Genomic DNA, 115,343 nt, shown 5'->3' on the forward strand with positions numbered 1-115,343 from the left:
TGATGAGCAGTACCAATGTATAAGCCAGTACAATTCTGTTTTTTAACAGATCCAGCATTACATATTTTATAATCGTTTTCATCTGAGTATTTTTAATTCAGCGAAAGAAGCAGTTGCATCAATATTTTTTTAAACTGCTGATCACTTCTGATATCCTGATGTTTAGAAAAGAACTTTGACTGTGTTGTTACCGTTGTTTCATGATTTGTGCAATAGCGCCGGCCAGTTTCACCTGCCCGGTATCTGCACGTAATTGTTCCAGGCTTTTATGAAACTGCAAACTGCCATCCTGCATATAAATAATTTCGCTTACCAGGTCATCCAGTTCACTTAATATGTGTGAAGTGATGAGTATTAATTTCCCCTTTTCTTTTTCCGCAATAATTTTCTGTTTCAGAATTTCTGAAGCTACAGGATCTAACCCAGCTGTTGGTTCATCCAGGATCAACACATCCGGGTTGAAAAGAAAGGCAAGTGATGCACTTACTTTTTGCCTTGTACCACCACTGAGTGTCCGCATCTTTTTTTGTTCAATGTTTTTCAATCCAAAAGCAGCAATAAGATCTTCGTCTAAAGAAGTTGTGGACTTACGGATGTCTTTCATCATATCAATTACCTGCGCAATACTCATATTATCAGGATAACGGCCTATCTGCGGCATATAACCAATACGCTCCCGATACTTCCAGTTATGAAGAATGTTATGCTGATCAAATGTTATAAAACCACTGTCCGGCACCACCATTCCCAAAATGGTTTTGATGAGTGTGGTTTTACCGCTTCCGTTAGGTCCAATCAAAGCAATAGCATGTCCCTTGGTGCAGGTAACACTCACATTATCCAGTGCTTTCAGCTTGCCAAAGGTTTTTGTAACGTTTGATGCTATAATCATAATTCAGAATTTAACCGGTTTCATGAGTGGATGATGGTCCTTTAACTCAACCGGAGTTAGTACGGGCATTACTTTTTCAATCTTATCAATTAATGTGGCCATGAAACTGCGGTACATCATCATACTGGATGGGTTACGTTCTGTAATCATTGCATATAAGCTTACGGGATGATAAGGCACATCACCTACACCATTGCGGTTTAAATCATAACCATCATATTTATCCCAGTAGTTTTTTTCAAAACGGCTTAATACAAGATCACCGTTAGTTGCTACGTCAAAAGAATTACCCGTAAAATTGTTATGGGTAAGCAGGTTATCTGCACAGTTTGCCTGTATTTTTAAAGCCCATCCATTACTGCTGAATGTATTTTTCTCTATCTGCAAACGACTGCTGCCTTCCATCATCACACCCACACTGTTATTACGGAAAGTATTACCGCTGATGGTTCCATCACTGATGTCTTTCAGCAAAATGCCGTATGCAGCACTACCCCAGTTATCAGCAAAAAGATTCTGATGCATGTTAATGTGGTTAGAATACATAACCGCCACACCGGCACCGTTGTTTTTAAATGTATTGTTGACGTACGTATCATTATTGGAAAACATGAAGTGGATACCGTAACGTACATTGAGGTAACTGGTATTTCCTTTAATGAATGAATTGGTTACAAACTCAAAATAAATACCATCCCGATGCCCTGTAATGGTATTACCTTCAATCTTCATACTATCGCTCTTCCAGCAATGAATACCGTTAGCCGAATTAATTTCATCTTTTGCATCGCTGGTTAATTTATTACCGGTTATAGTACAGGATGTGGCATGCTGTGAATAGATGCCGAAAAAAGCAAACTCAAACCGGTTGTTTTTAACAGTAACAAAACGACTGTCAGCAATTCGTAACGCAGCAATATCCATATAACTGCTTCTTCCTGAGTTACGAAATACAATCCCTTCCACTACCACCCCATTTGCCTTTATGGTAAGTATTTCATATTTTTTTTCTCCGTCCAGTACCGGATAATTAACACCACGCAACACAAGCGCTTTTGTAAGAATAATCTGTCCTTCTTTATAAACACCTTCATCAATAAGAATCGTATCACCCGCAACAGCTTTATTAACAGCACTCTTGATTGACGGGTGCTGCCTGTTTTTACCAACTGTAATGGTTTTACCAAAGCCGGTGGTGTATATGAAACAAATCAATATCGTAATGAGAATCTTCATTTGCGGATGATATCATTCCATTTTACCTGCTGTGCATTCCATGTTTTTTGAAATTCCTGCATGGAGGATATTGTTTCAAATGCTGCTACATTACCCGCCATAGGACCACGAATAGCATCACCTTGTAATAAAAAAGCTTTGTCAGCAGGAATCAGCTTTTCTTTCTGTGCAAAATCAACCAGGTAAACAATTGCTTTATCTGCTTCTTTCAGAGTTCCGGATTTTAAAAACGATATAATACAATGCGTATCATCAAATTTGTACACCTTGCCTTTAGCTGTTACCAGTTCAGCACCAAAGCCTCTCTCACTGATGATCATTTTACAAAAATGACAGGCATCTTTACCAAATACAATAGGTTGCGGATCGTTGCTGCAGCCCTGCATCATCATAACTATGGGAAACAATAATGCCGTTACATAACGATTCCGTCTTGCCTTTGCTTTCTTCCATTCAAAATAAGCAACGATTAGCATCAGTAATCCTACAGCAAGAAATATATAACCACCTACATCAGGAAAACTGTATGCACCAAAATTGAGCAGTTGTTTAAATCCTATCAACGGTGGTTGATAAGCCATACCCGGCACAACAATAGCAGCATTAGGATCAAGGTTATGACCATAATCGTACTCCCACCTGTAAAAGTCATACATCGCCACAATACCAAACATTACAAACAGCACTAACCATGTGTACAGAAACCAACGCTTACGGAGGAAAGCAGCGAGCAATAAGAACAATCCAAAAAAACCAATGAGATAGGGTAACACGGTAAACTCAATAAAATCGTTGGTATGCAGCGTCTTCATACCGATGTAGTGATTTAATCCATTCACCACATCTACATCGCCACCGATTTTATGCGGATAAATTTTCAATCCCAGTCCTTCGGGATATTGAGGCGCTGTTAAATCAATACGCCAGAGCGGAAACAACAGCGATACACCCAGTGCAACAGCACAGATAATGGAGATGATGCGTGACCGTGGTGAAATATTGTTGCTCATAATTCTGATTAATTTCTATTCTGTTGTAAGAAAGCCTGTCATAACCTGCGTAATAGCTATGACAGGCATTTCTTTTGATAATCATCTTAAACCTTCTTCACTCTTCCAAAGATTTATTACTGTATATCTCATATGCCGAACTATCAATACTGTTTATTTTTTTGTACTGTCGGGAGCGGCTTGCTTACCTACACTGAATGTAAGTGGGAGGTTACTGCCTGCGGGTGATACACGGATGTAACCCTGCATTTCCTGGTGCAACGCACTGCAGAAATCAGTACAATAGAAAGGATATACACCCACTTTTTCAGGAACCCATTTCAACGTAGAAGTTTCGCCAGGCATGATGAGTAATTCAGCATTCAATGCACCTTTTACTGCAAAGCCATGCGGCACATCCCAGTCCTGCTCCAGGTTCGTAACATGGAAATAAACTTCATCACCCAGTTTTATACCTTCAATATTATCCGGTGCAAAGTGAGAACGGATTGAACTCATATACACATGAACCTTATTTCCTTCACGAACCACTTTTGCTTCTTTTTCACCCATTGTTACATAAGGGTGTTTATTTTGATCAAGTTTATAAATCTTAAGACTTTTATCTTTAATAAGAGAGGCGGGCATTGAACCTGCATAGTGCGGTTCACCAATTGTGGGAAAATCAAGAATCAGTTGCATCTTATCACCACTGATGTCATAGATCTGGGCGCTCTGTGTTAACTCAGGACCGGTAGGCAGATAGCGGTCTTTAGTAATTTTGTTATAAGCTACTACATATTTGCCCCAGGGTTTTCTTGTGTCACCACCGGGAACAGAAAGGTGACCGATAGAATAATAAGTAGGTACACGATCCAGCACTTTTAATTCTTTTACATTCCACTTTACAATTTCACTGCTCACAAAGAAAGAAGTATAAGCATTACCATTGGCATCAAACTCTGTATGCAAAGGTCCTAAACCTGGTTTCTGCACTTCGCCATGTAAAGCTGATTCATATTTAATTACAGGAATACCGCCATATTCCCCATCATACGATTTATCAGCAATTGCTTTTTGAATTTTGCTGAAAGAGAATACAGGAATTACAGCTGCCAGTTTACCACTGCCTACAATGTATTCACCGGTAGGATCAGTATCACAACCATGTGGAGATTTAGGACAGGGAATAAAATAACAGATATCTTTCAGAATGGCAGGATCCAGCACCGTTACTTCTGTTCTTATTTCGTGTTTGGCAGTATGAGTGGCTTCATCCCATTTGTTATGAGCATAACGAACCTGCTTTTTAACACCTTTACCTGCTTTGAGGTATTCTTCTGCTTTTTTCCAGTTAACAGCAAGTATAAAATCTTTATCTCGCTGAGATGCGTTTACTTCCAGCAAGGTATTTGCCTGCTCACTGTTATAACAACTGAAAAAGAACCATCCGTGGCTGGGCCCTTTACCGGCACGGCTTAAATCAAAGTTTACACCGGGGAGTAAAAGTTGAAAAGCAATATCCATTTCTCCATGTTCTTTACCGATACTTATGAAACTGATAGTGCCTTTAAAGTTTTGTTTGTAGGATGCAATAGGTACATCCTGGTTATCTCCCACCGGAACACTGAAACGGGTACCTGCTACCAGGTATTCTGAGTTTTCAGTGATGAATGGAGAAGAGTGGTTACCGGCGCTGTTGGGCAATTCAATAATTTCTGCTGTACGGAAGGTTTTGTTATCAATACGTGCCACACGTGGTGTATTGTTAGCATTACCAAAAGTCCAGCGGCCATCAATTTCACCGTTTGTTTGTGAAAAAGAAACGTGGTGCAGATCATCCCACGGAACAAACCCGTTAGAAGTCATTAACATAGGTTTACTCTCTTCGCTATAACCCCATCCTTTTTCAGGATCAACGGAAAATACAGGAATAACACGGAACAATCTGCCGCTGGGCAAACCATAAACACTCATCTGCCCGCTGAAACCGCCTGAAACAAAATTGTAAAATTCATCATACTTACCGGGTGCTACATAAGCTTTCTCAGCTGAGCCGGCAGCAACACCCGTTGCACCTTTAGGCTTACAGCCTGTGATTTGTACTGCTGCAGCTATAACAGCAACCAACAGCAGGTTTTGATAACGTTTCATATTTTATTAGTTGAAGTTTTAATTATTTAACACCATCATTCTTACGCATAAATTCAAATACATGCCTGGCATCATCATCAGTTAAATTCTGGTTAGGCATACGCACCAAACAAATTTCCAGCTGGGCCATTGCCTTGGGATCTTTGTTCAGCATTTCATCAGGGTTGGTGGCAAAATTCATTATCCACTCAGCTGTATGACGGCTGGTTACACCTTTCCATCCCGGGCCTACCAGTTTTTCATCTGTAAGCTTGTGGCAACTGGCGCATTTGGTATCATACACTTTGGTGCCGGCTTCAGCCATAGCAGCATCTAATTGCGGATTTACATCCACCTTGGTAAACTTACCGATGCCACGCTCAGGGTCGTAAGAAGGATTGCCATTGTCTGTTGTGGAAGTGGTAGAAGCTGCATCGTCTTTGGCTTCTGTTTTACTTCCTTCTGAGTTGTTGCCGCAGGCAAACAGGAAGGCTGCCACGGCTGAAAGTAGAAGAAACTTTTTCATATTTGTTCGTTTTAAGATGATTGAACACACAAGATTACTGAGGGTTAAAATGGGTCATTATGATTGAAGTCATATTTGATAAAAGCAGCATTAAACATCATCGTTCTCCCTCTGACACGTAAGCGAATTCTGATGAAGATCAGTTATAAAACTGCTCTCTATCAACAGCTAACCCTCATTGCTTTTTTTATTTTGCTCTCATGCAAACCAATTGTATCATTAATACAGACTTATTATTGGCATGGGGTGCTACTTTTCATAACTACCCGAAAGGGCACGTACTTTTTTATGAAGGTGATTTTGCATATTTCTACTACCAGGTAGTAGAAGGACGTATTAAAATGGTAAACTGTAATGAGGAAGGAAAAGAATTTATACAAGGTATTTTTGAAGAGGGAGAAAGTTTTGGAGAACCACCATTGTTTGATGGCGGCACTTATCCTGCAGGAGCGGTGGCTGAAACAGACATAACCATCATCCGACTGCGTAAAGAAAACTTTTTACAATTACTGAAAGATAATTTTGATATTCATTTTTGCTTTACACAAACACTTGCAAAACGGTTACGTTTCAAATCCATGATTTCAAAAGAAATCTCTTCGTATGGGCCCTCTCACCGCATTTTATCTTTACTTAAAGAATATAAAAAGAGTAAAGGCTTCATGAACGGTGCAAGGTTAAAAATTGATTTAACCCGTCAGCAAATTGCAGATATGACCGGACTGCGTGTTGAAACTGTTATCCGTTCCATTCGTGATCTGCATGAAAAAGGATCTTTAAAAATTGAAAAAGGTAAAGTGTTTTGCTGACATGACTTCAATCATATTCCCTCCCCTTCCTGTTTCTTTGTTTTGCATAGCATGAACCCTGATGTTTCGTTTTTCCGTAAATGGGCACTATTTGCCTTGTTCAACTTTGTAGTACTGGCAGCCGTTGGTGTTTTGCTGCGATACAAGATCTTATTTCCACTGCCGTTTGTTGATCAGAAACATTTACTGCATGCGCACTCTCATTTTGCATTTGCAGGTTGGGTAAGTTTAGCTTTGTATGCAGGTGTTATTTATTTGCTGCAACCAGCCAACCGTTTACTAAAACAACTGGAATGGTTGCTGGTTGCACAGCAAATGGCTGCTTACGGTATGCTCTTTACATTTCCCTTTACAGGTTATGCAGCCGGTTCTATTGCATTTTCCACTGCATCCATTTTTATCAGTTATGGGTTTGCATGGCTGGTGATTAAAGAACTGCTGCGTCGTAAAAAACCGGCACCGGAAAACAAATGGTTGATGGCAGGCATACTGTGTAATGTTCTTTCATCGCTCGGTACTTTTACATTGGCCTTCCTGATGGTTTCAAAAAACATGCGGCAGGATTGGTATTTTGGATCTGTTTACTTCTTCCTTCATTTTCAGTACAACGGATTTTTCCTTTTTACAATCGGCGCCTTATTTATCCGTTATATTTCAAAACACATCAGTGTTACCGGTACCATTCACCTCAACCGCTTTTTTTATTTATTAATCATTGCATTGGTACCTGCCTGGTTTCTTTCACTCATGTGGATGCGGATACCGGGATGGATGTATACAGCAGCAGCTTTAAGCGGCATTATCCAGTTGGTTGCATTAGTGTATTTCTTAAAAGCAATGGCTCCACTCAAACCTTTTTTCCGGGAGCAACTGCAAAAACACGTAAAATGGTTCTGGCTGGCGGCAGCACTGGCTTTTACAATTAAGATTGTATTGCAGGCACTATCAGCTGTTCCCCAACTGAATACTTATGCGTTTGGCGTTCGGCCGGTGGTCATCGGTTTTCTGCACCTGGTGTTACTGGTTTTTGTAAGCGTTTTTATTATCGGTTTCTTCTTACAAAATCAAATGCTGCAACTAACAACACCTGCGGGTAAAAGAGCAGGCTGGATATTTTTGATTGCGGTATTGGTGAATGAAGTTTTATTGATGCTCCAGGGAATTGCCGGTATTACGTACCATACCCTGCCGTATGCCAACCACCTTTTATTACTCACCGCCTTGTTTATTTTCTCCGCTTTGCTAACGCTTTTCATTAAAAATCTGCACCACGATAAACAGGCAGTATAGTGTTTATAAATGGTTGAACCCGAATTGGTTCCTGCTTGCCGTTTTATCCTATATTCGGTAAACTATTTAACTGTTTATGCGTTTCCCTGTTCTTGTCTTAGCACTACTGGCAGCAGTTGCCTGTTCCCGTAAACAAAAGCCACTGTTTGAAAAAATTGATGCACAAAAAAGTGGTATCACTTTTACAAACCAGATAGAAGAAAATGAAATGATCAATATGATCAATTATCAATACCTCTACAATGGTGGTGGCGTTGGTATTGGCGATTTTAATAACGACAGTCTGCCGGATATTTATTTCACTGCCTCCATCAACTCCAACAAACTCTACCTCAACCGTGGAAACATGAAGTTTGAAGATGTAACAGAAACCGCAGGTGTAACCGGTGAACGGAAATGGAGCCGGGGTGCTGCAATTATTGATATTAACAATGACGGATTACTTGATATTTATGTATGTGCCGCCGCCTGGCAAAAAGCAGAACTGAAACAGGATATTCTTTACGTAAACCAGGGTATGAAGACAGGAACTGATATTCCGGTTTTCAGAGATATGACCAATGAATATGGATTGGCAGATACAGCAAGTACACATATGGCGGCTTTCTTTGATTATGATAATGATGGCGATCTTGATCTGTATTGCATCGTTAATGATCTTAACAGGGAGTTTCCGAATACATTCCGGAAAATTAAAAATGATGGCACCGGTTTTACCAATGATATTTTATACCGTAACGATTGGAACCCGCAGTTACAACACGGTGTTTACACCAATGTTTCAACAGAAGCCGGTATTACCTGGGAAGGAAACGGATTAGGAATCAGTATTACAGATATCAATGAGGACGGCTGGAAAGATATTTATGTAAGTAATGATTACTTAAGCGGTAATCTTTTATACATCAATAATAAAAACGGAACATTCACCAATCGTAACAGTGAATATTTTAAACATGGCAGTTTAAATGCCATGGGAAATGATGCTGCTGACATCAATAATGATGGTCTTGTAGATATTGTGGAAATGGATATGATGCCGGAAGATAATTACCGGCAGAAGAAAATGATGGTACAAACAGATTACAACTGGTATTTGTATTCAGCCATGTACGGTTATCCTTATCAAACAGCACGCAATATGCTGCAGGTAAACCGTGGACCAAGAGTTTTGCATAACGATTCTGTAGGAGCTCCTGTCTTTAGTGAAATTGCTTTTTACGGAGGCATGGCTTTTACTGACTGGAGCTGGGCAGCACTCTTAGTAGATGCTGATAACGATGGTTACCGGGATTTAATGACCACCAACGGATTACCAAAAGACGTAACAGATCTTGACTTTGTAGCCTACCGTGAAAGCGGGCAGGCCACTTTACAGGAAGCATTACAACGACTGCCTGCTGCAAAAATCAGCAACTATATTTTCAGGAACAATGGTGATCTTACTTTCTCTGATCAAACGGATACATGGGGTTGGAACTTTCCAACCTACTCCGCCGGTATTGCTTATGCTGATTTTGATAAAGATGGTGATATGGATGTTGTGATTAACAATACCAATATGGAAGCCACACTTCTGGAAAATAAAACCAATGAACAGCAGCCAGAAAAAAAGTATCTACAGCTTAAATTCAGGGGTGATACGAGTAACATCAACGGCATCGGTACAAAAGCTACATTGTATTACAAAGGTCAACTGCAAATGAGTGAGTTCAATCCTTACCGTGGTTATATGAGTACAATGCAGGATATATTGCACTTTGGTTTAGACACCATTCAATCCGTTGACAGCATTGTAATCAACTGGCCGGATGGAAAAAGAGAAACCCTTAAAAATGTAGCAGTGAATCAAACACTATTGGTTATTCAATCTGCAGGAGCACAGCGGATACAGGAAGAGCCCTTGCTTACAGTTACTCAAAATTGGTTCACCAATATCACGAACACGGCCGGACTTTTTTACATGAATGAAGAAACAGACTTTGTTGATTTTAACCAGCAACGTCAACTGCCTCATAAATTTTCATCAAACGGACCCATAGTAACAGCAGGAGATGTAAACGGCGATGGTTTGAGTGATGTGATTGTAGGCGGCACTGCACCCATAGCAGCTAGCGTTTTTGTTCAGCAAACCAATTATTTATTCAAACAACAACCACTGCATATAAATTTTGTACAGCAAACAGATGATGGAGGCCTGGTTTTATTTGATGCAGATAAAGATGGTGATCTTGATTTGTACATTACAAGCGGCAGCACAGAATTACTCAAGCAGAGCAAAGGCTATGCAGATCGCTTTTATACAAATGATGGAAAAGGAAATTTCAGTTATGACAGTCTTGCAGTACCTGCAAACTATGCCAGTAAATCAGTGGTAAAAAACTTTGATTATGATAAAGATGGAGATGATGATTTGTTTATAGGAGAACGGATTGTACCGGGAGAATATCCAAAACCGGGCAGCGGTTTTATTTACCGGAATGATAAAGGCAGGTTTACAGATGTAACAACAGCCGTTGCACCCCAGTTAAAAAATATTGGTATGATAACGGGAGCTGCAACTGCAGATATTGATAAAGATGGCGATGCAGACCTGGTGCTTACCGGTGAGTTGATGGGTATACTTTGCTTAAAAAATGAAAACGGCAAACTAACACTTCAAACCACAAATCTTGATAAAGAAACCGGCTGGTGGAATTGCATTACTGCAGGCGATGTAGATGGTGATGGAGATATTGATTTTGTTGCCGGCAACTACGGAACCAATGGCTATTTCAAAGGAACTGTTGAAGAACCACTTAATGTTTATGGAAATGACTTTGATAATAATCAACGCTGGGATGCTTTTATTACGCTCTTCAAATATGACACTTTGCATGGTAAGAGAAAAGAATTTCCGGCAGGTTACAGAGATCAGTTTGCAGAAGAAATTCCATCTATAAAAAAGTTGTTTCCTGATTATACATCTTTTGCCCGTGCTGATGTTGCAACTGTAGCCGGAAACTTTAACCGCACCGGTCAATTAAAACTGAGTGCAGTACAATTCAACACTGTGTGGATCGAAAACAAAGGCAACTTTGAAATGGTGCTGCATCAATTACCTGCTGAAGCACAATGGAGCCCTGTACATGCAGTATTGCTGCAGGATTTTAATAAGGATGGCTTTGCAGATATCCTGTTAAGCGGAAATGAATTCAGTGTGCATCCTTATGCCGGCAGAATAGACGCAGGCAATGGTCTTGTATTGAAAGGTGATGGCAAAGGAAATTTTAAAGCATTGAGCATTTTAGAAAGTGGTATTTATATTCCGGGTAATGGAAGGGCATTGGTGCCGTTTCAGTATAACAACACAGTAGCAATAGCAGCGTCTCAAACCAATGGAAGATTATTGTTATATCAGCAAAAGAAGTATTAATGCTTTTATGAAGGATCAGAAAGATTGATTTCAAAAAGACAAGCAGGCCCTTGTGAATAATGCACCGGCAAACCGGTTACATCTTTCAGATCAAACAAGCCAAGAAAGTCAAACCCTGCACGGGTATACACTTCAATCAGTTTGGTGTTATTACCAATTGTATCCAGGCGAATATATTGTTTCTGGTTGGCAGCTGCATATTCCCTGGCCCAAGCAACAATGATCTTTACAAAATCATTCCCACGAAAATCTGGATTGGTAGCAATACGGTGAATATAAACGGCGGAATCCTGATTTTTTTCGCCCCATATCTGTTCATCGCTGAAAGTAGTAACCCATACACAGGCAATCTTCCCATCAATCAGCAATTTCCATTGACTCTTTTCTGCAATTTCCGTTTCTACCAGACTTCTTTCAAACTCAGGCCAAACAACAACTGTTTTTTTAGACCGTTGAAAGTCGGAAGCATGTTTGTAGAGACGAAAGATTTCATCAATGTCATTTATGGTGCTGTTTTCAATTTTCATTGCATTGATATTAGGATACAAACATCTTTCTGATTATTCTCTTTATCAACCCGAAACTTGCGATATAATTAAAGGAATCTGATTATTGCATATTTTACACCTGGAACATTCCCACTCTCATTCCTTCCACTTCAGGATTATGATTGGCTGCTGCAATACCTTCACTAATCACACGTCTTGTTTCCAATGGATCAATAATGCCATCCACCCATAAACGGGCTGCGGCATAGTAAGGAGTAGTTTGTTTTTCATAACGGCCTTTGATCTCATCCAGCAATTGTTTTTCATCTTCTGCACTTACTTCTTTGCCTTTTGACTTCATAGCAGCTACCTGTATTTGTAATAAAGTTTTAGCCGCCTGTTCACCACCCATTACTGCAATCTTTGCCTGGGGCCATGCATAAATAAATCTTGGATCATAAGCCTTACCGCACATGGCATAATTACCGGCACCAAAGGAATTACCAACAATGATGGTAATCTTCGGTACTACGCTATTGGCAACGGCATTTACCAGCTTGGCACCATCTTTAATTATACCACTGTGCTCACTTCTGCTGCCTACCATAAAACCGGTAACATCCTGCAAAAAAACCAATGGAATTTTCTTTTGATTACAATTGAGAATAAAGCGTGCCGCTTTATCAGCGCTGTCATTATAAATAACACCGCCTAACTGCATTTCATTCTTCTTATTCTTAACGATGGTACGCTGATTGGCTACGATACCTACTGCCCAGCCATCAATGCGTGCATAACCACAGAGGATGGTTTTGCCATAGTCTTGCTTGAACTGGTCGAAGTCACTTTCGTCAACAATGCGTTCAATCACATCCAGCATATCATAAGGCTTGCCATCAGCGGGAAATAAACCATACAAGTCTTCAGGATTTTTCTTGGGTGGTTTTGAAGCAACTCTGTCAAAGCCCGCTTTCTTTTTTTCGCCCAGCTTACTCATGAGTTTTTTTACTTCATCCAGGCACTCCTGCTCGGTTTTAAATTTATAATCAGCAATACCACTTATTTCAGTATGCGTTACTGCTCCGCCGAGTGTTTCAATATCCACATCTTCACCTATAGCTGCCTTTACCAAATAAGGACCTGCGAGAAAGATAGAACCATTACCTTCTACCATTAATGTTTCATCGCTCATAATAGGCAAATAAGCACCGCCTGCTACACAGGCTCCCATCACTGCAGCAATCTGTGTAATACCCATGGCACTCATACGTGCATTATTGCGGAAGATGCGGCCAAAATGCTCTTTATCAGGAAAAATTTCATCCTGCATGGGTAAATAAACACCGGCGCTATCCACCAGGTATATAACAGGCAAATGGTTTTCCATGGCAATTTCCTGCATACGTAAGTTTTTCTTGCCGGTTACAGGAAACCAGGCCCCTGCCTTTACAGTCTGGTCATTGGCAACAATCACACATTGGCGGCCGCTCACATACCCAATACCTGCTACGGTTCCACCGGCAGGGCAACCACCTTCTGCTACATACATATCATAACCGGCAAATGCGCCTATTTCAATAAAAGGCGTATCAGCATCACATAAATAGTTGATGCGTTCTCTCGCTGTGAGTTTGTTACGTTCTTTTTGTTTTTCGATTGATTTTTTTCCGCCGCCTTCATAAATTTTTGCAAGGCGTTGTTTCATTTCGCTTAAGGCGAGTTTCATTACATCTTCATTCCTGTTGAACTGGATATCCATGGCAAATTGTTGAATCGTTACTGCAAGATAAGGGCAAAAGAGCTAAGATATTTTTAAGCAAATCCTCTATATTTGCAACCCGTTGGGGAATTAGCTCAGTTGGCTAGAGCGTCCCGCTTGAAGGCGGGAAGACCACCGACAAAAGTTCTAAATAAAATGGGGAATTAGCTCAGTTGGCTAGAGCGCTTGCATGGCATGCAAGAGGCCACCGGTTCGAATCCGGTATTCTCCACAAGCTTTAAAGCCGCCTTCGGGTGGCTTTCTTCTTAAAAGAAACGGGTGGCAATGCCACCCGTTTCTTTTTACTGGTTGATTGATTCCTTCGCTTCCTTTAATTTTTCCTTCAGCTTTTCACCTACTTTGCCTGCTTCTTTTTTTGCAGGCTCAATTACTTTATTAGTCAATGTATCAGCAATAACTGCTCCTTTACTTTGAGCAGAATCAATCAGCTCATTCATTTTCTCCTGTGCTTTATCTACTGTGTTTAAAGTATCAGCTGCTTTTTCATTATCTGTTTTTTCACCGGAGTTACTGCAGGCAGTTAACAAAGCAACTACCGCAAACAGGACAATATACTTCTTCATAGTTCTGACTTTTATAAGGTTATTTTTTTCTGAAAAATAAACGGATGGGAACTCCTTTAAAGTTAAAGGCCAGGCGCAACTGATTTTCCAGGTAATTCTTATACGGTTGTTTTACATCATCCGGATGATTACAGAAAAATGCAAAAGAAGGAACCTGTGTAGGTAACTGTGTTGCATACTTGATGCTTACCGGTACACCACGAATTACCGGCGGGTGGTATGCATTAATTGCCTTCTGAACCACTTCATTCAGATCAGAAGTAGTGATCTTACGTTTCTTATTTTCCACCACCTGCAAAGCTGCTTCAATGGCCTGCATCAAACGCACTTTTTCCAGTGCAGAGATAAATAAGATGGGCACATCATTGAAAGGTGCCAGTCGCTTTTTCAATTCCTTTTCATAATCACGTGCGGTGTTGGTTTCTTTCTGCATCAGGTCCCATTTGTTTACCAGCACCACGATTCCTTTCCCCTTTTTTACGGCTAATGAATAAATATTCAGATCCTGTTGAGTAATTCCTTTTTCCGCATCCAGCAGCAATAAACAAACATCTGCTTCATCCATGGCACGTATAGCACGTATAACACTGTAAAACTCCAGGTCTTCATTCACTTTTGTTTTACGGCGAATACCGGCCGTATCAATCAAAATAAATTCTTTACCGTAAAGATTGTAATGCGTATGAATGGTATCACGGGTGGTACCTGCCACATCACTTACAATGGTTCTTTCTTCGCCCAACAATGAATTCAGCAATGAAGATTTACCAACATTGGGCTGACCAATAATAGCAATGCGTGGAATTTCTTTTTCGTCTTTATCAATTGCTTCTTCCGGTATCAGTTCAGCTACTGCATCCAGCAATTCACCACTGCCGCTGCCCGTCATACTGGAAAGAAAAAATATTTTGTCAAACCCTAATGCATAAAACTCACTTGCTTCCAGCAGGCGGTCATGATTATCTACTTTGTTAACAGCTAAAAAGACAGGCTTATCAGTACGGCGCAGCACATCGGCCATTGCTTCATCCAGATCAGTGATGCCCGTTGCTGCATCGCACATAAACACTACGGCATTGGCTTCATCCAAAGCAATTTTCACCTGTTTGCGGATTTCTTTTTCAAACACATCCTCACTATCAGGGACGAAACCTCCGGTATCTACAAGGTTAAAACTTTTTCCGTTCCAATCGGCCACACCGTATTGACGATCACGTGTAACACCGCTCTGGTCATCCACAATCGCTTTTCGCTCCTGCAACAAACGGTTGAAGAAGGTACTCTTTCCCACATTTGGCCGGCCTACAATGGCCACAGTAAATCCACTCATAGTACAAAATTATAAAGGCGGCAAAAGTAACAAATTAAAAAGGAATGGGTGGGGCTGTCAACGTTCATCGCATACGCATCCATTATCCGTGTCTTACGGCTCCGCTTTGCTGCGGCCCTTCGCTGTCGCTCGGTCTACCCTTCAGCCACGGCAGCCCTTCATCAAAAAAACTTTACTCAGCACTTATTACAACCAGTTTCATCATTCATAATCTTTCCTCATTTATTGGTCTGACGGGCAAGGCCCGTACCGACCAATGAGCAACCTTCTTACTTCCTCCTACTTCTCAATACCCATATTCTTTCAAAAACAAATCATTATCTCTCCACTTGGGGCGCACTTTTACAAACAATTCCAGGAACACTTTACTATCTACAAATTTTTCAATATCAACCCTTGCTTCGCTGCCGATTTTTTTAATCATCTGTCCGCCGGTGCCAATTAAAATTGCTTTCTGGCTTTCACGGTTTACAATAATATCAGCACTGATTTTAATGAGTGATTGCTTTTCTTTAAACTCAGTAACAAGAACGGTTGTATGATAAGGAATCTCGTCTTCAAACAAACCGAAAATTTTTTCACGGATCAATTCTGCTACAAAAAAACGAGTACTTAAATCTGTAAGCTGATCTTCTTCAAAGAAAGGCTCCCCTTCAGGAAGCAGTTCAAGAATTTCTTTTAAAAATTTCTCCTGTTTAAATCCTGTAAGAGCAGAAATGGTAACAACTTTTTTACAGTAAGATTTACTTTCAAAAAAAGAAATGGCCCCGGCTGTTAATGCAGCATCGCTTTTATCAATCTTATTCAATACTACAATACAGGGCACTTTTAATTTAAGTGAAGCAAACAATTCATCATTCTCTTCCAGGTTATCTTTTATATCCACCAGCAACAAAGCCACATCAGCATCTTCAAGGGCGCTCTTTACACTATGCATCATCTTTTGCTGCAGCTTGTACTTAGGATCAATAATACCGGGTGTATCAGAAAAAATAATTTGGTAAGCAGCCGTTGTTAAAATCCCTTTGATGCGATGACGGGTTGTTTGCACTTTAGGGGAAACAATAGCCAATTTCTCGCCCAGTAACGCATTCATTAATGTGCTTTTACCGGCATTGGGCTTACCAAATATGTTTACAAAACCAACTTTCATTCTACGTGTAATCTACAAAAAAAATCCTCCGATACTTCGGAGGATTGCTTGGTTGCGAAGGGAGGGATCGAACCTCCGACCTTCGGGTTATGAGCCCGACGAGCTACCGCTGCTCTACTTCGCGGAATGGAGTGCAAATGTACAGTCTTCGTGCTTTGCTTCCAAAACATTTCAGGAATGTTTTAAAATAAAAATCCCGTCATAAAGACGGGACTATAGTAAGCAATTGGTTTGGCTATGCTTGAAAACTAATTACCATTTATCAACTTCTTCATTCGCACCATTATCTCCTGCTGATGCAGAGGGAGTTTCAGCTACTGGTACAGGTGCAGGAGCGGGAGCCGTTGTTGTCTGCACATCTTCTGCAACCACATCACCATCACCACTGGAAGGCGCATCTTCATGATTGAATGCATCAAAATCAAAGTCAGGCATCAATTCTGTTTTTACATAATCTACCGCCTCATTCAATCCCTTAATGAATTTGTTGAAATCTTCTTTGTATAAAAAGATTTTGTGTCGGTCGTACCCTTCACCGGTAAACCGCTTACGGCTTTCAGTGATGGTAAGGTAATAGTCATTACCACGGGTTGATCTCACATCAAAAAAATAAGTTCTTCTCTTACCGGCACGGATTCGTTTGCTGTAAATACTTTCCGCCCTTTTGTCGTTGTTATCGTACGCCACAGTTGTTTGATTTAGTTAGTACAGTTTTTTTGAACGGTGACAAAGATATATTTCTTTTCCAATTGACAAAATTTTGATAAAACCCTGCAACTTATTCTTTTACAGGCTCGGGAACCTGTTCTTCGGCCAGTTGTTTACGGTAGAGTGAAGCATACAATCCGTTTTGTTGCAACAGGGATTCATGCGTACCCTGTTCTGCAATGCGGCCCTCTTCCAGAACAAGAATACGGTCAAATTGCAGCAAAGAGAAAATGCGGTGGGTAATAATGATAGCCGTTTTGTTTTGCAGGTATTCATTCAAATGCTGCAAAATAGCAGCCTCGGTACGGGAATCAACCGCACTCAGACAATCATCAAGAATGAGCAATGCCGGATCTTTTAAAATAGCCCGTGCAATGGATATACGTTGCTTTTGTCCGCCACTGAGCGTAACACCCCGCTCTCCCACCATTGTTTCATAACCTGCCGGGAAACTCATGATTTCATTATGCACCGATGCTTTTTGTGCGGCCTGTATAATTTCCTCTTCTGATTTTGGAATGCCGGCAAATGAAATATTATTACGGATAGTATCACTGAACAGGAATACTTCCTGCGGCACATAACTCAACTGTGAGCGATAATGTTGCAAATCAAGATTTTTCAAATCCACATCATCTATCAAAACACTGCCTTTACCCGCATCATAAAACCGTAGCAATAACTGAGCAATGGTTGATTTGCCGGAACCGGTTCTGCCGATCACCGCTACTTTCTCACCTTTCTGAATGGTAAGTTGAAAATCTTTGAGCGCATGAATGCCCGTATGCGGATAAATGAAGTTAACATTCCTGAATTCAATTTTACCATCTACTTTTTTCTTTACTACGTCCTTTTGATTTTGAATGGCAGACTGTGTTTGTAAAAATTCATTCAACCGTTTTTGAGAAGCACCGGCTCTTTGTATAGTGCTGGCCACCCAGCCAATAGCACTTACTGGGAATGTGAGCATGGTTAAGTACATAATGAAAGCAGCCATATCACCAAACTGGATCTGCCCTTTCATATATTCCAATCCTCCAATTAAAATTACCAGCAATGTGCTGATGCCGATCACCAGCGCCATGGCAGGAAAGTATATTGCTTCTGTTTTTGCCAATCCGGTGGCGCTGGCCCTGTATCCTTCACTGTTTCGTTCAAAAAAAAGCTGCATACTTTTTTCCTGTACAAATGATTTGATCACCCGTATGCCTGAGTAGGATTGCTGGGCATTGGTGGTTAAACCGCTGAGGCGTTCCTGTACCTCTTCACTTTTTTTATTGATGATATTGTTTACATAATAAATTGTAACAGCGAGAATGGGCAATGGCGCTAATACATACAGTGAAAGCTCCGGATTTTTCTTCACCATATAAAACACACTCAGCGATATCAAGGCAATAAGGTTGATGAGATACATCACCGCCGGACCTGTGTACATACGCACACGGCTCACATCTTCTGCCATACGGTTCATTAAATCACCCGTTTCATGTGTTTTATAAAACTGTGTATCTAATTGCTGGTAATGTTGAAATACTTCATTCTTCTGATCGTATTCAATATGCCGGCTCATAACGATAATCGTTTGCCGCATGAGAAACATAAAGAAACCACGAAGCATGGCGAGCAGCAAAAGAATAAGACCAAACAAACCCACTTTTGTTACAGGTTCATATTCATAAGCCATGAGCCATTGAATTAAACGGTCCACCAGCGGGTCATTGTCTTTGGTTACCGCAATTCCTGACCCGCCTTTCATGTACACCTGTACCTGGTCAATAATAAATCCCGTTACCTGCGGTGCAAGAACAGCAAAATAGTTGGAAACAAAAATGAAGAGGATGCCAAGAATTAAACGCCACCTGTATTTCCAGAAATAATGATTGAGTGCTCCCAAATGTTTCATCTGGAGCAAAATTAATGATTCTACCGGGCGGTGAAATTTATTGGATGAGCGGTTCAGGAAGAATGAAGATAACTGTGCATCTGCTCAATCTGTTCTTTCTGCGAAAGAATAGTTTCTGTAACCACATCATTAATGGATATAATACCGCATACATTGTCATTCTCAAATACCGGCAGGTAACGGATATTACCTTCACTCATCATATGCATACAGGTTTCAACCGAGTTTTCCGGTGTAATGCGTGGCAGTCCTGTACTCATGATTTCTCTTACCAGTGTTTCTGTAGAGGAATGGCCTTTGAGAATTACTTTACGGGCATAGTCCCGCTCTGTAAGCAAGCCCATGTACGCATCGCCATCCATTACCATAACAGAACCGATATTTTTTTCGGCCATCAGTTGTAAGGCGCTGAGTACGGTGGTATCCGGACTAACAGAAATAATTTTTGAACCTTTACGCTGGAGGATGTGTGCTACTTTCTTCATAATGCAGGGTTAAATCTGCATTTAAATTAAGGAAAAAACAGCAATGAAAATCCGGTTCTGCAGAAATTAGCGTCCAAAATCATCCTGCAGGCGAACGATATCATCTTCATCGCTGGGATGTTCAGTATCGGTATGTTGCCAAATTTCAGCAACAATGCCCCATCCATCCAGTCCCACCAAACGGTGCCGTTGGCCTTTGTTAAGAACGATTACATCGCCGGGTTCAAAATGATTCAGCTCCGTTTGTTCGTCTGTTTCGCTCATCACCACTCCTATTTCACCTCTTACCACACGCCATATTTCGGCACGGCGGTGATGGTATTGCCAGGAAAGACGTTGTTTAGGGCCTACTACGAGGATTTTGGGGCTGAGTTTATTACCCAGCATTAACTCTTCTTTTTTGTAAGTTGGGAAATATTCGGCAATGAATTTATCAGCATCCGCCTCATCCAGTACAAAAAAGCCACCCCAGGGGCGGGTAAAATCGGTGTTAGAAACCTTGATTTGAAGTTGGGAAAGTTCCTGTTGAATTTCGGTTACAATTTCTTGAGGTATCATGCCTCAAAAATAATCGATTGGAATTGATAGAAAAAGAAAAAAGCCATTCTAAGAATAGAACGGCCGTTAACGATTGCTTGCCATATGAAAATCTTTATTTAGCTCTTACGCACCCCGGCAAGCTGGGTTTCCTAATCACAAAACCGAGCTAAAGACTAAGATTACTTCTTAGTTGTGTCAGCAGCAGGAGCTGTTGAATCAGCAGCAGCAGGAGCTGTTGTGTCAGCAGCAGCAGGAGCTGTTGTGTCAGCAGCAGGAACTGTAGCAGTTGTGTCAGCAGCAGGAGTAGAAGTACCTTCGTTGTTACAAGCTACAAAACCGAGGATAGCGAACGCTAATAAAACCTTTTTCATTCTTTTTTGATTTTTAAAAGTTTAAGATAATTATCGAGGGTTAATACCCGGGTCACCCAAAAAGTAACCCATGTCCTGAAAAAAATTTTTTTTAGCCCGATTTGGGTTACAATTTTGTCTCTTACGTATTAAAATTACGAGCTCGTGAAAATGGACTCAACAGACCTGGATTTATTAGACGGCCTCGGCCGGAACGACAGAAAGGCTATAGAACAGCTCTATGAACAGCATTACCGGATGGTGCAAACCTTTATTATCAACAATAATGGTACTGCCGATGATGCCAGGGATATTTTCCAGGAAGCGATGATTCTCTTGTATGAAAAAACGCAGTCCGGAAATTTTGAGCTTACCAGCAAGCTGAAAACCTATGTTTATTCTGTTTGCAGAAGATTGTGGCTCAAACGCTTACAGCAACTGCAGCGCTTTGGCGCCCCGGTGGAAAGTATGGAAGAAGTAGCCCCGGTGGAAGAAGACCTGGAAGAGCAGGAACGACGCAACGAGGCTTTTGGCATGATGGATAAGGCCCTGAGCCATTTGGGAGAACCCTGTAAAAGTCTGCTGGAAGCCTACTATGTACACAAAAAGCAGATGCAGGATATAGCAGAAAGTTTTGGTTATACCAATGCCGATAATGCGAAAAACCAGAAGTACAAATGCCTGATGAGACTGAAGAAATTATTTTTTGCTTCATATAAAAACAGGAATTGAGATGGATGAAATTTTACTGATTGATGCTACGGAGCGTTACCTCAACGGCGAAATGAACGCCGAAGAGAAAGCTATGTTTGAGCAACTGCGGCAATCCAACCCAGAGGTAGATCAACTGGTGGTGGAGCACTCCCATTTTTTACAGGAACTCAAAAAATACGGTGCTGTAAGAGAAGTGAAGCACTCACTCCACGAAGTACACAATCAATTATTACAGGATGGTGTGATTAAAGAAGAAGAGTTAACCGGAGCTGCTAAAGTAGTGAACCTGTGGAAGCGTTACAAACGCACCATCAGTATTGCTGCTTCTATTGCAGGTGTAACAGCCCTTTCCATCAGTGGTATGACTTTGTTGCTGGCGCCTAAAGGCGATAGCAAACAGGTACAGGAACTGGTGAATACTGTTAATGTACTTAAGGATAAGCAAAGACAACAGGATAAAGCTATTAACAGCATTGCAAGCAGTGTTAACAGCAAATCAGAAGGGAAAGAAATAACAGGTACAGGTTCTGCTTTTTTAATTGATGGAAAAGGTTACCTCGTAACCAATGCACACGTGATGCGTAATTCCAAAGGCGCTACGGTAACCAATAATAAAGGACAGGAGTTTAAAGTAACAAAAGTTGCTGTTGATGAAACACGTGATATCGCTATTTTAAAAATTGAAGATGAGGATTTCAAATCCGTTGGTACTATTCCTTATGGTATCCGTAAATCATCAACGGATATTGCTGAACCTATTTTTACGACCGGTTATCCTGATAATAAATTTGTTTACGGAGAAGGTTATCTCAGTGCTTTAACCGGCTTTAATGGAGATACGCTCAGTTGCCAGATTGCAGTTGCTGCCAATCCCGGTAACAGTGGTGGACCCGTGTTTAACCGCAACGGCGAAGTGATTGGTATTTTAAGTACAAGAGAAATAAAAGCAGAAGGTGTAGTATTTGCCATTCAAAGTAAATACATCGTGCAGATGGTAAATGAATTAAAGAAAAATGATACGGCTTTACACAGCCTGAAATTACCGGCCAACTCACAGGTACGTGGCATGGAAAGAGTTCAGCAGGTGAAGAAAATTCAGGATTACATCTATATGGTGAAAGTATATTAATCTTTTATCTGTGTTTATGAAACTGCGAACCCCGATTTTGTATCGGGGTTTATTTTTTACGGTACTAAAAAGCCCCGAGTTCATCGGGGCTTCTAATGGATGTATTCGTTTTCTTACTTACTTCTTTTTCTTACGCTGCTGGCACCGGTACTTTTAAAACTGCTGATTACAGCACCACCACGATAATCAATATCACTGGCGCCTGTAGCTTCTACTTTCAGATCTTTAGTAACCGTTACTTTAATATCTGAGGCCCCGGATGCTTCAGCTATACAATAGTCAGATGTGAGATCAAAGCCTTTAAAATCACTGGCGCCGCTGGAATTAATCACTAACTCGTTAACACGGCCGGAAACATTACTGCCTGATGCACCACTTTGTTCCACTTTCATTTTGGAATAACTAAGTTCTCCTTTCAGGCTGGAAGCACCGCTTAATTTTACATTCAACTGGTTGCCCTTGAGCAGGCCATCAATTTTTACATCACTGGCACCGGATGCATCAATCATATCAAGGTTTTTTACAGACACATAAGCCCGCAGTTTTTTATCACCCATATTCCAGTTCCAACGCACACCATCATTATCAAACCAGATACGCAAAATACCATCTTTCACTTCCACCTTAATACGGTTGCGCCATTTTTCATCAACAGCACTCACCACCACCGCTTCATCATTACCTTGTTTAACAAATACCTGTATGGCATGTGATACCTTAATGGCATGAAAACTTCCGTTAATGGTACGCACTTCTGCGTTTTTATCATTCACTACCATCAAATCCTGCGCCTGCAGCAAACTGCCTGCAAACACCAGCGCTATGAATAAAAATAATTGTTTCATATTCGTAGATTTTAAAAATAAGTAATTAACTGTTTATCTTTTTTACACTTGATCCCAGCCGGGTATGCACTTCCGTCATCTTTGCTTCGCCTTTGTAATGAATGTTTCCGCCTGTTGAAGCATCTACTTTCAGTTCTTCATTCACTGTTACTTCAATCTTGGCACCGCTGGTACAACGCAAATCAGCTTTACCTGCAGAGAGATCATAAGCCGCTACTTTTGCACCACTGTTGGCATTCAGGCTAAATGTACCACTGTTACCGCTCAATGTGGCATGTGATCCGCTTTCAGCTTCCATCACTAATTTACCGGTTTCCAGTCTTCCTTTTAAATGAGCGCCTGAGTTTAAATAAACAGAAAGCACCTCTTCTTTAATGGTTCCCTGGATATGTACATCAGCACCGGCTGAGGCAGTTAATTTATCCAGTGTTTTAAAGGAAACATAGGCTTTGAGTTTTTTGCCGCCGCTGGTCCAGTCGTTAAGGCTTTCACGATCATAACTGATTTTGAGTACCCCATCGGTTACTTCAGTTTTAATACGGTTTCGGTATTCATCTCGGCTGGCACTAACCGCTACACTTTCTTCAGTACCCTGGCTCAGGTAGAGGTCAATCCCATCGCCCACTTTAATAGCCCTGAAAGGTTTAACGGTTCTTTGCTCAGCATTAGCATCATTGAAAGTAGTTTCCTGGGCGGCTAAATACAGACCAACCGCAAGGAAACTCATCAGCAGAAATAATTTCTTCATAATAAGGTTTTGAGTAATACGAAGGAGCATACAGAAATGTTACAGCAATTGTAAAAGAATTTATCTTTGTGCCGCTGTTCGCCGCAAAAGCGGGTGCAGCTAAGATTCCTCGGGGTGTTTCCGCCAATGGCCGGAGACTGAGATTAAACCCGTTGAACCTGAACAGGGTAATGCCTGCGAAGGGAAGGAGGCTTTCAGATTTCCCCCTCTCTATTGCAGCATTTCCGTTTCAATTTTTAACTGTAAACGTGTTTTTGAAAATGAAAAAATTGATGCTGGGAATGTTGATGATTGTATCACAACTCTCCACATGGGCGCAACTGACCGTACGAGGTACAGTGAGCGACAAAGAAAACCAAAACCCTATTACCAACGCCACCGTACAATTGAATGGCGAATGGCAAACCATGACCGATGGTAAAGGACAATTTGAGTTCAACAAAGTAAAAAAGGGACGTTACCGGGTACAGGTAAGTTCTATCGGGTACAAAATCATGAACATGGAAATTAATGTTGATGAGAGCAAGAGTAACCTGAGTTTTGTAATGGAGCCTAACTTGCTATTTCTGCAACCCGTAGAAGTAACAGCTATCCGTGCCGGCGATCGTATGCCTTTTGCAAAAACAAATCTCAACAAACAAATGATTGAGAAAATGAACACCGGCGTTGATTTGCCGTTTCTGCTCAACCAAACTCCTTCTGTTGTGGTGAATAGTGATGCAGGAAACGGCATTGGTTATACCGGCATCCGCATACGTGGTACGGATGCAACACGCATCAATATGACGCTCAACGGTATTCCTTACAATGATGCAGAAAGCCAGGGTTTGTTTTTTGTGAACCTGCCGGACTTTGCTTCCTCTGTTAACAGCATACAAATCCAGCGTGGTGTTGGTACATCATCCAATGGTGCCGGTGCCTTTGGTGCTACACTCAACTTAAGTACCAATGAGTTTCAGGAGCAGCCCTATGCTGAAGTAAATAATGGTGTTGGCAGCTTCAACTCTTGGCGGCATACGATAAAAGCCGGCACCGGATTAATCAATAATCATTTTACCCTTGATGCACGGCTTTCTTTTATCAACAGTGATGGCTTTATTGATCGTGCCACTACTGATTTGCGTTCTTTTTACGTATCCGCAGCTTATCTCAACAAAAAGACTTCCCTTCGTTTCAATGTGTTTTCAGGAAAAGAAGTTACGTACCAGGCATGGAACGGAATTCCTGAAGCGAAATTAAACGGTGATGCAGCGGCTCTGCAAAATCATTACTTGAATAACGCAGGTTTTCTTTACAAGACAACAGAAGATTCAATTAATCTTTTTAACCCAAATAATAACAGAACCTACAACAGCTTTTTATACAACAATCAAACCGACAATTATCAGCAGGATCATTATCAATTGTTCTTCAACCGTGAATTGAATTCCTCCTGGAATCTTAACACGGCTTTTTTTCTTACGAGAGGAAGAGGTTATTATGAAGAATTCAGAAAAGATATTGACCTGGCGGATTATGGTCTAGCATCTGCTGAAAGTGATATCATCCGTCAACTCTGGCTCGACAACTGGTTTTACGGAAGTACTTACTCTCTGCAATACAAAAAGAACAAGGATCAATTCACTTTTGGTGGTGCTTATACACGTTACAAAGGTTTGCACTATGGTAAAGTAATCTGGAGTGAAGTATTTGTTCCAAAAGATTATAAATGGTATAACCTTGATGCGTTTAAAAATGATTTCTCCGTTTACACAAAGTATCAAAGAAGATTGGCACAACGCTGGGAGTTGTTTGCTGATTTGCAATACCGGAATGTAACTTATACGTTAAATGGTTTCAGGAATAATCCATCGTTGAAATTTGATAATGATTTTCAATTCCTCAATCCCAAGCTGGGTATTTCTTATGCTGATAGCAAGGGATGGCTGGGTTTTGCTTCCTTCAGCGTGGGCAATAAAGAACCGAACCGTGATGACTTTGAAACCAGTGCAGCTCAGCAACCACGTCATGAAACACTTTACGATTGGGAAATGAATCTTGAACGCAGAGGCAGCAATTACAGTTGGAGTGTTACCGGTTATTATATGCGGTACAAAAATCAATTGGTGCTGACCGGAAAAATTAATGATGTAGGTGCCTATGCAAGAATCAATATTCCGGAGAGCTATCGTGCCGGTATTGAATTACAGGGAACGGTGAAGCCGGCTTCCTGGTTCAATGCAGCCGCCAATCTTACGTTCAGCAAAAACCGTGTATTGAACTTTACAGAGTACAGCGACGATTATGATAATGGCGGACAGAAAGAAACATTTTTTGCTTCAGCCCCACTTTCCTTTTCACCTGATATATTGGGCGGTGCTACTTTGAACTTTATTCCGGTTAAAAATGGGGAGTTGAGTTTTCTCAACAAATATGTTTCCCGTCAATACCTTGATAATACAGGCAACAAGCAGAGAAGTATTGATGCGTTTTTTGTAACCGATATGAGGGCGGCCTATACATTCAAAACAAAACTGGCAAAAGAAATCATCCTCAGTTTTCAACTCAACAACCTGCTGGATATAAAGTATGAAGCCAATGGTTATACCTACAATTATATCCTTGGAGGACAAACCATTGTTGAAAATTTCTTTTACCCGATGGCAGGGAGAAATTTTATGATGGGGGTGAATGTGAAGTTTTAGTTACGGGAGGCAAGCCGTCTGACGCCCTCGTCAGACGGCATTAATATTAATCAACTGTTTTAAAAAATCATTTATATAGCATTAGAAATTTTGATGATTAAACATTTGCCCTCCTATTTTTCAGAGATGCTTCGTTCCTCAGCATGACGGTGCGGACAGACGAATTAAATGAAAAAGAAAAGAGGTGATGCATTGACAATGCATCACCTCTTTCACTATACTATCGTCCGACAAGGGCGTCTGACGGGATTATTCTCCAAACTTTTCCCTCCACGCCAGCATCCCTCCTACTACATTCACCACATTGGTAAAGCCCATGGTTTCAGCAAACATACAGGCCTGTCCGCTGCGGTTACCGCTACGGCAATAAAAAATAACTTCTTGGTCTTTGAGAGCATCAATGGCTTCCGTATCCATCGCTTTAATATTTCCCAACGGATGCAGAATACCGCCGATATTAAACTCTTCGTGTTCATTCGGTTCCCGAACATCGACTAAATGCAGTTGTTCGCCGGCATCAATTCTTGCTTTTAATTCTTCAACAGTAATAGTATTCATGATTGAACGATTTGGTTGTTTTAATAATCATTTCCTGTTTCAACAGGTTTTGGTTTGATTTGATTGGTTGAATCTTTCACCGGAGGTGTTGTGCTGATCCACACATCCATCAACTGACCACCACGGATACGTATGGGTCTGCCTTCATCATCTCTTCTCGGCGGATTCTGCCGAATGATAAATGCAGATGCTGAATCACTTACTGCACCTTCCACCACAACAGCACCCAGCAAGAGCCCGTTGGTTTCCAGCAATACTTTTGCTTCGCCAAATGTTAATCCTACCAGGTCGGGCACTGACATTTCAGTGCTTTGCACACCACCACCAATCACTAAGGAAACAGCACTACCCATCGGAATTTTGGTTCCCGGTTTGAGCGTTGAACCATTATACAATTGTTCCAGAACAGAACCTACGGCAAAATCGGGTTTGTAACTGGTATCTCCCAGTTTAAACCCGAGTGAACGTAACTGCATTTCCACACTCCGCAAGGTTTGTCCTACAAAGTTAGGAACTGCAATGAGCGGAGGCTGAGCACGGTTCACCGTTAAATAAACAGTACGGTTTACTTTCACCAGCATTTCAGGATCGGGTGTTTGCTTTACCACACTTAAACGGGGCAGACTGTCATAATACACACTGTCCTGCACTTCCACTTCAAAACCCTGTGCTTCCAGAATTTTACGGGCTTCATCAATACTCTTGCCTTTTACTGCAGGCACTTTCATGTAGTCACCGTGTTTGGTGATCCAATCCAGCAACTGGAAAAAGATAAAAAATACAGCAAAAGCAACAAATGCTGCCACCAGTAAATTCACAAAGAAGGAACGCTTGGTAATGAATTCAAACACAGGAATTGATTTTTAAGTGAATATCGGAATAATATTAATGATTGTTGATGGCATCTTCTACCAATGCTGAATAGAATTGCTCCAAAGTCCAGCCATAGGCACGAACCTGTTGCGGTACAATGCTGGCATCACTCTGGCCGGGTATGGAATTAATCTCCAGCATGTAAGGCGCCTGCTCTGCTTCGTTATAAATAAAATCAATACGTATTACCCCACGACAATTAAATACGCTGTAAATTTTTTTAGCAGCATCGGCTACATTTTTATAATGAGTTTCACTGGCAACAGCCGGTGTTACTTCATCACTCTTGCCCTGGTACTTGGCTTCAAAATCAAAAAAGTCTTTATCATCATGTGCTTTTACTTCGGTCATTGGCAATGCAATAATGTCATCGCCGCTGCGGAACACACCAATCGTAAATTCTCGTCCTTCAATCATCTCTTCTACCAGCACCTGGTCATCTTCTTTAAATGCTTTTGCAATAGCATCCGCTAAATCTTCCTTCCTGTTCACCTTGCTCATACCAATGCTGCTGCCTCCGTTATTGGGCTTTACAAACACAGGAAATTTTAAGTGAATGGAATTGGCATCAACCGGAATATGTTTGAACAAATGAACACTGTTAGCCACTTTTATACCGGCAAATGCAGCTACTGCCACGGTATAACGTTTATTAAAGGTAATGGCCGAGGTGGCTGCATTGCAACTGGTGTACGGCAAACCGATCATATCAAAATATCCCTGCAATTTGCCGTCTTCCCCGGGAGTGCCGTGCAAGGCAATAAATGCTGCATCAAATTGAATCTTAGTCCCGTTCAGCGTTAAGGAAAAATCATTTTTATCAACGGTTTGTTTAGCACCGGCATCATCTGTATAAAACCATCCCTGGTTAGTAATATCTATGGTGTACACATCATATTGATCCCTGCTTAAATGGGTGCTGATGGTTTTGGCTGTTTTATAGGAGATCACCGCTTCGCCGCTTGTACCGCCTGTAACTAATGCTATTTTCTTTTTCATGAATTTGGTTGGTTCGGTTGTATTGCAAAAATGGTGCAGAAATTTTTATTGCACCATATTGGAAGTTCCCGGGTTGCCTGTATCCAGCACAAATTTCCAGGTGCCATCTTTTTGTTTTTGCCAGATGGATACATACGTTCCGTTGAGTACAGAGTCAATGGCATTGAGTTTGATTTCATAAACACCATATGTATAGCCAAGGTCGTTACTTTTGGAAAGCTGTCCGCCTTTGGGTTTCCATGTCATTACAAAAGAAGTGTCCTCCTGCGAAGTGAGAAATTTTACCACATCGCCTTCCACAATAGGTAGATAACCCGGGCGCAGCAAAACTGCATCATCCGCCATAAATTCCAGAAAGGCTTTCTTCATTCCGAGTTTTGCTGAAGAGTCAGAAAAAGCCCTGTCTGCTGCTACCATTTCATCCAATGCAGCTTCATGTGCAACATCCGACACAGGTTGGTCACGACGGGTTGTAAATACACAGGAATGCAAACCGGTTACCAGCAATAACGCTATAAACAATCTGTACATAAGTGCAAGATAATATTTCACTGTTATTTGATGATTACCCAATTATATTCTTAGGAAACCCTTATCATTTTCGGTTTTCGCTTTTTTGACCTCTTATAAAAAAGTAAGGTGAAGGATTTCACCCCTTCACCTTTTTTTGACGGGAAATATCACCCGCCTGTACTAAGGATGCGTTCTTACGGGAACTTATCCAATCAAAAAATATTTATCAGATATGCAATGCGGCTTTTTTAGCCATCAGTTGCTCTACTGTTTCTACATACATTTCATCAGGCACACAACAATCTACCGGGCATACAGCAGCACATTGCGGCTCCTCATGAAAACCCTGGCACTCGGTACATTTATTGGGCGTGATATAATAGGTATCCATACTCACGGGAGCATTCTTAGCATCCGCATCTACAACTGTTCCGTCAACTAATGTATAAGAACCTTTTACGGTGGTACCATCGGCAATGGCCCACTCTACTCCACCTTCATAAATTGCATTATTGGGACACTCTGGTTCGCAGGCCCCGCAGTTGATACATTCGTCTGTAATCTTAATAGCCATACTGTTTGAAATTTTGGGGTTAGAATCGTTTACTTTTGCGTTTTAGTGCAAGTTAATAATCTTGAAATGAAGTTACAGGAAAGACTGGAAATTTTAATACAACTCGGCAAATATATTTCTTCACAGGATGAAGTTTGGCAGGCCGCCAAAATAAGGGCGCAGCAAAAGAATAATTGGTTTGTAGCAGACTTTATAAACCAGGCTGCAAACACCATCGCTCAACAGTTTTTGCAACTGGAACAACTGGAACAATGGGCAGCACATTATCACCTGGATGATAATATTTCTGCCAAGAAAATCGGTATTGTGATGGCGGGCAATATTCCACTGGTGGGTTTTCATGATTTCCTTGCGGTATTTGTGAGCGGGCATCAACAGGTGATTAAACAAAGCAGTAAGGATGATGTATTACTCAAGCACCTGGTTGATTGGATGACGACACAAAATCCATCCGTTGCTGAGCATATAACCTTTGCTGAACAATTGAAAGACTGTGATGCATACATTACCACCGGCAGTGATAACAGTGCCCGTTATTTTGAATATTATTTTGGTCGTTTCCCCAGCATCATCCGCAAAAACAGAACCAGTGTTGCTGTACTTACGGGCCATGAAACCGAAGCCGAGTTGAATTTACTGGCAGATGATATTTTGCAATACTTTGGATTGGGCTGCAGAAACATTACTCAACTTTATGTACCGAAAGATTATGATTTTGTACCACTGCTGAAAGCCTTGAAAAAATACAGTTGGATGTTTGAGCATCACAAATACCGCAGCAATTATGATTACCAGCTTGCCATCTATATCATGAACAATAAGTTTTACATGACCAATGATTGCGTGGTATTGATAGAAGCTGAAAATCCCTTCTCCCCCATTGGCACACTGCATTACCATTTTTATGAAGAGGCCGCCGATGTATATACACAATTGAAAGACAATGATAAAATACAGGCGGTAATTGGCGCTCATGGGTTACCGTTTGGTTCCGCACAAAATCCCGGCCTGATGGATTATGCGGACGGTGTGGATGTGATGGCATTTTTGCTGGGGTTATAGTATTGTTTCCCACTAAATTGAAATGAAGCTTGCAGAAATAAAAAACTGTTATTATTTTTCTGCATCATAATTATTCCTGTATTCTTTTTTGCTAAGAATGAAACAGACAATGATTTTGATTGACTTTTCTTAAATCAAAATCTACAACATGAGAATTCCAATTTTGCATTTGTTATACACAGATTTACATATGCAAATCTGTATACCCGGAAGACAGGAACCATCAGGTTTCCTCAATATTGTATCGTTAAAACAACAAATAGTCTCATTTGAGACCAACTGGTTTGAACATGAATTAGCAATAGATACTCTTTTCATTTCACAGTTTCATGATCTTGAAAGAACTGAAATCAGTTAACCGTACCCAAACCATGCAATCAAAAGGAACCGCTAAAAACAAAACGAATTTTTTTGTTCTGATGGCAATTGTTGCCATTCTTGTCATACTGATTGGTTTCTTAAAAACATTCATCATTCCGCTTCTTACCGGAACTAAAACATGGCCATGGGTCATTTACCTCCATGCCGGTTTTGCATTTGGCTGGGTGACTTTATTTTTATTACAATCCATTTTAATTAAAAGCAAAAAGTATAAAGTACATTTTACACTCGGCCGCTGGGGTGTATTCATTGCACTTGGAGCTGCCATTACAATAATACCGGCTGCTCTCTATCAATGTGAACGTGAATTAAAAGAAGGGCTGGGGCAAACCGCTATCTCCGCAATTCTCGGGGCCTGTTCCTCTGCCTTGATATTTTTATTGCTGGTGGTCTTTGCTATCACTTACAGAAAAAAACCACAGGTACATAAGCGGCTGATGCTATTGGCCACCATCGTATTGATATGGCCTGCATGGTTTCGCTGGCGGCATTATTTCCCTTCAATACAACGACCTGATATATGGTTTGCCGTTGTACTGGCGGATAGTTTAATCATTATTGCCTTCATTTGGGATTGGGTAAAAAACAAACGCATTCATCCGGCATTATTATACACGGGATTTTTCATTATTGCAGAGCAGTGTACAGAACTCATAATATTTGATTCACCGGGCTGGAGACTTATTGCAAATGCGATTTATAATTTTTTAACTAAACAAATGTAAAGTGTATAAAAATGCTGTGCATAATTAAATTATACAAAATAATACTACTCGCATCAATCTTTTTTTTGGCGTGTACAAGCGGAAAAATAAAAAATTATACAGTTCCGTCAGAATTTGAAAAGCAGGAATACATTTGGCTTAGTTGGGTTGAATCCGGATTTCTTGGTGGCGAACCATTTTACACTACTATCGTTCAGGCCATAAAGGAAATTCACCCATACGTAAAAGTGAAAATATTGTATGGCCCCCAGCTTCAGTATGATTCGGCTCAATTGCACAAAAAAATTATTGACGCACTGGTGAAAGAAAAAATTGATACTGGCAACGTTGAACTGTTTTATAATGAAAAAGCATTTGGCGCCATACAAGACCCTGGGCCGGTATTTCTTCGTAATCAGAATGGTGAACTGGCTATTGCCGACTTTAAATACAATCACCCAGACAAACGTTCACAACAAATTGACCAGAATGTTGCAAAGCAAATGAGCCTGCCTATGATTTCTTCCTCAATGGTTTCAGAAGGCGGTGCCTGGCAAACGAATGGTAATGGAACGATGATACTGGTAGAGTCAGTAGAACTTGACAGAAATAAAAAGATGAACAAAAAGCAGATTGAGGATGAATACAAAAAAGTACTAGGTGTAACAAAAATCATCTGGCTAAGAAATGGTTTAAAGGAAGAGGAATGGGGAAAAATGGAAAACGGCATTTATGGTATCGGCACCGGCGGACATATAGATGAATTCTGCCGCTTTGTGAATGATACAACCATATTACTTGCTGCTATTGATGTAAAAGATACTGTTGGCAATATTGTTTCAAAAGAATCTTTCGAAAGAATGGAGCATAATTTTTCCATTTTGAATCACAGCAAAACGGCTGATGGTAAATCATTACGTATTATTCGATTGCCTGCGGGCCCACTTTTGACAAAGAAATTATTGTATGGCAAACTTTCTAATGACGAAAAATCATGGTTTGACGATCTGAGCAGCGATAGTGTGGAGTTTTATCTTGCTACAGGTTATATGAATTTTGTTATTGCCAATGAAGTAGTCGTTACTGCCAGGTTCTGGAAACAAGGATTACCATACGAAATAAGACAAAGGGATGAAAAGGCAAGAGAGATTTTGGAGAAAGCATTCCAGGGGAGAATGATCGTGCAAATTGATTGTATGCCTCTGCATCATGATGGTGCGGGTTTGCATTGCCATTCAAGAAATCAGCCAGTAAAAAAATAAATTCAAATTTCTGACGAAATATGCAACTAAATCAAAGCAAATCAAATTGGTTTTTATTCTGGATTTATTTGACAGCCATCGCCGCTCTTGCTTTAAGAACCATACATTATGCCGGCACTTCTTCCATGTGGTATGATGAGCTTACCTGTGCCTTAAATGTTACAGAAAAATCGTACTACCAATTGTTTACGCAACCTTTAGATTTTAACCAGGTAGCATCCATTGGCTTTTTACTCATTACTAAATTTTTTGTATTCATTTTTGGTGAGCATGATTTTGCGTTTCGTTTATGGCCCTGGCTTTGTACGGTTGCTTCAGTTTATTTCTTCTACCAAACAGCACGGGTGTTTTTAAAAGATACGGCACTCTTAGCGGCTTTTATACTTTTTGCATTTTCCACTTCGGGCTGGTTTTATGCAGGGCAGGCCAAGCAATATGCCGGTGATATAGCTGCCAGTTTGTTTTTAGTTTGGGCAGTAATACAATTCTACAGCTATAAAATTAGCCTGTTTAAAACATTACTTTTAAGTGTCGGCGGGTTTGTGTACATCAGTGCCTCTATGCCGGCTGTGGCATTGGCAGGAATTTTACTTTGCTTTTTGCTTACGCAGTTTTTTTTCAAAACAAATCAAAATTCGTTCAGGTCATTTTTTATCCTTGGTTTTATATGGGCAATTGCCTGTGCATGGGTAACGTATCATGCAAAATTTGTTTTAAACACTGCGTCTGTTGATGCCATGAGTGCTTACTGGAGCCGTGGTTTTATTCCTTTAACAGGGCTGAACGATGCATTGCTTTGGCTCATTAAAAACATCCGTGATGAACTCGGGTATTTTATTTATTTCTTTTTAGGTGATTTATGGCCTGCGATGACCCTATTCGCAACTGTACTTTTTGTTTTGGCAGTAGCAGGCATCATAAAGCTATTTGCAACCGTGAAAGCAAAAACATTTATCCTGCTTTCTCCATTTTTTTTAGCGATAGTCTTATCACTGCTTCGCATTTTACCCTATGATACAAGAGTGGCTTTGTATGCAAGCTGGCCTTTATTAATAGCCGCCGCTTACGGAGCAGAATGGCTGAGCAGTATGACGCTCAGGAAAATTCATCCTTCCATTGCAAAAGCATTTATTCTCTTCATTGCCTTACCGATGCCTGTCATACATTTAATTGAACCGAATGAACGGCCACCCTTTCATTGTCAGCCGGCACAACCCGTTTTAAAAGAATTAAAAAAACAATTGCAACCCGGCGATATTGTTTATGTGTATTACAAAGCAAGACATGCCATGAAAATGTATGGCCATAAAGAAGGTATTACCAATTATAAACTCAGTGGCAGTTATGAAAAACCGGCACAATACTTCCATCAACTGGATTCCTTAAAAGGAAACAAACGGGTTTGGTTTTTCTTTTCCCACTGGACGCCTAAACACAAATATCCTGACAGTATTCAGCATTACCTGGCAAATGAAATTGGCAAAGAGATACAGGTGATAAAAGACCCTTATGGTGCTTATCTTGAAAAAGAATGTGCCTGCACCGCTACCTTGTATGATTTAACGCAACCGGTAAAAAAATAAACAGGCTATGATTGCAAAACAAAAACTTCCCTGGCTGTTATTCTGGCTTATCATCATAGGTTTATCGTTATACTTCTACGTAATGACATTTTATTCCTACAGTATCGGTGAGATTCCTGCTAATTTCAAATATAGTTTCTGGGAAAGTAAAATCTGGTTTATCGGTCACATTGCCGGTGCAAGTGCTTCTTTGCTATTAGGTCCTATGCAGTTTTGGAAAGGTTTCCGTAACAAATACTTAAGCTATCACCGGCTGGCAGGAAAAATATTTATCATCGGTTCGTTGATTGCCGCTGTTTGCGCCTTTCGTTTAAACCTGATGTATGAATGTAAGCCCTGCCGTTATTCATTGGGCATATTGAGTGTTATCTGGCTGTTCACAACTGCTGCCGCCTGGTGGGCTGTTAAAAACAAAAACATAAAAACACACAGGCAAATGATGGTAAGAAGTTATACCGCAGCACTTGCATTTGTTTTCATAAGAGTATTTTCATTGTTGGGTTATCAAAATGTTTTTCCGTTTCTGGATTCGACATTGGAACAAAGAACAACAGCCGAATGGTTATGCTGGGTACTTCCGTTTATAGCAATAGAGTTTTATATGACATGGTGGCCATCTTTGGCAATAAAAATATCAATACTGAAAAAATAAGTTATGATTCAATCTCCCTCTTCTTTTTCCAAAGAACGTATCCGTATCATTGATTCGCTCCGTGGCTTTGCTATTTTCGGCATCCTGTTCATCAACCTTCCCTATATGGCATTAAGTGATGTGGTGAGCGACCCATCATTGCTGAATGAAACAGGCATTAACCGTCAACTATGGCTCACTTCGTACTGGATTTTTTATGGTACGCAAAGAGCCATGTTCAGTTTATTGTTTGGTGCAAGTGTTTTACTCTTCATCAACAACAAACAAAATAGTGAAGAAGGGATAAGTGTGGCTGATTTATTTCTGAGAAGACAAATGTGGCTGATAGTTTTTGGACTTATTAATGTTTACATCTTATTATGGGATGGCGACATCATCTTTGACTATGGTTGTTATGGATTAATCCTGTATGTTTTCAGGAATTTGCCTCCCAAAAAATTATTCATCGCATCCGCTATTTGTGCCCTGTTCATGATAGCAAGAGAAAACAGGGATTTTTTTATTGATAAATCCATCATCAATCGTGGCGAATTAATTGCTAAGATTGATACAACTGTTACTAAACTCACCATCAAACAAAAAGAGCAACTGGCAGCGATGGAAGAACTTAAATCATCTTCCACCCGTGAAAGCTGTGTAAAGGATGTTGAAAAAGCAAACCGGATGATGACAGGCTCATTTGAAGATGTATTTAAATACAGAACGGATACTTATATCTCCGGCTTTGTGCATTACACCGTATTCGCTATTTGGGATGTGCTGCTGTTTATGTTTGCCGGTATGGCTTTTTTAAAACTGGACATTCTTACGTGCAAAGCATCTGTAAAATTATATGCAGCGATGGCAGTAATTGGTTTAAGCATCGGTCTCGGAATTAATTGGTACCGGCTGGATATTTTACAAAAAGCCGATTTCAATTACTATGATTTTATAAAACAAATGCCCTTCAATGTGTATGAAACGGGAAGAATATTCCGTTCACTCGGATTGTTTGGATTACTCATGCTTTTGTACAAATCCAATCTCTTTCATTGGTTATTCAATATGATGAAGCCGGTTGGACAAATGGCATTCACCAATTATCTCAGCCAGTCTCTTATTGGCGCCATCATTTTTTACGGCTTTGGATTTGCCTGGTATGGGAAACTGCAGCGTTATGAAGTGTTTTTAGCAGGAATTGTTTTAATGATATTTCAAATTATTTTCAGTCACATCTGGTTGCGTTATTACACAATGGGGCCGCTGGAATGGATTTGGCGGCAGTTAACTTATTGGAAGAGATTATCAATCAGAAAAAATAAAGTTTGATATAAATGGCTTTGGGTAATCTGCAGCATGAGAGAATAGAAATATTGGATGTACTCCGTGGTTTTGCTTTAACCGGTGTTTTGCTGGCAAACCTCGAAGGCTTTATCACATTTGCCTTGCCCGATGCAGAAGTGGATGCTATGACAAACACCATGGCAGATAAAATTACAGAGCATTTTCTTCAATTATTTGTAAGTGGTAAGTTTATCAGCATTTTTTCCATACTGTTTGGCTATGGCTTTGGTATTCTCATTGAAAATATTGCTGCAAAAGGAATCAATGTTAACCGTTTTTTCTTACAACGCATGTTCTGGTTATTACTGATAGCGTTACTTCATTTATGTATTTGGCAGGGCGATATATTAAATGTGTATGCAAGCTGCGGAATTTTATTATTGTTCTTTCGAAAACTGTCGCCTAAAAAGATAATTACGCTGGGGTTTCTTTTCTTATTTGCCGGTGGACCATTTGTACAGGGATTAAAACTGTATTTGCTGGAAGCAAATCCACCTGAACGGGATATCATTCTTGCAAACTATATTGAAGCTGTTAAGTGCGGCAATATATTTTCAATTGCTGAAAATAATTATAAAACAATCTGGTATATTTATTTTGAACGCTGGGCACAATTTCGGGATATGTTTGAAACGCTGGGAAGGTTCTTAATTGGTTATTGGTTCGTAAAAACAAATCTGCTTGCAGACATTTCATCAAAAAAACATCTCTTTAAAAAAGTTTGGTTGTTTACACTGACAGTAACAACCATGTACCTGGCAGAGCAGTCGTACACAGGAATTATGGGAAATAAATTCACTTCAAACAGTGGTAAGCTTTTTGAATACAGTTTCACACGTATGGGCATTTTAGCAATGGCTTTGTTTTATTGCTGCTCTGTGATATTATTATTTATGAAAACTAAAAGCCGGTTCTTCCACTACTTTGAATATGTGGGCAAGATGTCTCTTACCAACTATCTTACCCACTCATTTTTTTATTTGTTGCTATTTTATGATTGCGGTTTTGGATTGCTGGGAAAAGTTCATTTGTACAGGATTATGCCGATAGGGATAATGATTTTCATCGTTCAGGCATTCTTGAGTATGTACTGGATGCAAAAATTTAATTATGGCCCTGCCGAATGGATTTGGCGGCAGTTAACATATTGGAAACGTTTACCAATTAAAAAATCATGATTCATGAGACTATGTATCGTACTGCTTGCATTTGCTTATCAAAATGCATTTACACAAACCAACCCAGGTCTTGCAAACTATCTAGATAGTTTATTTAAACCGTATAACAGCTTTTCTTCACCCGGAATAGCAATTACAGTATTGCAAAACGGGAAACCGGTTGCAAAGAAAACCTATGGCATGGCGGTAATCGAACATAAAATCCCGTTCACGCATCAATCCGCATTACGATTTGAATATTCCCATACAAGAGAGTTTATGGCTGTGGCCTTGGCCGTTATGGAAAGTGAGGGATTGCTCAGCTTCAATGATAAAGTCCGCAAATATTTTCCTCAACTTCCGGGGTGGAGTGAACCGGTTACGATTCGTGACTTACTCAATCACAGCAGTGGTTTTGATGATGAATGGGGAACATTATTACTAACACAGGCGGCTATGAGCAACCGTCTTGATAAAGAACAGTTTCTTAACTTATTGTATAACCAGCCTGCACCGCAGTTTGAGCCGGGCAAAGGATATATGTACTGCAATTCAGATTTTGGTTTACTGCGGTTGATTATGGAAAAAGCATCAGGCAAAAATCTTGCTGCTTACATGAAGGAAAAAATATTCAGTCCCTTGCAGATGAATGCATCGCTGATGAATGATGATTTACGTTCAATCATTCCCGGATTAGTCAATCACTATGAGGGACAGAATTCTTATCGCCGGTATGATAAAATAAAAGTATCACCCGCTTCCAATTATCGAATTGTGAGTACGGCTGATGATTTGGAGAAATGGACGATTGCCTGCAATGATAAAAATTCCTTTGTGGCAAAAGCATTTGAACGCCTGTTAAAAGATGCAAGGCCCATTCCTGTGATAAAGGAAAAACATTATGCATTCGGTATTGAGATGAAAGAACGAAACAGTCATACAATTATCCAGCACAATGGCGTGAATGAAATTACTTATATCCGCAGTATTCCATCACTGAACCTGAATATCATTACAGTTTCCAATAACAATAACCTTCAGGAAAAAGCAGGAGCAATTATTGATTACTTCCTGCCGTCTGCAAATTATGAAACAAAAGGTTTCGATGCAGTGTATTCAAAACCTGCCATTCAATTGAATACTGATAAACTAAACAGCTACGCCGGCAGGTATTGGGTTACAGATGCCGGTACTTACAGCAGTCACCTGAAACATATTCGCTATTATGACATGAAGGCAGAAGAAGGCAAACTGAATTTTTACTTTACAACAACAGATTTTATTCCGCTTGTTCCCACTGGAGATAACTTATTTAAAGATCCTGACTATCCGAATTATTTCCGATTTATTCAAACCCATCCGGACTCCACTATGAAATTAGAAGCTGTAAGTCCCGGTTTTAAAGAAACAATGGAGAAGCAAAAGTTAAATCCGACCGGCTTAACTGCTGATTATCTTAAACAATTGACAGGTTTGTATTACAGCAAGCATTTGAATTATTATTTTACCATTCAACTGAATGAACAAAATGATCTTGTAATAAAACGGCCAACAATTTCAGATAAACTGTTAATTCCTTATTCAAAAAATCAATTTATCTTTTACATGGAAAGCGGCATGGGCGAAGGATGGAATGTGCTCACCGGTTTTACATTTAACCAAAAGGGAGAAGTAACAGGTTTTAACCTACAGCATATACGCATGATGCATCACCGGTTTGAAAAAATAAAATAAACAACTATGGCAAAGTACAAAACGCTTCATCTTTGGATGCTCGTCCCTATGGCTTTTATGCAATTTGGAATTTTCAGAGATTACTGGGGTGATTTCAGGGAAAATGCATGGTCAGTCCACGTACATTACTGGACGGGCACAGTTTGGTATCTCTATCTCATCATTCAACCCTATTATGCCACGCATGGGCAACTTTCAAAACACCGTACCAATGGCATCATCGGAATGTTTTTAGCAGGAGCTGTTTGCATTACTGCACTGAGTATGATGTACCGTGATATTGCTAACGCAGAAGCATCTGCAACGATGCGGGAACGGTTTGGCCCTTTTGAACCCTGGTTCTTTATGGGTGTGGCAGCCATAGAAATTCCCATGATGCTGGCTTTTGGATTTGCAGTGATTCAAAGTATCATTCACAGAAAGAATTTGGAAAATCATGCCTGGTGGCTGATTTCAACGGTATTTATGATTATGATGCCGGCGCTGGGAAGGGGCATACAAAATGTGCATGTAGGAATGCAGTCTGCACAATGGCCCAATGTGGAAATCATGCCTTCACTTTATTTTGCTAATGGAATTATCATTGCCTTACTGCTTGCAGGTGCATGGAAATATGGAAAACTGAAACACACCGCCACATGGTTAGCTGTAGCAGTAAATATTTTAAACTTATTTTTAGAGCCCCTCGGAAAATCTGAAATTGTACAAACAGTTCTGAAAACAATCATTAAAGGATAAGGTGAGAACTTTCAATGCACAGCTACCTGTTCGTCAGAAGAAGGCTTTATTATATTGTTGATTGCAAGGGAGTCTATAGGAAACATACTCTTATTTATTGCAGTGCTGGTAATTGTTCCTGCAGGTAAAGTTGTTCGTTTACACAATGATAACAGTACGTATAAGTTCCGTTTGTAATTACTAAATACGCAACGGGAACAGAAATATTGTACCGTAACACCTGTTGCAAAACTTCTTCTGTCAATTCTACTTCCATGGCTTTACATTCAATCATCATCCATGGTTGATGATTTTTATCGTACACAAGAATATCAAACCGTTTTTTTAACTCGCCCAGATTGATTTCCTTCTCAACACCAATTAAAGCGGAAGGATAATTTTTTGTTTGAACCAGGTATTGAATAAAATTCTGCCGCACCCATTCTTCCGGCGAGAGCCGTACCCATTGTTTACGTATGTCATCAAAAATCAACTCCTTGCCTGCTTCCTCTTTTATTTTAAAATCAGGCTTGGGAAAATCTACTTTCACCATGCTTCAAAGTAAATGATTATTTTAGCAGAATTCAAAAAGATGAAGTATGAAGACGAAAGAAGAAATTGTACGCAACTGGCTGCCCCGTTATACAGGTATGCCGCTTACTGATTTTGGCAAGTATATTTTATTAACCAACTTCAGCAACTATGTGAAATTGTTTGCAGAATGGAATAATGTTCCGGTCTTTGGTGAAGACCGTCCCATGCAGTGCGCCACGGCTGATGGCATCACCATTATCAACTTTGGTATGGGCAGCGCTACTGCTGCTACTGTAATGGATTTGCTCAGTGCCATCCGTCCCAAAGGTGTTTTGTTTTTAGGAAAGTGCGGCGGATTGAAACGCAAAAACAAAATCGGCGATTTAATTCTTCCCATCGCTGCTATACGTGGTGAAGGTACCAGCCGTGATTATTTTCCGCCTGAAGTGCCGGCACTTCCTTCCTTTGCATTGCAAAAAGCAGTTTCAACATCCATCCGTGATTTTGATTGTGATTACTGGACCGGTACCTGTTATACAACTAACAGAAGAGTGTGGGAACATGATGAAGATTTTAAAGACTATCTTGAAAAAATCCGTGTGATGGCGATTGATATGGAAACAGCAACCATCTTTACCGTGGGTTTTTACAATCATATTCCTACCGGCGCTTTGTTATTAGTGAGTGACAACCCCATGACGCCTGAAGGTGTTAAAACAGAAGAAAGTGATAAGCAGGTAACTACCAATTTTGTAGAGCGGCACATCAAGATCGGCATTGAATCGCTCAAGCAACTAATTAATAACGGACATACGGTGAAACATCTGAAGTTTGAAGAGTAATGGATGAACTGCTTCAAATAAACAACCTCAGCATAGCATTTCAATCAGATGAAGGATTGCAAAAAGCAGTTCATACTATTTCATTCTCCATCAGTAAAAATGAAGTAGTAGCAGTGGTGGGCGAAAGCGGCTCCGGTAAATCCATCACTTCGCTTTCAGTACTTGGTCTGTTACCATCACCACCCGCCCTTTATCCAAACGGTGAAATTTTGTTTCAGCAAAAGAACGGCGCCGTACTTGATTTACTCAAAGCCACACCGCAGCAAATGCAAACCATCCGTGGCAATGAAATAGCCATGATCTTCCAGGAGCCGATGACTTCTCTCAACCCGGTTTTTAAATGTGGCGAGCAGGTGATGGAAGCCATTCAACTACACCAGAAAATTTCTAAAGCAGAGGCCCAAAAAAAAACCATTGAACTGTTTGAAAAAGTAAAACTGCCCAACCCATCCTCCATCATCCACCGCTATCCGCATGAACTGAGCGGCGGACAAAAACAAAGGGTAATGATAGCCATGGCTATGAGTTGCAATCCTTCTTTGTTAATTGCTGATGAACCTACCACCGCATTGGATGTTACCGTGCAAAAAACCATTCTGCAACTCATGAAAGAATTGCAGCAGGAAAACGGTATGGGCATTTTATTCATCACGCATGATTTGGGAGTTGTACAGGAACTGGCTGATAAAATTGTAGTGCTGTACAAAGGCAGTATTGTGGAGCAGGGAACGGTCAATGAAATTTTCAACAATCCGCAACATGCTTACACCAAAGCATTACTTACCTGTCGCCCCTCTTTGTACACCAAAGAAATGCGGTTGCCGGTGGTGAGTGATTTTCTGGAAGTGGAAAATGGAAAGTGGAAAATGGAAAATTATGAACCCACCAATAACCTCAAGCAGGTAAGTATTAACAGCAATGAAATTGAATTAAACCAGAAACAACAAACTACAAACCATAAACTTCTTTCAGTTCAACATCTCAACGTTTGGTTTCCTGCACAAAAGAAATTGTTTGGCAAAACCACACAATTCATCAAAGCTGTAAACGATGTAAGTTTTGATATTTACAAAGGCGAAACGCTGGGCCTGGTGGGTGAAAGTGGTTGCGGCAAAACAACACTGGGCAGAACCTTATTGCGTTTGATGGAACCTACATCCGGAAAAATTATTCTCAATCATCAAAACATACTGGACACTCCACTCTCTCATTTTAAGCAATACCGTAAGGATTTGCAGATTGTGTTTCAGGATCCCTATTCTTCCCTCAATCCACGCCTCAGCATCGGTAGTGCCATTGCAGAGCCCATGCTGGTGCACCGTGTTGCAGGCAACCAAAAAGAGGTAAAAGAAAAAGTAATTGAGTTGCTGGAAAAAGTAAACCTCAAAGCGGATCATTACAAACGTTACCCGCATGAGTTCAGCGGGGGGCAACGGCAACGACTGGTGATTGCACGTGCACTGGCTTTGAACCCGTCCTTCATCGTTTGGGATGAATCCGTTTCGGCACTGGATGTAAGTGTGCAGGCACAGGTGCTGAACCTGCTTAACGATCTCAAAAAAGAATTTCAGTTCACATCCCTCTTTATTTCCCACGACCTGGCTGTGGTGCAGTACATCAGCGACCGCATTATTGTGATGAACAAAGGGCAGATTGAGGAAATGGGCACTGCTCATGAAATTTATAACGAGCCTAGAAAAGAATACACAAAAGAACTGCTCCGCTCCATTCCCGGCAGAGAAAAAGGAACTGTTCCGGCCCCATTAGTAAGGGAACGATGAAACGAGCGTGGCAAAAACGACCCCTCGTGTGTACAACCGCCGGCCCCACAAAAATTGTATTTTATTTCGTGTCAATTCCACCCATTTGTGGCCGCATCATTCGTGGAAACAACGTGCATTTCTTTTGACCTTTTCCCCTTACCTTTGCACGCATTCAAATAACAGGTGCAAGCCCGGTACCGTAAGACGGGGTTTGAACTTCTCTCCAAGTACCAGCGTTTGTGCTCTGTTATCCTAAAACTTTACAAACGCACATGAAGCTTTCACAATTTACGTTCGACTTACCCCTCAACCTCATCGCTCAAAACCCAACCAAAAAACGTGAAGACAGCCGTTTGATGGTGGTACATCGCAAAACAGGACAGATTGAAAACAAAACCTTTCGTGATGTAATGGATTACTTTGACGACAAGGATGCATTTGTAGTAAACAATACAAAAGTGTTTCCTGCACGCATGTACGGTCGCAAAGAAAAAACAGGCGCCAAGATTGAAGTGTTTCTGCTTCGTGAACTCAACAAACAAAACCGTTTGTGGGATGTGATTGTAGACCCGGCCCGTAAAATCCGTGTGGGTAATAAATTATATTTTGGTGATACAGAAGACCTGGTTGCTGAAGTAATTGACAACACTACCAGCCGTGGCCGTACCATCCGGTTTTTATTTGATGGCACTGATGAAGAATTCCGCACCGTGTTATACAACATGGGTGAAACGCCATTGCCTAAATACATTAAGCGTAAGCCGGATGAAGAAGACCGTGAGCGTTATCAAACCGTGTTTGCCAAACATGAAGGTGCGGTGGCTGCCCCTACGGCAGGTATGCACTTTTCTCCTGAGTTGATCAAGCGTTTGGAAATTAAAGGTATCCGCTTTGCAGAAGTGACTTTACATACCGGTCTTGGTACGTTCCGCCCCATTGAAGTGGAAGATCTGAGCAAGCATAAAATGGATGCTGAATATTACAAGATTGATGAGTTTGCCTGCAAAACGGTGAACAAAGCAAAAGAAGGTGGTCATCGTATCTGCAGTGTGGGTACTACCACTATGCGTGCGTTGGAAACAAGTTTTACAGCACAACAATTATTAAAGCCCAGTGAAGGATGGACTAATATTTTTATTCATCCTCCTTATAGTTTTAATATTGCTGATGCACTCATTACCAACTTCCACTTGCCTAAAACAAGTCTGTTAATCATGACCTGTGCTTTTGCCGGTTATGATTTAACCATGGAAGCGTATAAAAAAGCCATTAAAGACAAGTATCGTTTCTTCAGTTATGGAGATGCGATGCTGGTAATATAACAGTTCATCCCTCTCCTGCCGAGAGGGATTTTTTTGGTAACCAACTGAAGTGCTGCTATGATGCGTATTTGCGTCGCACACTTTTACGTTCAGTTCTTTATTCATCTAACCTCATCCTCCAACTCCTTCTCCAAAGGCAGAAGGAGCGGTGCTATGAGCAGTATAGGCCACTTAACTATCAATTCGTCGTAGTGGTATTGATGCCCGGCAAAGTACAGATGATGTGTTAGTACATTATTCAACTAAAACAAAATGCCCGGCCTCCCTCGCCTTTGGAGAGGGAACGAGGGTGAGGTTTAATTTTATGCAAAGTAAAACAGCTAAAGAATCATTTATAGTAATGACGGAGTTAGTACTCCCTAACGATACCAATGTATTTGGCAACCTGATGGGTGGCCGCTTGATGTACTGGATGGATATTGCTTCTGCCTTAGCAGCAGGTAAACATTGCAACTCACCTGTGGTAACTGCCAGTGTAGATAATATTTCTTTTGAGAATCCTATTAAGCTGGGAAATGTGGTGCATATAGAAGCAAAAGTTACACGTGCTTTTAACAGCTCCATGGAAGTGCACATGAAAGTGTGGGGTGAAGATACAGTGAGCCAGTACCGTTATAAAAGCAATGAAGCTTATTACACGTTTGTGGCTTTGGATCCTAATCGTAAGCCAAGACCTGTTCCCGGGTTGATTCCTGAAACCGAAGAAGAGCAGAAGTTGTTTGATGGTGCATTACGCCGCCGTCAGATCCGTTTGATCTTGGGTGGCAAGATGAAACCGGATGATGCGGCGGAGCTGAAGGCGTTGTTTGTGAAGGAGTGATTTAGTTTACAATTTTGTATTCAATTTTTGTATCAAAGATCATTTCTTTACCATCTTGGTTTATATATCGAAACGTCACAGGAAGTTTATATTTCCCGGGTTTGCCTTTTGGAACAAAATCATATTCAATCATTCCTTTTTCAGCTTTTGTTAAAGTCTTTCCATCTAACGCTATTGAATAAGGAGTGTTCCAATCAAAATGTCCTATTCCTGCAAAAAGCTTAATCGAATCGCCTGATTGAACTACAGTAGTGTTACAACCCAATACTGGCCCCGGATAATAATGCGGGATATGATATGTAAAAGTAGTTCTAAGGAAATACAATACATGTGAAGTATTGTACCAGATGTTACTCTTTATTGTATTAAGAAAAACCTCTCTTTCTATTAAATTCTCTTTAGTTGTAAGAGTTTTGTATAAATCTGCCTCATTCCTAATTAACGAGTCAGCCTGTTTACCAAGGATTACAAAATCATTTTTAAATAACTTCTCAACTCTCTCATCAGCCTTAAAGACTCTGAATTTGTATTCTCCGATTTTTCTAAACAAAAGATTTGCCTTGTCTTTACTTATCGAATACTTATTGGCAATCATTGAATCAAGAATACTTTCAATTTCTTTTGTTTCGTTATTAATTGCTCTGACCGCAGGTAAGTACTCTTTAACTTTAATGGCAGTAATGGGATCTCTTCCCTTTTCTTCAAAATCAAGGGTTTGATATTGAGCATTTTTCTTGAAATCAGCGGAGGCTTTAATTAATGATTCGTTTAGATCTCTTAAAAAAATCTCATTTGCCTGACAAGAGCTTAGAACATAAATCGCAACAAATAAGCAGTATTTCATGATAAGTAAGCTAATTACTTATATCTAACGATTAAAATATTATCATATTACATACTGCGAAAAAAACATAATCCACAATCATTTTCCCGGCTCGTAATCTTCCGGAAGCATGTTGGCGAGGCGTTCATAAGCCCAGATACCATCAAAGTATACATTCATGGGATAAAGTAAGATGCCTCTGTAATCTACCAGTACCGGACTTTTCTTTAAACGAAGTCCGCTCATAGTACCGCTTTCCGGCTGCCCCGGCAAGGTCATAATACGGGCCATTTGCAATTTGAGTTCGGTGTTACGGCTATATTTTATATACACCTGCTGAGGAAGTAAAAATTCAAAAACCTTATAGGATTCTGCGCCGGCGTCTTTTAAAAGGCTGTCCTCTGCAATTGATTTCATGACAGTGCTTCCAGAAAAACACATGGTTGACACTGTAGCATCTGTGCCATTCGTTTGGACCTGAACCTGGTTTTCCGTTCGTGCTGCAAGACCGGATGCAACTGTTTGAATGGCAAAACCCTGTTTCTGTAATTCTTTTTTAACAAGACTCCTGAAAAAATGCAGAGAGCTGCCCAGGTAAACATTTCGCCTGTTACGAAGCCATTTCTTATTGGCAACATCGTTGTCCATCCAATCTGCATAACGGGTGTATCCAAAAAAATATGAATCAGTAGTACCCGTATTAAAGTAAACTTCTGCGATTGTAAAATAAACAGTATACCCCAGCACCGGGTTTTCTATTTCAAGCGGCTCATCAGCATAAGCCAATACATCGTTCTTAGCCTTGCCCTGTATAAACTGAATAGCTTCCGGATTTTTAATAACACAACGGCCGGCATCATAAGTAAATCCCAGTACATTTTTACGGAATAAATCCATGTACCGTAACCTCGTGGCATTCGTAAGGATTAATACTTCCCGTAATTCTTTCTGCTGTAATTGTAAGGCAATATCAATTTTAAAATCAGCAGTAGTAAGTTTAACCGGAACCACCAGGGTTTTGTAGCCTACAAAAGAAGCTACCACTTCATAGGTACCTGCAGGCAAAGGAGGAAAAGAAAAATAACCACTGTCATCAGCAATGGTGCCACGTGTGCTGTTGTTAATATACACCGTTGCTTTACTGAGTGCAGTTCGTGTGGAGGCATCAACAACCCTGCCTTTGATTGTATAAATTTGAGAAAGTGCCGCTGTAGAAAACAGTAATGAAATAAGAAGCAGGAATCGTTGAAGCGGATTCATTACTTGTCAACGATTGACATTAAATGATGCTTCCCCTTCAACATGTACTTTTTACTTTGCTCAATGGAATCCATCACCTGGTCAAGGATGGTTTCAACAGGTGCGTTGTAGTCTATTTCCAATGGTTCTTTAATGGTAACAGAAAGAAAACTTCCTTTCTTCTTAAACTTTAATCCTTTTTTATTGAACGCACGCCAGAAGCCATTGATAACAATCGGTACTACAATCGGCTGGTTTTGCTTGATGATATAAGCTGTTCCCTTGCGGCCGGGTGCAAAAGGCTTAGTAGTTCCTTGTGGGAATGTAATCACCCAACTGGTATCGAGTGCTCTTGCAATTTTACGGGTGTCAGCGGGGTCCAAACCACGTTGTACTTCTTTACCTTCAGCCCTCCAGGTACGTTTTACCGTGATAGCACCTGCCTTGGCAAACAAACGGGTGAGCCATGTATCTTTCATGGTTTCTGCTGCGGCTACAAAATAAATATTGGTCATGGGGTTGAGCAGGTAGTAAGGAATACCCAAGCCTTTGTACTTACCCCATTTGGCGGCGAAAAAAATATGCAGAAACGTAATTACATCCGCAAAATAAGTCTGATGATTGCTTACAAAAAGAACATTACGTTTCGGAAGTTGTTTGAGATGTTCTGCTCCGTTTACACGCAGGCGATTTACCAGGGCAATACCGGGGTATGTAAAGAAACCCAGCACAAAGTAAATAACACGACGCCCCAGATTCAGGGTTTTAACCCTTTCCGTAAATGTTGACATACAGTGTGGTTTTTTGAAACAGGTGGGCAAGATAACAATTTCGTAACATATGAGTTGTTATTTTTTCACCCTTTTTATCACCCCAAAACTATTAAAAATGAAACAGTTAACCTTATTCTGTGTGGCCATTATTACGTTAAATTATCTGTATGCACAACAACAACCCGTTTGCAATCCTTTTCCTAAAACGATTACAGTTACGGGCACTTCCGAAATGGAAATTATACCGGATGAAATTTATGTGCAGGTGGATTTGAGAGAATACAAAAAAAGGGGTGACGAAAAAGTAGATATTGAAGTGATTAAAACAGAATTTCTTGAAATATGCAAAGAGGTGGGCATTGCAGATTCTCTCATTACTATTGCATCTTACGAAGGTATGAACAGCGCTGACTGGTGGCGCAGAAAAAAGAGAGACCCCAACCTATTTGCAACCATCTCCTATCAAATCAAATTCAGCAGCTCCAAAAAAATGGATGACCTGGTAAGTAAACTCAATGATGAAGCTACTTCCAATTTTAGAATCGTAAAAACATGGCACAGTAAAATGACAGAGTATAGAAAACAATTAAAGATTGCTGCAGTAAAAGCGGCGAAAGAAAAAGGCATTTACTTAACTGAAGCAGTGAATGAAAAACTGGGGCAGGCAATTACAATTAATGAACCCGATGAAGCATCGTTGTATCAAACAGGTTCTCAAAACAAAATGTCAAATACCGCATTAAAAAGTCAGGGTTACGTTGGCGGTAGATTTAATGGAGACGGGCAGGATGCAGGAATTGATTTTAAAAGAATGAGATTACAATTCCAGGTAAGCATAATCTACGCCCTCCAATAAAATCATTTTTGGAAAACTGATTCGCTTGATTCAAGTTTGCGTTTATGAAACTGAAAGCAGTCATTTTTGATATGGACGGTCTGCTCATTGACAGCGAACCTCTATGGCAGGAAGCAGGCAAAGCCACCTTGCTGGAATTTGGTAAGGAATTAACGGCAGAACAATATCATTCCTCTACCGGTTTACGTACAGAAGAATGGATTGAGCATTGGTTTCATCATTTTCAAATTGATATGCAGCATGCACCGGCTGCCGTTACTACCATTATTGATAAAGCAATTGCCCTGATTGACGAACATGCAGAACCGATGCCGGGAGTAGCACATGCCATTAGTTTATGCCGGCAACACAATCTTACGTTGGGGCTGGCTACCTCCTCTCCCCTTTCACTGGTGAGAGTGGTACTGGAAAAGCTCTCGCTTCAAAATACATTCGACGCTATTACATCAGCCGAGCATTTACCATTTGGCAAACCTAACCCGCAGGTGTATATGAATTGTGCAGATGCCTTACAGGTATCCCCTGTTAGTTGTGTGGCGTTTGAAGATTCTTTTAATGGTATGATTGCGGCTAAAGCAGCCCGTATGAAATGTATAGTAGTGCCGGCTGCTGTTGATTATACACATCCTAAATGGAAAGCGGCTGATCACATTCTTGCCTCACTGGAAGATGTAAACAGCCACTTACTGGAACAGCTTTAATAGGTTTTACGGTAGATTTTGGGCAGCGATGCAATAACTGTACCCGGAAAAAGAGGTAAGCAAAAAGAACAGTTTTACTGCAACGAACGGTTTCCATAGACAATAGTTTTATGCACTAAGTAAAGTTTACTACCCGTGCTAAATCGACTGGTTCATTTATTTCAGTACACGTTTTTGGTGATTGGGAAGCATCAACTATTGAAGGAAGTTCAATCCAGAAATCACTGCCCACACCTTCCTTACTCACAAAACGAAGCTGGCCGTTATTAAGTTCGGTGAGATTTTTACAAATCATCAGTCCCAAACCAAAACCTTGTTCGTTTGCGGTGCCTCTTGTAGAGTGATGAAAGGTTTGCAGTAAAGAGGTTTGTATTTCATTACTCATTCCGGTGCCGTTATCTTTTACACCAAGTATTGCTTTGTGATTTTTACGGAATGCATACACTATAATTTCAGAGCCCGGCTTTGAAAACTTGATTGCATTCATACAAAGATTCCGCAGAATGATATTCAGCATTACCGCATCTGCCTGCACATTCAACTGATGCTGTGCTTTATTTTCAATTACGATGTTTTTGGAATAAGTCATTCCGTTTAGTTGTTGAATGGAATCTTCAACCAACTGATGCAGATTCACCTGTTGAGGCACCGCCTTGATTTCTGTCAATTGTGTTTTACTCCAGTTAAGCAGGTTTGTAAGTAAACCCAGCGTATTACTGATTTCTCCCGTCATCTCGGGTAACAAACGCATCACTTCTTCAGTGTCAGATTTTTTTGAGATCATCTGCTGAAACAAACGATCCATCCCGATCAATGGTGCCTGCAGATCATGCGAAACAATGGCGAAGATTCTGTCTTTCGCATTATTAAGGGTACGGAGCTCCCGGTTCTTTTTCAGGACATATTTTTCATAACTCCACACCTGGTATTTTACGGCGTACAGAGTAAAGAACAACATAAACAAAGCACCAATAAAATCTAATATGGTTAATGTACGATCGGCCGAACGGTTAATGGCCAGGTCAAAAATACTTTCGCTGATTAAAAAAAATAACGAGTACCATGCAGCTACATACAAATAACTGAGCAGGATATAAATAAAACGATTGAGAAAAAAGAAAATAAGAACAGGAAGAATAAGCATCATCAACTGTAATGCGTTATCACCGGTAAAATAAGAAGCCGTTACCACCATGGGAGGCAAGAGTAAAAAAGCCAAAAGGATAGCAGTATTCTGTTTCCTGTAATATTGAAGCAGCATAAATAAAACAGATACCGCTACCGGAACTGCATTTACCCATTGAATCATTTTATTATAATGCACAACAGGCGCCGCAGAAATATAAACTAAGCGGATTGCTGTAAAAACAAACATGAAAAGGTAGAGGTAATTAAAAGCAACCGTTCGTTGCTTTTCAGAATGCGACATTTCTTCGTGCAGGCCAATCGAAAATATTTTATTTACAGGAGTCATAAGTCTTTTTAAAAGAAGGTGCCATTTGAGGCACCTTTGTCATCTCTCGCCGTTGGAATTCTAAAGCGGGTAGCAATTTTAAAAATTGCGACTGCAAAGTTAGTTATGCAACTATCCATTGCCTTGTACAAGAGCATCAAAGACTTGTACTATACATTCAATTTCAGGTGATTATAAATAAAGCCTTGTGGAAATGCGATTCCGAAAAAGAGTTCCTTGCTGAAACCCTTACTGCATAAGCCTTTCAGCAGAATATACTTTAATAAGAAGCTTCAAAAGCTGATTTTTGCAATGGTTTGCGGAATCGTTCATGCAAAGCATTTCAGCAAAAAACCAGTCGAAAAAATTCTACAAGCTGATTGGAGTTTAAGTTTGGCTGGGAGTAAATCCAAACTTCTTTTTATATGAGCGGGAAAAATGGCCGGGGTCTTTAAAACCAAGAGTGTAAGCTACTTCCTGTACAGGCACTTGTTTTACAAGTAACATACGGCGTGCTTCTTCTAACCGGTAGTTTTGATAGTATTCATAAATACCCTGGTTATACAGTTTCTTAAACTTTCGTTGCAGGGTGCTGGCGCTCATCGCCACTTCTTTGGCTAGTTGGTCTATATCGGGGGCATCATCACTGTCTAAGCTTTGAATGATAAGTCGTTCTACTTTCTGTAACCGTTCAATATCATCCTGCGGTAATGTAGCGGAGTCAATTACTCTTTGCTCATTAATGATCTGACCCAGGGTCATCAGGAATTGCGAAATAAGATTGGTAATGCCTGCATTCATTTTAATCTGAAATAACGGATCCTTTTTTTCAAGATCCAGCACTTCTGTAAAAAGCAGTTTCAGGTTCTCATCTAAAGGCAAAAACTGTTTATGGGTGAATGTAAATTCAAGATACCTGTTTAATAATGCATTTTCATTGTCTATGCTCAGCAAACCCGCAACCCAGTGAGATGGCAATGAAATGATGATATTGCGTATATATGTTTCTGCAGGAACCATTGCAGCATATTCAGTAAGCGAAGTGCCGAGAAAAGCGAAAGGACTGTTTTCATGTGCATAGGATTTATTATCATCGTTGCTGATGTTGATCCGCATTTTATCATTGCTGTTAAATACGATGATATAGTTGGTTTTGTTTGAAGGCAATCGTCGTATCAGCAATATTTCATTCAGCACATAGTCTGATATGATGGCCTCTGCCCCATCAAATGTTTGTACATAATGCAGATCGCCTTTTCCATTTGCTTCCGGAATAATGATGCTGTTGTGAACCAGCTCTGTATTGAATTTCCTGGCATAGGCCTGCAGCAGGTTCAGGTAAGAATCAGGTGTGTATTCAAAGTAGATCATATTGTAATATAAACAATAATTCCTGTTATTAATTACAGGTAATCACCCCTTATAAGAATGTTTATCAAAAACCGGGAAAATAAGAATACTTACTTAAACGCATTCAATCCCGTTACATCCATACCCGTAATGAGCAAGTGAATATCATGGGTACCTTCATAGGTAATCACACTCTCCAGGTTCATCATGTGGCGCATAATGGGATACTCACCGGTAATACCCATACCGCCCAGCATCTGCCTTGCATCCCTGCAAATATTGGTAGCAATTTCACAACTGTTACGCTTGGCCATGCTCACCTGTTGCGGAGTAGCCCTTCCTTCATTCATCAACACACCAAGGCGCCAGTTGAGCAATTGAGCCTTGGTGATTTCAGTAATCATCTCTGCCAACTTTTTTTGTTGAAGTTGAAACCCTGCAATGGGTTTTCCAAACTGTACACGCTCTTTAGCGTAACGCAAGGCGGTATCATAACAATCCATGGCCGCACCAATTACACCCCATGCAATACCATAGCGTGCCTTGGTTAAACAGCCCAGCGGACCTTTCAATCCTTTTACATTCGGCAGAACATTTTCTTTCGGCACTTTTACATTATCAAATACCAATTCACCTGTGGCACTGGCACGCAAACTCCATTTGCCATGTGTTGTAGGAGTTGAAAAACCTTCCATTCCTCTTTCCACAATTACACCACGCACATCACCCGCTTCATCTTTTGCCCACACCACAGCTACTTGCGAAAAAGGTGCATTGCTGATCCACATTTTTGCACCATTCAAAATCACATGGTCGCCTGCATCTTTGATATTGGTAAGCATACTGCTGGGGTCGCTTCCATGATTGGGTTCCGTTAAACCAAAACATCCGAGCCACTCACCACTTGCCAGCTTGGGTAAATATTTTTTTCGCTGCTCTTCACTTCCATACGCATAAATCGGAAACATGACCAGCGAACCCTGTACACTGGCAGTAGAACGCACACCGCTATCACCACGCTCCAATTCCTGCATCATTAATCCATAGCTGATATAATCTAAACCACCGCCACCATATTCTGTTGGTACGGTCGGACCAAAACATCCCAAATCGCCCAACTGCTTTACAATATGTTCAGGAAACTCTGCACGCTGTGCATACTCTTCAATGATGGGTGAAATTTCTTTCTTTACATAAGAACGCACTGCGTCACGAATCATCTTTTGTTCATCTGTAAGCAATTCATCAACGAGGAAATAATCGGGGCTTTGAAATAAATCTTGTTTAACTGACATATTGGAAGCAATTTTTTGTTATCGGCTTTTTACTACTATAAAACTTCTGTTGCGTCGCACTCTTGTACGTTTTGAATTCTATTCATCCTGAGCGGAGCCGTAGGACCCACCCCTTTCAATCATCTTGAATGTTTGAGTCTCCGCCACCCCTCCGGGGAGGGGATAAACAGGTGACAAATGTACGAATGAGCACCTCAACGATAATAAAAAATTGTACTTTTCAATCAAAATGAAACAAATAGCTTTAACAACCATTCTTCTTCTTGCTTTTGCAAATACTGCCTTTATGCAAACAAAAAAAAATTCATATTTAGCACTCGGCGACAGCTATACTATTGGCGAAAAAGTACCTTTGAAAAAAAACTTTCCCCATCAAACAGTTTCACTTTTAAAGAAAGCAGGCATCGCTATCAACGAACCCACCATCATTGCAAAAACAGGATGGACTACTGATGAATTGCAGGAACAGTTAAGTCGCACACGTTTAGCGGTACCTTTTGATTTTGTTACACTGCTCATTGGTGTCAACAATCAATACCGTGGCAGAAGTGCAGATGAATATGCCAAGCAATTTGAAGAATTATTACAACAAGCGATTAGTTATGCTGGCGGCAATATCAATCATGTAATTGTCCTCAGCATTCCTGACTGGGGTGTTACTCCATTTGCAGAAGGCAGAGACCGAAAACAAATCGCTAAAGAAATTGATGTGTACAACAGCATCAATGAACGCATCAGCAAACAATACAAAGTGCATTATATCAATATCACGCCGTTTACAAGAGAGGCGGTGAACGATAAAGATTTGGTTGCGAAGGATGGACTGCACCCATCAGCCAAAGATTATGCACGCTGGGCAGAAAAGGTGAAGGAGGTGATGATGAAGGAGATGAAATGATGCACACTACCCCGTCAGCGGTTGCAAACCCTGACGGCGGTTGAATCAGAATTAATCTTCTTTACGGGATGAGGGCAAATAACCTTTCATCTCAAATTGATACTGTTCAGCAATCGCTTTTGCTTCTTCAGCAAAATCTTCTTTTTCACTTGCATAAATAATAGCACGGCTGGCGTTTACGAGTAAGCCACATGAATCATTCATAGCCTTTTCCGAAATATCTTTTAAGCTGCCGCCCTGTGCTCCCACGCCGGGCACTAATAGAAAATGTTCGGGAATGATTTCACGGATGTTTACAAACTCTTCCGCTTGTGTAGCGCCAACGACAAACATCAGGTTAGACGGATGGCCCCATTGGGAAACCGTTCTCAACACACGCTCATACAAATACTCAGCACGAAGATGTTCTTCACCATTTGCACTTAAAAGTTGCTTCAATTCAAAATCCTGGGCGCCTTTGTTACTGGTTAATCCCAATACAATGGCCCATTTACCATCATATTCTAAAAAAGGTCGCACACTGTCTTCACCCATGTAAGGCGCCACAGTAATGGCATCAAAATTCATGGTTTCAAAAAATGCTTTGGCATATTGCGAAGAAGTATTACCGATATCGCCCCGCTTGGCATCAGCAATTTTAAAATGGGTGGAAGGAATATAATTCACTGTTTCTTCCATCGCCTCCCAGCCCTTCACTCCAATTGCTTCATAAAAAGCCGTGTTAATTTTATAACTCACACAAAAATCTTTGGTAGCATCAATGATGGCTTTATTGAATTCTACTATGGCGTTTGGATGTGATTGAAGATGATTGGGGATTTTTGAAATATCTGTATCAAGACCTACGCATAGGTAGGATTGTTTTTGATGGATATGATCAACAAGTTGAGTGCGTGTCATTGCTGCGAAAATACAAGATAAAATTTTTCAAACCCACCCCCTTTAAGTTATTACTTATTCTGAGACTCTGCGGCTCTTCCAAGGAGGGGATAAACAACTTCAGATACCGAAAAAAACTCATTTTAATATTTTTTTCAACGCATCACCAAACTTCCACACTTCCTCAAAGGTGTTGTACAATGGCACCGGTGCCAATCTGATTACCGACGGTTCCCGCCAATCCACAAAAAATCCTTCTGCCATTAATGCATTATAAATTTCTTTTCCTTTTTGCAGCATATTCATACTTACATGGCAGCCGTGTTCTGTTTCATTTCTCGGGGTAATGTATTCAATGATGGGTGCTGCCTGCGAAGCATTCACTTCATCCAGTACATACCATAAATAAGCCGTCAATAATTTTCGTTTGCCATTGATGTTCTCCCATCCTGCTTCTTTTACCACATCTAATGCTGCACGATGACTCGCCAGCATAAACATGGCAGGCGTGCCTAATTGCCAGCCTTCTGCTGATTGAATCGGCATAAATCCTTTCTCCATTTTAAAACGGGTTGCTTTTTCATAACCCCACCAGCCCGCAAAACGATTCATTTCTGACTTATGATATCGTTCATGTATATATACAGCAGCCACGGCACCCGGACCACTGTTGAGATATTTATAAGAACACCAGCAGGCAAAATCAACATTCCAATCATGTAACTGTAATTCGATATTACCTGCAGCATGTGCTAAGTCAAATCCTGCTTTCGCACCTGCGGCTTGTGCCATGTGCGTAATGGTTTTCATATCAAATACCTGGCCGCTGTAATAATTAATACCGCCGAACAATACCAATGCCAATTCCTCTTTATGCTGCACAATGATTTGCAGAATATCTTCCGTTCTTATGGTATGTTCACCCTCTCTTGGTTTGATTTCAATGATCGCTTCTTCAGGATTATAGCCGTGATGTTTTACATGTGTTTCCATCATGTATTGATCACTGGGAAAGGCTTTGGCTTCACATAAAATTTTGAAGCGCTTTCCCTGCGGACGATAAAAACTCACCAGCATCAAATGCAAATTCACCGAAAGATTGTTCATCACACTCAACTCATGCGGTTTACAACCAACAATTTGGCTGAGTGTTGGTGTAAGTGCATCATGATAATCCATCCACGGCTCTTTGGCATGAAAAAAAGATTCCACACCTAGTGCAGCCCAATCCTTCATGATGCGTTGCAGGTAGTCATTGGTTCGCTTGGGTTGAAGCCCCAATGAATTACCCAGGAAATAAATCTGCTTCTTACCATCCTTTTCAGGAATGATAAACTGTTCCCTGAATTCTTTTAATGGATCGTTCGCATCCAGCTGTTGTGCAAAAGCAAGCGTATTTTGAAATTGCATGTTTGAATTTGGTCTGACGCCCTCGTCTGACCTGTAAATTACCGATATAAGAGCCATCAGACGAGGGCGTCAGATGGCGTTTAAAATAAATCAGGATAATCCGTAATAATTCCATCAACACCCATTTTCTTCAACCGTTCTATTTCTTCTTTCTTATTTACTGTCCATGGAATAACTTTTATAGTTCGTTGATGACAATACGCCAGTAACTTCTCATTCACCAATGAAAAATGCGGGCTGTAAATTGCAGGTTGAAAGCCCAATGCTTCTATTTGTTTTTCAATACCACGCTTATCAAAATCTTCAATAAGCATGGCTGTTTTAATATGCGGATACTTTTGATGCAGATATTGCAACGTTCTGAAATCAAATGACTGAATAATCACTCGGTCTTCTATTTCTTTTTCTTTGACAACAGTCATCAACAATTCAACAAATTCAGCAGGCTTGGGATGAAACACATCATCCGTTGCAGGCATGGATTTGGTTTCGATATTAAAAAAAGGTAAATGACGTTTCGCCATCATCATGTATTGTTGTACACTATCCAGCAAATCGCTGAGCAAAGGTTTGTAAGCCGCCGTCTTTTTTTGTTGAAGGAAACGTGGATGAGGTTTTAAGCCAACATCAATCTTTTTTACATCAGAATAATTCATCTGATAAATATTCCACTCTCTTTCATTTTGCTGTGTAATCTGTGCGTTTACATAAATTCCAAATCGTGGAGTACTTATTTCATGATTAAAAAAAGGCTCATGAGACAAAATCACTTTTTTGTCTTTAGTTATCACTACATCCATCTCAAGTGTAGTAACACCTAACTCCAATGCATACAACATAGCAGCAATCGTATTCTCCGGCATCAGGCCACGGCAACCACGATGCCCCTGTTTATCAAAACCCTCAACCTTAGCAGGAGGGTTCGCAAGCTTTTTACCCTGTACACAACTCATAAAAATCAGGAGGAGTAGGAATCTCATTTATTAAATACTTTATGTTTTCTTGCTTCCATAATATCAGCAACCTCTTTGGCTTCCCCACCCTGTTGCTGTAACTGATGAATGATTTGGTCATAATTTTTTTTACTATGATTCTGGCTGAGCTTGAAGACATGATTCAACTCCTTTACTTCCACTTCAAAAGCGACAATCGCTTTCAAATTACTCTGTACATATTCATCACTCATCTTTTCAACCAAAGAAGGTGAATGCGGATTGTTTTCAAAATGATGAGTGGTTCTTTTCAGCACTTCATACAACTCTGCATTGGATAAAAAACGAAGCACACCTTTTGCATGAACACTCATATAATTCCAGGTGCTGGCCACTTCTTTATTTTCGTACCAACTGGCACTGATATACGCATGAGCGCCTGTGAATACTGCCAGAACATGTGGGTTTTGTTCAAATGCTTTATGATGATCTGTTTTGCGCTGAATATGTCCGGTAAGAAATAATTGTCCATCCCGTTCGTCAATAAACACCGGAACCTGTGTTGCCACGGGTTGATGCTCTGCATCTACTCCAATTAACATGGCAAAGGGATGTTTTTTTACAAAATCAATCACCACCTGTTCATCAGGTTCTTTGAAATGAGGAAGAGTATACATGGGGCAAAGATAAGATATGTTACACCCGCAAACATCCACGAAATCCCCTGGAACCGTAATAAGATTGTGCGCCGTTATGGTACACAAATACAGTACCATAGCGGTAATCAGCAAAGAGTGCCCCGCCAAGCTTTCGTATGGAACCAGACGTTTGTATCCAGCTGGAAGTTTTTGCATCAAAATGGCCGAGTTGTTGTAACTGCCTGTACTGTTCTTCTGTTAACAGCTCAATACCCATTTCAGAAGCCATATCAATGGCATTATTGGCAGGGCGATGTTCTTTCCTTGACTCCCATCCTTCTTTATCAAAGCAAACACTGCGGCGACCGGATGGTGATTCTGCAGAGCAATCAACAAACAAATACTCACCGGTTTTTTTATCATAACTTATCACATCAGGCTCACCACCTGTTGCCTCCATTTGGTTAAGACTCCATAGTTTTTCTTTTTTAGTCAGCAACTTTTTCTCCACCTCTTTCCATTCAATACCCTGATGCCGTTTACTGTTTTTTTGAAAACGCAACTGTAGCACCTGCAACAGTTCATCCTGTTCAGTTGCACTTAACTTCTTTTTTGACTGACCCGGCATAAGATTGATTTTATAGTTGTAAATATACTTCGTGATACAATGAAAAAGCAAACAGGTACTGCCTAAAAACTTAAACAGTACCTGCCATATCTATAATTAATCTATTTCTTAAAAAATGATTATTGTTGAATTCGAATCCATCCGGCTCCATGATAAGAATGGTACTCACCATTGTACATAGCATCAGCACTTACAGGACCCATCCGGTACATACCCGGCGAAACGGCTCTTACTGCATAATAATAGCTTTGCTTATTGTTGCTTACATCAACAAAGAAATGAATGCGATCATCACGCACATCCAATGCTGTGGGAGTATATCCATCTTTAATCCAATCCATACCCGGCAATTCTTTTGTTCTCGGATTTTCAATTTCAAAACCGGCAGGCAACAGATCAGTGAGTACAACATTCTCAATGGTACTGCTGTATGTTTTTTCAACCGTAACCTTTACTACGATCAAATCATTCTGGGCAAACGTATTTCCTGTAATCATTTGTCCGTAACGGTTGTAAAACTGACGTCGCACTTTTAAATAACTGTCTTCTTCTTTATAATCTCCTGCGGCACTCACTCCTTCAGCCACCCAATAATAGTACAAGCGACCACTACCTTTTGTAACCAGTTCAATATTGGTGCCACCTAACTGTGCAGCATTTAATTTAAGATCATTATTATTGAATCTGCTCACCGTTTTACCATTCACTTTCACATCGGCCTGTATGTTAGCTGCTGCCGCACGCTTTGCTATTTTACCAATAGCGAGGAAAGCAAAAGCACGCTCCTGTGTACTGAGCCAGTAACGTTCTTTCAACAATCCGGAAACATGTTTGGCCATAACGGGAATCTGTGCATTGCCGGGATCAACATCTACAAGTGTATTGAGAGCAATCGCTTCATCACGAACATCACTGTAAAAACTTCCCCCTGTTTGGGCAACACTTATTTCACCGCTGAAGGCGCCCGGCAACATCGCATTAAATGATTTCTTATCGCCCATTAATGCATAAGCAGCTGCCAGCATATACCGGCTGTCAAGAGAAAGCAAGGTGGCATTGGCTTTATAATAATTCATCACACTTATCTGGGCACGGTTACCCAATGCTAATACATACAAACTGTAAGCAACTTCTTTGGGAGCGATTTTCTTTTTCTCTGTTCTGTTATAATAATACTCAATGGTTTCTTTTGTTTTCAAACGGTTTATGAGATAGCCCATCATTGTTTCTACCAGGCTATTGTCAACATCATAACCAGCTTTGCGTGCTTCCAGTAAAAAGTGAGCAGCATATACTGTTGTCCACCAGTTGGCTGTGCCTTCATCATCCCAAAGTGTAACAGCACCATTGTATAATTGCCGCATTTTAATTTTACGAATCGCTTCATTGATATTGGCGACTGATGTTGTGGTTGATAATTTATTTTTCTTCATGGCATCAGCAAGGTCACCAAAGTACAGTTGCGGAAAAGCAGCACTTACTGTTTGCTCAGTACAACCATATGGATACTGCAACAGGTAATTCAACTGATCGCCCAGTTCCAGCACCGGCGATTTACTGATGACCAGTTGGTAATTAACACTGCCGGGCATAAACCTGTTAGCTGCAATAACGATGTTTTGTGATGCTCCTGCATTAATGGTTCCGCTGCCACTTTCTTTTTGCAAAGTTGATGGTGGACGAACAGTGATCTGGGTTTCATCAAAAAAGTTTTCACCCAATGCATTTACTTCAATACGGATGCGGCCACTGTCAATTTTCTGTTGGGCAACTACTTTGAAAACTGCTTTATTTTCAGCATTGGCAGCAAGAGCTGTTTGCTGGGAAGCTGCTCCTACTACCTGCAATGGACCTGACACTTTTATATTCACTTTAGCATTGGCTGCATTCTTTGTTGTATTGCTGAGTGTAACGGGCACTGTAACTGTATCACCCGGACTTAAAAATCTCGGAAGCCCTGCACTTATTACTACAGGGTCAGCAACCGTCATATTCGTTTCACCGGCACCAAACTTTTCATCTTTATAAGCTACTGCCATCAATCGTATTTCACCGCTGAACTGCGGTACCTCAAATTCAAAGCTCGCCTCACCGCTACCGTTAGCCTTTTGCACACCGCTCCAATAGCTTACAATCTTAACACGTTTGTTGGGCATGGGATTATTTCGCTTTTCCATGTCAGCCCCGTCGCCGCCGGTACTGCTTAAGCGTGCTCTTAACTCCGGAAACAAAAGAGGATATAAATCAAACCCATTTACGCCCAAGGCTTTCTTCTGATAAAAATAATGATACGGATCAGGCGTTTGCATATTGCTCACCTGCAGCACACCGTTATCAACTGCCGCCAGCGTTACATAACTGCCCGGCGCTGCTTTTACTTTTACTTTCTGATGCGTGCGGCTCCGTGTTGTTTTGTTGCTGGTGATTTGTACGTCCATCTTCCTGCTTTTCTCATCCACTTTCAGTGATTGAAAGCCATGTGCAACTGTTAATGGTATATCACTTACGCTGTGAGGTTTTATTAATGTAGCTGAGATGTACACATTGGGCAGATGTTCAGCACCCAGCGGAAAATCAACGGAAGCAGAACGGTTTTCTACATTTACATATTGATAGGAAACCACTTTATCTGTTTCAATTGTTACCAGCATCCGTCCGCTGAAAGGAGTTTTAAACAAAAGCTTCGCCTTTTCTCCCGTAAAATATTCTTTCTTGTCAGTGGATATATCAATCTCTCCTTCGGTATTTACTTCAAAAGAACTGTTATCACCCCACCCCCAATTACCGTAACTGTAAAAACCACGGCTTACATATGTTTCAGCATTGGGCGCATAAATACGTACTTCATAATCACCCGGTGCACGGGGTACAAATACATAACTGCTGTTTTCACCACTTACTGTTATCACTTCTTCCTTCAGAATTTTATCTTCTTTTTGCGATTCGTAACGGAAATAGTCGCCTGATTTACTCAGTACCGTTCTGTATTCATGTTTAATCACCTGTATTTTAGCAGGAGCATTTACCACTTTTTCATCTTTACTTAAAGCTATCAATGGAAACTTGATGCTTTGATTGAGCGGGTAATAATAATACCCGTCACTACCCAGGCCATAAAACACATTTTGCGTAAACACATCTGCATTGGCAACACGGCTTACCGGTCTTCCGGTTTCATCAAACACAGTGGTATAAATATTTACAGAGAGCAATCCCATGTTCTTATACAAAGCCGGAACGGTGATGCCTTCCACAGCATTTCCATTGGCATCTGTTTTTCCTTCATTTACAATCTTGTCAAAAAATGTTGTTTGATTTGCAAGTGCGAAATTGTATTTCTCATATTTGTCCGGAGAAAAAAAAGATTGGCGGAACTGAATTTCTGTTTCATAATTTCTGTTAGCAGCAGGCGGACCGAAAAAGTTAACAGCATTGATTTTTAAAGAAGCACTGTCGCCAGTATTTAATGTTTTTTTACTGAGTGCTGCTGTTACTTTAATACGATCAGGCACAAACTCCTCCACACTAAAGGATTTACTGCCCAGCAATACATCATTACCGGAATAAAGTTCTAACTGGTAACTGCCGGTAACTGCTGCGGATGGCAATTCAATACTCAACTCAACACTTCCCTGTTCATTGAGCATTTTACGGAAGCTTTTCATTTCTTTTCCGTTGGGCATAATAAACTTCATCTTCACCGGTAACTCACCCGGGCTTTTCCAATCGGCGGTTCTTAATACAATGTTGGCATTAATTTTTTCGCCGGGGCGGTAAATATCACGTTCGCCGTAAATAAATGCATCCATGCCACTGCTGTTCCAACCCTTACCTCCTACATCAAAGCGGCTGGTGTTTACTCTTGTGTTATGAAACGGCAGGTAATTAAAATCATCGGCTGTTTTAGCAATCACCATTGCCGGTTTAAACCCATTGAATTCTTTCCGGATGTATGCAATTTCTGCCACACCATCACTGTTGGTATTGCCGGTTCCCAACAGTTGATTATTGGCACCATAAACAGTAACTGTTACTCCGCTCAACGAAGCTGCGGTTTTAATGGAGTTGGCAAAAACGAGCATTTTTTCTTTCCCTTCTTTAGCAATCAAACCAATATCACTCATAGAAATAAACCGACTGTCGTTTAACCAGTAATCTTCTGTGGACTGAATACGTAAATGATAAATACCATTAAAATCTTTCAACCTGTCATCAACATTAAAATTAAACAGACGGCTGCCTCCGTATTTGGGCAATGCCCTGGTATCGATTTCTTTTTCATAAATCACATCGCCCAGGGTTGAGTTACCTTCTTCTTCATAGTAGTAATCATTATTTCCTGTATTGGGATAATAACCATAACGATGAGCCGCCAGCAAATTGCTTTCATAAATCTTGGAAACAATCACTTTTATTTTCGGCATATTGGTAATGCGTACTTCAATATTCTTATTACCCTGTGCTGAAAGATAAACTGCTTTGTTATTGCTGAAAGAAACGGAGGGCTCCAATTCACCAAAAGCAATATTGGTTTTGTAATCTTCCTTTAAAGTACCACCAAGTTTTCCACGCAAACCTTTTGTAAGCAGTAAATCATAGGTCTTACTCACATCAAACGCATCTCCACTGATGACAAAACCATCTTCCACCACTTCCACACCATATTTTACAACTGGTGTAAGTTTGATAAAACTGTTTAAACTGCTTTCCACCACCTGTTGAGAAGTAAGCACTTTTACGGTTGCGCTCAGGCCATCATGTCTTGCCTCTACATTCGTAATGGTGAGTGTATATGGTGAAGGAATAGTGAATTTCTCTTCAATCACATCTTTGGTTGCATTTTTTCCACCCTCAGGAACAAGACCTTTCTGCAGCGAAACAGCAGTTGTATAATCACGGTCTTCTGCTTTGATGTTTAAAATGCGGAGTGAAATCTTTTTATCGTTGCTGATGGTTTGTAAACTGTAATCCTTTGGTTCACCATCCACGGTTACATTGAGCTTTTCTTTCAGCAGCGCCGGCGTTACTGCATAGTTGAAATACAGATCTACCTGCGGAACAGCTTTACCGGAAGCATCATCCAGCACCCAGGTGATATTAGAATTTTCAAGCTGCAGATCAGGTGTATAAAACTCAATCGTTTTATCTACCTGCACTTTTCCGAATTTGCTAAAGGAAAGCACTTCACTGCCAATAGATGCTTTATAAGTAGTGGCAGGCGCCAAAGGTTCAGCAGGAGAAAAGATCAGCTCATCACCATGCTCCCAGCGAAAGCGGCCACGGATCTTTGGCTCAAACTCTATATAAGCTGTGGAATCCCAGCGGTTGAGCAGAGAATCAGGCACAAGCTGTTTTGAAAAACGGAAAATCAAATTCTGTAAGAGTTGTACTTCGCCTTTAGCATTCGTATCAGCCAGACTTATAGTATTTCGGTTACAGGAAACAAAAAGGAGCAGTGCTGCTGCCATCAGGAGCAGGTGCAGGTGGTTACGCATAAAACAAAAGGTTGAAAGTTGTTTTGAAGGAAGGTTAATTTGCACATGAAATTACAAACGCCATTACATCATTTGCAAGTTTAAATTATTAAAGAATTGATAAATGAAGAGGAAAAGTTTTTAACTGTACTACTGCATGAAAGAAATAAGGATAACTTGAGGTAAACTTAAAAGCTGATGTTATTTATAAACTGGCAAATGCCCTTAAATCTTTTCTGTAGATTCCTGTAAAATCAGCAGCTTTGAGCAGGAATCAATAATCGTTATACACAGGATGACGAACTCCGGTAACAAACCAAACAAGATAGCATTGGCACCCATCAATGGCAGGCGTATGAATACACTGTTCAAACGCACCGGCATCGTTTTGCTTTTATTTTTACTGGTATTCTTCCTGCTGCATCTTTTTTTTCCCTTGCCGGATAAGATAGAGTATTCAACTATTATTACGGATAGCAAAGGTGAAGTGATCCATGCATTTCTCACCGGGGATGAACAATGGCGGATGCAAACCGAACTGCAGGAAATTTCTCCCCTGCTGCGGAAAACGATTGTGCAGAAAGAAGACAAATATTTCTACGTTCATCCCGGCATCAACCCTTTTGCCTTAGCCAGGGCATTTGTAATGAATGTGTTTACGGGAAGGCGCACATCCGGTGCCAGTACTATTACCATGCAGGTAGCAAGAGCATTGGAACCCAAGCGGAGAACCATCTTCAACAAATGCATCGAACTTTTCCGGGCCCTGCAACTGGAACTCAAATACAGCAAAGCAGAAATCCTGCAATTATACCTCAACCTCATTCCTTATGGCGGAAATATCCAAGGTGTAAAAGCGGCTTCGCTCCTGTACTTTGGTAAAAATCCCGATCATTTATCCCTTGCACAAATCACCGCTTTATCCATCATCCCTAACCGGCCTTCGTCTTTAGTAATGGGCAAAAACAATGATGCCATTAGAGAACAACGTAACAAATGGCTGCACCGTTTTGCTCTTGAAAAAATTTTTACTCCTAAAGAAATTGAGGATGCTTTAGCCGAACCACTTCTTGCAAAACGCAGCGAAGTACCAAAACTGGCACCGCATCTTGCTTATAAGCTCAAGCAATCAGGAAGCTCCATTATTAAAACCAACCTCCAACTCAACCTCCAACTGAAAACAGAAAAACTGGTGGAAGATTATGTACGTACACTACGCCTCAGCAATATCCGTAATGCTGCGGTGATGATTATTGACAATGAAACCCACCGTGTGATTACATATGTAGGCAGTGGAAACTTTAAAGATACGCTTGATGGCGGGCAGGTAAACGGTGCTGCTGCTGTACGCCAACCGGGCAGTACCTTAAAGCCATTGGTGTATGCACTTTGTTTTGATGAAGGCCTGCTCACACCTAAAAAGATGATGAACGATGTGCCGGTAAATTATGCCGGCTATGCCCCGGAGAATTATGATAAAACATTTAACGGACCTGTTACTATTGAATATGCACTTGAAAACTCCCTCAATATTCCGGCGGTAAAAGCTTTGAATCTGTTAGGGACAGAAAAAATGATTCAGCAATTGAGCAATATGGGATTTACGCAAATTCAAAACAAGCAAAAGGGTTTAGGTCTGAGTTTGATCCTTGGTGGTTGCGGCACTACTTTGGAACAACTCACAGGTTTGTACAGTTGCCTGGCGGCTGAAGGTTTGTACAATCGTCCCCGTTTTTTACAAACAGATTCATTACAAACAGCCCGTCGTATTATTTCAGCTGATGCCGCTTATATGGTTACAGATATTCTGAGCAGGATTAACCGGCCTGATTTTCCCCTGCACTGGGAAGCCACAGCCCATCTTCCGAAAATTGCCTGGAAAACAGGCACATCATACGGTCGAAGAGATGCCTGGAGTATTGGCTATAATGAAAAATATACAGTTGGTGTTTGGGTAGGAAATTTTTCGGGCGAAGGAAATGCACAACTCAGCGGGGCACAAACGGCTACCCCTTTGCTCTTCCGTATTTTTAATACGTTGGATTATGATGCTAATCGTTCCTGGTTTACGCCACCACCTACACTGGAACAACGACAGGTTTGTACAGAAACCGGGCTGCCTCCGGCCGATCATTGCACACACCTGGCCTTAGATTATTTTATACCAGGCATTTCCTCTTCGCAAAGCTGTAACAACATGCAGGAAATTGCAGTGAGTGCCAATGAGAAAATAAGTTATTGTAAAAGTTGTGAACCTGCTACCGGTTTTAAACGCAAATGGTACAAACTGCTGGCGCCTGAACTGCAAAACTGGATGCAGGTAAACAGCATTGCTTATGAACCATTGCCGCCGCATAACCCCGATTGTGAAAAAATATTCACAAGTGGTGCCCCGCAAATACAATCACCCGTGAACGGAACGGAATACCTCATCAGCAAAAAACACCCGGAGCCCTTGCAATTAGTTTGCGAAACGGGGAATGATGTGAGCCGTGTGTATTGGTACATCAACAACCGTTTTTACAAAGCAGCCGATGCAGGAAGTAAACAGTTTTTTATGCCGGATGAAGGCCCAGTAAAAATTTCCTGCACTGATGATAAAGGAAGAAACAGGGATATAAGAATAACGGTGAAGTATGTGGACTTGTAGGGAAAAGTTTTATTATTTAAACTGAACCGGATTTTATAGCGCTTACGGATAAGTTGATTTATAAAATCAACAAAAGCAACTGTTTCGTATAAAACACTGTTTTAATTGTGGACTATTGAAATTTATACCGCTGCAAAAACAATTTTGAATTAAAGATTGCTTTTAAATCACCCATAAAAAAACCATCCCGCCTCAACAGCGGGATGGAACGTGTACCAAAATAAATTTCGGAATGAGTTGTTCTATATGACGGATTGTACAATGTGGTTTCAATCGTGGGCTTCACAGGAGAGGATTCTGAACGAGAACCTGGATTTTAAAAACGGGCTGGTGCAAATGTAGGAGCTTTTACAGCAGTAACAACCCATAAAAAAGGTTCAAAATCACCTGTAAAAGTCCGAAACAGTTCCGCAATCGTTTGTAGTTTATTCTTTAATCATATTGCCACTGCCCGCAATCTTTTGTTTTACGTTTACGGGGTTGCCGGCATAATGTACATCACCGCTGCCGGCAATATGTACATCCAGGTTCTGGCTGCAAAAACTCCACACATTGCCACCACCTGCAATATGCACTTCAGTGTTTTCTGTTTTCAGCTCACGGCATTTAATATCACCGCTGCCGGCAATACGGTACACCGCATCACGGGTGTTACCTGCCAGCGAAGCATTACCACTACCTGCAATACGTACTGTAATCTTTGGAGCATCGACAGCACTTGCCCTGATATCGCCACTGCCGGAAATGCTGAATTCCATCGGGCTATCAGAACTAAGGTTTGTCTCGGCAATAATATTACCGCTGCCGGCAATACCCAACTCTTTAAAACGTGGAGCGGTTACAAATACTTTCATATCCTTGCGGGGACGCAGGTTTACACCACGCTTTACCCTCACTTTTAATTCTCCATTTTCCACTTCAGTAAGAATATACTTCATCAGGTTTTCTTCGGCTTCAATGCGGATGCTATAATCATCTCCCTGGCTCACATACAGGTCAAAAGAACCTGCTGTTTTTACACCGTCAAATCGGCCTTCATTCCGGTTAGAAGTAATTACATTACCGTTGCCTCTTACATTTCGCCACCCGCAGGCAGAAAAAGTAAATACCAGGGTGAGCAGCAGCAGTGCAGCAAAAAGTCTGTTCATTTCATTTTGTTTAAAGGTTATAATAAGAACAGCAACATCCTGTAATGATGTGCAGAGTGGAGAAAGTTGGAACAGGTCAAAGATAATTTACTACAGCCATCCTGCAAATTACTTGCTGTGTTTTTTCAATATTTAATAATAGTTGCAGAACATGACCTCTCCTGCTGCCGATGGCCGTCTTCGTCTAAACGGATTTTGTTACCTTCGCCGCACCATGACAGACAAGATTCTCATTCTCGATTTCGGAAGTCAATATACCCAGTTAATAGCCCGTGCCGTTCGTGAATGCAATGTGTATTGCGAAATTGTTCCCTACCATAAACCCGTTGTGGTGGATGAACACCTGAAAGGCATCATCCTCAGCGGCAGCCCGTTTTCTGTAAACGATGCCAATGCACCTGTGGTGGATGTAGAACTCTTAAACCGCTCCCTGCCGGTTTTAGGTATTTGTTATGGCGCCCAGCTTACAGCCAAGCAGTTTGGCGGCCGGGTGGAAAAAAGTGAGAAACGGGAATATGGTCGTGCTATCCTGCACAAACAGAAAGAAGATGTATTGCTGCAACAGATCAGCGCTACCTCACAGGTGTGGATGAGCCATGGTGATAGCATTCTGGAATTACCTGAAGGTTTTGAAGTGATGGCCGTAACAGATTCTATTCCGGTAGCTGCTTTTCGTGCCAATGTAAGAACAACGAATCCTTTGTATGGTTTTCAGTTTCACCCGGAAGTGTACCACTCCGTGGAAGGAAAGCAAATGCTTAAAAACTTTTTAACTACCATCTGCGGATGCAAAGGTGATTGGACCCCGGCATCTTTTGTTGCAGAAACGGTGGAGGCATTAAAAAAACAAATCGGCAATCGTAAAGTGATTATGGCGCTGAGTGGTGGTGTTGATTCTACCGTAGCGGCCACTTTAATTCACAAAGCCATTGGCAAAAACCTCTTTGGCATTTTTGTAGATAATGGCGTATTACGTAAAGATGAGTTTCAACAGGTGCTGAACACCTATAACACTATTGGTTTGAATGTGAAAGGCGTGGATGCAAAAGAACATTTTTATACCAAGCTTGCCGGAAAATCAAACCCTGAAGAAAAAAGAAAAATCATCGGCGGAACATTTATTGAAGTTTTTGACCGTGAGGCCCACCTTATTGAAGGTGTGGAATTATTAGGACAAGGAACGATTTACCCTGATGTTATTGAAAGTGTAAGTGTACATGGACCATCCGTTACCATTAAATCGCATCACAATGTGGGCGGTTTACCTGATACGATGAAACTGGAACTGGTAGAGCCGCTTCGTTTCTTGTTTAAAGATGAAGTGCGACGTGTAGGTGCAGAGCTGGGCATTCCTGCTGATTTGCTCAACCGTCATCCTTTTCCGGGGCCTGGACTCGCCATCCGCATTCTGGGTGAAGTAACGGAAGAAAAAGTTGATCTGCTGCAACGTGCTGATGCGATTTATATCAATGGCTTAAAAGAACATGGACTCTATGATAAAGTATGGCAGGCCGGTGCTATTTTATTACCGGTACAAAGTGTAGGTGTTATGGGTGATGAACGTACCTATGAATATACACTGGCGCTGCGTGCTGTAACATCTGTTGATGGTATGACGGCCGACTGGGCGCATCTCCCCTATGAATTCATGGCGCATATTTCCAACGAAATCATCAATAAAGTACGGGGCATTAACCGTGTGGTTTATGATATCAGCAGCAAACCGCCTGCAACTATTGAGTGGGAATAAACATCTGCAACCATATGTATATGAAAAAACAACTACTTCTTTTCAGCTTCCTTTGCGTTTCTCTCATTGTGGCAGCACAGGGGAACGATACCATAAAGGTGTACCGCATCGGTATCTTTACCAATCTTTATCTTGATTCCAGCTTTGAAGCAGATAAATATAAATTTGACAAACAGATGCCCCGGCACCTGCTGCCGGGCCTTGATTTTACAGAAGGCGCATTAATGGCTTTTGATTCTATCAGCACCAAACAACACATCAAAGTTTCTGTATTTGATATCCGTTCTTCGGCACAAAGCATTCAGCAGTTAAAAGACAATAAAACATTTGATTCACTTGATCTCATGATCGGATCAGTAAGCGGTACCGATTACCGGCAGTTAGCTGATATTGCTTTTCAGAAAAATATTCCATTCGTATCTGCCACTTTTCCAAACGAAGGTGGTGTTACCAACAACCCGTTTACGTTTATTGCTAATTCCACGCTTGGTGTACATTGTGAAGCTTTGTACAATTTTGTGCTCCGTAATTTTTCAACGGCTAACATTATTTATCTCCGCAAAAAAGGAATCCAGGAAGACCGTCTCAATACTTATTTCAACAACAGTAATAAAAACAGCAGCGGTACCGGTTTACTCAAATGGAAAACAATCAATACAGATTCAGTAAGCACCAAAACACTGGCGGCAGTTTTAGACAGTGAAAAAGTAAACATCATCATTGCAGGTTCACTGGATGAGCGTTTTGCAGTACAATTGGTCAATGCTTCGCTGCCTTTTACTAAAAAATACAACCTGCAACTGATTGGTATGCCTACCTGGGAAACACTCAAGGAAATGAGTAAGCCGGAGTGGAAAACCATTCCGCTTTATTACAGCACCACCTTCTTTAATAATGGTTCTGCCAAATGGAATCACTTTACCAAAACATTTACAGATGCTACCTATGGGCGGCCTTCAGATCTTGCATTTAAAGGATTTGATCTTACGTACAATTTTGTAAACCTCCTGCTGAAATACGGTTCGCAGCTCTCTAAAAATGTAAACGACAAATCTTACCGCTGGTTTCTGGAATATGATTTTAAACCGGTACTTAACAAAACAAGCGGCCGTCCGGATTACTACGAAAACAAACAGGTGTACATTCTAAAAAGAATGAACGGGCTTACATCACGCATGAATTAATCCAATAAGAGTTGGTCAACTTTTGAGTGGGTTTCCTGTTATTGCAGTATGCCGCATCAAAAACAACATTTGCCGCAAAAAATCTGTATTGTTTGCAACCGGCCTTTTACCTGGCGCAAAAAATGGGAAAAAGTTTGGGAGGAAGTGAAATACTGCAGCGATCGTTGCCGTAACTCCCGTTCAAAAAGCCGAAATTCGGAATCAAAATAAATGGCACTGCTTGAATTTTCTGATCGGGGTTTGTATTGTGCGGCCGGTGATTTTTATATTGATCCATGGCGGCCGGTAGCGCATGCAGTAATTACACATGCACACAGCGATCATGCAAGAAGTGGTCATCAACACTATCTCTGCCATCATCTCACTAAACCTTTGCTTCAGTTACGTTTAGGCAATCATTCGTATGAAAGTATTGAGTGGAGCGAACCCGTGTACAGGAATGGTGTAAAAATTTCATTGCACCCGGCAGGTCATATCATTGGCTCTTCACAAATACGGTTGGAATATAAAGGTGAAGTGTGGGTAGTAAGTGGCGATTACAAAACAGAGAATGATGGTTTGAGCGGCGCCTTTGAACCTGTAAACTGTCACACTTTCATTACCGAATCCACATTTGGATTGCCGGTGTACAAATGGCAGCCGCAGCAATTCCTGTTTCAGCAAATGCAGCAGTGGGTAGAGGCAAATAGCAATCAGGGAATTTGCTCCGTCATCTTTGCTTACAGTTTAGGAAAAGCACAACGGGTGTTACAGGCAGTAGCGCCTGTTACCAATAATATTTTTGTACATGGCGCCGTATGGAATACACAACAGGCATTGCAAAAATCAGGGATCGTTTTACCAACCGTTCAAAGAGTAAGCGATGCTGTAAATAAAGAAGCGTTTAAAGGTGCAGTAGTAATTGCACCTTCTTCTGCACAGGATTCTCCCTGGCTCAAGCGGTTTCAACCTTACAAGATAGCTGTTTGCAGTGGCTGGATGCAGGTGCGGGGTAATGCACGAAGACAAAATGTGGATGCCGGTTTTGCTTTAAGCGATCATGCTGACTGGAATGGTTTGTTAGCTGCTGTAAAAGCAACAGGTGCTGAAAAAGTATTTGTAACGCATGGCTTTCAAAGTGTGTTCAGCCGTTATCTTAATGAAAACGGAATTGCAGCAGCAGAAGTAAAAACAGAATACGGCGGTGAAGAAGGTGCACAGGAAGAAGACAATTCCAACGCTGTAAATATTACCACCGAATGAAAGCATTTGCACAACTGGTACAGCATTTAGGCAGCAGCACCGGCAGCAATGAAAAGCTGGAAGCACTTGCACATTATTTTGCAAAAGCAGATGCTAAAGATAAAGTTTGGGTGATTGCGCTCTTCAGCGGCAGAAGACCCAAACGCATCGTCAACTCTACTTTACTACAAACCTGGTGTGCTGAAATGGTTCAATTACCAAAATGGTTATTTGATGAAAGTTATCATACCGTGGGTGACCTGGCTGAAACCATTGCACTATTATTACCTGAACCGGAACAAAAAAGCAATAACCAACCGTTGTGGTTTTATTTTGATCAGTTAATTGCTCTTGAAAAAGCTACAGAAGAAGAAAAGAAAAACTTTATTACCGGCGAATGGTTACAGATGAGTTATGAAGAACGGTTTGTGTTCAACAAACTCATCACGGGTGGATTCCGCATTGGTGTTTCTCAAAAAACAATAGTGAATGCATTGGCTCAATCAGTTCAAACAGATGCTAATATTATTGCACACCGCATCAGCGGAAACTGGAATCCGCAAACAACAACGTTTGAGAAATTACTGAGCGCTGATAATACGAAAGCTGATGCCTCCAAACCTTACCCCTTTTATTTAGCCTATGCATTAGAGGAGGAAGTGCAACAAATAGGTGCAGTTGAAGAATGGCAGGCAGAGTGGAAATGGGATGGCATCCGTGGGCAAATCATCAAACGCAATGGTGAATTATTTGTGTGGAGCCGGGGTGAAGAACTGATAACAGAAAAATTTCCTGAGTATAATATACTCAAAGAATTGCTTCCCGATGGAGTAGCCATTGATGGTGAAATTATTTGCATGCATACAGATGCAACTGAACTACAACCGCTCCCATTTGCTGCTTTGCAAACAAGGATTGGCCGTAAAAACATCAGCAAAAAACAATTGCAGGAAGCACCGGCGGCTTTTATCGCCTATGATTTACTGGAATGGATGGGAGAAGACATCCGACATCAACCATTAATGCACAGAAGATCATTACTTGAAAAATTAGTACAACAAGCACAACAACCAGTCGTTCGATTATCTCCCACCATTGTATTTACCAATTGGCAACAATTAACAGAACTGCGTTCACTTTCAAGAGAAAATAGCAATGAAGGTGTAATGCTTAAGAAAAAAGATTCTGTTTATCAAACCGGACGTAAACGTGGCGATTGGTGGAAATGGAAAATTGATCCATTGGTCATTGATTGTGTGCTCATTTATGCACAGAAAGGACACGGAAGAAGAAGCAATCTCTATACTGATTATACATTTGCTGTAAAAGACGGCGACAAACTGGTTACGTTTACAAAAGCTTACAGTGGATTAACCGATAAAGAATTTGCAGAAGTAGATGCATTTGTAAAGAAAAATTCCCTGGAAAAATTCGGACCCGTTAGAACGGTAAAGCCTGAATTGGTTTTTGAAATTGCATTTGAAGGAATTGCAGCCAGCAACCGGCATAAGAGTGGTGTAGCGTTGCGTTTTCCGAGGATGAACCGTTGGAGAAAAGATAAAACGGCAGATGAAATCAATACACTGGATGATTTAAAAGCACTGCTCAAACAATACGGTAAATGAACTTACAGGAAACAAAAGGTTATGCTGTACTCAATGATTGGTTTGCATCCAAATCCATCCGGCCTTTTGCATTCCAGGAAGAAACATGGCAACATTTATTACAAGGCGAAAGCGGTTTGGTAAATGCACCCACAGGCTGCGGTAAAACATTCTCTGTTTTTATTGGTGCATTGATTCAGTTCATCAACAATCATCCGGATTCGTACGCCACTAAAAAAAATAATGGCTTACAATTATTGTGGGTAACTCCGCTGCGTGCTTTAGCCAAAGATATTGGCCGGGCTATGGAAGAAGTAATTCAAAGCCTTGGCTTGCAATGGAAAGTTGGTATCCGCAACGGAGATACAACTGCTGCTGACAGAGCCAAACAGAAACGGCAAATGCCGGAAGTGCTTATCATTACTCCCGAAAGTCTTCATTTATTGCTCGCACAGAAAGGATATGCGGAATTGTTTCAATCGCTTAAAATCATTGCCGTGGATGAATGGCATGAACTGATGGGCGGTAAAAGAGGTGTTCAGGTAGAACTGGCATTGAATCGAATTGTGAATAGTCAATGGAGCATGGCAAAAACAAAACCATCGGTTTGGGGTATCAGCGCAACCATTGGAAACTTAGAAGAAGCGAAAGAAGTTTTACTGGCTACGCTTAATAAGAGTGGCGTAATTGTAAAAGCAGAAATGTATAAGAAGATTGAAGTGGAATCCATTCTTCCTGATGAAATCGAAAAATATCCCTGGGCAGGACATTTGGGCATAACACTCATTCATAAAATCATTCCCATCATTGAGCAAAGTACAACCACGCTCATCTTTATCAATACAAGAGGCATGAGTGAACGGTGGTACCAGGAGTTGCTCAATCATGCACCGGAACTGGCGGGAGCCATTGCTCTGCATCATGGAAGTATTGAACAGGAATTACGTTTATGGGTAGAAGAAGCATTGCACACTGCAAAGCTGAAAGCAGTTGTTTGCACTGCCTCCCTTGACCTGGGCGTTGATTTTCGCCCGGTGGAGACCGTTATACAGGTGGGTTCGCCCAAAGGCGTTTCCCGTTTTTTGCAACGTGCCGGCAGAAGCGGGCACAGTCCCGATGCAGTAAGTAAAATTTATTTTTTACCCACCCATTCACTGGAATTGGTAGAAGCGGCGGCTTTAAAAGATGCTATTAAAGAACAAATGGTGGAAAGCAAGGATCCCATGCTGCTTTGTTTTGATGTGCTGATACAATACCTCAATACATTGGCTGTATCCGATGGATTTGCACCTGATGAACTTTACCATGAAGTAAAACAAACGTTTTGCTTTCGTGAAATGACAGAAGAGGAATGGGATGAAGTAGTTGCTTTTATTGTAGACGGAGGCAAGGCTTTGCAGCAATATGATGATTATAAAAAAATGGAATTCATTGGTGGGCGGTATAAAATTACCAGCCGCAGAATTGCCATGCGTCACCGGTTGAATATCGGCACCATTGTAAGCGATCTCATGCTGAAAGTAAAAATGGCAAGCGGCGGTTATATCGGAATGATTGAAGAATACTTTATTACCAAACTGCAGCCGGGAGACTCCTTCATTATTGCAGGAAGAAATGTGGAACTGGTGCAGATAAAAGATATGACTGTACTGGTAAAAAAATCCACCTCAAAGAAAACCATTGTACCCAGCTGGAACGGCGGCAGAATGAGCCTTACGGCCAACCTCGGGCGAAAACTGAGAGAAACTTTCAATGAAGTGTCAGGTCACAATCTGTCAGGTAATTCTAAGTGGTCAGACAGCTCACCTGAATTACAACACCTGCAGTCGTTATTTGAACTGCAACAACAACTTTCACATATTCCAAAGGATGATGAGTTGCTCATAGAGCATCATGAAAGCAAAGATGGTTATCATTTGTTGGTATATCCCTTTGAAGGCAGACAGATTCATGAAGCTATGAGTGCGATCCTTGCTTACCGTATCGGCAAACAATATCCGCTTACTTTTTCCATTGCCATGAATGATTATGGTTTTGAACTGTTGAGTGATCAACCCATACCGGTGGATGATACGAATGCTGCCTGCCTCTTTTCAATGGAAGGATTAACCGCCGATATGCAAAGAAGTGTGAATGCAACTGAAATGGCCCGCCGTAAATTCAGAGACATTGCAGTGATTGGTGGCTTGATTGTGCAAACTGCTCCCGGTGAACAAAAGAAAGCCCGGCACCTGCAGGCATCAGCCAGTTTGCTGTTTAATGTGTTTTCAGAATATGATAGTAAAAACGTATTGCTCAGGCAGGCATACCAGGAAGTATTTGATCAGCAAATGGAAGAAGTAAGACTAAGAGAAGCTTTTCAACGCATCAACCGCAGTAATATCATCATTACAGTTCCTTCAAAATTCACGCCCCTCTCCTTCCCTATTATAGCCGATGGCTTAAATCGTAATAATCTCTCTACTGAAAAACTGGAAGACCGCATCCGGCGAATGCAGGAGCAATTAAACAAGAAATAGAAGCATTTCGTCAAAAGCTTGAAAGTTCTATTCTGTTTCTCATTAATTTTATGCAAACAACAAACATGATCAAGAAAATCTTATATGCACTCCTGGCCGCACTGGTGATTATCCAGTTTTTCAGACCACATCGGAATGAGGCTGCGGGCCCTTTCCCCAATGATGTAAATAATAGTTTCCCGATGACTGCTGAAGTAAAAGCAACATTGGAAACAGCCTGTTTTGATTGTCACAGTAACAATACCCGCTATCCCTGGTATGCCAATGTACAACCGGTAGCCTGGTGGTTGCAAAATCATGTAAACGAAGGAAAGAGAGAATTGAATTTTTCAGAGTTTGCAAGCTATGCTCCCAAAAAACAACATCACAAATTTGAAGAAATTAAAGAGTCAGTAACTGAAGGTTGGATGCCGCTTGACAGCTACAAGTGGATTCATAAAGATGCCAAACTCACTAAGGAACAAAGCACAGCCATTGCAAAATGGTGTGATGAAAATATGGCGAAGTTGCCGGCACCTGAACCCAAAAAATAAAGGATCGCAATGCATGCAAAAGCCCCGTACCGGGGCTTTTATTTTATGTTTTCACTTCAACAGCTCCGCTTCTTACATTTGTAATCTGCATGCAACAGGTATTATCCATTTCATTACAGGAACATATCTTTTGGCTCACAGCTGAGCGCTGTATCTATTGGGAAAAAGAACAATGTTTAATTATTTCAGATATTCATTTTGGCAAAAGCGGACATTTCCGAAAAGAGGGCATTGGTATTCCGCATGCTGTATTTAAAGAAGACCTGCAGCGGCTTTTTGCACAAATTCAATATTTCAAACCCAAAGAGTTAATCATTGTTGGCGATTTTTTTCACAGCCATCTTAACAAAGAGGCTTTGTTATTTGAAAAATGGAGAAGTGATCTGTCACAACTGCCCATGCATTTGGTTACAGGCAATCATGATATACTCCCTAAGGACTGGTATGTAAGGAACAATATCATTCAACATGAAGATGTTTACCTGAAACATTCGTTTTGTTTTGTGCATGAATTTGACGTAGCAAAGCACAGGGATGAACATCTATATTATTTCTCCGGCCATATACATCCCGGTATTTATATTGATGGGTTAGCACGCCAATCACTTCGTTTTCCCTGTTTTTATTTTACCCAGACGCATGCGGTGCTTCCTGCTTTTGGAAAGTTTACCGGCACTTACCTTGTGAAACAAAAAAAGAACGACAGGGTTTTTGCAATTGTGAATAAACAACTCATTGAAATCAAAAAATAAACTCATTCATCAGCAATTATTACATATCGCCTTTGATCCTATCTATGCACATCCGTTACCGGAAGGTCATCGGTTCCCCATGCTCAAGTATGAATTAATTCCCGAACAATTACTTCATGAAGGAACGATTACACAAAATAATTTAAAAGCACCTCTTGCCTGTAAAGATGAAATTGTGTTGCTCACTCATACTGCAGCATATCTTAACAAACTGCATCAACAAACATTATCCCAACGGGAACAAAGACATATCGGCTTTCCGCAATCACCGGAACTTACTCAGCGGGAGCTAATCATTACACAAGGTACCATTGACTGTTGCACCGCTGCTTTTGAAACCGGTGTGGCGTTGAATGTTGCCGGTGGTACCCATCATGCATTTGCTGAACGTGGTGAAGGTTTTTGTTTACTCAATGATTTTGCCGTTGCCGCTAACTATTTACTTCAACAGCAACAAGTAAAACAAATTCTCATTATTGACCTGGATGTACACCAGGGCAACGGAACAGCAAAAATTTTCGAAAACGATTCAAGGGTCTTTACGTTTAGTATGCATGGTGCTCATAACTATCCGTTTCACAAAGAAAAAAGCGACCTGGACATCGGTTTAAAAGATGGAACGGATGACAACATCTATCTGCCACTCCTGGAGAATACCTTAAACATGCTGATAGAAAAAGTAAAACCTGATTTTGCTTTTTATCTTTCCGGTGTGGATATACTTGAAACTGATAAGTTTGGCAAATTAAAAGTTACCATGCAGGGCTGTAAACAAAGAGATGAAATTGTATTCAGCCTGTTAAACAGGTATCAAATACCCTGTACAGTGGCAATGGGTGGTGGCTACTCACCGGATGTGCGTACCATTGTGGAAGCACATTGCAATACATTCAGGTTAGCAAAAGATATTTATGGGTTGAGTTAGACGACGGCCGGCAGACCACAAACAACAGAAAAAACACATCAATTATTTGTACAGATTGATAGAGAGGATTAAATAGTTTTCCTTCTCAACTTATTGTAATCAATAAACCAGATAAGACGAACAGTCAGTTCATTGCCATGCGGCTCCTGTAACACACGGGCAAAGTTTTTTGCGTAATTGTTGTAAGTAACCCCGTTCAATTGTACATCATTACCCAGCCAGTTTTTCCAGCCAATGATGAGCCGGCTTCCGTAATTGAAATCCCAGGTATAAAACATATCCAGGTTCCATACATTGAAGTTTTGATCTTTACCGTTGATAAAGGGACGGTCGGTCCAGAAACCATCCTCTTTTACATTGAAGAAGGATTGGTATTGTACACGGCTCCAATAGTGTCGTGCCCGTAAGGTCAGATTCATGCGTGGCGTAAAATTGTAAATGCCGTTGATGAGTGTTGTAAAATCAGTATTGATTCTGCGACCGATGATTGGATCACCATTCGCTTCCCGTTCAAATGCATAACCAAATTGTCCACGGTCAGCAGTTCTGTTAATATTTACATCCAGGCTGAAACGATCACTGAAACGATAACGTACACCGCCACGGATAAAATAGTAAGCATCTGATTTAATATCCACACTTTCAGCAAAACCTAAACCCCATCGACCAAATAAACGCTTACGGCTGTCGCTGCTGCCTTCAACTGAAATAAATCCAAACGGTACTTTTTTAAGAAAACGACCGGGTGTGCGCAAATCAAAATAATCATTCTGCCACCAGGGCTGCAGTGATAAACTTACGCTGGCATCCCAAAAGTTTTTAAAGAACCAGAAACCTCTTGCATTAAACCTCGTGTTAGTATAAACAAAAGGCTTGTACAGCATTTCATGCCGCACACTAAAACTATAACTGTAAGAGTTGAACTTTGCAGTGGGCGTTAATTGATTATAACTGAAAGAAGCCATAGTCATAACCTCGTTAGGTGCCTGTAAAATACCTAAATCGTTCGGGTCATAACGGTCACTTTCAATATTGCTTAACAGACTGTACTGAATTTTTCCGCTCACCTTACCAACATTGATTATGCTCTTAAAACCGGAATAAGGCGCAGCGGTTTTTACATAACTGTAATCCAGCTTTCCTCTCAATGCATACATATTGTTTTTATCAAACAACGCAAAATCAAGCCCGGTAACGTTGGCATCTCTTGCACTACCGTTACGTGTAACATTCGCATTCGTAAGTGTAACGGAAGAACGGCCCTTCAACGCCTGGTCAAAAACAATAAGATTATAGTTCGTAAGCGGTTCCGTTAAAATGCGTTCCCGCACCTTGGTATTTGTATTTTCAATTTCAGCATACATCGGTGCACCCACGGCATTAAACACACCTATCGCCAGTTTCTTTTTATTTCTTCCGGAAAACTTCGTGGCATTGTATAACTGTACAATACCCGGATTTTTGATAACACGTATGGAATCATTCTGCCTTCCCTGCACACCAAAATAACCACGGGGCGTAGCACCCACCCTTCTGCTGTAAAACAATCCGGCCTTATTAAAAATTTCTGTTCCTTCTGTAAAAAAAGGACGGTTTTCCTGGAACTGTACTTCAAAAGGAGAAAGGTTATTAATCACATTATCGCTGATTACCTGCCCGAAATCAGGAATCAAAGTAGCATCCAGTGTAAAACTTTCATTCAGTCCCCACTTCACATCCATTCCACCATTGCGCAACACTTCATTTTTAGTTCCTGTTTTTGAAGGAACTGTTCTGTAACCGGTAGTCACATAGGGCAAAAATGATAAACGCAACGGTGGTTTTAATCCTTCCAAGCCACTGAGTCTTCCAAACTGGTTTACAAAACCGTTTTGATTAGGGTTGATATTGTTCCAGTAGGTAAGTTCGTTATTACGTCTTGTAAACCGCAGAAAATTCAAACCCCAGTCCTGCACATCTTTTTGTGCAAAACGAAGAGAGAAATAAGGAATCCGCATTTCCACAACCCATCCATCTTTTTGAAAAGTGGTTTTGCTTTCCCATACCGCATCCCAACTGTAATCGCTGGGCGGACCAAACTGTGAATTCAAATTAGGACTCAGCCTGCCATCGCTCTGCACATTGCGGCTGGTTACCAAAAACTGGAAACCGTTTTGATCATCATTATACGTATCAAAGAAAACAGAGAAATAATCTACATCCTGCCGGCTCTCCCCATCACGTGGAGTTAACTGTTTACGAACCAGTTTCGGATCATCGTAGAGATAGGCGCCAATATAAATAGCGGCATCATCATACACCACATAAACCTTGGTGGCCCTGGAAGCAGGTGCACCGTAATTGGGACTGTTTACAATAAAGTTTTCGGCAGGCGTAACTGTCCTCCACACTTCTTCATTCAGCAATCCGTCAATTTTAATGGGCGCATTAATTTTTACAGCTTTAAGATCCCGTTCGGGTTCTGTACCGGCAATGGCAGCAATACTGCAACACAATAAAGCAATCAGAAAGGTAAGTCTCATTCGGGGCGCAAGCTATTATAAAAAAGCCGCTCTGCTTTTTGAAAAAGTATGAGCGGCTGAATCAGTACGGAAACTTCCAAAAATCAATTCATTTTCTTCTTCAGGTTATTCACCTGGTCCTGTAAATTGGAAACCAGGGATGCCAGGTTGGTCACATCCCAACGCTGCCCTTGCGCCACTTTGCTGATGACCAGTTGGGCACTCCAGCACTCCAGCACATCTTCTGCATTTACCTGGTAAGGTTGGTAAGCAGGGTTATCACTCACCAGCGTTAATTTATTTTTACTGCGGTTACTTTTTAAAATGCGTTTGTACACCACACCTTCGCTTTTACTTACAACTATGTAAGCCTGGTTGTTTTTAACTTCTTCAAGGTCATGCACCTTTTCGCCTACAATTACACTGCCGCTGGGCGTGGGCAGCATACTATCTCCCACAATTTCAAAAGCCCTGTACGTACCGCTGGTGAGCATGGGAAGCGTAAAAGTATTCAACTCATCCAGGAATTCAGGATCAGCATAACCGTTGAGATAACCTGCCGCTGCTTTTACCGGCACAAAGTGAATCACATTGGTTTCTGCCATCATTTTTAACTGGCGGCGTTTGGCTAAATAGCTGCCCTTTGTTTCACTCAGATCTTTCCGCAGTAAATCATCAATGGTTACTTTAAAAAGATCGCTCACTGTTTCCAATACATCATAATTAGGTTCGGCACGCTCCTCTTCATAAGCGCCCACCAGTGAACGTTTGATACCGATTTTATTAGCAAACTCTTCCTGTGTCCAGCCCCGTAGTTTGCGGAGGTACTTGAGATTTTGATTGGCTATGGCCATACGCTAAAATTTATGGCGCTAATATACTAAAAATTTTAGATTGCCAAAACTTTTGGCAAATTATTTTTTTGTAGTCGGGCTTTTATACATACGAGGGGTCGTATTTGCGTCGCACCATTCATCGTTCCGTTTTCCATAGCATCACCCACCCCTTTCAGTCATCATTAAAGTTATAGTTACAGCCACCCCTCCATGTAGGGGATAAACAGTATCAAACTTTTAGTTTTGTACTTTGCAGCAACACAGATGCAGTATATCAACATTCATACGCACCATCCGCCCCAAGCAAATGAACTTGCCATTCAAAATCTGTACAAAGATTTTGAACAAGTAGAATTGAATGGTTTCTACTCCATCGGTTTGCACCCGTGGTACATTACTGCACATTGGGAAAAAGAATTTGAACAATTGAAGCACTACGCATCACACCCACATGTAAAAGCAATCGGGGAATGCGGACTGGATAAAGTTTGCAGCACTGACTTCACATTACAGCAACAGGTATTTGAGCAGCAGATTCAATTAGCCAATGCAGTTAAGAAGCCGCTCATCCTTCATTGTGTAAAAGCTTATGAAGAAGTATTACAGCAATTAAAACAGGCAACTGTACCGGTTGTATTTCATGGGTTTAATAAAAGTAAGGAGCTGGCTTTGCAAATCATCAATGCCGGACATTACCTCAGCTTTGGAAAAGCATTGCAACAGCCGCACCTACAGGAAGTACTTCAAGCATTGCCCGTAGAAAAAATATTTTTAGAAACAGATGATGCGGATCTAAGTATTGCTTCTATTTATAAACTGGCGGCAAAGGTTTTTTCAATTGATGAACTTTCACTTAGTTTGCAGCTTTATAAAAATTCACAGCATTTTTTTCCTCTGTGAACCCTGTGCCTCTGTGTGAAAAAAAACATTTCAGCACACAGAGCGAAGATGAGCACACAGAGTGATGTACTTAACTCAAATAACGCTTTCAAACGATGAATGATATTTCCTGGCTCGGTCGCACCAGCTTATTGATTGGAGAAGATACGGTTCGTTTTCTTACTACCAAACATGTAATGGTGGTAGGCTTAGGTGGTGTTGGTTCTTATGCAGCAGAATTTATTGCCCGTGCCGGCATTGGCGAAATGACCATTATTGATGGTGATGTGGTAGACCCAACCAACCGTAACCGACAGCTTCCTGCACTGGCTACCAATCATGGGGTGAGCAAAGCATTGATTATGGAGGAACGATTAAGAGCTATTAATCCTGAACTGAAAATGCATGTAATAAAAGAATTTGTAAATCCTGAGATGGTGCTCAATCATTTAACAGCCACGCCTGATTATATCATTGATGCTATTGACAGTATTACACCCAAAATCACCTTTATTAAAACGGCTTATGAAAAGAAGTTACGGCTGGTGAGCAGTATGGGTGCCGGTGCCAAACTGGACCCAACAAAGTTGCAGGTGGTTGATATTTCTAAAACGTATAACTGTCCCTTTGCGCAACAGATACGCAAAAACTTAAAACGTCATGGCATCCGCAGGGGCATCAAAGTAGTGTTTTCACCGGAGGCACCCATTAAAGAAAGCCTGATGTTAACAGATGGAAAGAATTATAAGAAATCAGCTTACGGAACTATTTCCTATCTGCCTGCAGTGTTTGGTGCTACTACGGCGAGCGTTGTGGTAAGGGATTTGATTGAGGAGTATGGGGAGCAAAGTTGAGATAGTTTCGGTTGGTGAGGACACCAACCGATAAAAAAAAAGTTGCAGGTGGTTGATATTTCCAAAACGTATAATTGTCCGTTTGCACAGCAGATACGGAAGAATTTAAAACGTCTTGGCATCCGCAGGGGCATCAAAGTAGTGTTTTCACCGGAGGTACCCATTAAAGAAAGCCTGATGTTAACAGATGGAAAGAATTATAAGAAATCAGCTTACGGAACCATTTCTTATTTGCCGGCTGTGTTTGGTGCTACTACGGCGAGTGTGGTGGTTAGGGATTTGATAGATGAGTTTGGGAAGCAAAGTTGAGATAATTTTGGTTGGTGAGGACACCAACCGATAAAAAATAATTTTAATCTGCTACGCCAAGGTTCGTGAAGACACGAACCACGGCAAGCGCTCTCGTATAAAATACATTCATCCCGCATTTTATGAGATGTCTCCTTCGTCGACATGACGAGCCGCCGATTGCTTGAGGTAATGAAAAATAGTAAACAAAAGGTTCACTTTTAGCAATCACTTATCACAACACGATGCCGTCATTTTGAACGAAGCCATGAGAGTCTTTACTGAAACACGATGTAACGGCGGAGTGAAAAATCTCTGGAGAATTGGAGAGAATGCTTTTAGTGAATGAAAACAAAACATAGCGGTTCGTGAAGACATGAACCATGGTGACAGGTATTTCCACCTATTCTAAATGCCTTTTATACGAATCTTCAATTACAAGCATACCTCCCTTTGCATGGTTAATCTTATCAATTAATTTGCGAATATCCTCAACTTCAAAATCGGTGAGCTGCAATGTAATATTCTCTAATCCTTCCTGAAAATTGAATATGACAGAATTGTCTCTTAAGTTGTACCCAACTGATCTCAGATTTCTTATTCTTCGTTTACCACTACTAAAAATTTTCTTAAGATTAATAAATTCTGAATTAATAGATAAATAATCAGGCTTTCGATTTCTGATATAAATTTTCCTTGACAGTTGAAATAAAACAAAGAAAGCAATAATAATAATAAAATAAGAAGTAGTTCCTTTTACAAAATAAATTTCATTTTCCAAGAGTTGTGCTCCCAAAGCTATAAAAACATAGAACCCAATAATTGTAAAACTATTCTTCAAATTAAGGTCTTTGCGTTGTAAAACAAGCGTTCCTTCTACTGTTTGCTGATACTTAAAAAAAGAAATAGCTGCAGTAACAATAAATAAAAAAAGACAGATCAATGAAAAAGTAAAAAGACCGGGCAAACTACCACCATTGTAAATTATTGTTGCATCGCCATCAAATTCCTCATACGGAATTAGTTTTAGTATGATTACTGATAAAAAGCAAAAACCAAGGTTTATTACGAGTCTCATATTAGCATTTAATTACTAGCGAATTCATAGGTATTTAAAGTTATGAGAAAATTTTAAACTCAATTACTATAGTTTAAACAATTGATTTAAACCACTTCCCATTTTGTAAACTCCCCAATTAATCTCACTTTTACACCGGCAGATCATCGCTCCACAAAGAACAGAACGATGAAGTGAGTGACACAATACCGCTGCCATAGTAATCAAAAGATGATTTCAAAAAATGTCAAAACAAAAAAAACAGCAACCCATTATCCTCATCACCAATGATGATGGTGTAACAGCACCCGGCATCCGCAACCTGGCCGAAGCAGTAAAAGACCTTGGCAAAGTAGTGATGGTGGCACCTGATAAACCCCAAAGCGGTATGGGCCATGCTATTACCATCGGCTATCCATTGCGCATGCACAAACTGCAACTCATTGATGGTGTGGAAACCTGGCAAACCAGCGGCACTCCGGTGGATTGTGTGAAGCTGGCAGTAGACAAAATACTGCACCGTAAACCGGATATTTGTTTGAGTGGTATTAACCACGGAGCCAACCACAGCATAAATGTAATTTACAGCGGCACCATGAGTGCAGCTATTGAAGCGAGCATTGAAAGCATTCCCAGCATTGGTTTTTCTTTATTGAACTACAGTATGGAAGCTGATTTCAGCGCCGCTAAAATCTATGCCCGCAAAATTGTGGAGCAGGTACTGGCTATGAAGAAGGTGGATAAACATCTTTGTCTCAACGTAAATATTCCCAACGTAGGACCCGACCTGATAAAAGGTATAAAAGTATGCCGCCAGGCTTATGCCAAATATGAAGAGGATTTTGATGAACGTTTAGACCCCACCGGTAAAAAATATTACTGGCTTACCGGCGAATTCAAAAATTTTGATAAAGGAACTGATACCGATGTATGGGCCCTCAAAAACAATTATGTTAGTGTGGTGCCTGTACAATTTGATCTCACCAATTACGTTTTAAAGAAACAACTCGAAAAAACGTTCTGACACGCTTATGCTGAAACTTGATAAACTGCCTTTTGGTATAGCACTGGGTGCCCTGGCGCCGGTGCTGGGCATCGTCATTTACTACTTCGCCAAGATTGATACGTCTACTGTAAGCTTTGGAGATTTTATTGAATACTTTTTCAGAACCAAGGCCCTGCTCACCGCTGTGGGCAGTTTGAGCTTAATTGCCAACATCATTCTGTTTACACTTTTCATTAACAGCCGTAAAGACAAAACCGCCATCGGAATTTTTGCGATGACGGTGATGTATGGATTAATGATTTTATACGCTAAGTTTTTTATGTAAGCTTATAACTGCTTGCGCCGGAGTTCATTTCCTTTTTCATCATAGAGGATAAACAACTGTACTTTACCTTCAGCTGTATAATATTTCCAGTCGTTAATGCGGGTTCCGTTTTTATACAATCCCCGCCAGAAAGTTCCATCAGCCAGGTGATGCTCCCACAAACCATTGCGTAATCCCTGGTTGTAATAACCGGAGTCCTGCACCGCACCGTTTTCATAATAGTTCATATACAAACCATGATGCAGGGCATTTTTAAACGGTGGATGATAATGAGCCGGCTGTTGCTGATTTTGAGCTACCAGCAAAGCAAGATCGGCAGGAATGGTTTTTTGATGAATGCGAAACGAATAATTAGCACTTAACACCTGCAACACTTTTTTTCCTTCTTTTTTATAACGCTCCGAAAGAATAAAGCGGCTGATCTTAGTATGGTTCAGATCAATATCAGCCTGTACTTTAAAAAATAAGTCAGCATCATAACTACGAACAGATTTGAGCTGACCGTTAGGATACCATGTTTTCCATGCACCATCGGGCACTCCTTTCACCAGCATACCTTCATCCATCTTTTGTGCCTGCGGGTAAAAGCTTGCCCATGCGCCGTGCAAACGGTGATTTTTTACATTGGCCTGTAACAACATGCTTTGTTCCCGTACTAATTGCAAATCGCCGGAGGCCGGCAACTGAAAGGGATAAGCGCCAAATACTTCATTCGTAAAAACAGTGAATGCAGCAGCAGGCTCAACGGTTGTTGTTAATTCTGTTTTGTTTTGTGCGGCAAGACCAAGAGGCAACAGAAAACCAAAAATCCTTAGTTGCCGGGAGATGAGTTGTAGCATATTCAATCGTACTGCAAAGATAGAAACAATTGCAAGCCGGAAAAGTTATGCTTTTATAAAAAAAAGAGGGCCGCTTAGAAAAGCAGCCCTGACTTAACTATTGATTATGACGATCTTTATTATTTTTTACTAAGAGGTGCTGTGCTGTCAGCAAATTCCAGAACCGCTTTGTTTCTGCTGTTGCGGTTAATTACTTCCACACGCAGATCAGCTTCCTGGCTGGCATCCACGTTCAGCAAAAAGGTTCTGCTGAGGTTGGTACCCTTCAGTACTTCATAATGCAATACTTCTCCCTGTACATCTTTTACAATTACTACCACTTCCTGGGCAGTTGTGTTGTTGATGTTTAACTGGTACAAAGGCTGGTTATTTGCACGGCCTACCAGTTTGAGTTCTGCAGCATTGTTATATGGAGTGGGGGTTGCTGAAGCAAAGTTTACTGCTACCAAAGCCACTAATCCAAGAGCTGCACTTTTAATTGTTCTGTTCATGTTCATTCAAATTTTAATTGTTCACAAATCTTAATTCCTAAAATCGTTCGTGGCAAGTGAACCGTTGCAGTTGGTTATGGCAGCATCGCTGTATTGAAAGAGGCACGGTACGAATGGTGTGCTTTTCTGTTTTGTTACACAAAAGTAGATGCGTGTATTTTCAGAAAAAAATGAAAACAGGGGTTGTTTCATGCCCTGCAATTTGCAAACGAAATTATAAAACCCTTACCGGGCAAAGGTTTCAGGGCAAAGTTGCGATGATGCCCAACGTTTAAAATGAGGCTGAAAATAAACTACTGAACAGGTAGAATTAATGGTATCTCTTTATCAAAAAACACTTCTCACTCATCTCCTATCTTTGCTTTTGACGCATTATTACATGAAGTATTATTTAATTTCAGGCGAAGCCAGCGGCGATTTACACGGAAGTAATCTAATTAAAGCATTACATGCACAGGATGCACATGCAACCATCCGTTGCTGGGGAGGTGATAAAATGGAAGCTGCCGGAGCCACATTGGTAAGACATTACCGTGAACTGGCGTTTATGGGTTTTGTGGAAGTATTGAAAAACATCAGCACCATTTTAAAAAACCTTTCATTTTGCAAAGAAGATATTCTGCAGTTTCAACCGGATGTACTGGTGTTAATTGATTACCCGGGTTTTAACTTACGTATTGCCAGATGGGCGAAAGAAAACAATATTAAAGTCATCTACTATATTTCACCGCAGGTATGGGCCTGGAAGGAGAACCGTGTAAAAATGATGAAGCAGTGTATTGATCAGATGCTGGTGATTCTTCCGTTTGAAAAAGACTATTATCAAAACAAATGGAACTGGAAGGTGGAGTATGTGGGGCACCCTTTAGTGGACGAAATCAATAGCTTCAGGCAAAAAGCCGCAAGCTATGAGCCGGAACACTTGCAGCTTGCAGCTAAAAGCTCAAAGCCAATCATTGCGATTTTGCCGGGCAGCAGAAAACAGGAAATCTTAAAGAAACTTCCGGTGATGCTGGAAGTAAGTAAAGCGTTTCCGGATTATGAGTTTGTAGTAGCCAAAGCTCCCGGACTGGACGATTCTTTTTATCTATCTTTAATCAAAGACTATCACAACGTATCTTCTGTATCAAATCAAACCTATGCTTTATTACAGCAATCAACAGCAGCATTGGTAACCAGTGGTACCGCTACTCTGGAAACTGCTTTATTTGGAGTTCCGGAAGTTGTATGTTATAAGGGTAATGAAATTTCCTACCAGATTGCCAAACGGCTCATCAACATCAAATACATTTCATTGGTGAATCTGATCATGGATAAAGAAGTGGTAAAAGAGTTGATTCAGCATGAAATGAATGCAGAGCAACTGACCACTGAACTGAAAAAAATATTGCCGGGCGCAGCTGCCAGGGAACAGATGCTCAAGGATTATCAACAGTTGAAAGAACTATTATCAGCCGGGGGAAATGCTTCGGCAAAAGCAGCTTCGCTCATCTACAGCTTTGTTTCAAAATAAAATTCAGGAGTCAAAGTATTTTAAATAATTTGATGCCTCATCTTGATACATTGCAGGCATGACCATACTCATCATTCTGCTGGCATTAACAACACTCATCCTGCTCATTGCATGGATGAAGCTGCATCCCTTTCTAGCCTTTCTCATTGTTTCGCTCATTACCGGATACCTGTTAGGTATTCCTATATCACAATTAACGGGCTCTGTGAAAACAGGAATTGGAAGTATGTTGGGCGAACTGGCTGTAATCATTTGCCTCGGTGCCATGCTGGGTAAATTAGTTGCTGAAACAGGTGCGGCCCGAACCATTTCTGATTCACTCATTCAACTGTTTGGTACCAACAAACTACAATGGGCCATGATGCTCACCGGTTTTATTGTGGGCATTCCATTATTTTACAATGTAGGTTTTGTGTTACTGGTGCCATTGGCCTTTGCTGTTATTTATCGTACGGGTGCCAATACCTTGCTGATTGCCATACCCATGCTGGCTGCTCTTTCTGTTACACATGGATTTTTACCACCACATCCCTCTCCCATGGCTTTGAGTGTACAGTTACAGGCGGCTCCGGGCAAAGTGTTACTCTATGGCATCATCATCGCCATTCCGGCTATCATTGTTGCCGGGCCAATTTTCGCCAAAACAATGCAACGTATCAAAACGCCACCACTTCAGTTGTTTCAGCAGCATGAAACAAAACAATCATTACCCGGAATTTTGAGCAGTTATACTTCAGCATTATTGCCTGCTGTATTGCTCATTATCTTTTCAATTATTCCATTCATCAGCACTCCTTCCAAACAGGTACAGGACTTGTTAACTTTTATAGGTGACCCCGTAATCATTCTTTTAATATCCTTATTGTTTGCAACGTATGTTCTTGGTTGGCGAAAAGGTTACGCTTTAAAAACAATCATGAACTGGTATGGTGATGCTGTAAAAGAAGTAGCAGTGATTCTGCTCATCATTGCCGGGGCAGGTGCATTAAAACAGGTATTGGTTGACAGTGGCGTAAATACTACCATTGCACAACAGCTTGGCAGCATCCCTGTTCATCCATTAGTATTGGGGTGGTTGATTGCCGCTGTTATTCGTGTATGCCTTGGCTCAGCAACTGTTGCCGGATTAACAGCAGCCGGTATTGTTGCGTCTTTAGCAGGCAATGGAGCGGTAAATCCTGAACTGATGGTGCTGGCTGTTGGTGCCGGCAGTTTAATGTTCTCTCATGTAAATGATTCCGGTTTCTGGATGTTCAAAGAATATTTTAATCTCTCTGTAAAAGATACCATCCGTTCCTGGAGTGTGATGGAAACCATTGTGGCGGTGATGGGATTGATTGGTGTTTTGATTTTGGATCTGTTTATCTAATTTTCGTTCTTCCATTGTGTATGATAAGCCTTTCCACTTGCATCATCAATCCGTTGATACGTATGTGCTCCAAAATAATCCCTTTGTGCCTGGATCAGATTCATAGCAGACTGTTCCGTACTCATGGCATGGATATAATGCAATGCTTCACACAACGCAGGAACTGCTATACCGCTTTGAAGTGATGCCGTTACCGTTTGAGTTAAGGAATCAAGTTGTTGCTGAATGGATGTTATTATCAACGGATGAAGTAATAGATTATCTGCTGAAACAATACCTGTCAATTGTTCCATGAGTGTTGAACGGATGATACAACCGTTGGTCCATATTCTCGCCAGCTCGCTGCAGTTGATACCCCATTGATACTTTAGAGCAGCCGTTTTGATCAATTCAAAACCCTGTACATGATTGATGATGCGTGCCAATGCATAAGCCTGCTGTAACTGTTCTGTTGAAATTGATACAGAAGCTTGGGATGTACTCAACGCTGCTGCTGCCTGTACTCTTGTTTGCTTTTGTGCAGAAAGATAACGGGCATACAAAGCCGATGTCATCATACCTGCAGGCACTCCCAGTTCCGCTGCTATAGCTACAGCCCAGCTTCCTGTTCCTTTACTGCTGCCGGTATCCAGAATTTTATCCAGCAACCAATCCTCTCCTTCTTTTGTTTGCAGAATGTCAATGGTAATTTCTAACAAATAACTGTTAAGTTCCTTTTCATTCCATTGTTGAAATATTGCTGCAATAGCATCCTGTGAGAGTTGCAATCCATTCCGCATTACAGCATACACTTCGCTCAGCAACTGCATTTCTGCATACTCAATGGCATTGTGCACCATCTTTACAAAATGTCCGCTGCCGCCATTACTGATATAAGCACAACAGGGCTTTCCGCTTTTATCTTTTGCCGCAATAGATTCAAGAATGGGTTGTACCTGACTGTAAGCAGTTGCATCACCTCCCGGCATAATAGATGGACCTTTTAATGCGCCTTCTTCCCCTCCTGAAATACCGGCACCAATAAAATGAAAACCATATTGATTCAACTCCTGTATTCTCCTTTCCGTGTCTTTATAAAAAGAATTACCGCCATCAATGATAATATCACCTTTTGAAAGTAAAGGTTTCAACTCTTCAACCACAGCATCAACAGCCGCACCGGCATTTACCATGAGCAAAATTTTACGGGGCATAGCCAGTGATTGCACAAACGCAGAAAGATCTTCAAAAGCTTTTGCTTCTTTCAATATTGGATTGTGAGTGATAAATTGTTCAGCTACTTTTTCTTCCTGACCTTTTACATAGCGGTTGTACAATGAAAGCTTCACTCCTTTCCCCGCCATATTCAACGCCAGGCTTTTCCCCATTACGCCTAATCCAATTATCCCGAAATCTGATTGCATAACAAAATGTTTTAAGATGGATGCTGCAATACTGTGCGGGTCTTCCTGCACATCAAATACCCATGCATGGAAAGGTTCTTCCAGAATATCAAATTGACTTTGCAGCATGGCTGCTGAAAAATAATGATGCGGCCGTTGCAACATCCGTTCATGAATTAACGCATAGCTGCCTTTTAAATACACCCATTGCACATGGTGCAATCCATCAGCTAATTGTTGCCTGTATGTTTCTTTTAAAGCTGAACAGGCAATCACAGCTCCTCTTGTTTCATTTTCTTTTGCCAATTGATTCAGGCTTTGCAACCAGGCTGCCCTGTCTTCATCCGTTAACGGAATTCCTGCTTTCATTTTTTCAATGTTAGCAGTTGAGTGAAAATCATCCCCATCAAAAAAAGGAATACCTGTTTGTTCACTCAATAATTTCCCAACAGTTGTTTTGCCACTGCCGGAAACACCCATGATAAAGAGGATGGTTTGCATGGGAGGAAGTTAGGAAAGAAAATGAATGTTTTGAAATGACAAGAATAAAAGGCTTATTGATTTTTAAGTTCATCAGGATTTAGAGATTTCTCACTCCGCCGCAACAGTAATATAATTTGAATACTCCTATGGCTCTGTTCGAAATGACGGCGTGGTTACTTGCGAGACTTGGTGAAAAGAAAAAGACTGCAACCATAAATAAATATCTTAAAAAAAGTATTCTCGTCATTTCGACATTGGAAAAATCTCCTAACCTTTAAAATGGTTGACTCATATTTTAATGTTATAAGTTGAATACTATTAATACCAATTCGATATTTAATTTGTTTTAAATAAATAACTTCAATTCTTCCTGATTTTAAGGTATCTGACGCCTAAACGGCGTCCTGATACCACACTCCGAATTTCAAAATAGTTACTGGTGTCAGGACGTTGAAAACGTCAGACACCTTAGAAACTAAATTAAGCATAGTTTAAAAGTCTGAATAGCATTACATCTCGCTCCGGCAACAAAAAAAGTGAAGGCACCGCCCTCACTTTCTAATTTTTCATTTTCAATTTCTCACTTTCATTTCATATCATCTCACTCTCCAGCAACGGATTTTTGATAGACTGTTGCTTTTCTGAATAGTCTTTGGCTGCTTTAATAAAATGTACAAACAATGGTGCCGGTTTTTCTACCGTACTCTTCAACTCCGGATGATATTGCACACCGATAAAGAATGGATGTTTTGGATTCTCAATGATTTCTACCAAACCTGTTTCAGGATTGGTGCCACTGGCTACCATGCCTGCTTCTTCAAATGCCTGCAGGTATTTATTGTTAAACTCATAACGATGACGGTGACGTTCGTTAATATGCTGACTGCTGTAGATCTTCTCTGCCAATGTACCGGCTTTTATATCGCAGGGATAAGAACCCAAACGCATGGTACCACCTTTGGCCGTAATCTTCTTCTGCTCTTCCATGAGATCAATTACCGCATCCTGTGTTTCAGGATTCATTTCAAAAGAATGTGCTTCTTTCAGTCCTAACACATTGCGTGCAAACTCCACACAGGCCATTTGCATACCCAAACAAATACCAAAGAAAGGCAATGCGTTTTCACGTGCATACTTAATAGCGGTAATCTTTCCTTCAATACCACGGTTACCAAAACCGGGCGCCACCAGCAAACCATCCAGACCGGCGAGTTTTTCACTTACATTCTGTTCAGTAATGAATTCACTGTGTACATTCACCACATTTACCTTACACTCATTCATAGCACCTGCATGAATGAAAGATTCAAGGATGGATTTGTACGCATCCTGCAGTTCAATGTATTTTCCGATCAAGCCAATATTAACCTGGCTCTTGGGATATTTCAGTTTGTCGAGGAATCGTTTCCAGTTATCTAAATCCGGCTCAGGAAAAATGGTAACACTTAGTTTTTTCAAACAGATCACATCCAGTTTCTCTTTCAACATCAACAAAGGCACTTCATAAATAGTAGCCGCATCACTGGCTTCAATCACCGCTTCCTGTTTTACATTACAGAACAAAGCGATTTTACGGCGCAGCTCTGTACTCAATGGTTTTTCAGTACGGCAAACAATAATATCAGGATGTACCCCTTCCTGGCTCAGCATACGCACACTGTGCTGGGTGGGCTTTGTTTTTAATTCTTTCGCTGCTTTCAAATAAGGAATGAGTGTAAGATGTACCACCAGGCAATCTTCTTCCGGCAATTCCCATTGAATTTGTCGAACAGCTTCTACAAACGGTAAGGATTCAATATCACCCACCGTTCCGCCGATTTCTGTAATCACAATATCAAACCTGCCATCTTTACCCAACAGCAACATACGGCGTTTGATCTCATCCGTAATATGCGGTACTACCTGCACCGTTTTACCGAGATAAGCACCTTCACGCTCTTTATTGATAACAGTTTGATAAACCCTGCCGGTTGTAACGTTGTTAGACTGTGATGTAGGAATGTTTAAGAAACGCTCATAATGACCAAGGTCGAGGTCTGTTTCAGCACCATCATCCGTTACAAAACATTCACCATGCTCGTAAGGATTCAAAGTGCCGGGATCAACGTTAATATAGGGGTCGAATTTCTGGATTGTTACCTTAAACCCACGGGCCTGTAACAACTTCGCCAGCGAAGCTGCTATAATACCCTTACCCAATGAAGATGTTACGCCACCGGTAACAAAAATGTACTTGGCCATAAAAAAAGAATTTCGGTTTTGCTGACCTTCCCGCAATGTAAAAAGTGGAAATAAAATCGTGGAGGTCATGCAAACCTACGGTGATTTTTTTATTGAAAAAAATCAAACCTTTTATTGTGGAAAAACAGGGTAAGAAAACAGCTATCTTTTTTTGGAATATTGAAAGTTATACGAAGTGATGAGGAAGGCACTGAACTGCCGATACGTTAATCGGGTGTCTTTTCTGAAAATCGGGTAAGGGGATGATTGATAATTAGCTTCTGCACGCAGTAAAAAGCCTTTTCCCAGCAAACGATCAATGTTGATGGAGGTGTGATGCACATTAAACTGGTGATAAATCTGCTCCGGCAGTTCAAACAGAATGGTGTTGCGATCAATAAACCGCTCATAACGGGCATTGAATTGCCACTTGCTGCCGGAAGGTTTGTATTGAACCTGTGCATTCCAGGCATTCCAGGTGGCGTTTTTTCTGAATGCATTTGGTTTGTATTCAATTCCTATATCCCAACAAATGAACATGGCAAGATTCTTGTGCAACTGGATTGTAGTGTGCAGATTGGAGTAATAACGGTTTACAGATGCAAAGGAATAAGGTGCTTTGCCTGCAAAAGAACTATGGTTGATGCTGAATTTTGAGGATGGCTTAAAGGTGATCTGTGTTCCAAAGGAAGGGTGCTTCTTTTCCTGTGCAAATGTTATTCGCTGCCAGCCTGTAAGTGCCAGTGCAGCCATATACCATTTGGCATTGGGTTGAAAACTGAAACGCAGACCAGTTTCATAATAAGGTGAATTATCTGCCACAATACTTCTTGTTGCCGCCCAGTTATCTCTTCCGATAGCTGATTCAAAACCGATATGGGATGGCATCAAACCGGCATCCAGCCACAATTCTTTTTTATTAGAAAGTTTTATTCCCACATTGGCTTCAAAAACCGCTCTTGCCCAAGGCTCTTCTGCTGCAAGATTGGCCGTTGCATAATCACCCGCCATTAATCCAAAATTGGTTCTGAAACGTTGCGTGGAAAAATGCACTCTGGCTAAAGACATGTTTACACCCGCATTGTTTGCTTTTGTATAGTTGTATTGAAATGCCGGGCGGAGTTTATTAAAAGGTTGATTGGGAACAGAGGATGCATACACTTCAGTAAAGAGTTGAACAGCAAAAGAATCTTTGTGTTGAGCAATTAGCCTGTTTTCAATAGACAGGAAAAGAATCATTAAAAAATATTTCATTCCTTTCATTCCGGTTCTAAATTAGGCAAAGAATAAATAAATTGCTTGTATGAAATACACATTACTGCTTTTAGTTTCCCTGCTACCTTCTTTTCTATGTGCCCAATCAGGGAGCGGCCACAACGAACTTTTCAGCGATATTAGTCCCGTAATGATCAACTTTAAAAATGAAACACCTAAAGAAAAAAGTCTGCTGCCTTATCATTCAATCAAAATACTTGATTATCGTACAGACACGTCTGTTGCAGGTATTACTCATTTTGAAACCTTTAACGGAAACGGAAATTATAATACAAAATATTACAGGTTTAAAACAAGTACTGTTTCCGAAACAGAAAAATACATTCATAGTTTTTCTGAATTTCAAGACACTGCCTCACACCAACTCATTATGATTATCCGCAGACTCTGGATAAGCTCCGAATTTGAAAACAAGTGGATCAATGACAATGACAGGAGAATGCAAACAGCCTATACCGGCGGCGTACGTACTACTTTTGAATTTTATGCTTTGAAACAAGGCTATTTTACACCCTTACAGAGATACGACACTATTATCATTGACAACAAAATGAAAGAATCTGAAGTTGAAACTTACCTGCAACAAAGTATTAAAGCAGGTATTGCTTCAGTAGCAAGCATTGATTTGAATGAAAAGATTACAAAAGGCAAAAAATTAACTTTTGATAAGGTTGATTCTTTTTCAAGCAGCTTTAAAAACATCAGAATCCTGAGTGATGAAAAACCTGTTAAAGGAGTTTATCAGTCGTACGATGAATTTAAAAATAACAAACCCGGTATCAAAGACTTTGAAATTAAGAAAATGTCTCTTGCTGATGTGCTGTACGTAAAAGATGCAGCAGGCCTCGAAATTCCGCTACGAAAAATCTGGGGGTTCAGCGATGGAGAGCGTATCTATATTCAGGGTGCGAATGCTTTTTTTGAACTGATCAGGTACAACGATATTTTCTATTGTAAAGGAGCAAAAAAAATTGACATGACTTATAGAATACCAAGGCCTTTCAGAGGCACCGGTATCAACACAGGATCTGATTTACCCGGATTTGTAGGTGGCGCCATCGGTCAATCACTAAGAAACTCATCAAAATATAAACTCCTCGTAAAACTATTGCAACTGGATCTTGAAACAGGTATTCTTTATTAAATACTTTCATAACTCGCTTTTATACCACGTATCAATGAAGAACTGAAACCACGGTGTTCCATTTCATTCAATCCTGCAATGGTACAACCACGTGGTGTAGTTACTTTGTCAATCTCAGCTTCAGGATGTGTACCTTTCTGAATCAATAATTCAGCAGCGCCGTTTACCGTTTGTGCAGCAATGAGTGTGGCTGTTTTTGCATCAAAACCAATTTCAATACCACCCTGAATGCTGGCTCGTATATAACGCAGTGCAAAAGCAATACCGCAGGCACCTAAAACAGTAGAAGCATCCATCAGTTTTTCTTCAATCAACGCTACACGGCCGAGTTGTGAAAACAGGTCATGCACATAATCCAGTTGTTCCTGAGGGGTGTTGTGTGAGCTCAGGCAGGTCATGCTTTCCTGTATGGCAATGGCCGTATTAGGCATAGCACGCACTACCGGAATATCATTGCCCACCCATTCACGCATATCTTTTATGAGTACACCGGTAACAACACTCACCAATGTATGTCGTGTACTTTGCAATTCATCTTTGAAACCAAGCACTACTTCTTTTATTTGAAACGGCTTTACAGCCAATATCACAAGGTCAGCATAACGAACGGCTTCATTGTTATCGCTGGTAACGAGTACACCTTTACTTTCAATATCCGTAAGGGTTTTGATGTTCCGCTTGGTAATGATGATATGTTCAGGAAGAGAGAAACCGCTCTTGATCAATCCTTCTGCAATGGCTACTCCTAAATTACCGCCGCCGATGATGGCTATTTTCTTATTCATGTGATGTGCTTTGTAACAAAGGTAACTCAAAGCACTGCTGCCATCAAGTTCTATTTGAGAAAGAAAGGTTTGAGTAAACGGGCTATTTTTTGATTACCTGCCGGGTTGAGATGCTGATCTTCCTGATAAAACAACTCGGGACTCATATCATTAAACAAATCAACAGTTGAAACAGATGCCGCTTTGCACCATTGTAAAAGTTCTGTTGTAAGCCTGCGGTTCACCGTAAGCTCTTGGTTAGTATATGAATAAGCTTTTTGAATTTTTTGCTGATAGCCGGTATCAACATCAAATGCTGAAGGAATAAATACAATTTTGAGTGCTATTTCATTCTTGCGGCAAAGCGCATCAATCATCTTCAGGTTTTCTTTTGCAATTGCCACTGCCTGCTGCTCCTGCAGGGGATAAAAGGAGAAGTATAAAACCTGTGCTAAAGACTGGCTGTTGTACATCAATGGATATTGATACCTCCACCCCAGCCTTGCTCTGAACTGCCGGAGCGATTGCAGCGGATTGTACCAATGATAATCATAGAACAGGTTCTCAACAAAATCATTACCTGTGTAAACCATAATCACAAACTCATCAGGCTTCAAATACAGGTTACGTTGCAAAACGCCTTTGTAATTTTCAAAACTGTAGAAACCGGATCCTGCATTAAGTATTTCAACAGATTGTTTTGTTTGATTCAATGTATCCTGTAAAAGGGTGCAGAAGTTTTCTTCTGTCCATACAACACCATCTGTATGGGAATCGCCTGTGAAAAGGATACGGCGGGTACCCGTCTTTACATCAGCAGTAATTCCAGCGCTGATAAAACCTTTGTTGTTGTATTGCTTGCGGATGCGGCCCGATGGGTGTTCCGCAAAAAGTTCATCTTTTTGAAGATTCGGGGTATGCACGGCAACTGCCAGGGTATCTTTCTGAAAATAAGGACCACTGAACGTATGATCAAGCCTGTTTTTTTCAAACAGATGAACAAGTAATACGGTAATGAAAGAAGTTATAAATACAAGAAACAAAAAATACCGTATGATGCGGAGCCGTTTTCGCATACAGGAAGTTATCAATAATACCTGTTGCGTGAAAGATAATTGGCAACATAATCTGTAACGCCTTCTTCCAAACTGTAAGATGGTTCGTTATAACCGGCGTTCCTGAGTTTAGCCATATCAGCTTCCGTAAAATATTGATACTTGTCACGGATATCTTCAGGCATATCAATGAATTCAATCTTTGTTTCTAAACCCAGTGCTGTAAAAGTGGCTTTCACCAGGTCATAAAAAGTTCTGGCCTTGCCGGTTCCCAGGTTGTAAATGGCAGATGCCGGTTGATGCTGCATCATCCAACCAATCACTTTCACCACATCTTTCACATATACAAAATCACGAAGCTGTTCTCCGTCTTTAAACCCTTCTTTATGGGAACGGAACAGTTTTACAAAACCGTTTTGTTGAATTTGATTGAAAGAATGAAAAATAACACTGGCCATGCGGGCTTTGTGATACTCATTGGGACCATACACATTGAAGAATTTCAAACCTGCCCAAAACGGCGGATGATCTTCCTGGTGCAACACCCATTTATCAAACTCGTTTTTAGAAATGCCGTAAGGATTCAGAGGTTTTAAATCGTAACAAAGCGTATGCTCATCTTTATAACCCATTGCTCCATCCCCATAAGTCGCCGCAGAGGAGGCGTAAATAAGCGGCACATTATTAACTGTGCAATAGTTCCAGATATGCTGGGAATATTCCACATTGAGATGCTGATGAATACTGTAGTTGAATTCTGTTGTATCTGTTCTTGCTCCCAGGTGAATTACAAAATCAATCTTTGGCTTAGTGGAATACAACCATGTAAATAATTCTTCCCTTTCAATGGTGAATTGAAATTTCTTTCCGTCAAGGTTGGGCTTTTTATCAGCACGGCTGAACTCATCCACTAAAATCAAATTGGTATAGCCCAACTCGTTCAGGTATTGCACCATGCAACTGCCAATGAACCCAGCAGCACCTGTAACAATGATAGCGCCTCCCTCTTCCCCAGAAGGGGTAACCTGTAAGCCTCTATTATTTTCATTTGAACTCATACCTAATAATTACTATTTGAACCAAAAGAAAACTACTATAAATAAAAAAAGACAACCTAAACCAATTAAAGGGCTATTATCATTACGAAATGATTCTTGAAAGTTATCTTTAGAGAATATAAATCGAACACAGGCTCCTACATATCGAAGTACTCCTTCCCAAACTATCTGAATTAAAAATTCCAAAATAAACTCAAGAATAACCATCTACAGTTATTTATAATTACAACCTATAGTTGGAAACTTACTATAATGCCGTTAAAGCATGCTCACTTTCATGACCTGCCAGTAAATTTTCAATGGCTGCATCATATTTTTCTTTCCAGGTTAAACTCAAACCCCAATCAGCACCATCTACCACTACTGAACCATTGGTAACAAAACCCAATTCAGCATGAGGAAAGTCTTTTAATTCATTACGCAACAACGCCACTTTCTCCGGCTTCACACTCACCACTACCCTGCTTTGACCTTCGCCAAACCAATAAGCGTCTTTGCGGATACCTGCATCAGCAGCCGTAACATCAAAACCAAGATTGCGGTTAAACGATGCTTCCAGCAAGGTCGTAAACAAACCACCTTCACTCACATCATGTGCACTCGCAATGATTTTTTTGCTGATGAGTGCTGCTATCTTCTGTTGTAATGCAAATTCTTCTTCCAGTTCAAAATGAGGAACAGGGCTGAACTCTACACCATGAATTTTGTGCAGGTATTCGCTGCTGGCAATATCGTTGGTAGACTTTCCGATTAAAAAGATCACATCACCTTCGGCTTTAAAATCAAGCGTCATACGATCGTTGATGTTTTCCAGTAAGCCGACCATACCGATGGTTGGTGTAGGATACACAGGGCCATCAGGACTTTGATTATAAAAACTCACATTACCACCCGTAACAGGTGTATTGAATTTTCGGCAGGCATCGCCCATGCCTTTGATCGCATGTACAAACTGGTAATACACCTGCGGATCATAAGGATTACCAAAGTTCAAACAGTTGGTAACGCCTAAAGGCTCACCACCACTGCACACAATATTTCTTGCCGCCTCACTCACCGCAATCATAGCACCTTTGTAAGGATCAGCAAATACATAGCGGCTGTTACAATCAGTAGTTACAGCTAATCCTTTTTTGGTTCCTTTTACATGCACCACCTGTGCATCAGTAGGATTGTTGGTAGATGTATTACCGGTTCCCACCATACTGTCGTATTGATGATAGACTACTTTTTTGCTGGCGATGTTCGGGATTTGAATCAATTGCTCTGCTACTGCTTTTAAATCTGTTGGTACCGCAATGGCATCCGCATTGAACTGTTTGATTTGTTCAAAGTATTTCGGTTCACTATATTCTCTTGTGTATTGAGGAGCACCGCCACCGAGCACTAATTCATACGCCGGAATTTCTGCTTCCAGTTCACCATGCATGTAAAACTTAAGCAAACCATCATCTGTTACTTCACCAATTTCACTACAAGGCAAATCCCATTTTTCAAACACATCCAGTACCAATTGTTCTTTTCCTTTCTCCACCACCATAAGCATCCGTTCCTGGCTTTCGCTGAGTAATAATTCCCATGTCTTCATGTTCTGCTGACGTGTAGGTACTTTATCCAGATCAATGCGCATTCCTACGGCGCCTTTGGCACTCATTTCCGCAGTAGAACAAATGATACCTGCCGCACCCATATCCTGCATACCCACAACAGCACCTGTTTGTATTACTTCCAGGCAAGCTTCTAACAATTTCTTTTCCTGGAACGGATCACCCACCTGAACGGCAGGTAATTCTTCCGCACTTTCAGCTGTAATATCAGCACTGGCAAAACTGGCGCCGCCAATTCCATCTTTACCGGTAGCACTTCCTACAAAGAAAACAGGATTACCTAACCCCGCTGCAGTAGCACTCACAGTTTCACCTGCTTTAACAATACCCACACTCATTGCATTTACCAATGGATTGGTATGATAGCATTCTTCGAAATAAATTTCACCGCCAACAGTAGGCACACCAAAACAGTTGCCATAATGACCAATACCATGCACCACACCACCCAGGAGATGTTGTGTTTTGGCTTCTTTCAGATTACCGAAGCGTAAGGAGTTGAGTGCAGCAATGGGGCGTGCACCCATCGTAAAAATATCCCGGTGAATACCACCCACACCTGTTGCAGCTCCCTGGAACGGTTCAATAGCACTGGGGTGATTGTGACTTTCAATTTTAAATACCACTCCCAGGTTATCACCAATATCCATCAACCCCGCATTTTCTTCACCTGCAGCTACGAGCATTCGTCCGCCATCACGTGGCAATGTCTTTAACCACTTGATGGAGTTTTTATAACTGCAATGTTCACTCCACATACCGCTGAAGGCACAGAGTTCATTAAAGTTGGGCGTGCGTCCTAATTTCTGTTTAATAAGTTCAAATTCATCTTCGGTTAAGCGAAGTTGTTGGGCTGTTTTAACTGTTACTTCCATAATGTGTGAGAAAGCGCAAAAGTACGATTGCTGCAGGAATGGTTTGATGCTGTGGAAAGAATTATTTTATTTTGACAAATCCAACATGACTTATTTCCTGTTTGTCATATATCTCGTTTTGTTCTGCTGGCTTATCACCCGCACCGGGTTTATTCAAAAAACCGGGTTGCCGGTTTGGGCTATCCTTAGTTTATTTCTATTGAAAGTAACTGCCGGTATTGCTTACGGTTGGTATTACCAGCATATTCCGAATTATCATTTAGCTTCTGATTCCTGGAGTTTTTTCTTTCAGGGTGATGATGCAAAAAAACTGCTGCTGGAAGATCCTGCCCGTTATTTCGGAAGCATTTTTGACAACCCTGAGCATAAACTTTACCGCCATTTATTTTCTTCAGTAAATTCTTATTGGAAAGACCTGAAGCACAACTATATGGTGCGGCTGGTTTCTATTTTTAACCTGCTCAGCGGCTCCCGTTATTATGTGAATGTTATTTTTTATTCCTTCCTCACATTTTTCGGGCCCATTGCTTTTCTACGCATCATGAATGATGTGTTCCCGGGTAAGTTGAAATTATTAACTATCGGTACTTTTCTTATTCCTTCTTTTTTATTCTGGACATCCGGTATTCATAAAGACGGACTTGTATTTACATTGCTGGCATTGGCTGCTTATCTTTTTCATTTCGGTTTGAAAGAAAAGAAGCTGGGATGGAAACGATTGTTGCTGATAGGTATGCTGGTCCTGTTCATTTTCCCGGTTAGGAATCATGTTGTGCTTGCTGCGGTTCCGGGTTTTGCTGCATGGTGGCTGGCCGAACGTTTTTTCAAACAAAAATGGATAGCGTTCGGGCTGGTAACGGTTATTGGCATTACACTTTTCTTTACATCAAAATATATCCATCCAAAAGTGGACCTGCCGATTTCCATTGTACTGCGGCAAAAAGATTTTCAAAAGCTGGGGGGTAATTCCATCTTACCGCAACGGGAACTGAAAGCCACTTTTCCCAGCTTTGCAAAAAATGCCCCGCAAGCCCTCAATCATACCCTGGCAAGACCCTATATTACTGAGATTGATTCACCACTTTATCTTGTTTGTGCTATTGAATTATTTATACTCTGGCTCATCATTTTTGTTTGGTTCTTCCGCTTTACTGAAAATCCTTACCGACACTCAGTCATTTTATTCTTCCTGCTCATCTCACTTTCGCTGCTGCTGCTCACCGGTTATATCGTTCCCCAATTAGGGGCAATTGTAAGATACCGCAGCATTTTCCTACCACTGCTCATTGTTCCCATACTTGCAACAAGCAAATGGTCAAATTATACATTAAAATAATTTTTATGTTTTTTGTTCCCCCGGTTAACTGGTGCGATTCAATGGTTTAACGGGCCGATTTCAACAAAAACAACTGTTTGTGTTGATAAAAAACAGGTTACATTCGTAAATTCTTTAAGTTTTTTGAGTGGTTTTCCTTTTTTTTGCATTTCAAAATAACTCAACTCATGCAGTCTCTCCGTTTTAAAGCAATCGACAATTTAAGAGTTCAGCCTGATGCACAAGCCGGCGACTCTACCAAAATCACAGCCATTTTTGGTGAAAATGTTTTTACCCTCAAAACAGCCCGTGAATATTTAAGTGATGAGGCATACAAAAGCCTGGTGGCATCTGTAAAAGGCGGCAAACGCATTGACCGTTCTATGGCCAACCAGATTTCAAGCGGTATCCGTCAATGGGCAGAAGCAAAAGGTGTAACACATTACACACACTGGTTTCAACCGCTTACCGGAACAACTGCAGAGAAACACGACTCTTTCTTTACGTTGAAAGGTGATGGTACCGCTATTGAAGAATTTGACGGTGCTGCATTAATACAACAGGAACCTGATGCTTCTTCATTCCCAAGCGGAGGTTTGCGTGCCACTTTTGAAGCCCGTGGTTATACAGCATGGGATCCTTCTTCGCCTGCTTTTATCCTGGAAACAGGAAGCGGTAAAACACTTTGTATTCCTACCATCTTTGTTTCTTACACCGGTGAATTACTGGATTACAAAGGTCCCTTGCTTAAATCACTCGAATCATTAAATAAAAATGCCGTTGAGGTTTGTAATTATTTTGATAAGAATGTAACACGTGTTACTGCTACACTCGGCTGGGAACAGGAATATTTTGTAGTGGATGAGGCATTGTTCAATGCCCGTCCAGATTTAGTGTTGAGCGGACGTACAGTGTTTGGTCACTCTCCTGCAAAAGGCCAACAGTTGGAAGATCATTACTTTGGTTCTATTCCTGAGCGTGTATATGCTTTCATGAGAGATTTTGAAACTGAATCTTATAAACTCGGTATTCCTTTACGTACACGTCATAATGAAGTAGCGCCTGCACAGTTTGAGTGCGCTCCTATTTTTGAAGAAGTAAGTATTGCCGTTGATCATAACTCTTTGTTGATGGATGTAATGGATCGTGTAGCTCGTCGTCATAACCTGCGTGTATTGATGCATGAAAAACCATTTGCAGGTATTAACGGTAGTGGTAAGCACAACAACTGGAGTATGGCTACTGATACCGGTGTAAACTTGTTGGCTCCCGGCAAAACGCCCAAGACCAATTTAATGTTCCTCACCTTCTTTGTGAATGTGATCCGTGCAGTGGATGTGTATGCAGATCTGTTGCGTGCTTCTATTGCCAGCGCCGGTAATGATCACCGCTTGGGTGCGAATGAAGCGCCTCCTGCTATCATCTCTGTATTTGTTGGTAAATACTTAAGTGAAGTTTTAGATGCAGTTGAAAAACGTGTAACGGATAAGTTTGATGAGCAGGACGAAGCGATTCTGAAACTGGATTTACACAAGAGTATTCCTGAACTGCTCCTGGATAATACAGACCGTAACCGTACTTCACCTTTTGCCTTTACCGGAAACAAATTTGAATTCCGTGCGGTGGGTTCCAGCGCCAACTGTGCCAATGCCATGACCGTTCTCAATTCCATTATGGCAGAAACACTCAGCCGTTTCAAAAAAGAAGTGGATGCTTTGATTGAAAAAGGTGATAAGAAAGAAATTGCCATCATGCATGTATTGCAGCAATACATCAGCGAAAGCAAAAAAGTATTGTTTGAAGGTGATGGTTACAGTGAAGCATGGGCGCAGGAAGCCGAGCGTCGTGGATTGCCTAATGTAAAAACAACTCCACTTGCTCTGGATGCCATGGTGACTAAAAAAGCAAAAGAACTGTTTGAAAGCACTGGTGTTTATAATCATGCAGAACTGGAAGCACGTCATGAAATTGAACTGGAGAAGTACATTAAGAAAGTACAGATTGAAGGACGAATTATGGGCGAGCTTTGCACCAGTCATATTTTACCCGGTGCTATCAAGTATCAAAACATTTTGATCAATAACATTAAAGGGTTAAAAGATATTGGTGTTGATAAGAGTGCTTATGCCAATCAATTGCAGATACTGGAGAAAATTTCATTGCACATCAATAAGGTAAGCGACCTCGTTGAGCAAATGATTGAAGCACGTAAGAAAGCCAACAATACACAAGGTACACGTGCCATGGCTATAGCTTATTGCGATGAAGTAAAAGGTAAGTACTTTGATGACATCCGTTATCATGTAGACAAGCTGGAATTATTAGTTGATGATGCCAGCTGGTACCTGCCTAAGTACAGAGAATTATTATTCTTAAGATAGTTTTTAATGTAGCAAGCAATCGTACAAACCCCCGAGTCTTCGGGGGTTTTCTATTTGCTGTTAGTTTGTAATTTCTATTTTAGTTTACTGTTCTTTAAACTATATGCAAGATTCTCAATAGGTGTCTGACGTTTTCAACGTCCTGACACCATAGGCCTCTTAAAATTTAGTGTTTGGTATCAGGACGCCGTTGAGGCGTCAGATACCTTAGTAATAAGTAAAAATTTACATATGCATGTATTAGAATTTAAAAGTCGAATCGGCAATCTTCAATAAACAAAATGCCATTCAATCAAAAATCCCGCTTCATGAGCGGGATTTTTGATTATTTCATTTTGAAACTTTCCAGAAACTTGGTTGTAAAGTTGCCCTTCCTGAAGTTTTCATCTTTCATCAGTTGCTGATGGAATGGAATGGTTGTTTTTACACCTTCAATCACATATTCACTCAACGCACGGCTCATGGTGTTGATGGCTTCTTCCCTGGTACGTGCTACAGCAATGATCTTGGCAATCATAGAATCATAGTACGGAGGAATGGTATAACCGGCGTACACATGGCTATCTACACGAATACCATGTCCGCCCGGTGTATGCAACGTAGTGATCTTTCCGGGGCTTGGACGAAAATCATTGTAAGGATCTTCTGCATTGATGCGGCATTCAATAGCATGCATGGTCGGTTCGTAATCCAAACCGCTGATCTTTTCACCCGCAGCAATTAAGATCTGTTCCTTAATCAAATCAAAATTGGTAACCTCTTCCGTTACACAATGTTCTACCTGGATACGGGTGTTCATTTCCATGAAGTAGAAATTGCGGTGCTTATCTACAAGGAATTCAATAGTACCCACACTTTCATAACCAATAGCACCTGCGGCCTTTTTTGCGGCTTCGCCCATAGCTTTACGCAGTTCAGGCGTCATAAAAGGAGAAGGTGATTCTTCCACTAATTTCTGGTGACGACGTTGAATAGAACAATCTCTTTCACTTAAATGACAAACGGTTCCGTAACTATCACCGGCTACTTGTATTTCAATATGACGTGGTTCTTCCACAAACTTTTCCATGTACACACCATCATTCTTAAACGCAGCGGCTGCTTCGGTTTTGGCCATGTTGTAGTTACGTTCCAGTTCTTCTTCTGTCCACACCACACGCATACCCTTACCACCACCACCGGCTGTTGCCTTGAGGATCACCGGGTAACCTACTTCCTTAGCAATGGATTTTGCCTGCTCTACACTTTCCAGCAAACCACCGCCGCCGGGCACTACCGGCACACCGGCTTTAATCATGGTTTCTTTGGCGGTAATCTTATCACCCATTGAACGGATCTGATCCGGCGTGGGCCCAATGAACTTAATACCATTCTGTCCGCAGATTTCAGCAAAACGTGCATTCTCTGCTAAGAATCCATAACCGGGATGAATAGCATCTGCATTGGTAATTTCAGCTGCCGCAATAATATTGGGAATATTGAGATAAGAATCTGCACCGGCTGGTTTACCGATACAAACTGCTTCATCAGCAAACTTCACATGCAAACTTTCACGATCAGCCGTTGAATACACCGCTACTGTACGAATGCCCATTTCACGACAGGTGCGGATGATACGCAATGCAATCTCACCCCTGTTGGCAATTAAAATTTTCTTAAACATGGTTGAACAATTAGTTAATGTGATGATGTGCTAATTTGCTAATTAATACATCAACGATTAAAAAATGAAAAAACTGAGTATATAACTAAATGGATGTTTTCGTTTGGCTGTTCCTAAAATCTTGTTGATCACTTTTTGAATTTCTGTTAACCGTTCTTCTAGCAGTATGGTATCAGGATAATTGTTACCGTAGCTGCAAAGCACTAACCAATACTGTGTTTCATCTGCCTCTTTTGCAGCAATTTTTATTTTGTGGATAAAATCAGCTTTGCTCTCTGCATTTTGAGCTTCCATGCAATTTGCCCCAATGGAAGTTCCTGACTTTAACAACTGAGTGCTGATTGTGTACTTCTTCATCTCCTGCAATACATCGCAATAATCAAGTATCATTTTTGCAAATTCAATGGAGAGTTTCAGTATCGGGTTATTGTCAATGAGCTCTTTCTGCATAACAGAATATTCATGATTAACAAATCTGTCTGAACCTGCATCAGCTAATTAGCACATTAGCTAATCAGCTAATTGTTTAGCTGGGATCAACAAGGAACAAAGGCTGATCGTATTCCACGGGACTATGATCATCTTCCAGCACTTTTACAATCTTTCCTTTCACCTCACTTTCAATTTCATTAAAGAGTTTCATCGCTTCTACAATACATACCACTTTACCGGGTGTTACTTCATCACCCACTTCTACAAACGCAGGTTTATCCGGTGAAGCCTTGCGGTAGAAGGTTCCGATCATGGGGCTTTTGATGGTAATGTATTTGCTGTCATCAGCTTTGGGTGCTGCCGGTGCTGCAGGAGCAGCAGGTGCAGCTGCAGGAGCTGGTAAAGAAGCCGGAGCAGCGGGTGCTGCAATTGGTGCCGGAGCATAACCTCCACTGAACACCGCCTGCTGTATGATCTCTTCTTTTTGTTTTATGGTAATTTTAAAGTCTTTCTGTTCGATACTTACTTCACTGAGATTGCTTTTGTTGACCATCTTGATCAACTCCTGAATTTGTTTCAAATCCATAAACGTAAGTTTAATTTAGTTGAGAAATTTTGAATGGCGGCTAAGGTATGAAACAAAGTGGATTTTCATCATTTTTAGCCGATTTTCATCAAATTAAGCCCAAAAACAAATAAAAAAGGGCCGATTTCAGTAAAAATCGGCCCGTTACAGTTTATTGATAATTTGCAGAAATTATTCTTTTACACGCTCCACATAATCACCTGTTTTGGTGTTGATGCGGATGAGTTCGCCCTCGTTTACAAACAAAGGAACCATTACGGTAGCCCCGGTTTCAACAGTAGCCGGCTTTAATGTACGGGTAGCTGTATCACCTCTAACTCCGGGCTCACTATAAGTTACCTTCACCACAATTTTATCAGGCAATTCAATACTCATCGGTTGGTCCGTTTCGGTATTGATGAGGGCACTCACAGCATCCCCTTCTTTCAAAAACTGAGGCGCATCAATCACCGCTTCCTGTACGGCAATCTGCTCAAAACTTTCGGTATTCATGAAATTGTAGCCGGTATCATCTTTATACAAAAACTGGAAATCATGACGCTCCACACGCACGGGGTAAATGGTTTCACCACTGTTCCAGGTAACTTCAATAGAACGGTTGTTATCAACCCCTTTTAATTTTGCCCATACTTTGGCGGCCGCACGGGCTGTTTTGTTTTCACCAAATTCAATCACTTTGTAAAGACTGCCGTCCTGCTTAATGATCATGCCACGGCTGATGTCTGAAGTATTTGCCATAAACGCTTTTTTTGAGGGGGCAAAGGTAAGGGATCGGCATGTACGAAATACGAACTGGGAGGTACGAAATTTTTAAACACCTAAAGCAGAAAATGCAGTTTGGTGTAACGGGCTCAGGTGCCGGCGAGGGAGCCATTTTGCGTCGCACACTTCAGGGTTCCGTTTTCCAATGAGGCAAGCCAACTTCAGCAACTTACCTGAACACAAGACATTCTTTATCTTCATCCCGTAAATAAAACCAATGAAATCATTCCTCTTTTGTTACACCGTTCTGCTGGCACTCAATGCAACGGCATCTGTTGATTCCATCCCCGCACATCTCAAAGGATTAAAGATTCCTGATTTTAAACTGCTGCTGGTAGACAGCAGCACCAGTTTTTACACGGAGAACCTCGACGGTAAAAAGAATACCCTCATCATGCTCTTCAGCCCGGATTGTGATCATTGCCAGCATCAAACCGAAGACATCATCCAAAATATAGCAGCGTTTAAAAACACACAGATTGTAATGACTACGGTGCTGCCCTTTAACCAAATGAAAACCTTTTACGAAACCTACCGGTTGCAACGGTTTAAAAACATAATCATGGGGCGGGATGTGTTGTATTTTTTCTCTCCTTACTACCGGGCCCAGTTTACACCCTACCTCGCCTTGTACAATAAAAAAGGAGAACTGCTTTACACCAATGATGGGCAGGTGAAAATAGAAACCCTGCTGGCTCAATTACCCAAAGATTAAGAAGAGGCATGCATCAGTTTTGCTGCTGATGAAAATCCGTTGGCAGTAACCCCTGCTCCCACTACCTTTGCGGCACAAAATTTATTCTTCAACTTATAAAATTGTTTTCCATGAAAGTTACTGTTGTAGGTGCCGGAGCCGTAGGTGCAACCTGTGCCGATAATATTGCCCGTAAAGAATTGTGTTCTGAACTGGTATTGCTGGATATTAAAGAAGGAATTGCCGAAGGTAAAGCACAGGATATGATGCAAACAGCTACCCTACTTGGTTTTGATACCAAGATTGTGGGCAGCACCAACGACTACACTAAAACTGCCAACAGTGATGTAGTGGTGATCACTTCCGGTTTACCACGCAAACCAGGTATGACCCGTGAAGAATTGATTGGTGTAAATGCAGGAATTGTAAAAGGTGTGTGCGAAAACATTTTAAAGCATTCACCTAATGCCATCATCATCGTTATCAGTAACCCGATGGATACAATGACCTACCTGGCATTGCAATCAACAGGCTTACCAAAAAACAGAATAATCGGTATGGGCGGAACGCTTGACAGCAGCCGTTTTAAATATCAACTCTCTCAACATCTCGGTTGCTCACCTTCTGATCTGAATGCAGTTGTAGTAGGTGGTCATGGTGACACTACGATGATTCCTTTGATTCGTTTAGCTACCTGGAACAGTGTACCTGTAACCAACTTCCTCAGCAAAGAGCAACAGGAAAAAATTGTAAAAGATACCATGGTGGGTGGCGCTACACTCACAGCATTAATCGGCACCAGTGCCTGGTATGCTCCCGGTGCTGCAGGAGCTGCATTAGTAGAAAGTATTCTGCGTGATGAAAAGAAACTCTTTACCTGCTGTGTAGCATTGGATGGCGAGTACGGACAAAAAGATATCTGTTTGGGTGTTCCTGTAACCATCGGTCGCAACGGTTGGGAAAAAATCGTTGATTTTGGTTTGAATGCTGATGAGCAGGCTTTGTTCAATAAGAGTGCCGATGCAGTAAGAAGTATGAACGATGTGTTGAAGACACTCTAACAATGAGCTAATTTGCTAATTAGCTGATGTGCTAATTATAAAACGGTTTCAGGATTCTGAAACCGTTTTTGCTTTTACAGACTTTTAGATTTAATAAGCCGGATGCAACGAAAACAATTTACGGATGGTCAGAATTTAAAATCATATTTATGAAACAAGTTTCACTCCTGTTTATACTGGTGGCTTTTATTTCCTGTGCTAAAACAGAAGATGCTGAGCCGGAGAATTCACTTTTTGGAAAATGGAGGGAATATGAAAACTACATAAGCCCGGGTACGGCATGGCATTGGCAACCTGCCAGCAATATTACCATTGAAATTAAAAGTAATTTAACTTATACAACCAGCAACGATAACTATTTCTGGGGAAGAAGCGGCACTATAGAAAATCTTACTGATTCATCTTTTGTATTAAAATCGCCGGCATTTAACAGAGAGCAAAAATGCAGCTACCAATTTAAAGATGGTGCTCTTGAGATATGGTACTTTGGATGTATAGAAGGTTGCGGCAGCAGATTCAAAAGAAAATTCAGTTTAAATTAAATAGAATGCGGTTGCCAAAGGCAACCGCTACTGCACTTAAATTAAGTTATTGTTTAATAAACTTACCCTGCATTTTAGAACCATCCTCCGCTACAATGATTAATGTATAAGCACCTGCAGGAATCCGATCGGCTTTTATCTGCAGTTGATTTTCACCATTCAGAAGCCTTGCAGCCATTGTTGAAATAATTCTGCCGCTCATATCTACCAGCATCACATTAGCATCAACAGTTTTCTTTACCCGAACACTTACAACCAAATCCTGAACGGTGGGGTTAGGCCACATACGGATGCCGGTTACACCATCAGCAAACACATCAAACACACCGGTAGGAAAATCATTATCCGTTAAGGTCCACCTGGAAAAAGAATTAATGCCAGTTTGTTCAACAAAATTAGCTATTGCATCCCGGCTGCTGAAACCAACGCCCGTCCAGTTTACATTATCATTGCTGCGCCATAAGCCTAATGCATTTTCGGTGCGGCCATTCAACTCTGCATCAAAATAATTAAAGCGGAGTGTTGCATTCAATCCTGTATTGGTTGTGGGTGTAATATCAAAGTAGCGATTGATGGATGGCCTTCCGGAAACAATATTTGATTGTACGGTATGGCCTCGCCGGATGATAGTAGAACCAAGATTTTGAGCTGATGTAATTACGGCACCTAAATTACCGGGGTTAGCAGCAGCAGGTGCATTGAGGTTGGTGATGATTTGCACATAGCCACCTGTAGTGCCTGTAATGCGTGCCGTTTCTGTTTCACCATTTAAAAAAGCCGTTGCATCCAGTTCAATATTGTTATTGTTGAGATTGATACTTCCGCTTGTAAAATTTATTTGTGAACCGATGTTCAATGTCCGTTGCAGCTGTACTTGTACGGCTCCGGTTTTTGCTATTTGCAGAATGTGGATTTTGGTAAACTGTGTACCACTGATGTTACTGTTAGCCGTTCCGCTGAAACGAACGGTTCCTGTTGTTTGATTGAACGTGCCATTATTCACCAGGTCCATATCCTGCAAGGTCAATACAGCATCACCGGTGAGTGTAAAACCGGCACCATTGGTAATTACTAATTGTGCAGCAGCGGTGTTTACAACCAGGAGCAACAGCAGAATGATCCAATTATGTTTCATACCGATTGATTTAATTGTAGAAGATCAGTTTCAGTTCCATAAAACTAATCTGTTTGGTTGGTGCAAACTATTACACAATCGGGGTATAAAGCAGGCACATTGAGTAATCGGCAGCGGCAAATGAGCTATCGGCTCAGCAATGATTAACGGAGTGTTTTGGCCCAGCTTTGTGCCACAGCAGCCAGATGCTGTACATCCTGTTGCTCCATACATTTAAAATGACCTTTGGGGCATTTGTCATAACCGATCTTAGAACAAGGACGGCAACGCAGGTTTGGCACTTCGTACTTCATATTTTGTACTTGTGTGTTTCCAAAATAAGGCGTCATCCCAAAGGCAGGCACGGTGTTACCCCAAATACTGATGATGGGTTTTTGAAAAGCCGCAGCAATATGCATTAAGCCGGTATCATGTGTGATGATGAGTTTTGCTTTTCGAACAAGATCAGCGCTTTCGTTGATGGAGAATTTGCCACAGGCGTTGTAGATTTTGACCTTGTCAATGGATGCTATTTGTTCACCCATGGCAGCATCTTCCGGTCCGCCCAGTAAAATAATGGGATGATGCAAAGCGGAGCAAAGTTCTTTAAGCTTATGCAGGGGCAATCGCTTGGTATTGTGTGCAGCACCAATCACCAAACCGATATAACCAAGATGATGCGAGTGCGGCAGATCCGTTTGTTTGGTTTCTTCTTCTTTCGGTACAAAATAATCAAGGCCTTTGTAATCATTCTTAACACCAAACTCTTTTACATTTTCTAAATACCTGTCTACAATATGTACATCAGGCATGCGGTTGATCCTGAAATTAGTGAGTAACCATTTTTGAAGATTGAGTTTATTAAAAGCAAATGCTTTCACCTTCAATGCTCGCTTTACTTTCAAAGTGCGGAGGTTATGATGCAGATCAATAATGTAATCAAAGTTTTCTTCTTTCAGTTCATGCAGCAGCAAATCCCAATCATTATTGAGATAATGAAATTTATCAACGTAGGGATTGGCAGCAATCACTTTATGAAAACTGAATTTGGTGAGGTAATGCACTTCTGCATCAGCCACCTGCTGTTTTAAACAGCGAACAACGGGAGTGGTGAGAACAATGTCTCCTATGGAAGAAAATCGGATGATTAAAAATTTCATACTTTAAATTTCTGTGCTATTCAGGAAGAATTGAAATTTTTCAAAAAACAATCCCGCATGGTAGCCATCTGCAAGCGCATGATTTATTTCT

General features: G+C 40.9%; 101 protein-coding genes, 2 tRNA genes, 1 pseudogene and 1 riboswitch (2 of these 105 only partly in view). Of the genes and pseudogenes, 46 read left to right on the forward strand and 58 right to left on the reverse strand.

Annotation, left to right across the window (positions count from 1 at the left end; all coding sequences use genetic code 11):
• The 6 genes from PDL71_RS13305 to PDL71_RS13330 form a co-directional block, all read right to left on the reverse strand.
• On the reverse strand, positions 1-82 hold the 5' portion of the coding sequence (locus PDL71_RS13305; protein WP_407521849.1) for an ABC transporter permease. Its footprint begins 686 nt before the window's first position; the window shows 82 of its 768 coding nt (coding positions 1-82); the start codon lies at positions 80-82; its stop codon lies off the left edge, out of view.
• Positions 83-187: 105 nt separating this feature from the next.
• Positions 188-892, reverse strand: a complete 705-nt coding sequence (locus PDL71_RS13310; protein ID WP_407521851.1) for an ABC transporter ATP-binding protein — start codon at positions 890-892, stop codon at positions 188-190.
• 3 nt (positions 893-895) lie between these two features.
• Positions 896-2,128, reverse strand: a complete 1,233-nt coding sequence (locus tag PDL71_RS13315; RefSeq protein WP_407521854.1) for a nitrous oxide reductase family maturation protein NosD — start codon at positions 2,126-2,128, stop codon at positions 896-898.
• On the reverse strand, positions 2,125-3,138 hold the full coding sequence (locus tag PDL71_RS13320) for a nitrous oxide reductase accessory protein NosL (RefSeq protein ID WP_407521856.1): 1,014 nt from the start codon (positions 3,136-3,138) through the stop codon (positions 2,125-2,127). Before PDL71_RS13320 ends, PDL71_RS13315 begins: the two co-directional genes overlap by 4 nt.
• A 153-nt stretch (positions 3,139-3,291) precedes the next feature.
• A complete protein-coding gene (nosZ, locus tag PDL71_RS13325; protein WP_407521859.1) occupies positions 3,292-5,271 on the reverse strand; it encodes a Sec-dependent nitrous-oxide reductase in 1,980 nt (659 codons plus the stop codon).
• Between the two features lie 22 nt (positions 5,272-5,293).
• Positions 5,294-5,776 carry a c-type cytochrome gene (locus PDL71_RS13330; protein WP_407521861.1) on the reverse strand — a complete coding sequence of 161 codons (483 nt, stop codon included), beginning with the start codon at positions 5,774-5,776 and terminating at the stop codon, positions 5,294-5,296.
• A 200-nt stretch (positions 5,777-5,976) separates the two neighbouring features.
• Between PDL71_RS13330 and PDL71_RS13335 the strand changes: the two genes are divergently transcribed.
• From PDL71_RS13335 to PDL71_RS13345, 3 genes are all read left to right on the forward strand, one after another.
• Entirely contained in the window at positions 5,977-6,585 is a 609-nt protein-coding gene (locus PDL71_RS13335) for a Crp/Fnr family transcriptional regulator (RefSeq protein WP_407521864.1), read from the forward strand.
• 51 nt (positions 6,586-6,636) lie between these two features.
• A complete protein-coding gene (locus PDL71_RS13340; RefSeq protein WP_407521867.1) occupies positions 6,637-7,875 on the forward strand; it encodes a hypothetical protein in 1,239 nt (412 codons plus the stop codon).
• A 76-nt stretch (positions 7,876-7,951) separates the two neighbouring features.
• Positions 7,952-11,290: a VCBS repeat-containing protein gene (locus tag PDL71_RS13345; RefSeq protein ID WP_407521869.1), complete on the forward strand. Its 3,339-nt coding sequence runs from the start codon at positions 7,952-7,954 to the stop codon at positions 11,288-11,290.
• A gap of 5 nt (positions 11,291-11,295) precedes the next feature.
• On the opposite strand, the gene PDL71_RS13350 is transcribed toward PDL71_RS13345, so the two are convergent.
• On the reverse strand, positions 11,296-11,817 hold the full coding sequence (locus PDL71_RS13350; protein ID WP_407521871.1) for a GNAT family N-acetyltransferase: 522 nt from the start codon (positions 11,815-11,817) through the stop codon (positions 11,296-11,298).
• 94 nt (positions 11,818-11,911) lie between these two features.
• Positions 11,912-13,537 (reverse strand): acyl-CoA carboxylase subunit beta, encoded by a 1,626-nt coding sequence (locus tag PDL71_RS13355; RefSeq protein WP_407521873.1) that lies wholly within the window; start codon positions 13,535-13,537, stop codon positions 11,912-11,914.
• Between the two features lie 158 nt (positions 13,538-13,695).
• Here PDL71_RS13355 and PDL71_RS13360 point away from each other — a divergent pair.
• Positions 13,696-13,769: transfer RNA gene (locus tag PDL71_RS13360), tRNA-Ala, on the forward strand.
• A 70-nt stretch (positions 13,770-13,839) separates the two neighbouring features.
• Here the strand turns inward: PDL71_RS13360 and PDL71_RS13365 are convergent.
• From PDL71_RS13365 to PDL71_RS13405, 9 genes are all read right to left on the reverse strand, one after another.
• Positions 13,840-14,121 (reverse strand): hypothetical protein, encoded by a 282-nt coding sequence (locus PDL71_RS13365; protein ID WP_407521876.1) that lies wholly within the window; start codon positions 14,119-14,121, stop codon positions 13,840-13,842.
• A gap of 19 nt (positions 14,122-14,140) precedes the next feature.
• Positions 14,141-15,451 (reverse strand): ribosome biogenesis GTPase Der, encoded by a 1,311-nt coding sequence (der, locus tag PDL71_RS13370; RefSeq protein ID WP_407521878.1) that lies wholly within the window; start codon positions 15,449-15,451, stop codon positions 14,141-14,143.
• A gap of 286 nt (positions 15,452-15,737) precedes the next feature.
• Positions 15,738-16,604 (reverse strand): GTPase Era, encoded by an 867-nt coding sequence (gene era, locus PDL71_RS13375; protein ID WP_407521881.1) that lies wholly within the window; start codon positions 16,602-16,604, stop codon positions 15,738-15,740.
• A gap of 49 nt (positions 16,605-16,653) precedes the next feature.
• Positions 16,654-16,728: transfer RNA gene (locus PDL71_RS13380), tRNA-Met, on the reverse strand.
• A 128-nt stretch (positions 16,729-16,856) separates the two neighbouring features.
• Positions 16,857-17,291 carry a DUF3276 family protein gene (locus PDL71_RS13385; RefSeq protein ID WP_407521883.1) on the reverse strand — a complete coding sequence of 145 codons (435 nt, stop codon included), beginning with the start codon at positions 17,289-17,291 and terminating at the stop codon, positions 16,857-16,859.
• 91 nt (positions 17,292-17,382) lie between these two features.
• Positions 17,383-19,218 carry an ABC transporter ATP-binding protein gene (locus tag PDL71_RS13390; RefSeq protein WP_407521886.1) on the reverse strand — a complete coding sequence of 612 codons (1,836 nt, stop codon included), beginning with the start codon at positions 19,216-19,218 and terminating at the stop codon, positions 17,383-17,385.
• A gap of 53 nt (positions 19,219-19,271) precedes the next feature.
• Positions 19,272-19,703 (reverse strand): CBS domain-containing protein, encoded by a 432-nt coding sequence (locus PDL71_RS13395; RefSeq protein ID WP_407521889.1) that lies wholly within the window; start codon positions 19,701-19,703, stop codon positions 19,272-19,274.
• Positions 19,704-19,769: 66 nt separating this feature from the next.
• Complete coding sequence (locus PDL71_RS13400) at positions 19,770-20,261, reverse strand: hypothetical protein (RefSeq protein WP_407521892.1); 492 nt, start codon at positions 20,259-20,261, stop codon at positions 19,770-19,772.
• A 161-nt stretch (positions 20,262-20,422) separates the two neighbouring features.
• A complete protein-coding gene (locus tag PDL71_RS13405) occupies positions 20,423-20,614 on the reverse strand; it encodes a hypothetical protein (protein WP_407521894.1) in 192 nt (63 codons plus the stop codon).
• Between the two features lie 150 nt (positions 20,615-20,764).
• Between PDL71_RS13405 and PDL71_RS13410 the strand changes: the two genes are divergently transcribed.
• Positions 20,765-21,325 carry an RNA polymerase sigma factor gene (locus tag PDL71_RS13410; protein WP_407521897.1) on the forward strand — a complete coding sequence of 187 codons (561 nt, stop codon included), beginning with the start codon at positions 20,765-20,767 and terminating at the stop codon, positions 21,323-21,325.
• Between the two features lies 1 nt (position 21,326).
• Positions 21,327-22,436 carry a S1C family serine protease gene (locus PDL71_RS13415; RefSeq protein WP_407521899.1) on the forward strand — a complete coding sequence of 370 codons (1,110 nt, stop codon included), beginning with the start codon at positions 21,327-21,329 and terminating at the stop codon, positions 22,434-22,436.
• 113 nt (positions 22,437-22,549) lie between these two features.
• Here the strand turns inward: PDL71_RS13415 and PDL71_RS13420 are convergent, their stop codons facing one another.
• Both PDL71_RS13420 and PDL71_RS13425 read right to left on the reverse strand, forming a co-directional pair.
• Positions 22,550-23,281, reverse strand: coding sequence for a head GIN domain-containing protein (locus PDL71_RS13420; protein WP_407521901.1), 732 nt, complete (start codon positions 23,279-23,281; stop codon positions 22,550-22,552).
• A gap of 25 nt (positions 23,282-23,306) precedes the next feature.
• Entirely contained in the window at positions 23,307-24,029 is a 723-nt protein-coding gene (locus PDL71_RS13425) for a head GIN domain-containing protein (RefSeq protein WP_407521903.1), read from the reverse strand.
• A gap of 100 nt (positions 24,030-24,129) precedes the next feature.
• A riboswitch (TPP riboswitch) is annotated at positions 24,130-24,231 on the forward strand.
• 58 nt (positions 24,232-24,289) lie between these two features.
• Between PDL71_RS13425 and PDL71_RS13430 the strand changes: the two genes are divergently transcribed.
• Positions 24,290-26,713, forward strand: coding sequence for a TonB-dependent receptor (locus PDL71_RS13430; RefSeq protein WP_407521905.1), 2,424 nt, complete (start codon positions 24,290-24,292; stop codon positions 26,711-26,713).
• A gap of 249 nt (positions 26,714-26,962) precedes the next feature.
• On the opposite strand, the gene PDL71_RS13435 is transcribed toward PDL71_RS13430, so the two are convergent.
• From PDL71_RS13435 to PDL71_RS13460, 6 genes and pseudogenes are all read right to left on the reverse strand, one after another.
• Positions 26,963-27,271: a rhodanese-like domain-containing protein gene (locus tag PDL71_RS13435; protein WP_407521907.1), complete on the reverse strand. Its 309-nt coding sequence runs from the start codon at positions 27,269-27,271 to the stop codon at positions 26,963-26,965.
• A 20-nt stretch (positions 27,272-27,291) separates the two neighbouring features.
• Positions 27,292-28,122, reverse strand: coding sequence for a PASTA domain-containing protein (locus PDL71_RS13440; protein WP_407521909.1), 831 nt, complete (start codon positions 28,120-28,122; stop codon positions 27,292-27,294).
• A gap of 34 nt (positions 28,123-28,156) precedes the next feature.
• Positions 28,157-29,143, reverse strand: a complete 987-nt coding sequence (locus PDL71_RS13445) for a D-alanine--D-alanine ligase (RefSeq protein ID WP_407521911.1) — start codon at positions 29,141-29,143, stop codon at positions 28,157-28,159.
• A gap of 45 nt (positions 29,144-29,188) precedes the next feature.
• The gene (locus PDL71_RS13450) at positions 29,189-29,674 is read right to left on the reverse strand and encodes a YybH family protein (protein WP_407521913.1); all 486 of its coding nucleotides are present in this window, start codon (positions 29,672-29,674) and stop codon (positions 29,189-29,191) included.
• 208 nt (positions 29,675-29,882) lie between these two features.
• Positions 29,883-30,161 carry a ferredoxin gene (locus PDL71_RS13455; RefSeq protein WP_407528413.1) on the reverse strand — a complete coding sequence of 93 codons (279 nt, stop codon included), beginning with the start codon at positions 30,159-30,161 and terminating at the stop codon, positions 29,883-29,885.
• A 24-nt stretch (positions 30,162-30,185) separates the two neighbouring features.
• Positions 30,186-30,230, reverse strand: a pseudogene (locus PDL71_RS13460) (ferredoxin); the annotation flags it as partial.
• A 66-nt stretch (positions 30,231-30,296) separates the two neighbouring features.
• Between PDL71_RS13460 and PDL71_RS13465 the strand changes: the two are divergent.
• The 9 genes from PDL71_RS13465 to PDL71_RS13505 all read left to right on the forward strand — a co-directional run bounded on the left by PDL71_RS13465 (position 30,297) and on the right by PDL71_RS13505 (position 40,826).
• On the forward strand, positions 30,297-31,292 hold the full coding sequence (locus tag PDL71_RS13465; RefSeq protein ID WP_407521915.1) for an acyl-CoA reductase: 996 nt from the start codon (positions 30,297-30,299) through the stop codon (positions 31,290-31,292).
• Positions 31,293-31,627: 335 nt separating this feature from the next.
• Positions 31,628-32,398 (forward strand): hypothetical protein, encoded by a 771-nt coding sequence (locus PDL71_RS13470; protein ID WP_407521917.1) that lies wholly within the window; start codon positions 31,628-31,630, stop codon positions 32,396-32,398.
• A 65-nt stretch (positions 32,399-32,463) separates the two neighbouring features.
• The gene (locus PDL71_RS13475; protein ID WP_407521919.1) at positions 32,464-33,639 is read left to right on the forward strand and encodes an agmatine/peptidylarginine deiminase; all 1,176 of its coding nucleotides are present in this window, start codon (positions 32,464-32,466) and stop codon (positions 33,637-33,639) included.
• Positions 33,640-33,659: 20 nt separating this feature from the next.
• Positions 33,660-35,222: a hypothetical protein gene (locus PDL71_RS13480; protein ID WP_407521921.1), complete on the forward strand. Its 1,563-nt coding sequence runs from the start codon at positions 33,660-33,662 to the stop codon at positions 35,220-35,222.
• 7 nt (positions 35,223-35,229) lie between these two features.
• Positions 35,230-35,874, forward strand: a complete 645-nt coding sequence (locus PDL71_RS13485; protein WP_407521923.1) for a DUF2306 domain-containing protein — start codon at positions 35,230-35,232, stop codon at positions 35,872-35,874.
• Positions 35,875-35,877: 3 nt separating this feature from the next.
• Positions 35,878-37,182, forward strand: coding sequence for a DUF418 domain-containing protein (locus tag PDL71_RS13490; protein ID WP_407521925.1), 1,305 nt, complete (start codon positions 35,878-35,880; stop codon positions 37,180-37,182).
• 5 nt (positions 37,183-37,187) lie between these two features.
• Positions 37,188-38,375 carry a DUF418 domain-containing protein gene (locus tag PDL71_RS13495; RefSeq protein ID WP_407521927.1) on the forward strand — a complete coding sequence of 396 codons (1,188 nt, stop codon included), beginning with the start codon at positions 37,188-37,190 and terminating at the stop codon, positions 38,373-38,375.
• A 3-nt stretch (positions 38,376-38,378) separates the two neighbouring features.
• Positions 38,379-40,088, forward strand: coding sequence for a serine hydrolase domain-containing protein (locus tag PDL71_RS13500; protein ID WP_407521929.1), 1,710 nt, complete (start codon positions 38,379-38,381; stop codon positions 40,086-40,088).
• A 6-nt stretch (positions 40,089-40,094) separates the two neighbouring features.
• Positions 40,095-40,826, forward strand: a complete 732-nt coding sequence (locus tag PDL71_RS13505) for a hypothetical protein (RefSeq protein WP_407521931.1) — start codon at positions 40,095-40,097, stop codon at positions 40,824-40,826.
• A 94-nt stretch (positions 40,827-40,920) separates the two neighbouring features.
• On the opposite strand, the gene PDL71_RS13510 is transcribed toward PDL71_RS13505, so the two are convergent.
• The gene (locus PDL71_RS13510; RefSeq protein ID WP_407521933.1) at positions 40,921-41,358 is read right to left on the reverse strand and encodes a type I restriction enzyme HsdR N-terminal domain-containing protein; all 438 of its coding nucleotides are present in this window, start codon (positions 41,356-41,358) and stop codon (positions 40,921-40,923) included.
• Between the two features lie 46 nt (positions 41,359-41,404).
• Between PDL71_RS13510 and PDL71_RS13515 the strand changes: the two genes are divergently transcribed.
• The 4 genes from PDL71_RS13515 to PDL71_RS13530 all read left to right on the forward strand — a co-directional run bounded on the left by PDL71_RS13515 (position 41,405) and on the right by PDL71_RS13530 (position 46,086).
• Complete coding sequence (locus PDL71_RS13515; protein ID WP_407521935.1) at positions 41,405-42,181, forward strand: AMP nucleosidase; 777 nt, start codon at positions 41,405-41,407, stop codon at positions 42,179-42,181.
• Positions 42,181-43,962, forward strand: a complete 1,782-nt coding sequence (locus PDL71_RS13520) for an ABC transporter ATP-binding protein (protein ID WP_407521937.1) — start codon at positions 42,181-42,183, stop codon at positions 43,960-43,962. The genes PDL71_RS13515 and PDL71_RS13520 overlap by 1 nt, the downstream gene beginning before the upstream one ends.
• A 254-nt stretch (positions 43,963-44,216) precedes the next feature.
• Complete coding sequence (gene queA / locus PDL71_RS13525) at positions 44,217-45,266, forward strand: tRNA preQ1(34) S-adenosylmethionine ribosyltransferase-isomerase QueA (protein WP_407521939.1); 1,050 nt, start codon at positions 44,217-44,219, stop codon at positions 45,264-45,266.
• A gap of 304 nt (positions 45,267-45,570) precedes the next feature.
• Positions 45,571-46,086, forward strand: coding sequence for an acyl-CoA thioesterase (locus PDL71_RS13530; RefSeq protein WP_407521941.1), 516 nt, complete (start codon positions 45,571-45,573; stop codon positions 46,084-46,086).
• A gap of 1 nt (position 46,087) precedes the next feature.
• Here PDL71_RS13530 and PDL71_RS13535 read toward each other — a convergent pair whose 3' ends face one another.
• The 3 genes from PDL71_RS13535 to PDL71_RS13545 form a co-directional block, all read right to left on the reverse strand.
• Positions 46,088-46,930, reverse strand: a complete 843-nt coding sequence (locus tag PDL71_RS13535) for a hypothetical protein (RefSeq protein WP_407521943.1) — start codon at positions 46,928-46,930, stop codon at positions 46,088-46,090.
• A 78-nt stretch (positions 46,931-47,008) separates the two neighbouring features.
• The gene (locus PDL71_RS13540; RefSeq protein ID WP_407521945.1) at positions 47,009-48,169 is read right to left on the reverse strand and encodes a carboxypeptidase-like regulatory domain-containing protein; all 1,161 of its coding nucleotides are present in this window, start codon (positions 48,167-48,169) and stop codon (positions 47,009-47,011) included.
• Positions 48,169-48,939: a lysophospholipid acyltransferase family protein gene (locus PDL71_RS13545; protein WP_407521947.1), complete on the reverse strand. Its 771-nt coding sequence runs from the start codon at positions 48,937-48,939 to the stop codon at positions 48,169-48,171. The genes PDL71_RS13540 and PDL71_RS13545 overlap by 1 nt, the downstream gene beginning before the upstream one ends.
• Positions 48,940-49,036: 97 nt before the next feature.
• Here PDL71_RS13545 and PDL71_RS13550 point away from each other — a divergent pair, with 97 nt between their 5' ends.
• Positions 49,037-49,777, forward strand: coding sequence for an SIMPL domain-containing protein (locus PDL71_RS13550; protein ID WP_407521949.1), 741 nt, complete (start codon positions 49,037-49,039; stop codon positions 49,775-49,777).
• A gap of 44 nt (positions 49,778-49,821) precedes the next feature.
• Positions 49,822-50,478, forward strand: coding sequence for a hexitol phosphatase HxpB (gene hxpB / locus PDL71_RS13555; RefSeq protein ID WP_407521951.1), 657 nt, complete (start codon positions 49,822-49,824; stop codon positions 50,476-50,478).
• Positions 50,479-50,593: 115 nt separating this feature from the next.
• On the opposite strand, the gene PDL71_RS13560 is transcribed toward hxpB, so the two are convergent.
• The 3 genes from PDL71_RS13560 to PDL71_RS13570 form a co-directional block, all read right to left on the reverse strand.
• Positions 50,594-51,952, reverse strand: coding sequence for a sensor histidine kinase (locus PDL71_RS13560; RefSeq protein ID WP_407521953.1), 1,359 nt, complete (start codon positions 51,950-51,952; stop codon positions 50,594-50,596).
• A 366-nt stretch (positions 51,953-52,318) separates the two neighbouring features.
• Entirely contained in the window at positions 52,319-53,302 is a 984-nt protein-coding gene (locus tag PDL71_RS13565; protein ID WP_407521955.1) for a helix-turn-helix transcriptional regulator, read from the reverse strand.
• An 89-nt stretch (positions 53,303-53,391) separates the two neighbouring features.
• Positions 53,392-54,576 (reverse strand): acyl-CoA dehydrogenase family protein, encoded by a 1,185-nt coding sequence (locus tag PDL71_RS13570; protein ID WP_407521957.1) that lies wholly within the window; start codon positions 54,574-54,576, stop codon positions 53,392-53,394.
• 286 nt (positions 54,577-54,862) lie between these two features.
• Here PDL71_RS13570 and PDL71_RS13575 point away from each other — a divergent pair, with 286 nt between their 5' ends.
• A complete protein-coding gene (locus tag PDL71_RS13575) occupies positions 54,863-55,474 on the forward strand; it encodes an SGNH/GDSL hydrolase family protein (protein ID WP_407521959.1) in 612 nt (203 codons plus the stop codon).
• 51 nt (positions 55,475-55,525) lie between these two features.
• Here PDL71_RS13575 and pyrF read toward each other — a convergent pair whose 3' ends face one another.
• The 6 genes from pyrF to PDL71_RS13605 form a co-directional block, all read right to left on the reverse strand.
• The gene (gene pyrF / locus PDL71_RS13580) at positions 55,526-56,374 is read right to left on the reverse strand and encodes an orotidine-5'-phosphate decarboxylase (RefSeq protein WP_407521961.1); all 849 of its coding nucleotides are present in this window, start codon (positions 56,372-56,374) and stop codon (positions 55,526-55,528) included.
• A gap of 117 nt (positions 56,375-56,491) precedes the next feature.
• Complete coding sequence (gene kynU / locus PDL71_RS13585) at positions 56,492-57,763, reverse strand: kynureninase (protein ID WP_407521963.1); 1,272 nt, start codon at positions 57,761-57,763, stop codon at positions 56,492-56,494.
• Positions 57,764-57,843: 80 nt separating this feature from the next.
• The gene (locus PDL71_RS13590; protein WP_407521965.1) at positions 57,844-58,743 is read right to left on the reverse strand and encodes a glycerophosphodiester phosphodiesterase family protein; all 900 of its coding nucleotides are present in this window, start codon (positions 58,741-58,743) and stop codon (positions 57,844-57,846) included.
• A complete protein-coding gene (locus tag PDL71_RS13595; RefSeq protein ID WP_407521967.1) occupies positions 58,740-59,372 on the reverse strand; it encodes an FMN-binding negative transcriptional regulator in 633 nt (210 codons plus the stop codon). The genes PDL71_RS13590 and PDL71_RS13595 overlap by 4 nt, the downstream gene beginning before the upstream one ends.
• 19 nt (positions 59,373-59,391) lie before the next feature.
• A complete protein-coding gene (locus PDL71_RS13600; RefSeq protein WP_407521969.1) occupies positions 59,392-59,961 on the reverse strand; it encodes a DUF4256 domain-containing protein in 570 nt (189 codons plus the stop codon).
• Between the two features lie 119 nt (positions 59,962-60,080).
• The gene (locus PDL71_RS13605) at positions 60,081-65,456 is read right to left on the reverse strand and encodes an alpha-2-macroglobulin family protein (RefSeq protein ID WP_407521971.1); all 5,376 of its coding nucleotides are present in this window, start codon (positions 65,454-65,456) and stop codon (positions 60,081-60,083) included.
• A 274-nt stretch (positions 65,457-65,730) separates the two neighbouring features.
• Between PDL71_RS13605 and pbpC the strand changes: the two genes are divergently transcribed.
• Positions 65,731-68,085, forward strand: a complete 2,355-nt coding sequence (gene pbpC, locus PDL71_RS13610; protein ID WP_407521973.1) for a penicillin-binding protein 1C — start codon at positions 65,731-65,733, stop codon at positions 68,083-68,085.
• 425 nt (positions 68,086-68,510) lie between these two features.
• On the opposite strand, the gene PDL71_RS13615 is transcribed toward pbpC, so the two are convergent.
• Positions 68,511-69,233: a head GIN domain-containing protein gene (locus tag PDL71_RS13615; RefSeq protein WP_407521975.1), complete on the reverse strand. Its 723-nt coding sequence runs from the start codon at positions 69,231-69,233 to the stop codon at positions 68,511-68,513.
• Positions 69,234-69,447: 214 nt separating this feature from the next.
• On the opposite strand from PDL71_RS13615, the gene guaA reads away from it, so the two are divergent.
• The 9 genes from guaA to PDL71_RS13660 all read left to right on the forward strand — a co-directional run bounded on the left by guaA (position 69,448) and on the right by PDL71_RS13660 (position 79,721).
• Entirely contained in the window at positions 69,448-70,983 is a 1,536-nt protein-coding gene (gene guaA, locus PDL71_RS13620; protein ID WP_407528415.1) for a glutamine-hydrolyzing GMP synthase, read from the forward strand.
• Between the two features lie 20 nt (positions 70,984-71,003).
• Positions 71,004-72,167, forward strand: coding sequence for a hypothetical protein (locus tag PDL71_RS13625; RefSeq protein WP_407521977.1), 1,164 nt, complete (start codon positions 71,004-71,006; stop codon positions 72,165-72,167).
• Between the two features lie 48 nt (positions 72,168-72,215).
• Positions 72,216-72,377, forward strand: coding sequence for a DUF2256 domain-containing protein (locus PDL71_RS13630; RefSeq protein ID WP_407521979.1), 162 nt, complete (start codon positions 72,216-72,218; stop codon positions 72,375-72,377).
• A complete protein-coding gene (locus tag PDL71_RS13635) occupies positions 72,378-73,409 on the forward strand; it encodes a ligase-associated DNA damage response exonuclease (RefSeq protein ID WP_407521981.1) in 1,032 nt (343 codons plus the stop codon).
• Positions 73,406-75,013, forward strand: a complete 1,608-nt coding sequence (locus tag PDL71_RS13640; RefSeq protein ID WP_407521983.1) for an ATP-dependent DNA ligase — start codon at positions 73,406-73,408, stop codon at positions 75,011-75,013. Before PDL71_RS13635 ends, PDL71_RS13640 begins: the two co-directional genes overlap by 4 nt.
• The gene (locus tag PDL71_RS13645; protein WP_407521985.1) at positions 75,010-77,511 is read left to right on the forward strand and encodes a ligase-associated DNA damage response DEXH box helicase; all 2,502 of its coding nucleotides are present in this window, start codon (positions 75,010-75,012) and stop codon (positions 77,509-77,511) included. Before PDL71_RS13640 ends, PDL71_RS13645 begins: the two co-directional genes overlap by 4 nt.
• A gap of 65 nt (positions 77,512-77,576) precedes the next feature.
• Positions 77,577-78,044 (forward strand): heme-binding domain-containing protein, encoded by a 468-nt coding sequence (locus tag PDL71_RS13650; RefSeq protein WP_407521986.1) that lies wholly within the window; start codon positions 77,577-77,579, stop codon positions 78,042-78,044.
• 89 nt (positions 78,045-78,133) lie between these two features.
• Positions 78,134-78,796, forward strand: a complete 663-nt coding sequence (pdeM, locus tag PDL71_RS13655; protein WP_407521988.1) for a ligase-associated DNA damage response endonuclease PdeM — start codon at positions 78,134-78,136, stop codon at positions 78,794-78,796.
• Positions 78,780-79,721 carry a histone deacetylase gene (locus tag PDL71_RS13660; protein WP_407521990.1) on the forward strand — a complete coding sequence of 314 codons (942 nt, stop codon included), beginning with the start codon at positions 78,780-78,782 and terminating at the stop codon, positions 79,719-79,721. Before pdeM ends, PDL71_RS13660 begins: the two co-directional genes overlap by 17 nt.
• A gap of 68 nt (positions 79,722-79,789) precedes the next feature.
• Here PDL71_RS13660 and PDL71_RS13665 read toward each other — a convergent pair whose 3' ends face one another.
• Positions 79,790-82,243 carry a DUF5916 domain-containing protein gene (locus PDL71_RS13665; RefSeq protein WP_407521992.1) on the reverse strand — a complete coding sequence of 818 codons (2,454 nt, stop codon included), beginning with the start codon at positions 82,241-82,243 and terminating at the stop codon, positions 79,790-79,792.
• Between the two features lie 83 nt (positions 82,244-82,326).
• Positions 82,327-83,076, reverse strand: coding sequence for an XRE family transcriptional regulator (locus PDL71_RS13670; RefSeq protein WP_407521994.1), 750 nt, complete (start codon positions 83,074-83,076; stop codon positions 82,327-82,329).
• Between the two features lie 225 nt (positions 83,077-83,301).
• Here PDL71_RS13670 and PDL71_RS13675 point away from each other — a divergent pair, with 225 nt between their 5' ends.
• The 3 genes from PDL71_RS13675 (at position 83,302) to PDL71_RS13685 (ending at position 85,100) form a co-directional block, all read left to right on the forward strand.
• The gene (locus tag PDL71_RS13675; protein ID WP_407521995.1) at positions 83,302-83,958 is read left to right on the forward strand and encodes a TatD family hydrolase; all 657 of its coding nucleotides are present in this window, start codon (positions 83,302-83,304) and stop codon (positions 83,956-83,958) included.
• Positions 83,959-84,053: 95 nt separating this feature from the next.
• Positions 84,054-84,791, forward strand: a complete 738-nt coding sequence (locus PDL71_RS13680; protein ID WP_407521997.1) for a ThiF family adenylyltransferase — start codon at positions 84,054-84,056, stop codon at positions 84,789-84,791.
• Between the two features lie 48 nt (positions 84,792-84,839).
• On the forward strand, positions 84,840-85,100 hold the full coding sequence (locus PDL71_RS13685) for a hypothetical protein (protein WP_407521999.1): 261 nt from the start codon (positions 84,840-84,842) through the stop codon (positions 85,098-85,100).
• Positions 85,101-85,482: 382 nt separating this feature from the next.
• Here the strand turns inward: PDL71_RS13685 and PDL71_RS13690 are convergent, their stop codons facing one another.
• Entirely contained in the window at positions 85,483-86,157 is a 675-nt protein-coding gene (locus PDL71_RS13690) for a hypothetical protein (protein ID WP_407522001.1), read from the reverse strand.
• A 223-nt stretch (positions 86,158-86,380) separates the two neighbouring features.
• Between PDL71_RS13690 and surE the strand changes: the two genes are divergently transcribed.
• Together surE and PDL71_RS13700 are read left to right on the forward strand one after the other, a co-directional pair.
• Entirely contained in the window at positions 86,381-87,160 is a 780-nt protein-coding gene (gene surE / locus PDL71_RS13695; RefSeq protein WP_407522003.1) for a 5'/3'-nucleotidase SurE, read from the forward strand.
• A gap of 7 nt (positions 87,161-87,167) precedes the next feature.
• Positions 87,168-87,467 carry a hypothetical protein gene (locus tag PDL71_RS13700; RefSeq protein WP_407522005.1) on the forward strand — a complete coding sequence of 100 codons (300 nt, stop codon included), beginning with the start codon at positions 87,168-87,170 and terminating at the stop codon, positions 87,465-87,467.
• A 2-nt stretch (positions 87,468-87,469) separates the two neighbouring features.
• Here the strand turns inward: PDL71_RS13700 and PDL71_RS13705 are convergent, their stop codons facing one another.
• Positions 87,470-88,306, reverse strand: a complete 837-nt coding sequence (locus PDL71_RS13705) for a toxin-antitoxin system YwqK family antitoxin (protein ID WP_407522007.1) — start codon at positions 88,304-88,306, stop codon at positions 87,470-87,472.
• Between the two features lie 119 nt (positions 88,307-88,425).
• Positions 88,426-88,797, reverse strand: a complete 372-nt coding sequence (locus PDL71_RS13710) for a hypothetical protein (RefSeq protein ID WP_407522009.1) — start codon at positions 88,795-88,797, stop codon at positions 88,426-88,428.
• 379 nt (positions 88,798-89,176) lie between these two features.
• On the opposite strand from PDL71_RS13710, the gene lpxB reads away from it, so the two are divergent.
• Together lpxB and PDL71_RS13720 are read left to right on the forward strand one after the other, a co-directional pair.
• Positions 89,177-90,310, forward strand: a complete 1,134-nt coding sequence (lpxB, locus tag PDL71_RS13715) for a lipid-A-disaccharide synthase (RefSeq protein ID WP_407522011.1) — start codon at positions 89,177-89,179, stop codon at positions 90,308-90,310.
• Between the two features lie 58 nt (positions 90,311-90,368).
• Positions 90,369-91,679 (forward strand): gluconate:H+ symporter, encoded by a 1,311-nt coding sequence (locus tag PDL71_RS13720; RefSeq protein WP_407522013.1) that lies wholly within the window; start codon positions 90,369-90,371, stop codon positions 91,677-91,679.
• Here PDL71_RS13720 and gndA read toward each other — a convergent pair.
• The 3 genes from gndA to PDL71_RS13735 all read right to left on the reverse strand — a co-directional run bounded on the left by gndA (position 91,676) and on the right by PDL71_RS13735 (position 97,003).
• Positions 91,676-93,562, reverse strand: coding sequence for an NADP-dependent phosphogluconate dehydrogenase (gene gndA / locus PDL71_RS13725; protein WP_407522014.1), 1,887 nt, complete (start codon positions 93,560-93,562; stop codon positions 91,676-91,678). The genes PDL71_RS13720 and gndA overlap by 4 nt on opposite strands.
• A gap of 573 nt (positions 93,563-94,135) precedes the next feature.
• A complete protein-coding gene (locus PDL71_RS13730; protein ID WP_407522016.1) occupies positions 94,136-95,785 on the reverse strand; it encodes a CTP synthase in 1,650 nt (549 codons plus the stop codon).
• Between the two features lie 141 nt (positions 95,786-95,926).
• Positions 95,927-97,003: an outer membrane beta-barrel protein gene (locus tag PDL71_RS13735; protein WP_407522018.1), complete on the reverse strand. Its 1,077-nt coding sequence runs from the start codon at positions 97,001-97,003 to the stop codon at positions 95,927-95,929.
• A gap of 64 nt (positions 97,004-97,067) precedes the next feature.
• Between PDL71_RS13735 and PDL71_RS13740 the strand changes: the two genes are divergently transcribed.
• On the forward strand, positions 97,068-98,183 hold the full coding sequence (locus PDL71_RS13740) for a hypothetical protein (RefSeq protein ID WP_407522020.1): 1,116 nt from the start codon (positions 97,068-97,070) through the stop codon (positions 98,181-98,183).
• On the opposite strand, the gene proC is transcribed toward PDL71_RS13740, so the two are convergent.
• From proC to purL, 4 genes are all read right to left on the reverse strand, one after another.
• Positions 98,180-98,968, reverse strand: a complete 789-nt coding sequence (gene proC / locus PDL71_RS13745; protein ID WP_407522022.1) for a pyrroline-5-carboxylate reductase — start codon at positions 98,966-98,968, stop codon at positions 98,180-98,182. The two genes, PDL71_RS13740 and proC, sit on opposite strands and share 4 nt — an antisense overlap.
• A 50-nt stretch (positions 98,969-99,018) precedes the next feature.
• Entirely contained in the window at positions 99,019-100,023 is a 1,005-nt protein-coding gene (locus PDL71_RS13750) for an SGNH/GDSL hydrolase family protein (protein WP_407522024.1), read from the reverse strand.
• Between the two features lie 11 nt (positions 100,024-100,034).
• Positions 100,035-101,060, reverse strand: coding sequence for an ADP-glyceromanno-heptose 6-epimerase (gene rfaD, locus PDL71_RS13755; protein WP_407522026.1), 1,026 nt, complete (start codon positions 101,058-101,060; stop codon positions 100,035-100,037).
• Between the two features lie 247 nt (positions 101,061-101,307).
• Positions 101,308-103,542: a phosphoribosylformylglycinamidine synthase subunit PurL gene (gene purL / locus PDL71_RS13760; protein ID WP_407522028.1), complete on the reverse strand. Its 2,235-nt coding sequence runs from the start codon at positions 103,540-103,542 to the stop codon at positions 101,308-101,310.
• An 85-nt stretch (positions 103,543-103,627) separates the two neighbouring features.
• Here purL and PDL71_RS13765 point away from each other — a divergent pair, with 85 nt between their 5' ends.
• Both PDL71_RS13765 and PDL71_RS13770 read left to right on the forward strand, forming a co-directional pair.
• The gene (locus PDL71_RS13765) at positions 103,628-104,878 is read left to right on the forward strand and encodes a hypothetical protein (protein ID WP_407522030.1); all 1,251 of its coding nucleotides are present in this window, start codon (positions 103,628-103,630) and stop codon (positions 104,876-104,878) included.
• A gap of 167 nt (positions 104,879-105,045) precedes the next feature.
• On the forward strand, positions 105,046-107,238 hold the full coding sequence (locus PDL71_RS13770; RefSeq protein ID WP_407522032.1) for a glutamine synthetase III: 2,193 nt from the start codon (positions 105,046-105,048) through the stop codon (positions 107,236-107,238).
• A 325-nt stretch (positions 107,239-107,563) separates the two neighbouring features.
• Here PDL71_RS13770 and accC read toward each other — a convergent pair whose 3' ends face one another.
• The 4 genes from accC to efp all read right to left on the reverse strand — a co-directional run bounded on the left by accC (position 107,564) and on the right by efp (position 110,657).
• Complete coding sequence (accC, locus tag PDL71_RS13775) at positions 107,564-108,901, reverse strand: acetyl-CoA carboxylase biotin carboxylase subunit (protein WP_407522034.1); 1,338 nt, start codon at positions 108,899-108,901, stop codon at positions 107,564-107,566.
• Between the two features lie 57 nt (positions 108,902-108,958).
• Entirely contained in the window at positions 108,959-109,351 is a 393-nt protein-coding gene (locus tag PDL71_RS13780) for a four helix bundle protein (RefSeq protein WP_407522036.1), read from the reverse strand.
• Positions 109,352-109,427: 76 nt separating this feature from the next.
• Positions 109,428-109,919, reverse strand: a complete 492-nt coding sequence (gene accB, locus PDL71_RS13785) for an acetyl-CoA carboxylase biotin carboxyl carrier protein (RefSeq protein ID WP_407522038.1) — start codon at positions 109,917-109,919, stop codon at positions 109,428-109,430.
• A 171-nt stretch (positions 109,920-110,090) separates the two neighbouring features.
• Positions 110,091-110,657, reverse strand: a complete 567-nt coding sequence (gene efp, locus PDL71_RS13790; protein WP_407522040.1) for an elongation factor P — start codon at positions 110,655-110,657, stop codon at positions 110,091-110,093.
• Positions 110,658-110,898: 241 nt separating this feature from the next.
• On the opposite strand from efp, the gene PDL71_RS13795 reads away from it, so the two are divergent.
• From PDL71_RS13795 to PDL71_RS13805, 3 genes are all read left to right on the forward strand, one after another.
• Positions 110,899-111,396 (forward strand): TlpA family protein disulfide reductase, encoded by a 498-nt coding sequence (locus tag PDL71_RS13795; protein ID WP_407522042.1) that lies wholly within the window; start codon positions 110,899-110,901, stop codon positions 111,394-111,396.
• Positions 111,397-111,506: 110 nt separating this feature from the next.
• On the forward strand, positions 111,507-112,436 hold the full coding sequence (gene mdh, locus PDL71_RS13800; RefSeq protein ID WP_407522044.1) for a malate dehydrogenase: 930 nt from the start codon (positions 111,507-111,509) through the stop codon (positions 112,434-112,436).
• A gap of 149 nt (positions 112,437-112,585) precedes the next feature.
• Positions 112,586-112,978 (forward strand): hypothetical protein, encoded by a 393-nt coding sequence (locus PDL71_RS13805; RefSeq protein ID WP_407522046.1) that lies wholly within the window; start codon positions 112,586-112,588, stop codon positions 112,976-112,978.
• A gap of 46 nt (positions 112,979-113,024) precedes the next feature.
• On the opposite strand, the gene PDL71_RS13810 is transcribed toward PDL71_RS13805, so the two are convergent.
• The 3 genes from PDL71_RS13810 to PDL71_RS13820 form a co-directional block, all read right to left on the reverse strand.
• On the reverse strand, positions 113,025-114,113 hold the full coding sequence (locus PDL71_RS13810; RefSeq protein ID WP_407522048.1) for a T9SS type A sorting domain-containing protein: 1,089 nt from the start codon (positions 114,111-114,113) through the stop codon (positions 113,025-113,027).
• Between the two features lie 143 nt (positions 114,114-114,256).
• Positions 114,257-115,252: a glycosyltransferase family 9 protein gene (locus tag PDL71_RS13815; RefSeq protein ID WP_407522050.1), complete on the reverse strand. Its 996-nt coding sequence runs from the start codon at positions 115,250-115,252 to the stop codon at positions 114,257-114,259.
• 3 nt (positions 115,253-115,255) lie between these two features.
• Positions 115,256-115,343, reverse strand: the final stretch of a protein-coding gene (locus tag PDL71_RS13820) for a CatA-like O-acetyltransferase (RefSeq protein WP_407522052.1). The gene runs 542 nt beyond the window's last position; only the last 88 of its 630 coding nucleotides appear in the window; its start codon lies beyond the right edge, outside the window; its stop codon occupies positions 115,256-115,258.

The sequence above is a fragment of the Lacibacter sp. MH-610 genome, from assembly GCF_045780045.1.
Lineage (GTDB): Bacteria > Bacteroidota > Bacteroidia > Chitinophagales > Chitinophagaceae > Lacibacter.

Bases quoted from the DNA above. Each gene is read 5' to 3' on its own strand.
- PDL71_RS13310 (WP_407521851.1), bottom strand. From the start codon at position 892: ATGATTATAGCATCAAACGTTACAAAAACCTTTGGCAAGCTGAAAGCA.
- PDL71_RS13315 (WP_407521854.1), bottom strand. From the start codon at position 2,128: ATGAAGATTCTCATTACGATATTGATTTGTTTCATATACACCACCGGC.
- PDL71_RS13320 (WP_407521856.1), bottom strand. From the start codon at position 3,138: ATGAGCAACAATATTTCACCACGGTCACGCATCATCTCCATTATCTGT.
- nosZ (WP_407521859.1), bottom strand. From the start codon at position 5,271: ATGAAACGTTATCAAAACCTGCTGTTGGTTGCTGTTATAGCTGCAGCA.
- PDL71_RS13330 (WP_407521861.1), bottom strand. From the start codon at position 5,776: ATGAAAAAGTTTCTTCTACTTTCAGCCGTGGCAGCCTTCCTGTTTGCC.
- PDL71_RS13335 (WP_407521864.1), top strand. From the start codon at position 5,977: ATGCAAACCAATTGTATCATTAATACAGACTTATTATTGGCATGGGGT.
- PDL71_RS13340 (WP_407521867.1), top strand. From the start codon at position 6,637: ATGAACCCTGATGTTTCGTTTTTCCGTAAATGGGCACTATTTGCCTTG.
- PDL71_RS13345 (WP_407521869.1), top strand. From the start codon at position 7,952: ATGCGTTTCCCTGTTCTTGTCTTAGCACTACTGGCAGCAGTTGCCTGT.
- PDL71_RS13350 (WP_407521871.1), bottom strand. From the start codon at position 11,817: ATGAAAATTGAAAACAGCACCATAAATGACATTGATGAAATCTTTCGT.
- PDL71_RS13355 (WP_407521873.1), bottom strand. From the start codon at position 13,537: ATGGATATCCAGTTCAACAGGAATGAAGATGTAATGAAACTCGCCTTA.
- PDL71_RS13365 (WP_407521876.1), bottom strand. From the start codon at position 14,121: ATGAAGAAGTATATTGTCCTGTTTGCGGTAGTTGCTTTGTTAACTGCC.
- der (WP_407521878.1), bottom strand. From the start codon at position 15,451: ATGAGTGGATTTACTGTGGCCATTGTAGGCCGGCCAAATGTGGGAAAG.
- era (WP_407521881.1), bottom strand. From the start codon at position 16,604: ATGAAAGTTGGTTTTGTAAACATATTTGGTAAGCCCAATGCCGGTAAA.
- PDL71_RS13390 (WP_407521886.1), bottom strand. From the start codon at position 19,218: ATGAAACATTTGGGAGCACTCAATCATTATTTCTGGAAATACAGGTGG.
- PDL71_RS13395 (WP_407521889.1), bottom strand. From the start codon at position 19,703: ATGAAGAAAGTAGCACACATCCTCCAGCGTAAAGGTTCAAAAATTATT.
- PDL71_RS13400 (WP_407521892.1), bottom strand. From the start codon at position 20,261: ATGATACCTCAAGAAATTGTAACCGAAATTCAACAGGAACTTTCCCAA.
- PDL71_RS13405 (WP_407521894.1), bottom strand. From the start codon at position 20,614: ATGAAAAAGGTTTTATTAGCGTTCGCTATCCTCGGTTTTGTAGCTTGT.
- PDL71_RS13410 (WP_407521897.1), top strand. From the start codon at position 20,765: ATGGACTCAACAGACCTGGATTTATTAGACGGCCTCGGCCGGAACGAC.
- PDL71_RS13415 (WP_407521899.1), top strand. From the start codon at position 21,327: ATGGATGAAATTTTACTGATTGATGCTACGGAGCGTTACCTCAACGGC.
- PDL71_RS13420 (WP_407521901.1), bottom strand. From the start codon at position 23,281: ATGAAACAATTATTTTTATTCATAGCGCTGGTGTTTGCAGGCAGTTTG.
- PDL71_RS13425 (WP_407521903.1), bottom strand. From the start codon at position 24,029: ATGAAGAAATTATTTCTGCTGATGAGTTTCCTTGCGGTTGGTCTGTAT.
- PDL71_RS13430 (WP_407521905.1), top strand. From the start codon at position 24,290: ATGAAAAAATTGATGCTGGGAATGTTGATGATTGTATCACAACTCTCC.
- PDL71_RS13435 (WP_407521907.1), bottom strand. From the start codon at position 27,271: ATGAATACTATTACTGTTGAAGAATTAAAAGCAAGAATTGATGCCGGC.
- PDL71_RS13445 (WP_407521911.1), bottom strand. From the start codon at position 29,143: ATGAAAAAGAAAATAGCATTAGTTACAGGCGGTACAAGCGGCGAAGCG.
- PDL71_RS13450 (WP_407521913.1), bottom strand. From the start codon at position 29,674: ATGTACAGATTGTTTATAGCGTTATTGCTGGTAACCGGTTTGCATTCC.
- PDL71_RS13465 (WP_407521915.1), top strand. From the start codon at position 30,297: ATGAAGTTACAGGAAAGACTGGAAATTTTAATACAACTCGGCAAATAT.
- PDL71_RS13480 (WP_407521921.1), top strand. From the start codon at position 33,660: ATGCAACTAAATCAAAGCAAATCAAATTGGTTTTTATTCTGGATTTAT.
- PDL71_RS13485 (WP_407521923.1), top strand. From the start codon at position 35,230: ATGATTGCAAAACAAAAACTTCCCTGGCTGTTATTCTGGCTTATCATC.
- PDL71_RS13490 (WP_407521925.1), top strand. From the start codon at position 35,878: ATGATTCAATCTCCCTCTTCTTTTTCCAAAGAACGTATCCGTATCATT.
- PDL71_RS13495 (WP_407521927.1), top strand. From the start codon at position 37,188: ATGGCTTTGGGTAATCTGCAGCATGAGAGAATAGAAATATTGGATGTA.
- PDL71_RS13500 (WP_407521929.1), top strand. From the start codon at position 38,379: ATGAGACTATGTATCGTACTGCTTGCATTTGCTTATCAAAATGCATTT.
- PDL71_RS13505 (WP_407521931.1), top strand. From the start codon at position 40,095: ATGGCAAAGTACAAAACGCTTCATCTTTGGATGCTCGTCCCTATGGCT.
- PDL71_RS13510 (WP_407521933.1), bottom strand. From the start codon at position 41,358: ATGGTGAAAGTAGATTTTCCCAAGCCTGATTTTAAAATAAAAGAGGAA.
- PDL71_RS13515 (WP_407521935.1), top strand. From the start codon at position 41,405: ATGAAGACGAAAGAAGAAATTGTACGCAACTGGCTGCCCCGTTATACA.
- PDL71_RS13520 (WP_407521937.1), top strand. From the start codon at position 42,181: ATGGATGAACTGCTTCAAATAAACAACCTCAGCATAGCATTTCAATCA.
- queA (WP_407521939.1), top strand. From the start codon at position 44,217: ATGAAGCTTTCACAATTTACGTTCGACTTACCCCTCAACCTCATCGCT.
- PDL71_RS13530 (WP_407521941.1), top strand. From the start codon at position 45,571: ATGCAAAGTAAAACAGCTAAAGAATCATTTATAGTAATGACGGAGTTA.
- PDL71_RS13535 (WP_407521943.1), bottom strand. From the start codon at position 46,930: ATGAAATACTGCTTATTTGTTGCGATTTATGTTCTAAGCTCTTGTCAG.
- PDL71_RS13540 (WP_407521945.1), bottom strand. From the start codon at position 48,169: ATGAATCCGCTTCAACGATTCCTGCTTCTTATTTCATTACTGTTTTCT.
- PDL71_RS13545 (WP_407521947.1), bottom strand. From the start codon at position 48,939: ATGTCAACATTTACGGAAAGGGTTAAAACCCTGAATCTGGGGCGTCGT.
- PDL71_RS13550 (WP_407521949.1), top strand. From the start codon at position 49,037: ATGAAACAGTTAACCTTATTCTGTGTGGCCATTATTACGTTAAATTAT.
- hxpB (WP_407521951.1), top strand. From the start codon at position 49,822: ATGAAACTGAAAGCAGTCATTTTTGATATGGACGGTCTGCTCATTGAC.
- PDL71_RS13560 (WP_407521953.1), bottom strand. From the start codon at position 51,952: ATGACTCCTGTAAATAAAATATTTTCGATTGGCCTGCACGAAGAAATG.
- PDL71_RS13565 (WP_407521955.1), bottom strand. From the start codon at position 53,302: ATGATCTACTTTGAATACACACCTGATTCTTACCTGAACCTGCTGCAG.
- PDL71_RS13570 (WP_407521957.1), bottom strand. From the start codon at position 54,576: ATGTCAGTTAAACAAGATTTATTTCAAAGCCCCGATTATTTCCTCGTT.
- PDL71_RS13575 (WP_407521959.1), top strand. From the start codon at position 54,863: ATGCAAACAAAAAAAAATTCATATTTAGCACTCGGCGACAGCTATACT.
- pyrF (WP_407521961.1), bottom strand. From the start codon at position 56,374: ATGACACGCACTCAACTTGTTGATCATATCCATCAAAAACAATCCTAC.
- kynU (WP_407521963.1), bottom strand. From the start codon at position 57,763: ATGCAATTTCAAAATACGCTTGCTTTTGCACAACAGCTGGATGCGAAC.
- PDL71_RS13590 (WP_407521965.1), bottom strand. From the start codon at position 58,743: ATGAGATTCCTACTCCTCCTGATTTTTATGAGTTGTGTACAGGGTAAA.
- PDL71_RS13595 (WP_407521967.1), bottom strand. From the start codon at position 59,372: ATGTATACTCTTCCTCATTTCAAAGAACCTGATGAACAGGTGGTGATT.
- PDL71_RS13600 (WP_407521969.1), bottom strand. From the start codon at position 59,961: ATGCCGGGTCAGTCAAAAAAGAAGTTAAGTGCAACTGAACAGGATGAA.
- PDL71_RS13605 (WP_407521971.1), bottom strand. From the start codon at position 65,456: ATGCGTAACCACCTGCACCTGCTCCTGATGGCAGCAGCACTGCTCCTT.
- pbpC (WP_407521973.1), top strand. From the start codon at position 65,731: ATGACGAACTCCGGTAACAAACCAAACAAGATAGCATTGGCACCCATC.
- PDL71_RS13615 (WP_407521975.1), bottom strand. From the start codon at position 69,233: ATGAACAGACTTTTTGCTGCACTGCTGCTGCTCACCCTGGTATTTACT.
- guaA (WP_407528415.1), top strand. From the start codon at position 69,448: ATGACAGACAAGATTCTCATTCTCGATTTCGGAAGTCAATATACCCAG.
- PDL71_RS13625 (WP_407521977.1), top strand. From the start codon at position 71,004: ATGAAAAAACAACTACTTCTTTTCAGCTTCCTTTGCGTTTCTCTCATT.
- PDL71_RS13630 (WP_407521979.1), top strand. From the start codon at position 72,216: ATGCCGCATCAAAAACAACATTTGCCGCAAAAAATCTGTATTGTTTGC.
- PDL71_RS13635 (WP_407521981.1), top strand. From the start codon at position 72,378: ATGGCACTGCTTGAATTTTCTGATCGGGGTTTGTATTGTGCGGCCGGT.
- PDL71_RS13640 (WP_407521983.1), top strand. From the start codon at position 73,406: ATGAAAGCATTTGCACAACTGGTACAGCATTTAGGCAGCAGCACCGGC.
- PDL71_RS13645 (WP_407521985.1), top strand. From the start codon at position 75,010: ATGAACTTACAGGAAACAAAAGGTTATGCTGTACTCAATGATTGGTTT.
- PDL71_RS13650 (WP_407521986.1), top strand. From the start codon at position 77,577: ATGATCAAGAAAATCTTATATGCACTCCTGGCCGCACTGGTGATTATC.
- pdeM (WP_407521988.1), top strand. From the start codon at position 78,134: ATGCAACAGGTATTATCCATTTCATTACAGGAACATATCTTTTGGCTC.
- PDL71_RS13665 (WP_407521992.1), bottom strand. From the start codon at position 82,243: ATGAGACTTACCTTTCTGATTGCTTTATTGTGTTGCAGTATTGCTGCC.
- PDL71_RS13670 (WP_407521994.1), bottom strand. From the start codon at position 83,076: ATGGCCATAGCCAATCAAAATCTCAAGTACCTCCGCAAACTACGGGGC.
- PDL71_RS13680 (WP_407521997.1), top strand. From the start codon at position 84,054: ATGAATGATATTTCCTGGCTCGGTCGCACCAGCTTATTGATTGGAGAA.
- PDL71_RS13690 (WP_407522001.1), bottom strand. From the start codon at position 86,157: ATGAGACTCGTAATAAACCTTGGTTTTTGCTTTTTATCAGTAATCATA.
- surE (WP_407522003.1), top strand. From the start codon at position 86,381: ATGTCAAAACAAAAAAAACAGCAACCCATTATCCTCATCACCAATGAT.
- PDL71_RS13700 (WP_407522005.1), top strand. From the start codon at position 87,168: ATGCTGAAACTTGATAAACTGCCTTTTGGTATAGCACTGGGTGCCCTG.
- PDL71_RS13705 (WP_407522007.1), bottom strand. From the start codon at position 88,306: ATGCTACAACTCATCTCCCGGCAACTAAGGATTTTTGGTTTTCTGTTG.
- PDL71_RS13710 (WP_407522009.1), bottom strand. From the start codon at position 88,797: ATGAACAGAACAATTAAAAGTGCAGCTCTTGGATTAGTGGCTTTGGTA.
- lpxB (WP_407522011.1), top strand. From the start codon at position 89,177: ATGAAGTATTATTTAATTTCAGGCGAAGCCAGCGGCGATTTACACGGA.
- PDL71_RS13720 (WP_407522013.1), top strand. From the start codon at position 90,369: ATGACCATACTCATCATTCTGCTGGCATTAACAACACTCATCCTGCTC.
- gndA (WP_407522014.1), bottom strand. From the start codon at position 93,562: ATGCAAACCATCCTCTTTATCATGGGTGTTTCCGGCAGTGGCAAAACA.
- PDL71_RS13730 (WP_407522016.1), bottom strand. From the start codon at position 95,785: ATGGCCAAGTACATTTTTGTTACCGGTGGCGTAACATCTTCATTGGGT.
- PDL71_RS13735 (WP_407522018.1), bottom strand. From the start codon at position 97,003: ATGATTCTTTTCCTGTCTATTGAAAACAGGCTAATTGCTCAACACAAA.
- PDL71_RS13740 (WP_407522020.1), top strand. From the start codon at position 97,068: ATGAAATACACATTACTGCTTTTAGTTTCCCTGCTACCTTCTTTTCTA.
- proC (WP_407522022.1), bottom strand. From the start codon at position 98,968: ATGAATAAGAAAATAGCCATCATCGGCGGCGGTAATTTAGGAGTAGCC.
- PDL71_RS13750 (WP_407522024.1), bottom strand. From the start codon at position 100,023: ATGCGAAAACGGCTCCGCATCATACGGTATTTTTTGTTTCTTGTATTT.
- rfaD (WP_407522026.1), bottom strand. From the start codon at position 101,060: ATGAGTTCAAATGAAAATAATAGAGGCTTACAGGTTACCCCTTCTGGG.
- purL (WP_407522028.1), bottom strand. From the start codon at position 103,542: ATGGAAGTAACAGTTAAAACAGCCCAACAACTTCGCTTAACCGAAGAT.
- PDL71_RS13765 (WP_407522030.1), top strand. From the start codon at position 103,628: ATGACTTATTTCCTGTTTGTCATATATCTCGTTTTGTTCTGCTGGCTT.
- PDL71_RS13770 (WP_407522032.1), top strand. From the start codon at position 105,046: ATGCAGTCTCTCCGTTTTAAAGCAATCGACAATTTAAGAGTTCAGCCT.
- accC (WP_407522034.1), bottom strand. From the start codon at position 108,901: ATGTTTAAGAAAATTTTAATTGCCAACAGGGGTGAGATTGCATTGCGT.
- PDL71_RS13780 (WP_407522036.1), bottom strand. From the start codon at position 109,351: ATGCAGAAAGAGCTCATTGACAATAACCCGATACTGAAACTCTCCATT.
- accB (WP_407522038.1), bottom strand. From the start codon at position 109,919: ATGGATTTGAAACAAATTCAGGAGTTGATCAAGATGGTCAACAAAAGC.
- efp (WP_407522040.1), bottom strand. From the start codon at position 110,657: ATGGCAAATACTTCAGACATCAGCCGTGGCATGATCATTAAGCAGGAC.
- PDL71_RS13795 (WP_407522042.1), top strand. From the start codon at position 110,899: ATGAAATCATTCCTCTTTTGTTACACCGTTCTGCTGGCACTCAATGCA.
- mdh (WP_407522044.1), top strand. From the start codon at position 111,507: ATGAAAGTTACTGTTGTAGGTGCCGGAGCCGTAGGTGCAACCTGTGCC.
- PDL71_RS13805 (WP_407522046.1), top strand. From the start codon at position 112,586: ATGAAACAAGTTTCACTCCTGTTTATACTGGTGGCTTTTATTTCCTGT.
- PDL71_RS13810 (WP_407522048.1), bottom strand. From the start codon at position 114,113: ATGAAACATAATTGGATCATTCTGCTGTTGCTCCTGGTTGTAAACACC.
- PDL71_RS13815 (WP_407522050.1), bottom strand. From the start codon at position 115,252: ATGAAATTTTTAATCATCCGATTTTCTTCCATAGGAGACATTGTTCTC.